We start from the raw sequence: 113,106 nt of genomic DNA on the forward strand, positions 1-113,106 counted from the left end.
GCCGGATCGCGGACGAGGTCGAGGCGTACCTGTGGGTGGACATGGCGCACTTCGCCGGTCTGGTCGCGGCGGGTCTGCACCCGAACCCCGTCGAGTACGCGGATGTCGTCACCTCCACGACGCACAAGACCCTCGGCGGGCCGCGCGGCGGCATCATCCTCGCGAAGAAGGACTTCGCGAAGAAGCTGAACTCGTCCGTCTTCCCGGGCTTCCAGGGCGGCCCCCTGGAGCACGTGATCGCGGCCAAGGCGGTCTCCTTCAAGGTGGCCGCGTCGGAGGAGTTCAAGGAGCGCCAGCGCCGTACGGTCGAGGGCGCGAAGATCCTCGCCGAGCGGCTGACCGCGCCCGATGCCCGCGAGGCGGGTGTCAATGTGCTCTCGGGCGGTACGGACGTGCACCTGATCCTGGTCGACCTGCGTGACTCGGAGCTGGACGGCCAGCAGGCCGAAGACCGCCTCCACGAGGTCGGCATCACGGTCAACCGCAACGCCGTCCCGAACGACCCGCGCCCGCCGATGGTGACGTCGGGTCTGCGCATCGGCACCCCGGCCCTGGCCACCCGCGGCTTCACGGCCGAGGACTTCGCCGAGGTCGCGGACGTCATCGCCGAGGCGCTGAAGCCGTCGTACGACGCGCAGGCGCTCAAGGCCCGGGTCAAGGCCCTGGCCGACAAGCACCCGCTGTACCCCGGTCTGTAACCGACAACCTCCCGCAGGGGCGTGCCGTGACCCTTCGTCACGCCCCTCCAAACTCCCGGAGTATGGCGTGGCAATCAGCGTCTTCGACCTCTTCTCCATAGGCATCGGCCCGTCCAGCTCGCACACCGTCGGCCCGATGCGCGCCGCCGGGATGTTCGTGGCCAGGCTGAAGCAGGACGGCGTGCTCGCCCAGACCGCCGCGGTACGGGCGGAGCTGTTCGGCTCGCTCGGTGCCACCGGCCACGGCCACGGCACCCCCAAGGCGGTGCTGCTCGGCCTGGAGGGCAACGAGCCGCACACGGTCGACGTCGCGCAGGCCGACCTGGATGTCGAGCGGATCCGCGGCACCGGACGCATCCGGCTCCTCGGCGCCGAGATCGGCCCGGCCCACGAGATCGACTTCGACCTCTCGACGCAGTTGGTCCTGCACCGCCGGCGCTCGCTGCCGTACCACGCCAACGGCATGATCCTCTTCGCCTACGACGCCGACGGTGTGCCACTGCTGGAGAAGACGTACTACTCGGTGGGCGGCGGCTTCGTCGTCGACGAGGACGCGGTCGGCGCGGACCGGATCAAGCCCGACGACACGGTGCTGACCCATCCGTTCAGCACGGGCGACGAACTGCTGCGCCTGACGAAGGAGACCGGCCTGTCGATCTCCGCGCTGATGCTGGAGAACGAGAAGGCTTGGCGCACCGAGGAGGAGATCCGCGCGGGTCTGCTGGAGATCTGGCGGGTCATGGAGGCCTGCGTCTCCCGAGGCCTGGGCCGCGAGGGCATCCTTCCCGGTGGCCTGAAGGTCCGCCGTCGGGCCGCGGCGGCGGCTCGCGCACTGCGCAGCGAGGGGGACCGGGCGGGCCGCGCGATGGAGTGGGTGACCCTCTACGCGATGGCCGTGAACGAGGAGAACGCGGCGGGCGGCCGGGTTGTCACCGCTCCGACGAACGGCGCGGCGGGCATCATCCCCGCCGTCCTGCACTACTTCCTCGACTTCGTGCCGGGCGCCGACGAGGAGGGCATCGTCCGCTTCCTGCTCGCCGCCGGGGCGATCGGCATGCTCTTCAAGGAGAACGCGTCCATCTCCGGCGCCGAGGTCGGCTGCCAGGGCGAGGTCGGCTCCGCCTGCTCCATGGCCGCCGGAGGGCTCGCCGAGGTCCTCGGCGGCAGCCCCGAACAGGTCGAGAACGCCGCCGAGATCGGCATGGAACACAACCTCGGCCTCACCTGCGACCCGGTCGGCGGCCTGGTCCAGATCCCGTGCATCGAGCGCAACGGCATGGCCGCGGTCAAGGCCGTCACCGCCGCCCGGATGGCCCTGCGGGGCGACGGCCGCCACCACGTCTCCCTCGACAAGGTCATCAAGACCATGAAGGAGACCGGCGCCGACATGAAGGTCAAGTACAAGGAGACGGCGCGCGGCGGGCTCGCCGTCAACGTCATCGAGTGCTGAGCAAGGAAGCGACACGGCATGGGACGAGTCACCGAGCGCCGGCGCGTGCTGCGGATCCGGGACGGTGCGGTGAGCACGCGCCCGGACACGCTGGTCGCGGAGGAACCACTGGAGATCCGGCTGGGCGGCAAGCCGCTGGCCATCACCATGCGCACGCCCGGGGACGACTTCGCGCTGGCCGCCGGGTTCCTGGTGAGCGAGGGCGTGGTGGCCCGGGCCGAGGAAGTGGCGAACATCGTGTACTGCGCGGGCGCGACGCAGGACGGCTCGAACACGTACAACGTCGTCGATGTGCAGCTCGCGCCGGGCGTGCCGATCCCCGACATCACACTTGAGCGGAACGTGTACACCACCTCGTCGTGCGGCCTGTGCGGGAAGGCGAGCCTGGACGCCGTACGCACCACCGCGCGGTGGCCGATCGCCGACACGCCCCCGGTCCGGGTCGCCCCGGAACTGCTGGCGGTCCTGCCCGACCGACTGCGCGCCGCACAGCGGGTGTTCGACCGCACGGGCGGGCTGCACGCCGCCGGACTGTTCTCACCCGAGGGCGAACTCCTGGACCTGCGGGAGGACGTCGGCCGGCACAACGCCGTCGACAAGCTGATCGGCCGCGCGCTGCAGTCCGGGCGACTCCCCCTGTCCCGCAGCATTCTGCTGGTGTCCGGGCGGGCCTCCTTCGAGCTCGCGCAGAAGGCGGTCATGGCGGGGATCCCGGTCCTGGCGGCGGTCTCGGCACCGTCCTCCCTCGCCGTGGACCTGGCGGCGGAGACCGGGCTCACGCTCGTCGGCTTCCTGCGCGGCGGCTCCATGAACGTGTACGCGGGCGAGCAGCGCCTCGACCTGCGCGCCGGGGCCGTGGCCGGAGGGTCCATGGCCGGAGGGTCGGCGAGGTGAGCCGGTACACGACCCGGCTCGAGGAGCTCCGGCACAGCGGCACCACCACCGGTACCCTCGTCGGCCCGCCCCGACCGCGGCCACCCGACGCCCATCCACGCCCCCGCCGCGTCGCGATGCTCAGCGTTCACACCTCACCGCTGCACCAGCCCGGTACCGGCGACGCCGGCGGGATGAACGTCTACGTCGTCGAGCTCGCCAAGCGCCTCGCCACCCTCGGCATCGAGGTCGAGATCTTCACCCGGGCCACCTCCGCCGCGCTCCCGCCCAGCGTCGAACTCGCGCCCGGCGTCCTGGTACGGCACGTGGCCGCCGGACCCTACGAGGGCCTCGCCAAGGAGGACCTCCCCGCCCAGCTGTGCGCCTTCGCGCACGGTGTGACGCAGGCCTGGGCCGACCACCGCCCCGGCCACTACGACCTGGTCCACTCCCACTACTGGCTCTCGGGCCACGTCGGCCGCCTCGCCGCCGAGCGCTGGGGCGTCCCACTGGTCCACGCCATGCACACCATGGCCAAGGTCAAGAACGCCTCCCTCGCCGAGGGCGACACCCCCGAGCCCGCGGCTCGCGTGGTCGTCGAGACCCAAGTCGTACGGGCCGCCCACCGGTTGATAGCGAACACCGAGCAGGAGGCGGAGGAACTCCTCCGCCACTACGACGCCGACACCGGCCGGGTCGCCGTCGTCCACCCCGGTGTCAACCTGGAGCGCTTCCGCCCCGGCGCCCGCGGTGTCCAGGCCGGCCGGGCCGCGGCCCGCTCCCGCCTCGGCCTGCCGCAGGACGCGCTGATCCCCCTGTTCGTGGGCCGCATACAGCCGTTGAAGGCGCCGGACGTCCTGCTGCGTGCGGTGGCTGTGCTGTTGGCGGAGCGGCCGCGGCTGCGTGAGCGGATCGTGGTGCCGGTCGTGGGCGGCCCCAGCGGCAGCGGCCTGGCCGAGCCGGAAGGGCTGCAGAAACTGGCGGCCCGCCTCGGCATCTCCGACGTCGTGCTGTTCCGGCCGCCGGTCGGCCAGGACCAGCTCGCCGACTGGTACCGGGCGGCGTCCGTCCTGGTCATGCCGTCCCACAGCGAGTCCTTCGGCCTGGTGGCCGTCGAGGCACAGGCCTGCGGCACGCCGGTGATCGCCGCCGAGGTCGGCGGCCTGCCGGTGGCCGTACGGGACGGGGTGAGCGGTGTCCTCGTACCCGGGCACGATCCGGCGGACTACGCGCGCGTGCTGGACGGCTTCGCCACCGACCCGGCCCGCTCCGCCCGGATGAGCGAGGCCGCCGTCCGGCATGCCCGCTCCTTCGGCTGGGCCAGGGCCGCGGCCGCGACGGCGGACGTGTACACGGCGGCCCTGCTGCGTCGAGCCCGCGGTTCCCGCGCAGTCGGAGAGGGCCGACTCCAGTAGCCCCCGGCCCGAACTCCTGTCCGGGCGGGCCGCCGCGCAGTACCGTTCGGGCAGTCCGCACGGCAGGGGGTGGCGATGCCCGGGTACGAAAGACGCCTCACGCGTGTGAGTGGGCCCTACGACCATGGATGACCAGCGAACTCCCGGTAGACCCGAGGACCGCCACGGTGTCCGGAAAGCGGGCCGGATGGCTGCGCAGGGCGGCCCGTCCGCCTACGCTCGCTCCGTGCTGCGCATCACCGACGCCCGAACCGGCAAGCCCGTCGACGCCGCCCCCGCCCGCCGTGGCCTGACCCGGATCGAGGCGCACACGGAGGGCTTCGACGTCACCGCCCTGCGGATACTGCTGGTCGCCGATCTCCTCGTCCGCGCCCTGGAACTCGGGGGCACGCCGGTCTGGGCGCTGCTCGACGAGGAGCGGCAGCAGGCGGAGCTCCGGGCCGGCGCGGCTGCGCTGGGGATCCGGCCCTTCGAGGACGGCCAGGACGCCGCGTCGGGGCTCGGCGAGTCGCAGGTCCTCCATGTCGTGCGCGAGGGCGGTGCGGAACCCGACGGGGTGCGGGTCGCCGTCGCGCCCGTGCACGCGGAGGCACCGCCCGAGGAGGCCGACCCCGCCGCCCTGCGGCTCGTGCTGCTCTCCCGGCCCAGAAGCGAGCCCGTACGACTCGACACGGCCGGCCTCGCCGACGCCCACGACACCCTCGTACGCTGGCGCGGCGCCGTCGCCTCCTGGGCGCAGCGGCCGTCGCGGCCCATCCCCGACGAGGTCCGGTCAGAGCTGCGCACCGCCTGGGAGGACGACCTCGACGTGCCCGGTGTCCTCGGAGTGCTGCGCTGGGTGGAGACCGCGCCGGACCTGCCGGACGGCGCCCGCTTCGAGACGTACGCCTACGCCGACCGCCTCCTCGGCCTCGACCTCACCCGCGACCTGGGAACCCTCGCATGACGGCCCGCATCGGGGGCGGCCCGCTGCGCCGGCTGGTCGTCCTCAGGCATGCCAAGTCCGCCTGGCCGGACGGCGTCGCCGACCACGACCGCCCGCTCGCCCCGCGCGGCCGCCGGGACGCCCCGGTCGCGGGCCGGATGCTCGCCGACGCCGACTGCCTGCCGGACCTCGCGCTGTGCTCGACCGCGGCACGCGCGCGTGAGACCTGGGAACTGGCGTCCGCCCAGTGGGGCACACCGCCGCCGGTGCGCCACGAGCCACGGCTGTACGCGGCGGACGTGCCGGACCTGCTGGCGGTCGTGCACGAGACCTCCCCCGAGGTCGCGACGCTGCTCCTGGTCGGGCACAACCCCGGCCTGGAGGAACTCGTCCTCGAACTCGCCGGTGAAGGCCTCGACGACACACTGGACGAGGTCCGTACGAAGTTCCCGACGTCCGCGATCGCCGTACTGGCCTGGTACGGCGCCACCTGGCGGGCCCTCGCACCCGGCACGGCGCTGCTGACCGGGGTGATGGTGGCACGGGGCAGGAAGAAGTGAGCGCCTCCCGCGCGGGCGGCCGCGGGCGCTGCGCATAGGCTGGCCCGATGCAGGACGAGTACCGCACAGTCGCCCACGCGGGCGTGCACGAGACCGAGGTCAACCGCTCACGCTTCATCTGTGCGCTCGCCCCGGCCGCCACCGAGCAGGAGGCGCAGGACTTCGTCGCCGCCGTCCGCAAGGAGCACGCGGACGCCACACACAACTGCTGGGCCTACGTCATCGGCGCCGACGCCGCGATCCAGAAGGCCAGCGACGACGGCGAACCGGGCGGCACCGCGGGCGTCCCCATGCTCCAGATGCTGCTGCGCCGCGACATGCGCTACGTCGTCGCCGTCGTCACCCGCTACTTCGGCGGCGTCAAGCTCGGCGCGGGCGGCCTCATCCGGGCGTACGGAGGCGCCGTGGGCGAGGCACTGGACGCGCTCGGCACGCTCACGAGGCGCCGCTTCCGGCTGGTCACGGTGACCGTCGACCACCAGCGCGCCGGCAAGGTGCAGAACGACCTGCGGTCGACCGGGCGCGAGGTGCGGGACGTGCGGTACGCAGAAGCGGTCACCATCGAGGTCGGCCTGCCGGACGCCGACGTGGAGGCGTTCCGGGCGTGGCTCGCGGACGTGACGGCGGGGACGGCCGGGTTCGAGCTCGGGGGAGAGGCGTACGGGGACGCGTGACGGCCGGATGCCCGGGTGAAATGTCGCTACGGGCCGACTGCGTGGGCGAAATGTCCGTAACGGGCGTATGGCGTGCCTGTCATGACGGGGCGATACGGGAGTAACCGCCCGTGCTGTCAGACCCGGCCGTTAGTCTCGGGGATCATGAGGCTGCTGCACACTTCCGACTGGCATCTCGGCCGGGCGTTCCACCGGGTGAACATGCTCGGCGCCCAGGCCGAGTTCATCGGCCACCTCGTCACGACCGTGCGTGAGCGCGGCGTGGACGCGGTGGTCGTGTCGGGAGACGTGTACGACCGGGCGGTGCCGCCGCTCGCCGCGGTCGAGCTGTTCGACGACGCCCTGCACCGGCTCGCCGGCCTCGGTGTGCCGACCGTCATGATCTCCGGGAACCACGACTCGGCGCGCCGGCTCGGCGTGGGCGCGGGGCTGATCGACCGTGCGGGCATCCATCTGCGCACCGAACCGTCGGTGTGCGGCACGCCGGTCGTGCTGCGGGACGACTTCGGCGACGTGGCCTTCTACGGCCTGCCCTATCTCGAACCCGCCCTGGTGAAGGACGAGTTCGGGGTCGACAAGCCCGGGCACGAGGCCGTGCTCGCCGCCGCCATGGACCGGGTGCGCGCCGACCTCGCCACGCGCGCGCGTGGCACGCGGTCGGTCGTCCTCGCGCACGCCTTCGTCACCGGGGGAGAGGCCAGCGACAGCGAGCGGGACATCACCGTCGGAGGGGTGGCCGCGGTGCCCGCCGGGGTCTTCGACGGCGTCGACTACGCGGCGCTCGGGCATCTGCACGGCTGCCAGACCATCACCGAGCGCGTCCGGTACTCGGGCTCGCCCCTGCCGTACTCCTTCTCGGAGGCCGACCACCGCAAGAGCATGTGGCTCGTCGACCTGGACGCCGAAGGTACAGTCAGCGCCGAGCGCGTCGACTGCCCGGCGCCGCGCGCGCTGGCCCGGATCCGCGGGACGCTGGAGGAGCTGCTCGCCGATCCCGGTCTCGCGCGGCACGAGGAGGCGTGGGTCGAGGCGACGCTCACGGACGCGGTGCGCCCCGCGGATCCCATGGCCCGGCTCACCGAGCGCTTCCCGCACACGCTCAGCCTCGTCTTCGACCCCGAGCGGGCGCCGGACGACCCCGACGTGTCGTATGCGAAGCGGCTCGCGGGGCGCAGCGACCAGGAGATCGCGCAGGACTTCGTGGCGCACGTGCGGGGGGCCGGGCCCGACGAGCACGAGCAGGGCGTGCTGCGGGACGCCTTCGACGCGGTGCGGGCCGACGAGGCCGTGCGGGAGGTGGCGCGGTGAGGCTCCATCGCCTCGACGTGACGGCCTTCGGGCCCTTCGGCGGCGCGCAGACCGTCGACTTCGACGAGCTGTCGGCCGCCGGGCTGTTCCTGCTGCACGGCCCCACCGGCGCCGGCAAGACGTCCGTCCTGGACGCCGTCTGCTACGCGCTGTACGGCTCCGTGCCGGGCGCCCGGCAGAGCGGCCAGGGCGGCATGAACCTGCGCAGCGACCACGCCGCATCCGGCACCCGGACAGAGGTCCGTCTCGAACTCACCGTCGCCGGACGCCGGTTGGAGGTCACCCGGCAACCGCCCTGGGAGCGCCCGAAGAAGCGCGGCTCCGGTACGACGCTCGACAAGGCGCAGAGCTGGCTGCGCGAGTACGACCCGCAGTCCGCGGCCTGGAAGGACCTCAGCCGCTCGCACCAGGAGATCGGCGAGGAGATCACCCAGCTGCTCGGCATGAGCCGCGAGCAGTTCTGCCAGGTCGTCCTGCTGCCCCAGGGCGACTTCGCCCGCTTCCTGCGCGCCGACGCCGAGGCCCGCGGCAAGCTCCTGGGCCGCCTCTTCGACACCCAGCGCTTCGCAGAGGTCGAGAAGCGCCTCGCCGAGCGCCGCCGGGCGGCCGAGGCCCAGGTCCGGGACGGCGACGCCGCCCTGCTGGCCGACGCGCACCGGATGCAGCAGGCTGCGGGCGACGCCATGTCGCTGCCCGACCTCGCACCGGGCGAGCCCGGCTTGGCCGAGGCCGTCCTCGGCGCCGCCGCAGTCGCCCGCAGCACCGCCCGCGAACAGCTGACCGTCGCCCACTGCCGCCTCCTGGCCGCCGAGTCCGCCCAGGCCGCCGCCGACCGCGCGCTGGCCGACGTACGCGAAGTGGCGCGGTTGCAACGGCGGTTCGCCGAGGCGCGGGAGCGGGCCGCGCTGCTGGAGTCGCGCGCGGACGCCTACCGCGAGGCCCAGGCCCGCATGGAGCGGGCCCGCAAGGCCGAGACGGTCGCACCGTCCCTGGAACTGCGAGAGGCCGCCGACGCCGAACACCGGCGGGCAGCAGCGGCAGAGGCACGCGCGCGTGCCCAATTGCGGGAAGCTTTCGCTGACAGGGATACGGGTATGGCAGCGCCCTATAGGGGCGCGGGGAACTGCGCGACCAGCCACGACGGCGCGACAGACGACCGACGGCATATCGCGGCACTCCCCGCGGAGCGCGTCGCGGCCGCCGCACGCAGAGCCGCCGAGGAACTGGGCGGACTGGAGTCCGCCCGCCGCGCCGAGCAGCGGCTGGCCGCCCTCGTCGGCGAGCGCGACGAACTGGTCCGTCAGGAGCGGGCCGACGAGGACCTGCTGCAGGACGCCGAGGACTGGCTCGCCGGGTGGGAGCAGAGCCGCGCCGCGCTCCAGAGCCGTATCGACACCGCCCAGGAAGCCGCGACCCGCGCCGAGCAACTCGCCGTACAACGCGAGCCCGCACAGCAGCGACTCGATGCCGCGCGCATGCGCGACCAGCTGGCCGGTGACACCGAATCGGCCGCCGAACAGGCCCGTCTCGCGCAGGAGCGGGTGCTCCGGGCCAAGGCGCACTGGCTCGACGTCAGGGAACAGCGCCTGAACGGCATCGCCGCCGAACTGGCCGCCCAGCTGAAGGACGGTGAACCCTGTGCGGTCTGCGGCGCCACCGAACACCCCGCCCCTGCCCGCAAGGACGCCGGGCACGTGGACCGGGAGGCGGAGGAGCGCGCGCTGGCCGCCTACCAGCAGGCGGAGGAACACCACACCGAGCTGGAACGGCGCCTGGGCGTCGTACGAGAAGCGCTGGCCGCCGCCACCGCCGAGGCTGGGGACTCCCCGACAGGGCAACTGGCCACCCGCCGCGACGAGTTGGAGCGCCTCTACACGCAGGCCCGCCGGGACGCGTCCCTCCTGCACCCGGCGCAGGAGGAGCTGCGCCGCGCCGAGGCGGAGTACGAGCGGCGGTCCGCCGACCGGCAGCAGGCGGCCGTCAGGTCCGCCTCCCGGGTCGGCCACCGCGAGCGGCTGGACCGCGAGAAGAGCGCCCTGGAAGCGGAGCTGGCCCAAGCCCGCGGCACCGCCGACAGCGTGGCCGCGCGGGCCGCGCAGCTGGAGCGGCAGGTCGCCCTGCTCACCGAGGCCGCCGACACCGCGCGCACCGCCGAGGACGCCGCCCAGCGGCTCAAGGACGCCGACGCCCGCCTGGCCGACGCCGCCTTCCGCGCCGGCTTCGACACCCCGCAGGCCGCTGCCGCCGCACTCCTCGACGACGCCGCCCACCGCGAGCTCCAACGGCGGCTCGACGCCTGGCAGTCCGAGGAGGCCGCCGTACGCGCCGTCCTCGCCGAGGCCGACACCGCGGCCGCAGCCCAGCAGCCGCCGGCCGACGTGCTGTCCGCGGAACGGACGGCGGCCATGGCGGCCCAGCGGGCCCGCGACGCCGCGTCCGCGCGCGACGCGGCCGCCCGCCGCTGCACCGAACTCGACCGGTTGTCCGCCCGAGCGGCCACCGCCGTACGCCAACTCGCCCCACTGCGCGAGGAGTACGACCGTGTGGCCCGCCTCGCCGCGCTCACCGCCGGCACCTCCGCGGACAACGAACGCAGGATGCGGCTGGAGTCGTACGTGCTGGCGGCCCGCCTCGAACAGGTCGCCGCCGCCGCGACCGTACGGCTGCAGCGCATGTCGTCCGGCCGCTACACCCTCGTCCACTCCGACGACCGGGCCGGGCGCGGCCGCAGCGGGCTCGGGCTGCACGTGGTCGACGCCTGGACCGGGCGGGAGCGGGACACGGCGACGCTGTCCGGCGGTGAGACGTTCTTCGCCTCGCTCGCCCTCGCCCTCGGCCTCGCGGACGTCGTCACCGACGAGGCCGGCGGCGTCCGCCTCGACACCCTCTTCATCGACGAGGGCTTCGGCAGCCTCGACGACCAGACCCTCGACGAGGTCCTCGACGTCCTCGACTCCCTGCGCGAACGCGACCGCAGTGTCGGGATCGTCAGCCATGTCGCGGATCTGCGGCGGCGGATCCATGCACAGTTGGAGGTCGTGAAGGGGAGGTCGGGGTCGGTGCTGCGGCAGCGGGGGCACTGAGCGAGGGGGCGTCGGGGGAGCGGCGCCCATTGGATGACACTCGTCCCGCAGGACAGCGTGACTGGGCTGACGTCAGGCTCCTGGGTACGCTCGGTGGCGAGCCTGTCGCACAGTGGTGCGCATCGAGGGGGACCGGATGCTGGATCAGACGCTGATCGCGCTGGCGTCAGCGGCGGGGGCGGCCGTTGCCTCCGCGGCCGGCACAGACGCCTGGCAGGGCCTGCGTCAACGCGTGGCCCGCATCTTCGGCCGGGGGGACACGGCAGAGGAGCGGGTCGCCCTGCAACGACTCGACGGGGTGGTCGTCGAGTTGGAAGGTGCCGGAGCCGAGGGGAGGGAACGGGTCCGGGCGCGGGCGGTGGCCGCGTGGGAGACTCGCTTTCACGATCTCCTGGAAGACGCCGATGACGAGGGCCGTGCCGAGTTGGTTCGGCAGCTCAACGAGTTGGTGACGTACCGGCACCAGTCGCCGGGCGGGGCGTCCGCCGGTGAGGGTGGGCTCGCCGTCGCGGGCGCAGTCGACATCCGCGCCGATCGGGGCTCGGCTGCCGCCGGTGTGATGGGTGATGTGACGATCGGAAACCCTCAGCGGCCGGGCCCGGGGGGCAGCTGACGGCCTCCGGAGTCATCCCGGCGATCCCTGACTTCACCCGTGCTTCGATCAACGCACACCACCACAGCGTTGCCGCCCACAGCATCAACCGCTTCGACTACTACGCCGCGCCACGAGCGCCGACAGCATGGCCGCATGCCGTCGGCGTGATTCCGCGACAGGCCGAGTGCTTCCAACACCGTGGCGCCGTGGAGGCACTGGAACGGGCGGTGGCCGACGGCGGCACCGCAGTTCTGTGCCAAGTGCTCTCGGGAACAGGCGGCGTCGGCAAGACCCAACTGGCCGCGCACTACGCACGCCGAGCTTGGCGAGAAGGGGCTGTGGATCTTCTGGCGTGGGTCAACGCGTCGAGCCGTGAGTCAATCCTCAGCTCCTACAGCCAACTCGCGGAAGACGTGGCGGCAGCGGACTCGAGCGACCCGGAACAGGCGGCCTGCCGTTTCCTGGCGTGGGCCGAGACGACCGATCGCCGATGGCTGATCGTGCTGGACGACCTGGCCGATCCCGCTGACCTCAGGGGCCTGTGGCCGCCCCCGAATCCCCGAGGCCGGGTACTGGTGACGACTCGCCGCCGCGACGCGGCTCTGGGCGGTCACAGTCGGGTCCGCATCGATGTCGGCCTGTTCACTCCGGCTGAGGCGGAGAGCTACCTGGTCACCCAACTGGCTGCCTTCGGCCGCCGGGACGATGGCGTGCAGATCGCCGGCCTCGCCGCCGACTTGGGCCACTTGCCGCTGGCCCTGGCCCAGGCAGCGGCCTATCTCATCGATCTCGGCATGGACTGCGCGGGATACCGCGCGCGGCTCGCTGACCGCAGCCGGACACTCTCCGAGCTGGTTCCGGATGACAGCGGCCTGCCCGACGACCATCGTGCGGCGCTGCAGGCCACGTGGTCGCTGTCAGTCGAACATGCGGATCGGCTTCGCCCTCGAGGCCTGGCGCGCCCGATGCTGCACCTGGCCGGCTTGCTCGACGCCAATGAGATCCCCGTAGAAGTGCTGACCAGCCCCCCGGCTCTGCGCTACCTGACCGACCGCCGACCTGTCGGTGCTCAGGGTCAACCTGTTCCAGTGAGCCTGGAAGAGGCAGCAGGCGCGTTGCGCTGTCTGGACAGGCTCAGCCTGGCCGACCACATACTTGACGGTCCGCATCAGACGGTGCGTGTCCATGGCCTCATCCAGCGGACCACACGGGAGACGTTGTCTTCTTCAGTACGGGACGTCGCTGCTGTGACCTGCGCAGACGCACTGGTTGCCGTGTGGCCCACCGCCGAGCGGAACCCAGCCCTCGAGCAGACCCTGCGTGCCAACGCCGAAGCCCTGATCTCCCACGCCGACTCGGCCCTGTGGCACTCGGGCTGCCATCCCGTGCTGCTTCGCATCGGCGAGAGTCTCGGAGTCACAGGTCTGGCGGTCGCGGCTCGTGCGTATTTCCAAGCCCTCCACACCGCGGCCTGCGCGTACCTGGGCCCGGATCACCCGGACGCATTGACCATCCGCCACTACCTCATCACATGGCAGGGAGAGACAGGCGATCTCGGAAGCGCGCTGACCGGCTTCGGCGCTCTGCTGGCGGATCGGCTGCGGGTGCTCGGTCCCGACCACCCGGAGACACTGGCCACGCGTGGTGACATGGCCGCTGTGCAGGGCCGGGCGGGTGACCCGGCCGGAGCTGCCGAGGCCTCGGCGGAGGTGCTCGAGGACTCGCTGCGGGTTCTCGGCAGCGGGCACCCCCAGACCCTCACTGCGCGGTTGAACGTGGCCCACTGGACGGGAGCGGCCGGCAACCCCAGCGGTGCCGTGACGGCCTGCGAAGCCCTGCTCGCCGACACCTCCCGGCTGGTCGGACCCGACGACCGCAGGACGCGTGCCGTCCGACTCCACTTGGGCATCTGGAGGGGTGAGGCAGGTGACCCGGCAGGTGCCGTTTCCGATTTCGAGCAGCTCTTGGTCGATCAGCTGCGGGTACTGGGCCCGAACCACCCCCAGACTCTCATTACCCGCAACGACCTGGCACGGTGGCGGGGCAAGGCCGGAGACCCGGAGGCCGCTGTGTCCGATTTCGAGCAGCTCCTGCTCGATCAGCTGAGAGTGCTGGGCCCGGACCACCCCGACACTCTCACCACCCGCCACGACCTCGCCTCCTGGCGAGGCGAAGGAGGCGATGCCGGGAGTGCCGTCAGCGGCTTGGAGAGACTGCTGGCGGATCGGCTGCGCGTGTTGGGTCCGGATCACCCGGACACGCTGACCACCCGTGCGAACCTCGCCTATTGGCGTGGCAAGGCCGGCGATGCAGCGGGTGCGGTCATCGCCACGTCGGAGTTACTGGCCGACCGGCTGCGTGTGCTTGGCCCGGATCACGTCGACACTCTGACCACTCGCCACAACCTCGCGCGGTGGCGGGCTGAAGCAGGAGATGCGGCAGGTGCCGCCGTCGCCGAGTCCGAGGTGCTCGCCGATCGGCTGCGCGTGCTGGGACCCGATCACCCCCACACCCTCTCTGCCCGGCACCACCTCGCACACTGGGTCGGGGAGGCAGGAGACCCCGGTGGTGCTGCGGTGGCTCTTGCACAGTTGCTCGCCGATCAACTGCGCGTGCTCGGCCCGAGGCACCCTGCCACTCTGGCCACGGAAGGCAGCCTCGCCTTTTGGAAGGAATCGGCACAGCGCGAGTGACCGGTAGGGGGCAACTTCAATTGGCTTGGGGGACACATTGCCTGGACGGGCTCTGTCCGATGCCGAACGGATGCTGTGGGAGGCGTTCCTCACGGGTGGGCTGGTCGATCTCCGCGGTTGTGCTGAAGGGGCTGCTCGAGCCGCTGACGGAGTCGTGCGGGCCGAGGTGATCGGGCGCCTTCTTCTGGGCGAACGCGAACCCGTGCCCGGGTACGTACCGGCTCTGCGCCTGCGGAACGCCGTCGTGGCAGGGGCCCTGGACCTGTCCGGCTGCGACGTGCCGTACGCCGTGATCATGACGGACTGCGGCTTCGCGCTTCCGCGCGCGGGTTGCGGAACACCCCGTGCTCCGCGTGGCATGACCGCCAAGCGGAAGAACGCGGACGGGACACGAGCAATGTGGTGGGTCGGGGAAGCGCAGCGGGTGCGCAGGTTGTGGTGGGCAGGCGCATTGGCGGTGACCGGCCTGACCCAAGTGGCCGTCGTGGTCTTCGTCGACGGCAAGGCCGTGGCCGAGCGGTGGACGCCTGCTCTGGGAATCGTGGTGTCGGTGGTGGGGCTGCTGTCCACCCTGGTACAGGGTCAGCCCGGTGCCGGGGACGGCTCCGGCCCCGACTGGCTGAAGGGCCGCGCGGACGCCCTGGCCGGGGCCATGGAGGACATGTGGGCGGCCGAGGCGCGGCTGCGCCGACTGCAGGACCCCGAGCCTCTGCCTGTCCGGTGGCGCGCGGTTGATGCCCCGCTTGCCGATCACGACGCGAACGTGCGGCAGGGCGCAGACATGGACCCTGCCTTGCGGGCGGGGCAGTTGAGTGACATCGCTGCAGCTTTCCTCGCCTCGCCCTCACGCCGGGTGGTCGTTCTCGGGCCGCCCGGATCCGGAAAGACGGTCCTGGCCATGAAGCTGGTCCTGGACTTGCTGGCAACCCGGGAACCGGGCCATGCCGTGCCGGTCGTGCTGCCCGCCGGCACCTGGGATGCCGCTCGGGAATCCTTGCGCGTCTGGGTGGCCGCCCGGCTTGCAGTCGACTTCCCCGCGCTGGCCGCCAGGCTGCCGGGCGGCGGAACCATGGCCGACGCCTTGGTCGCCGCGCGGCTGGTGCTGCCGGTCCTCGACGGTTTCGACGAACTGCCCGCGGCACAGCGCGTACCGGCGATGCGTCGTCTCAACGCTGAACTGGATGCCAATTCGGCGCTGTTGCTCACGAGCAGGACCGACGCGTATGCCGCTACCGTCGACGCCTGCGACGTCCTCACCGCTGCTGCAGTCGTCGAACTGTCCCCGCTGTCCTTGACGGACACCGCCGAGTATCTGACCCGGACGTCGCGCCCGGTGCGCAGGGCGGACGGCGGGATCGGCACGGCCTGGAGCGCGACGCTGGAGCGCCTGGGCACACCTGGCGGGCCGCCGGAGCAGGCCCTGCGGATGGTGCTGAGCAGACCTCTCATGGTTGCCATGGCGCGTGCCGTGTACAACGACGGCCCTCGCGACCCTGGGGAGCTGCTGGGCGGCCGGTTCACCACGGCAGTCCAGATCGAGGAGCATCTGCTCGAGGCCTTCGTACCCGCCGTGTTCAACGACATGGACGACCCGCTGCACAACTCCCCGGAGCCGCAGAGCTGGCTCGGATTCCTGGCCCGTCACCTGCGCCGACGGGGCACCGGTCAACTGGCCTGGTGGGAGTTGCAGAGCGCGATTCCCTGGATGGTGCAGTTGGTGGCGCCGGGCGCTCTTGCGGCATGCCTGTCCGCTGTCGTGACGGGAGCGGTCATGATGCTCGTGGCGCCTGAGAAGCTGCGCGACCTGTGGGTCAGCGGCGAGCTGATCGCACTGGCCGGCAACGGCGGAGGAGTCGTTGCCGGCTGCATGGTGGGGCTCGCCGTGTTCTCGAACCGCGCCGCCGCGACCCCGCTGCGCGGCTTGGTCATGAGGGCTGCACTCGTGGCCGCGGTGTTCGGAATCCTCATCGGTGTGACGGCTCAGCCGCTTTACGGAGCCTCCATCCACAATCTTGGAGACGCATGGCTCTTCCGCTTCCTGTCCGGCGTTCTCTTCGGCACGGCCGTGTCGGCTGTGTTCGCGATGGCAGGAGTCACGACGAATCCCGCCCCGCTCGGCCTGCCCTGGGCCGGTCCCACGGTCGCCCGCCACATCGGAACGGCTGCCGTCATCGTGCTGTTCGGCGCTGCGATCCTGGTCATGGCTCCCTTCTCCCCGGCCGGCACGGTATGGCGGGCGAGCGCGCTGGTCGTCGTCATGGGGGCGGCAGGGCTGGCCGTCTTCCGCGCTCAGCGAGGTGGACCACGCAGGGCCCCGTACCGTGGACCGGGCCGACGGCAGATCCTGCATTTCGGTCAGGGCCTCGTCCGTGGGACGGCCACTTGCCTGCTGATCGGTTTGGCACTCGGCCCCGCCATCGGCGCCGTGATGGGCACCATCATCGAATGGCGGGCCACCCGATCGGCGACCGTACACGCTGATGCCCACGACGCGGGAAGCGAGCCCGACGGCGTACGCCGCGCGACAACCCCCACATGGATCTTTGCCGTGTACCCCGACGACACCAAGACGGCCGAACCCGCCAAGCCGGTCGCGCTGATCCTGATGGAGAACACCAGAAACAAGTCGGAGGCATGGGTCTACGCACCACCTGGCCCGGGTGCAGGCTGTCACGAACGCTATCGGCGGTGCACTGCGCACGTCGCCCGGGTGCGGTTCAGAACCCAGAACGGGGTCTGGCACGTCCAAGTCGTCGGCCACGATGCGCGGGATCTCACTCTGCTGTCCTCCCTGCATCCGCCGGCCGCCTGGTGGTTCTGGCAGATCGGCCGTTGGGGCTTGGTGAAGAACTGCATCAAGGGTGGTATTGCCTCCGGCCTCGTACTGGGCCTCATCGGGGGTTGCGTCTGCGGCGTCTACCGCTGGCTCGATACGCCCGCCGACCCGACCCGTGCCGCGAGTCCGTCCGCAAGCTTGCGAGGGGACCGGCTCGCTGTGGTGACCCGGGGTGCCGCTGTGACCATCGCAGGGTCCGCCGCCAGCGCGGTTCTGCTTCTGACCACGCGGGACTGGTTCGGGATGCATGGCATGGCACTACAAATGGCCCTGGTCATGGGCCCGTTGGCGTTGATCCTGAGCGCATATGGTCGACTGACTGTCGCACGGCTCTGGCTCGGCGCCACCGGCCGACTGCCCTGGCGGCTCATGACGTTCCTCGAGGAGGCCCACACACGAGGTGTACTACGACAGGCCGGCGCGCGTTACGAGTTCCGGCACCTCCGGCTCCAGGAATGCCTTGAAGCGAGCAGTCCGTCCAATGAGCCGGAGACCACGGATGCCTCCGCTGGACGCTGATGGGGGGCGGGCGCATGCACTGCGGCAGCGGGCCGGCACGCCCCGCTCCAAAGACAGCGTGATGACGGAGTGACGTCACCGGCCCAGCGGCCGGCGGTGCAGAGGCGAGGAGTAGACGACACTCGTCGTGACCGAGCCCAGTGCGCCGATCTTGCCGGACACCTCCTCCAGGTGCCGCATCGAGCGGGCCGCGACCTTGATGACGAAGCAGTCGTCGCCGGTCACGTGATGGGCCTCCAGGATCTCGGGCGTGGCGGCGACCAGGTCGTGGAAGGGCTTGTAGTTGCCGTTGGGGTACCGCAGGCGCACGAAGGCCAGGATCGGCAGCCCCAGCCGCTCGGGGTCGACGACCGCCGCGTACCCCTGGATGACGCCCGCCTCCTCCAGCCGTCGCACCCGTTCCGTGACCGCGCTCGCGGACATGGAGACGGCACGGGCCAGCTCGGCGAAGCTGGCGCGGCCCTCGCGCTGAAGGACATCGAGGATGCGCCAGTCGGTGGCGTCCGGGGAAAACGCGGTCATGGGCGAGAAATAGCAGGCGAATCCCTGGCGGATCAAGAGGAGCGCCGGGGATCTCCCCTTCAGGAAGTGGATCAACGACCATAGATTTCTGGTCATGACGACTACCGCAGCCACCACCGCCAACCCCGTCCTCCGCGTCGCCCCCGCCGCCCCGGCCGAGGCCGCCGCCTACTTCCGGGCGAGCCTCGCCTTCCACGCGGACGTCTCCGACGTCGCCGCGGCGCTCGCATCCGGCGGCGACCCCGGGTTCGTCGTCGTGGACTCCCGTTCCACCGAGTCCTGGGACCAGGGCCACATCCCGGGCGCGATCCACCTCCCCACCGCCCTCATCCCCGAGCAGGCCGAGCAGCTCCTCGACAGGTCCGTGCCCGTCGTGACGTACTGCTGGGGGCCGGGCTGCAACGGCGCGACCCGTGCCGCACTCGCCCTCGCCGAACTCGGCTACCAGGTCAAGGAGATGCTCGGCGGCTTCGAGTACTGGGCACGCGAGGGCTTCGAGTTCGAGACCTGGCAGGGCCGTGAGAGCCGCCCCGCCGACCCGCTGACCGCGCCGGTGGACGCGGAGAACTGCGGTTGCTGAGGTCGGAGTCGGCCACGGTGAATGTGTGGGACCTGTGTCCGTGTAGGTTCTGCTGCCATGGTGCGATACGCGGAACCGGGCGCGGTGGACTGGGTGGAGTCGGGCGGCGGCCCGCTGATAGCGGTACCGGAGACGGTGCTGCCGTTCTGGGCGGGCGCCGACGGCGACGAGACGGCGTCCGACTACGACCGGGCCTGCGAGGTCGACGGATCCGTCGGACTCCTGCCCGTCGGGGACAGCGCGGCGCTGGTCTTCGGTGACGAGCCCGCGTCCACCTCGTACCTGCCCGACCACGGCGTCTTCGTACGGTGGTGCGCGGCCGACTCCGAGGAGGAACTCCTGGCCCGGGTTCCGGCGGCCCTGGCCTCGGCGGACTGGGGCCATGAGGTGCGCTGGAAGGTACCGGGAACGGTCGTCCTGTTCGACTCGGCCTGGCCGGGCCGGGAGACGGAACGGACCGAGCATCTGCGGGTCGCCCTGGAGCCCGGGCCGTACGCGGTACGCGCCGCCCATGTGCAGCCCGGCCCGGAGACCTGGCTGGGACTGGTCGAGCTCCGACGGCTGCCGCACTGAGCCCACGGGCTTGCGGCGGACAACCTACCGACCGCGCAGGCTCGCACGCCCGACCGGCTGGCCCTACCAGGCTCGCGCCTATGACCGACCGACCGTACAGGCTCAAACGCACGACCGGCTGGCCTTACAGGCCCACACCCATGACCGACCGACCGTACAGGCTCGCGCGCACAATCAACTGACCGTACAGGCTCACGCGCAACCAACCGTCCCCGCGCGCCAGCCGGACCAGCCACCGACCGCACGGGCGCGAGCGAGCCACCAACTGCCCCGAGCGCGGGCGTGGCACCAACTCCCAAGGGTGCGTACGCGGCACCAACTCCCACGGGCGCCTGCGCAATAACCGGATGCGCCGCACCCGGCCGTTCCCCATCATGATCTGTCATGCCCAAACTCCCGCACCCCGCCCCCGAAGACCTCCGCCGCGACCCCCTGCCCCTGCGCGGCCGGACCGCCCTGGTCACCGGAGCCAGCAGACGCGGCGGCATCGGCCATGCGGTGGCCCGGCGGCTCGCCGCGTACGGGGCGAGCGTCTATCTGCACCACCATGTGCCGCACGACGCCGCCATGCCCTGGGGAGCCGATCGGCCCCTGGAGGTCGTCGCCTCCGTGCGTGAGGCGCTCGGTGATCCCGACGCCGAGGTGCTCTCGGGCCCGGGCGACCTCTCGGACCCCGCCGCTCCCGCCGAACTGATCGCCACGGCGGCCTCGGCCCTCGGCGGACGGCTCGACATCCTGATCGCCAATCACGCGCTGAGCGGCTCCGACGGCACCCTCGACGAGATCGACGCCACGATGCTCGACGCGCACTGGGCGGTCGACACCCGCTCGGTCCTGCTGCTCGTCCAGGCCCACGCCCGGTTGCGGCCGGCCGGCCCCGGCGGGCGCGTGGTGATGATGACCTCCGGACAGGACATCGCGGGCGGCATGCCCGGCGAGATCGCCTACGCCCTCCAGAAGGGCGCCCTCGCCTCGATCACCCGCTCCCTGTCCACCACACTCGCCGAGCAGGGGATCACGGTGAACACCGTCAACCCCGGCCCCGTCGACACGGACTACCTGACCGGCGAGGTGTACGAGGCCGTGGCGGCCCGCTTCCCCGCCGGCCGATGGGGGATGCCCGACGACCCGGCCCGCCTCATCGCGTGGCTGGCGACGGACGAGGCGGGCTGGATCACCGGTGAGGTCATCAACTCAGAAGGCGGATTCCGGCGTTGAGGTGACCGTGTCCGACAACGGCTTCAGATGTTGACGCGACCGCCGCGTCAGAGCCGGGCCAGCTCGTCCACCAGGTCGTCCAGGCCGAGGGAACCCTGGGACAGGGCCGCCATGTGCCACGCCTTGAGGTCGAAGGCGTCGCCGTGCCGCTCGCGGGCCTTGTCGCGGCCCAGCAGCCAGGCCCGCTCGCCGAGCTTGTAGCCGATGGCCTGGCCCGGAATCGTCAGATACCGGGTCAGCTCGCTCTCCACGAAGTCCGCCGGACGGCTGCTGTGCGCGCCGAAGAACTCCTGGGCCAGCTCGGGAGTCCAGCGCTCGCCCGGGTGGAAGGGGGAGTCGGCCGGGATCTCCAGCTCCAGGTGCATGCCGATGTCGACGATCACACGGGCGGCCCGCATCATCTGCGCGTCGAGGTAGCCCAGCCGCTGCTCCGGATCCGTGAGGAAACCGAGCTCGTCCATGAGCCGCTCCGCGTACAGCGCCCAGCCCTCGGCGTTGGCGCTGACCCCGCCGATCGTGGCCTGGTAGCGGGAGAGGTTCCCGGCGACGTACGTCCACTGCGCGAGCTGGAGGTGATGGCCCGGCACGCCCTCGTGGTACCAGGTCGAGACCAGGTCGTAGACGGGGAAGCGGGTCTGGCCCATCGTCGGCAGCCAGGTGCGGCCCGGACGCGAGAAGTCCTCCGAGGGAGGCGTGTAGTAGGGCGCCGCGGCACCGCCGGGCGGCGCGATGCACGACTCCACCTTCCGTACCGGCTCGGCGAGTTCGAAGTGCGTACCGTCCAGCTTCTCGATCGCCTCGTCCATCAGGCCCTGGAGCCAGTCACGGACCTCGTCGACGCCCTCGATGTGCCGGCCGTGCTCGTCCAGGTGCGCCAGCGCCACCCACGGGGTCGCGGCGCCGGGCAGGATCTTCTCGGCCTCCTTCTTCATCTCGCCGAGCAGCCGGTGGTACTCGGACCAGCCGTACGCGTACGCCTCGTCCAGGTCGAGGTCCGTGCCGTTGAAGTACCGCGCCCAGCGGGCGTAGCGCTCGCGGCCCACCGTGTTCGGCGCGCCCTCGATCGCCGGTGCGTACACGTCGCGCACCCAGTCGCGCAGCTCCACCACGGCGGCCGTCGCCCCGCGGGCGGCCTCGTCCAGCTCCGTCCGCAGCGACTCGGGACCGGCCGACGCGAAGTCCTCGAACCAGCCGCGGCCTTCGCCCGTGTCCGCCCACTCGGTGAGCTGGTCGACGAAGGTGGCGGTCGGGCGCGGGGCCGCGTACAGCTTGCGCTCCAGCCCCAGGGCCAGAGACTCGCGGAAGCCCGCCAGCGTCGCCGGCACCGCGCGCAGCCGCTCCGCGATCGCCGCCCAGTCCTCGTCGGTCTGGTTGGGCGTGACGGTGAAGACCTCGCGGACCGAGTGCGCGGGCGTGCCCAGGTTGCCGATCCTGCGCAGGCCCTCGTCGGCCTCGTGCACGGCGAGCTCCGCCGTCAGCCGCTCGCGCAGCAGGCGCGCACACCGGCGCTCGATGTCACTGTCCGCTCCCGGCCGGCGCTCCGCCTCGTCGAGACGCGCCAGCGTGGCGCGCTGCAGTTCCGCGAGCGCCTCCTGGCCCGCCGGCGACAGGTCGGGGAGCTTGCTCGAGCTTTCCTTCACGCCGAGATACGTACCGGTGACCGGGTCGAGGGCGATGAGCTCGTCGACATACGCGTCGGCGACCTCACGGGGCAGCGGGCTCTTGGTCTCAGACATGCGGTCCATCCTCATACGAGGGGCCGCGGTACGTCACTCCGATTGAGCTGAGGGCGAAGGCGGGAGCAGGGGACCGCACTCCCACTGCTGGAAGATCAACCGAGTCTCCACCCGGGCGACTTCCCGGCGGGCGGTGAACTCGTCCAGGACCAGGCGCTGCAGATCCGCCATGTCCGCCACCGCGACATGGACGAGGTAGTCGTCAGGACCGGTGAGATGGAAGACGGTCAGCGCCTCCGGCAGGGCCCGGATCCGTTCCACGAACGGCCCCACCAGCTCCCTTCGGTGCGGCCTGACCTGCACGGACAGCAGCGCTTGCAGACCCCGCCCGAGCTTCGCCGGATCCAGCTGAAGCCGATTACCGAGAATCACGCCGGACCGGCGCAGCCGGGTCACCCGGTCCAGGCAGGTCGACGGCGCGACCCCGACCTGCGCGGCGAGATCGCGGTAGGTGGTCCGGGCGTCGTTCTGCAGAAGTCTCAGCAGCTGGAGATCCACCGGGTCCAGTACGACAGATTCGGCCATTGGCCGAACGTAGCACGGGGCGTCACCACTACGGCCCGGCCACTGTTCACCCTTCCGGTCATGGACACGCCCCTGGACACGCCCGCGTACGACGGCGTACGCCGCACAGCACCCAGAGCCCTCGCCACCGAGGCCGTGCACGCCGGCCGCGACGACCTGGCCCGACAGGGCCTGCATGCCCCGCCGATCGACCTGTCCACCACCTACCCCTCGTACGACAGCCGCGCCGAGGCCGCCCGCATCGACGCGTTCGCCACGACCGGCGCGGAGCCGGACGGCCCGCCCGTCTACGGCCGCCTCGGCAACCCGACCGTCGCCCGCTTCGAGACCGCCCTGGCCCGCCTGGAGGGCACCGAGGCCGCGGTCGCCTTCGCCAGCGGCATGGCCGCGCTGAGCGCGGTTCTCCTCGTACGGGCCTCGATGGGCCTGCGCCACGTCGTCGCCGTACGCCCCCTCTACGGCTGCAGCGACCACCTGCTGACCGCCGGCCTGCTGGGCTCGGAGGTGACCTGGACCGATCCGGCCGGCATCGCGGAGGCCCTGCGGCCCGACACGGGCCTGGTGATGGTCGAGTCCCCGGCGAATCCCACCCTCGCCGAGGTGGACCTGCGGGCGGTGGCCCACGCCTGCGGCTCGGTCCCGCTGCTCGCGGACAACACCTTCGCCACGCCGGTGCTCCAGCGCCCCGCCGAACAGGGCGCGCGACTGGTGCTGCACAGCGCGACCAAGTACCTCGGCGGGCACGGGGACGTGATGGCGGGCGTGGTGGCCTGCGACGAGGAGTTCGCCGGACGCCTGCGGCAGATACGGTTCGCCACGGGCGGCGTCCTGCACCCGCTGGCCGGGTACCTGCTGCTGCGCGGCCTGTCCACCCTGCCCGTGCGAGTCCGGGCCGCCTCCGCGACCGCCGCCGAACTCGCCCGCCGCCTCGCCGCCGACCCGCGGGTAGCCCGCGTCCACTACCCGCGCATCGGCGGCGCGATGATCGCCTTCGAGATCCACGGCGACCCGCACGAGGTCATCGCCGGCGTCCGCCTGATCACCCCCGCCGTGAGCCTCGGCAGCGTCGACACCCTCATCCAGCATCCGGCGTCCATCAGCCACCGCATCGTGGACGCGGACGACCGCCGCGACGCCGGGGTGAGCGACCGGTTGCTGCGGATGTCGGTGGGTCTGGAGGACGTGGAGGACGTGTGGGCGGATCTGGACGCTGCGCTGGAGCGCCCCGACAGGGGCGCGGGGCCGTATCAACATGCGGCTCCGCCGCGGGGCGCGACCAGCCACAACGAACCCGCAGTGGCCGGCCGTCACTAGCCCCTACGGTGCTTGGGCCTTCCCCCGCTCACCCGCACTCGACAGTCGCTCCGTAACCCCCACGGCGCCCTCTGGCTCAACCGGCGGAGCCAACCGCGCCGTGATGACGAGGGTCCCCTCCTCGACCTGATAGTCGAGGGGGAGCCCCAACCCACGCATCGCGGCGACCATCCCGGTGTTGGACGACTGCGTCACCGCGTACACGCTCTCGCAGCCCGCCTCCACCGCCATCCCCACCAACCTGCGGAGCAACTCGCCGCCGATGCCCCGCTGCTGCCACGCGTCCTCCACGAGCAGCGCGACCTCCGTCTCGTCACCGTCCCACAGCAGATGACCGAGCCCGACGATGCGCCCCGACGCGGTCTGCACGGCGAGCGTCCGCCCGAACCGAGGACTGAGCAGATGCCTGAGATAGCGGTCGGCATCACCGACCGGCCCGTGGTACCGCATCCTGAGCGTCCCGGCCGAGCACCGCTCGTGCATCTCCTTCGCGGCCGCCAGGTCACCGGTGTCCGCCCGCCGCACCATGATGTCGTTGCCCTCGGGCAGCGTCAGCACGTCCTGGCTGCGCGGCACGCGCGAGCCCAGCCGGGCGTCCAGCTCCACCAGTGCCCGTGCCCGCGCGAACTCGGTCGGCGTGAACGGCAGATACGGCCGCTCCACCGTGATCACTCCACCTTCCGGCGCCCGCAGCCGCATCACGGTGTCCTCCAGCGCCCCTTCCACAGGTACCGGCGCCGGCCCCCGGCCGCCCCCGGCCGGCACTGCGGGCAGCGAACGGATCGTGCACCGGCCGAGCAACTGCCGCAGCGCCAGCGGCAGTTCCGCCGCGTCCAGGGCGGTACGGGTGGCGAGGCCGAGCACCCGCGTCGGCGCGTCCACCAGATCATGGGCGTCGGCCCGCTCGATCCAGGTGCCGGCACCGCCGGCCACGGAGACCGCACGGGTGATCTCGGCAGCGGCGAGCCCGCCGGGTGAACGCAGCAGGAACTCGTCCACCGTGCCCTCGGCGAGCGGATGCGTCTGGAGACTCAGGATGTCCACCCGCAGCCCGGCGAGCGCCGTGCACAGCGTGGCCAGTGACCCCGGCTCGTCCTTCACCGTCGTCCGCATCCGCCACAGCGCACCCTCCTCGGACAGGGTCGCGGCCGCGTCCTGCGACTGGTCCGACGGCCCGGCCTGCTCCTCGGGGCGCGGCCGGGCACCGGTATCGCTCGTCGGCGGTGCGTGACCGTGGCGGCGTGCCCACCATGTGTGGAACCCCGCCGTGGCGGCCAGCACGGCCGCCGAGACCAGCAGCAGTTCTGGCCCGTCGGGCCCGTGGCCGATCAGGTTCGCCACGGCGTCGGCCACCGCCACCGCCGTGAAGAGCGCGGCGAGCTCGATGATGTCGCGCCGCCAGTGGTGTACAGGACGGCCGTGCTTCGCGCGCGTCACATCAGACATGTCTCGACTCATGCAGCCACTGTGAAGGAAGGGTGTTGCGTGATCACGAACGCTTTGTGACCGGGCGGTAAAGAGCACTTATGTCTGGTTTGCGTCGCTCGACGTCATGCGGCCACCCCCTCTGCCAGCGCGCTGCGAAGACGCCGGGCCTGGGTCACGAGCCGGGACGAGCCTCGGCGGTCCGCCGTCCGCGCCAGGTGCGGCAGTTCCTCGCGTGTCCCTGTTCGCTCGGCGCACTCCGCGGCGACGGTCAGGAGATCGGCCATGCCCCGTGCCGGTGCCGCCGCTGCCCCGCCGGTGGCGAGGTCGGCGAGCAGGACGGGCAGGGCATGCCGGAGTACGGCCCAGACGGTGCCGTTCGCCCCCGTGGCCGCCGCCGTCCGCACCGACTCCACGAGCCGCGACGCCTTCACGGCCCCGCGCCGGACCAGCTGCCCGAGATCCGCACCCAGCCGGGCCGCGTCGAGCTGCCCGCGCGCCGCCAGCACCAGCAGGGCGTCCACGGCGGCGAGCCGGTCCTCCGGATGCCGCGCGCCGAGCCCGTACGCCACGGCCAGGTGCACGGCCTCGCCGGGCTCGCCGCCGGATTCGGCGAGGAGCGGGAGTATCGCGGCGGCACCCCGGTTGTCGTCCACGGCGACCGTCGACAGGTCGTGCAGCAGCCTGAGCGCGACGAGTTCACGCCGCTCGGGGAGGAGAGCGAGCCAGTGCGGCCGTATGCCGTCGTCCCAGTGGTAGCAGTGCCGACGGTCACCGTAGACGCTCACCGGCCGGCCGAGGGGGCGGAACTCCCGCGGAAAGCCGTCCTGCAGCTCCAGGAGTTCACCGCACTCCAGCAGGATGCGCGCGCCGGCGATCCGCCGCCTAGCGACAGGCAGGGTCGGGACGTCCGCGGTGAGCCACCTCGCCAGCCGTGTCCCTTCCGCCGTGCCGAGCTCGGCCGCCCGGAGTGCGGCCGCCTCGGCCGCCCCACGGTCGTCGCGCCGCACCCGCAGCAGCGCCTGCGCGAAGTCGGCCGACGAGACCCGGGCACCCAGCCGCCCGTACGTGTCGAGGCGTGTCACGAGCTCGTCCGGCTCCAACAGGCCGGTGCTCCAGGTGGGAGTGGACAGCAGGAAGGGCAGCGGCTCCGTGCGGATCCGGTAGGCGACCTCCCAGACGCGGGCGTTGAAGGCACGGGTCAGGGCGCCGTGTACGCACTCGGACTCCGACGCCCCGTGCGGGACCGCGGCGTGCAGAGTGTCCGTGGGTATCTTGCCGAGCAGCGTCGCGAGGAGGAGTTCCAGGCGGTGCGGTTGGCCGCTGAAGTGGTCGTTCAAGCGGTACTGCGAGCACTCGGCCGTCACCCACCACAAGCGGGCGACCACAGGGCCGAGTGCCTTCACCAACGCGTCACTGTCCTGGTGGGCATGGCGCACCAACCCGTCCAGCGTGCGCTCGAACGTCGCCACGTCCGCGCCGGACGACAGCAACGCACCGACCTCCTCGGCGAGTTCGATCACGGACTCAGGAGCGGGTGCCAGGCGCACCGGCTCGGGTGGGGACGGCAGCACCTCCTCGTATGCCACCGGTACCGCGGACGCAGGAGCCGCTCCGAGGCTCTGGACCGCCCGCGCGCGCAGGACGGGGATCAACAGCTCGGCGGACGATACGAGTTCGTCCCGCGCTTGAGCGTCCTGAACCTTGCCGATATGGCGTTCCACCAGCTTCAGCGCCCGCTCCTGCACGTCCGAGTCCTCGTGCCCGAAGGCCTGGGCGGCGGCGGGCAGCACGGCCGCGACGGCGGACGCGTCGCGGGCGATCACCTTGCCCAGCAGGATCAGCTGGGCGCGCACGAGCTTCTTCTCGGTGCGGAAGAGGACGGCGCCCGACATGTCGACCAGTTGCTGTGTCGTCAGTTCACCGTCCAGGGCCAGCGAAGCCAGCACCGAGTGGGCGTGACCGGCCACCACGGACGGGGCGTCGCAGGCCAGCGCCAGCCAGTCGGCCGTGTGCTCCCGCTGCTCGTGCCGCGTCAGCGCCAGTGCCTTCAACAGCCCCAGAAAAACCCGGAGATCGGGGACGCGGCCACCCCGCAGGAGGCGGGCCACGCATGCGTCGATCATCGTCGTCCGGTCGAGCACGCCCTCGGCGGTGAGCAGGGAGAGGGCCTCGGCCCAACTGCCCGGTCCCTCACCCCTGATCCAGCCCGACATGGCGCCGATGTCGTCCGTCTCGAAGAGCGCGGCCACCAGACGTGTCAGCTGGGGCTCGAGGCGGAGACGGCCGAGCACGGTGTCCGACCGCTGCCAACCGCCGCCGATGTGCTCCAGCCAGCCCCGCAGGTACGCGTCCGCCGTCGGTGCCGGGCAGCCGGAGAGCCGTACCAGACCAGCCATCAGCTCATAGGGGACCCGCGCGCTGATCGGTCGCTGTGCCAGCCGATGAGCCACATCGCCGAGCCAGTCGGTCTCCCGGTCGCTCAGAACATCGATCAGCACCGCCGGTGACGCCCGCCACCAGCGCATCTCGGAGGCCGCGAGCCAGCTCGCCACACCTGCCGCACCGGTCTGGCACGCCGCCCCGGCCACGTGCAGGGCGGGGTAGGCACGGCGGGACTCGTCGCTCCACTGGTCCGCCCGCAGCTGCTTGCGCAGCTCCTTCAGATCGGGAAAGTGCGCCCGTCGTTCGGCGTCCGTCATCCCGTCGAGCAGACTCACCACGTCGGCCGTGCGTCCTGCCCGTACCGCGTCCAGCAGCGAACTCATGCCGCACCCCCGTCGACCCGAACCGTCTCCCGCTCCGCCACGGCGCCCCGCCGCACCATCCGCACCGCCAGCGCGTGCTTGCACGGACCGCGCCCGCCCCGGTACTTGGCCCACCACAGACAGCTGCAACTGAGCACACCCGCCTCGTCCCGCACCCGGTGCACATGGCCGTCCTCGGCCGTCACCGTCCCGACGCCGCCGTCCAGCACGACCGCGCCCGCCGCCACCAGCGCCCGGGCCGAGCGCAACCGCGGATTGTGGCGCTCCGCACGCTCGGCGTCGTACGGCAGCTCCCGGTGGAAGTAGGCCGCCTCCGCCGTGTCGTACCCGACCCGCCCCGATGTGCCCAGGCGGATCAGCGCCGCCCGGACGCGCTCGGGCGTCAGGCCCGAGGCGGCCGCCAGATCGGCGACGTCGATGCGGGGCTCCCACGCGAGGAGCACCGAGATCAGCTCCGCGTCCTCGGCGGCCTGGTCCGTGGCCAGCGCGTCGAGGACGCCGCCCTCGCCGGAGAAGCCGCGCGACGCGTCCGGCGACAGCGTCAGCGTCAGTCGCATGCCCGGCAGAACAGCCTCCCAGGCACTGGCCGTGGCGGCCGCACCGCCGGTGACCGCGGGGCCGTACACCCGCAGGGCCGTCGCATACCGCAGCACCCGCTGAAGCGCGACCAGCCGCTCCGGGCCGGGCAGGCACACCGCGCCGGGCACCGCACGCGTGGTCGGCCGCAGCGTCGCCCCCGAGGGCACCACCCACGTGGGGCCGCCCGAGGCACCGCGCGCCCCACCGCGCGGCAGCGCACGCAGGAACCGCACCGCCTCGGCGGCCGGCAGCTCGGCCCGCAGATCGAAGCCGGCCGCTGTCACCTGCGCCTCAGCGAAGCCCCGCAGCCAGCGGTCCGGCAGGGGCACCTTCTTCTCCACGACCGGGCCGTCCAGCGTGGTCACGGCCAGCTCCTCCGGGCCCACCCGCAGATGGAGCGGATCGTCCGCGCCGATCCTGGACAGCGCCTCGCGCAGGGGGTTGTTGACGTCGACGTTCGTCGTGCCGTGCCCCACCTCGCCCCCGTCGAGGCCGGACTCCAGCACGTCCAGACGGGCGTAGACCCCGCCGCAGCCGGAGAAGGACTCGAAGCGCAGCCGGTCGCCGTTGCCCGTCACCACCGGGTCGAGCGAGGCACGCAGCTGCCGCTGGTAGTACCGTGCGGCCGCCACGTCGGCCACCGCGAGCAGCCCGGCGGAGGACACCTGAGGGGACGTCAGGAAGCCCGCGAAGAACCTCGGATGGTCCTCGACACCTGCGAGCGTCGCACCCCGGGAGGTCTCGAGTCCCAGGCGCTGTCCGTCCGCCGCGGACTCCAGCACGGAGGGTCGGCAATAGGCCACGGCCTGCAAAGATCGCGTCATGGAAAAACCGTAGAGGCGACCACTGACAATCGGCCCTGACCTGCGAAAAGGCGCTCCAGCAAGGGGCGTTCGCCGAGTTCACCGGGCCGGAAACGACCGCGCCGCGCACCCGGGGATGACACGGGTGCGCGGCACGGTCTCAGGGTACGCCAGTCACTTTCAGGCTACGCGAATCACTGACCGACCCGGCCCGGCTGCAGAACCTGCGTGAACAGCACGGTGCCGTCCGACTCGCGCAGGCGCACCGTCAGCTCACCGCTGTCGCCGTCGATGTCGACCTCGCCGAAGAACTGGTAGCCGCCGGCCGGCGAGACGTTCGCGGTCGTCGGCGCCTTGATGAAGACCCGCTCCGGGCCGAAGGTGGTGTCCAGCGTGTTCGCCGGGAACGCGCCCGCGTTGAGCGGGCCGGAGACGAACTCCCAGAACGGCTCGAAGTCGGTGAAGGCCGCCCGCGACGGCTGGTAGTGCTGGGCCGAGGTGTAGTGCACGTCGGCGGTCAGCCACACCGTTCCGGTGATCCCGCGGTGCTTGATGAACCGCAGCAGCTCGGCGATCTGCAGCTCCCGCCCCAGTGGAGCTCCCGGGTCGCCCTGCGCGACGGCCTCGAAGTTCGGCTTGCCGTCGCCGGTGTCCGGCACCACCAGGCCGAGCGGCATGTCGGAGGCGATGACCTTCCACACCGCCCGGGAGCGGGCCAGTTCGCGCTTGAGCCAGTTCAGCTGCTCGGCGCCGAGGATGCCCTGTGCGTCGGTGGGCTGGTCGTCCGTCGAGTTGGCGTTGCGGTAGGTGCGCATGTCCAGCACGAACACGTCGAGAAGCGGGCCGTGGTTGACCACCCGGTACACCCGGCCATCGGGGCGGCGCAGCGTCGAGATCGGGAAGTACTCCGAGAACGCCTGCCGGGCGCGCGCGGCCAGGACGTCGACGTTCTTCTCCGTGTAGCGGGAGTCGCCGAGGATCTCGCCGGGGAACCAGTTGTTCGTCACCTCGTGGTCGTCCCACTGGACGATGGAGGGCACCTGGGCGTTGAACCGCTTGAGGTTCTCGTCGAGCAGGTTGTAGCGGAAGTTGCCGCGGAACTCGGTCAGCGTCTCGGCGACCTTGGACTTCTCCTCGGTGGTGGTGTTCCGCCAGGTGCTGCCGTCGGGCAGGGTGACCGAGGCCGCGATCGGACCGTCGGCGTAGACGTTGTCGCCGCTGCAGAGGAAGAAGTCCGGGTCCAGCGCGGCCATCGCGTTGTAGATCCGGTAGCCGCCGAAGTCCGGGTTGATGCCCCAGCCCTGCCCGGCCAGGTCGCCCGACCACACGAAGCGCACGCCGTCGCGCCGCCGCGCGGAGGCCGTACGGAACGTGCCGGTGACGGGCTCGCCGGTGCGGCGCGGGTCGTCCGGGTCGGCGAGCAGAACACGGTAGTGGATCTGCTCGCCGGACGGCAGGCCGCGCAGCCGGGTCGTGCCGGTGAAGTCCGTGCCCGCGCCGAGCAACGGGCCGTGCCATCTGCGCGCGCCCCGGAACGACTCGGTCGCGGACGTCTCCACGATCATCCGCGCCGGACGGTCGGACCGCACCCACACCAGCCCCGAGTCGGAGGTCACGTCTCCCGTCTGCACGCCCCAGCCCGCCCGCGGGCGCCCCGACAGGGCGAAGGCCGGTGCCGAGCCGAGGGCGGTGGGCAGAGTCAGGGCCGCCGACGCGGCGAGCGAGCCGCGCAGGACGCTGCGGCGGCCCGGGAACGGACGGTGTGACATGGAGGCCTCCAGAGGCGGGATCCGGCCAGTGTGCAGTGCCACAACTACTGGTGCGCCGCAGCGCACACGGAAACCACAAGTGAACAACTGACCGCATCCGCAGGGGAACCGGCGGGTAACGCGTGAGACGGGCAGACGCACGGTTCCGGTCACCTCCCGGTCAGCCCTGACGCGCGGCGACTGCCTGGGCCATCAGCCGTATGCCCGCCCGGATCCGCGTGGGCGACAGATGCGCGTATCCCAGGACCAGACGCACGCCCGGCTGCCCACTGTCCCCGGCACGCGCGTGTGTGTAGTCCGTCAGGGGCCGCACCGCCACCCCGGCCGCACCCACGCGCGTGAGGAGCCGCCCTTGCGGTCCGTACCGTTCCGGCAGCGCGGCGATGACGTGCAGACCCGCGGCGATCCCGGTCACCTCCGCGCCTGGAAAGTGCTCCTCCAGAGCGGCGACCAGGGCGTCCCGACGCTCCCGGTACGCACGCTGGCAGCGGCGCAGCTGCCGGTCGTAGTCACCGCGCTCCAGGAACCGGGCGAACAGCGCCTGATCCAGTGTGGGATGACCGAGATCCATGGTCCGCTTGCGCTCGACGACCTCCTCGGCCAGCGCCTCCGGTACGAGCAGCCAGCCGAGCCGCAGCCCCGGAGCGAGGGACTTGCTGACCGACCCCGTGTAGGCGACACGCTCCGGGTCGAGCCCCTGGAGCGCACCCACGGGAGCGCGGTCGTACCGGAAGTCGCCGTCGTAGTCGTCCTCCAGGACGAACCCGTCGACGGACCGTGCCCAGTCGAGCAGTTCGGTACGACGTCGGGCGGAGTAGGCGATGCCGGTGGGAAACTGGTGGGCGGGCGTCGTGACGACCGACCGTACGCCCGACTCCTGCAGCGGGCCGACGGCGAGCCCCTCCTCGTCCATGGGCAGCGGCACGGTGGAGACGCCGGCGGCGGCGTAGAGCGCGTCATGCTGAGGGCTTCCGGGGTTCTCGACCCCGACTTCACGCATCCCGCGCGCGTGCAGGACGAAACCGAGCACTGTCGTCGCCTGCGACACCCCGGAGACGATCACGATGCGCTCGGGGTCCGCGACCACGCCCCGGCGGCGGGCGAGCAGCTCCGCGAGCGCCGTACGCAGCCGGGGCAGCCCGCGCGGATCCGGATAGCCGAGCTCGTGGTGCGGCAGCTCGGCCAGCACCCCGCGTTGTGCCGCCGCCCACGCGGCACGCGGGAACAGCGACACATCCGGCGTCCCGGGTACGAAGTCGGCCCGGGCGTCGGCCGAGCGCGGAGCGAGGTCACGCGCGCGTGGCCGGGCGGCCCGTACGGCACCGCCCACCCAGGTCCCGGCACCCCGGCCGCTGTGCAGATAGCCCTCCGCGGTCAACTGCTCGTACGCCTCGGTGATCAACCCGCGCGAGACGCCGAGGTCGGCGGCGAGATCCCGGCTCGACGGCAGCCGCGTACCCGGCGCGAGCCGCCCCGATCGCACGGCCTCGCGCAGTGCCGCCTGCAGCGAACGCCCACGCGCGCGTGCAGGCGCCGACGCGGCCGACAGAAGCAATTCCCAGGCGGGAGTGCCGCCATGGCGCTCGGAGCTGCTCGGATCGCTGGTGAAAGGCGTCGCGGAGGGCTCCGCGCTCCCGGCGGGATTGGTCTCCGATGGCGTCATGAAAGTGGACCTTAATCCGGACCGCATCAGTTCCTAGCGTCGCTGCCATGAATGCCACCACCATGCGCGGTGCCCTCCTCGCCGGGCTCGCCTGCGTCCTCGTCGGAGGGTCCTTCACCGCCAACAGCCTCCTCGGCGACTACCCGTACGCCGGCGGCCAGTTCCTGCGCTACGGCCTCGCCTGTCTGCTGCTCGTCCCTCTGGCCGGGCGGGACGCCACCGTCCGGCTGCGCGCGCTCGCCGCCCGTCAGTGGGCCCGCCTCGCGGTCCTTGCGGCCGTCGGCATGGTCGGCTTCAACCTGGCCGTCATCGCCGCCGAGCGCACCGCCGAGCCGGCGGTTCCCGGGGTCTTCGTCGGTTGCGCGCCCGTAGTCGTGGCCGTCGTCGCCCCCCTGCTGGACGGGCGCCGGCCTCAACGCGCCGTGCTGTACGGGGCGTTGCTCGTGGCCGTCGGCGCGTTCACGGTCCAGGGCTGGGGCCGTACGGACGCCGTCGGCATCGCCTTCTCCGCGTGCGCACTGGTCGGCGAGGTCGGCTTCGCGGTCCTCGCCGTGCCCGTGTTGCGGCCCCTGGGCCCGCGACTGCTGTCCGCCACGGTGTGCGGGATCGCCGCCGCCGAGTCCGCGGCGGCCGGGTTGCTTCTGGACGGCGCCGCGTGGCTGCGACGGCCGGACGCCATGGAGACCGGGGCCCTCCTGTGGCAGGCGGTGGTCGTGACCGTCGTAGGCTTCGTGTGCTGGTACGTGGGCATGCAGCGGATCGGCGCCGAGCGCGCAACGCTCTTCTCCGGCCTCATCCCGGTCGCCGCCGCCGGCACCGCCCCGCTCGTCGGAACCGGCTCCTACGGCGCCGTCCAGGTCCTGGGCAGCGCCCTGGTCGGCGCCGGAGTGGTCCTGGGCTCCGGCGCCTTGACGCGTGCCCCGCGCGGATCAGCGGCTGCCGTCGAGGATGACGCGGGCGACCAGGGCCGGGTCGTCGTTCATCGGGCAGTGGCCGCAGCCGGGCAGCCTGACGAGGCGCGCCCGGGGAATGATCTGCTTGGCGCGCACCCCTTGGCGGCGCACGAGCAGCCGGTCCCGGCTGCCCCACGCCACGGTGACCGGGACCCCGGGAATGTCGTCGGCGAACCGGACGGTCCGTCCGGCCCTGAGAGTCTGGTCGAATCCCGTGGCCCCCGCCAGCGCGAGCGTCTCGGCGACCACGGCCTCGGGTGACCGTCGGCCCGGGCGGGCGTAGATCGTGCTCGTCAGGACTGTGCGGCCGGCCGCCGACCTGGACAACTGCTCCACCAGCGGCAGCGGAAGCCGCCGGGAGATGTGCCGCATCGCCAGCAGCACACCGAAGGCGTAGCGCCGCTCGGCCTCGGACCAGAAGCCGGCCGGGGAAAGGGCGGTGACGGACCGCACGAGCTGCTCGCGGCCCAGCTCCAGGGCGATGAGCCCGCCCAGCGAGTTGCCCACGACATGCGGCCGGTCGAGCTCCATGGCCGCGCAGAACGCACCGAACACGGCCGTCGTCGTGGCCAGGTCGTAGGTGAGGTCGTCCGGCAGTCCCGGAGACGCCCCGAAGCCGGGCAGATCCACGGAGATCACGTCGCGCTCGGTCGCGAGGATGTCCACCACCGGGTCCCAGACCTGCCGGTGGTGACCGATGCCGTGCAGCAGGAGCAGCGGTTCGCCGCTCCCCACACGCGCGTAGTCGACGGTCACGCTCTGCGGGCCGCGAGGAGAGGGGACCTTGAAGGAGACGGTGGCGGACATGGGGTGCTCCTCGGGTGGGACACGCTGACGGACGGCCGTAGACAGCTTGTCAGCAATCGCTACTGACGGGTAGACCCTGGCGGCCGCCGACCATGGACCCGACGCGACCCCCAATCCGCCCTGGGCCCCGCCGGGTTGACACGGCACCTGTCCGAGGACGCCGATTTCGCCTGGACACGGGTCGGACGCGTCGGCTGGGATGGTGGGGTGACCACCGAAACCGAGACCGACGTCTTCGAAGAGCATCGCCCCGTCCTCCTGGGAGTCGCCTATCGCATGCTCGGCCGCGTAGCCGACGCGGAGGACGTGGTGCAGGAGGCCTGGCTGCGCTGGTCCGGTGCCGACCGGTCCGAGGTGCGCGAACCGCGCGCCTACCTGGTGCGCATCACCACCCGCCTCGCCATCGACCGGCTCCGCCAGGTCAAGGCGCGGGGCGAGACCTACGTCGGACCCTGGCTGCCCGAGCCGTACGTCACCGACTTCGGCGACAGCGTCCCGGACACCGCGGAGCGGGCCGTCCTCGCCGACTCCGTCTCCCTCGCCGTCCTCGTCGTCCTGGAGTCGCTCTCGCCCCTGGAACGCGCGGTGTTCGTCCTCAGGGAGGCCTTCGGCTACCCGTACGCGGAGATCGCCGCGATGCTCGACCGCGGCGAGGCGGCGGTGCGCCAGCTCGCCGGACGGGCCCGCAAGCACGTCGACGAGCGGCGGCCCCGCTACGAGGTCGACCCCAACCAGCGCCGCGACCTCACCGAACGGTTCCTGGCCGCGGCCGCGGAGGGTGACCTCGAGGGGCTCATGTCGCTGCTGGCCCCGGACGTCCGCCTCGTCGGCGACAGCGGCGGCAAGGCGAAGGCGCCGGTGCGTGTGCTGGAGACGGCCGACAAGGTGGGCCGCTTCGTCATCGGTGCCGCCCGCAAGGGCGTCGGCGACGTGTCGTTCCGGTTCCTGGAGATCAACGGCGGCCCGGCGCTGCTGGTGCTCTCCGGCGACAAGCCCGACTCCGTCTTCCAGCTGGACGTCCTGGACGGCCGCATCCAGTCGGTCTACATCATCCGCAACCCCGACAAGCTGAGGTCGCTGGCAACGGCGTAGATCCCGCCGCCGCGTGACGGCCTTGACCGTGCGCGGCCGTCCCGTGAACGTTCCCGGCGATTGGTATTGACCAAGGGTGAAGGCCGCCCTATGGTCGCAGAGAAGTGCAACAACCTTTAATAAACAAGGGCGCTAAAACGCCGCCGGGCCACGGCGATTGCGGAGGACAGGGTGGGGACCACGCAGCTGGAAACGGTGCCGGAACCGAAGTACTGGCATCTCAGGACCGTGCTCAGTGAGGCACTGGACTCCGAGTTCACCGTCGGTGAGATCCTGCCCAACGAGCGCGACCTGGCGGCCCGCTTCGGCGTCGCCCGGGCCACGCTCCGCCAGGCACTGGAGCAGCTCGAACTGGAGGGCAGGCTGCAGCGCCGCCGCGGTGTCGGTACGACCGTCGCGCCGCCGCGCGTGGGCGTGGCCGTCGGCCGTGAGCAGCACGCCTGGCCGGGTACGGCCGACGACGTCTGGCAGCCCACGGACTGCACGCAGGCGGTTCCGCCCGCGTCCGTCGCCGACGCCCTGGAGAGCGGCCGGGACGAGCCCGTGCACATCGTGCGCCGCTCCCGCGTGACGCACGGTCAGCCCGTCGCCGCCGAGCTGCTCTACATCCCGCAGTCGTCGGTGCCCGACCTCTCCGCCATCGACGCCCCGTCCGGAGCGGCACGCGCGCGTGCCGTGCTGCGCGAGCTGCAGCGCCTGGAACTCGAGGGCCAGGAGAACGCCGTCGAGCTGGGCTCGGCCCGCGCGGACGACGCCAAGGAGCTGGACCGGCTCCCGGGGGCGCCCGTCCTCGTCGTGACCACCCGCTACCTCGCCGAGGGCTGCACGGCCGCCCTCTCCGTCGCCACGTACCGCGCCGACACCTGCCGGCTGACCTTCGGCGACTCCGGCGGCGTGGAGATCCACCAGGACCCGGAGCGCCGGGCGTCCTGACCGCCGTACCGACGCATGTCCTCGCGCCTCGGAGCACTGCATCGCTCCGGGGCGCGAAGCGTTCATCAGGACAGCCTTCGCTCCACCGTCGGTGAACCGGGGACCGGCTGCCGCGTGCGGGCGGCCGTCAGCGCCGTCCCGTCACCGTCCCCTCCACCGCGAACAGCTGCTCCTCCACGTGGTCGAGGGCCAGCCGCAGTGCGCCCGTCGCCACCGCGGCCTCGCCGAGCAGGGACAGGGCGACCTTCGGCGGGCGCAGGCAGTAGCGGGCCAGTTCGCGTCGCAGGGGCTCCAGTACGCCGTCCAGGCCCGACGCCCAGCCACCGATGACGACCAGCTCGGGGTCGAGGGCGAGGACGAGGGCGGCCACGTCGTGGACGAGGCGCTGGATGAAGCGGTCGACGGCCGCGCGGGCCCGGTCGTCGCCCTCGCGGGCCTGCGTGAAGACCTTGGCCACGGCGTGCTCGTCTAGCGGGCGCAGCGGCTCGTCCGTGGTGGACAGCAGGGTCTCGGGCGTCGCCTCGCGGCCCAGCAGATGCAGCGCGCCGATCTCGCCGGCCGCACCGCCGAACCCCCGGTGCAACTGCCCGCCGATCAGCGAACCGGCGCCCGGACTCAGCCCGGCCAGCACGAACACGACGTCGTCGGACTCGGTGGCCGAGCCCTTCCAGTGCTCGGCGACCGCCGCCGCGTTGGCGTCGTTCTCGACGAGGACCGGGCACTTGAAGGACCGGCTCAGCCGCTCGCCCAGCCTGAGCCCCGTCCACTCGGGCAGCGCGGCGCCCAGCCGCACCGTCCCGTCCGCCTCGACGATGCCCGGCGTCGCGACGCCCACGGCCCGCAGGGAGCCGCGTGCGACACCGGCCCGGCGCAGCAGCTCGGCGACCGCCGTACGCACCCGTTCGAGCCGTTCGTCCGCCGGAGCCGTCTCGTCCACGTCCTTGACGATGGAGCCGAGCACCCGTCCGTCCAGGTCGGCGAGGAGCGCGGCGACCCGATGCGCCCCGATGTCCACGCCCAGCAGATGACCGGCCTCGGCCCGGAACCGGAACCGCCGCGCGGGCCGCCCCTGACGCCGGACGACGCTCTCGTCGGCCGCCTTCTCGATGACGTAACCCGCCTCGATGAGCCCCTCGATGACGCCCTCGACGGTGGGCCGGGACAGTCCGGTCACCCGGGTGATCTCCGTCAGCGTCGCGGCGTCCGTGGCACGCAGCGCGTGCAGCACCACCGCGGAGTTGATCCTTCGCAGCAGCGAGGGATCCCCGCCGGTCAGCCGCGCCAACGTCCGTCCTCCCAGCTCGTGCGCATGTTGGGCGGATGGTACTCGCCGGGGCGGACACCGGCGAGTGGCGGGCCCGCACCGAGTGCGAGTGACGGGCGCGCACTAAGGCGCAGGGTGCGGCTCACCCCGGCGTCACGAACCCCGATTCGTACGCCGTGATCACCGCCTGCGTGCGGTCCCGCGCCCCCAGCTTCGCCAGGACGGCACTCACATGCGACTTCACCGTCTCCGTCCCGACCACCAGCCGGGAGGCGATCTCCGCGTTCGACAGGCCGCGTGCCATCAGCCGCAGCACCTCGGCCTCCCGCTCGGTCAGCCCGGCCCGTTCCAGGACAGCGCGCGCCGTCCGGTTCCCGCGGTCGCTGTCGCCGTACTGCGCGGCGAGCTGCCGCACCGACGCGGGGAACAGCAGCGACTCGCCCTCGGCGACCAGCCGCACCGCGTGCACGATCTCGGCCGGCCGCGCCCGCTTCAGCAGGAAGCCGTCTGCGCCGGCCCGCAGCGCCTCGTACACGTACTCGTCGTTCTCGAAGGTGGTCACGACGAGGATCTTCGGCGGCTCGTCGACCGTGCGCAGCACCGCGCGCGTGGCCTCGATCCCGTCCAGCAGCGGCATCCGTACGTCCATGGCCACCACGTCGGGCCGCAACTGCCGCACCAGCGGAATCACGGCAGCCCCGTCCGCCGCCTCCCCGACGACCTCGATGTCGGGCTGTGCCTCCAGCACGGCGCGCAGACCCGCGCGTACGAGGGGTTCGTCGTCGACGAGGAGCACGGTGACCGGCATCCGGCCAGCCTAGATCAACTCACCGGTAGTTCGACGTGCACCTGCCAGTCGCCTCGGTCCGGGCCGGTCCGCGCGTGTCCGCCCAGCAGGGCGGCGCGCTCGCGTATGCCGCGCAGCCCGCTGCCTCTGCCAGGCTCGGGTATCTCGGCGGTCAGCGGATTGCGGATCTCCAGGGTGAGCGTGCCGTCCTCGACGGCGATGCGGACCCGGGCCGGTACCGAGTCGCCGTGCCGCAGCACATTGGTCAGGGACTCCTGGAGGATGCGGTAGCCCTCCCGGGAGACCGGCCCCGGCACGGTGTCCAGCGGTCCCGTCATCTCGACGTCGACCTTCGCGCCCGACGCCCGCGCGGACTCCAGCAGCCGGTCGGCGTCCGTGAGCGTCGGGCGGCTGCTGACCGGCCGCTCGGACTCGCGCAGGACGCCGAGGACCCTTTCCAGGTCCTCCAGGGCGGCCCGGCCGGTCTCCTCGATGGCGGCCAGGGCCCGGTCGGTGAAGGCGGGATCGCCGGCCGCGCGGGCCGCGCCCGCCTGCACGACGGCCACGGTCAGGGCATGGCCGATGGAGTCGTGGAGCTCGCGGGCGATGCGCGTGCGTTCCAGCAGCTGCTCGGTGCGTTCCTCCAAGGCGGCCAGGCGCTCCGCGGGGGAGGGGCCGAGGAGGCGCAGGGCGAGTGCGGTCATGAGACGGCCCGAGGCCACCACGGTCACTGCCAGGGCGGCCAAGAGCAACGGCAGCAACAGCAGATGCCACCCGGAGTGGCCGTCGGGCACGAAGAGCCCGCCCTCCGCGAAGTCCCGGTCGGATCGCGCGGACACCAGGTCCACCATGGCGAAGAGCAGTTGCGCGACGAGTGTCGAGGTCGTGTAGCCGAGCAGCAGCCGGGCCTCCAGCCATACGACGAGCCGCCCCCGGTCACCCCAGGAGACGGACGGCGCGACGACGATCTCGGCGCTCCCTTCGTCGTGCCGGTGACCGGTCAGCAGCAGCCTCGCCTGGAGCCCCTCCACGGTGCGCATCGCGGGCACCAGCCCGGCGGGGACGAGGGCCGCGCCCGCCACCACCCAGATCCACCACTCCTCCCGGATGAACATCAGCATGGACGGCCACACGACGGCGATGAACAGGTGCAGCAGTCGTGTGTACGTCACCACCCGTCCGAACGGGCGCAGCAAGCGGACCATTTCGCCATCGTGCCAGCCACCACTGACAACGGGGCTCCCTCGCACGGGGGAGACGGTCTCCACCGCCGGGGGAGGACCCGACCCACCTCCGACAGCAACGCTGACTGCCATGACCAGCATCGAAGTCCAAGCCCTCACCAAGGAGTACGGCATCCGGCGAGCCGTGGACGACCTCACCTTCACCGTCGTCCCCGGCCGCGTCACCGGCTTCCTCGGCCCCAACGGCGCCGGAAAGTCCACCACCATGCGGCTCGTCCTCGGCCTCGACCGGCCGACCTCCGGAACCGCCACGATCGGCGGCCGCCCCTACCCGGGCCTGAGCGAACCGCTGCGCCGCGTGGGCGCGTTGCTCGACGCCCAGGCCGCGCACGGCTCGCGCACCGGCCGCGACCATCTGCGCGTCCTGGCGGCGAGCAACCGCATCCCGAGCGCGCGGGTGGACGAGGTGCTGGAGGCGACGGGGCTCGCGTCGGTGGCGCGGCGCCGGGTGAAGACGTACTCCCTGGGCATGCGCCAGCGGCTCGGTATCGCCGCCGCACTCCTCGGCGACCCCGATGTCGTCATGCTCGACGAGCCCTCCAACGGCCTCGACCCCGAAGGGATCATCTGGATCCGCGAGTTGCTGCGCCGGCTCGCGGGGGAGGGGCGTACGGTCCTGGTCTCCAGCCATCTCATGAACGAGACCGCGTCCTTCGCCGACCACCTCGTGGTCCTGGGACGGGGACGGCTGCTGGCCGACACCCCGATGCGGGAGTTCATCCACGCGCGCGTGGAACCCCGCGTCCGCATCCGCACAGCGGACGACACCGCGCTCAAGGCCGCCCTCGCCCGGCACGGTCACGATGCCGTCCGGCACGAGGCCGGTCACTGGACCGTGCACCACGCGCGCGTACACGACATCGGCCGCCTCGCCTCGGAGGCGGGCGTCCCCATCCTGGAACTCGCCGCCGAGGAAGGCACGTTGGAGCAGGCCTATCTCGATCTGACCGCGACCGAGGCCGAGTTCACCGCACAGCCCCAGGAGGCCTGAACCATGACCTTCGCGCCCGTACTCCACTCGGAATGGCTCAAGATCCGCACGCTCCGCTCACTGCCGGGAGCGCTGCTGGCGCTGTTCGCCGTGACCACGGCGTTCTCCGCCCTGGCCGGCGCCGACGACAGCTCCGACCCGGAGTTCGACCCGCTCTTCACGGCGCTGTCGGGTGTCCTGCCGGGGCAGATCGCGGCCATCTCGTTCGGGGCGATGGCCGTGTCGTCGGAGTACCACGGGGGTGCGCTCCGGCTGACGCTCGCCGCGGTCCCGCAGCGCGGGCGGTGGTTCGCCGCCAAGGTGACGGCCATCGCCGTCCCGGCCCTGCTCGCCGGGCTGGTCACGGCCGTAGCGGCGCTCTTCGTGGCACGCGCGGGACTTGGCTCCGCGGCCCACGGGCTCACGGTGGCCCAGCAGATGCGTGCGGTGGTGGGCTGCGGGATCTACCTCATGCTGATCGCCCTGTTCGCGGCGGGCCTCACCGCCGTGCTGCGCAGCGGTGTGGCCACGCTCTCCGTCCTGATCCCGTTCATCCTCGTGGTGTCGTTCGTCATCGGGGACGCCGCGGGCACCGTCGCGGACTTCCTGCCGGACAAGGCCGGTCAGATCGTCCTGCACCAGACGTACGACGGCACCCTCGGGCCGTGGTCGGGACTGGCGGTGACCGCTCTGTGGACGGCGGCGGCGTTGCTGGCGGGGGCGTGGAACGTGCGGCGACGGGACGCCTGATCCCAGGAGCCGACTGACGCCCCGCCAATTGTCAGTGCGGCCGGGTTTACTGGACCACATGGACATCGCACGGCACCTCGCCCTCATCGACGAGCTGTGCTTCCGCCCCTTTCCGGCGGAGCACGGCCTGTCGGACGTCGGTGACGGCGGACCCGGCCATCACGTCGTGGTGTTGGAGCGAAGCCAGGACGACTGTGAGACGCGGGCCGCGACCGTGGAGCAGTACGAGAAGTACCGGGACGCCCTCTACGAAATGCTCGCGCTCCGCTGGGGACACACGGATCCGTACAACCTGCAGAGCGTTCTGCTGCGCACCGCGCGAGAAGAGATACCCGAGCCCTGGGCTTCGCTCAGCGCACGGGCACGTGTCGCCCACCTCTGGGAAGCGCAGGGGACGGGCCGTTGGGTCGCGGTGGCCGTCGCCGACCAGGACGGGACCGACGACGTCCAGCTCCTTGCCGTAGTCACGGAGACCGACCCACCGTGACCTGTCAGGCCTCGGCCGCCACCCGCAACCGCCCGAACTCCTCCGCCATCGTCTGCGCCGTCCAATGCGCGTTCAGGCCACTGGGATTCGGCAGCACCCACACGCGCGTGTCCCCGATCACCCGCTCCTGCGGGCCCACCCGAGCCCTGCGGTCGTCGAAAGCCGCCCGGTAGGCGGTGACCCCCACGACGGCCAGCCAGCGCGGCCGCAGCCGCGCCACCTTCGTCGCCAGCAGCCGGCCGCCCTCGCGGTACTCCTCCGAGCTCAGTTCGTCGGCCCGTGCGGTCGCCCGCGCCACGACGTTCGTGATGCCGAGCCCGTACGACAGCAACTCCTGCTGCTCCGACGGCTTCATGTGCCTCGGCGTGAACCCCGACAGGTGCAGCACCGGCCAGAAGCGGTTGCCGGGGCGGGCGAAGTGGTGACCCGTCGCCGCCGTCATCAGGCCCGGGTTGATGCCGCAGAACAGGACATGGAGACCGTCCGCGATCACGTCCGGCACCAGACGGTCGCGAGCGGCCTCCAACTCCTCGGCGGTGAAGCGTGTCAGAGGATCGCCCCAGGCGTGTACCCGGCCGCCTCCGGACGCTGCTTCACGATCTCCTCGATCCGTCCCACGACGACGCCCACCTGATCGGCCGCGGCGCCCGTGAAGGACAGCTTGTCGGCCATCAGGGCGTCCAACTGAGCGCGGTCGAGCGGGATGCGCTCGTCGGCGGCCAGCTTGTCCAGCAGCTCGTTGCGCTCGGCACCCTGCTCACGCATCGCCAGCGCGGAGGCGACGGCGTTCTCCTTGATCGCCTCGTGCGCGACCTCACGGCCCACACCCGCGCGCACCGCGCCCATCAGCACCTTGGTGGTGGCGAGGAACGGCAGGTAACGGTCCAGCTCACGGGCCACGACCGCCGGGAAGGCACCGAACTCGTCGAGCACCGTCAGGAACGTCTCCAGCAGCCCGTCCAGCGCGAAGAACGCGTCCGGCAGCGCGACCCGGCGCACCACCGAGCAGGACACGTCGCCCTCGTTCCACTGGTCGCCCGCCAGCTCGCCCGTCATCGAGGCGTAGCCGCGCAGGATCACCATGAGGCCGTTGACGCGCTCGCAGGAGCGGGTGTTCATCTTGTGCGGCATCGCGGACGAGCCGACCTGACCCGGCTTGAAGCCCTCGGTCACCAGCTCGTGCCCGGCCATCAGCCGGATCGTCTTCGCCAGCGACGACGGCGCCGCCGCCAGCTGCACCAGCGCGGTCACCACCTCGTAGTCCAGCGAGCGCGGGTAGACCTGGCCGACCGAGGTGAACGCCTGCGAGAAGCCCAGGTGCCGGGCGATACGGCCCTCCAGCTCCGACAGCTTCGCCGCGTCCCCGCCGAGCAGGTCCAGCATGTCCTGCGCCGTACCCACCGGGCCCTTGATACCGCGCAGCGGGTAGCGGCCCAGCAGCTCCTCGACGCGGCCGTACGCGACGAGGAGCTCGTCGGCGGCGGTCGCGAAGCGCTTGCCCAGCGTCGTGGCCTGGGCGGCGACGTTGTGCGAGCGGCCGGCCATGACCAGTTCGCCGTACTCACCGGCCAGCCTGCCCAGGCGGGCGAGGACGGCCACCGTGCGGTCGCGCATCAGCTCCAGCGACAGCCGGATCTGCAGCTGCTCGACGTTCTCGGTGAGATCGCGGGACGTCATGCCCTTGTGCACGTGCTCGTGCCCGGCGAGGTCGTTGAACTCCTCGATCCGCGCCTTCACATCATGCCGCGTGACCTTCTCGCGCTCGGCGATCGAGGCCAGGTCGACGGTGTCGAGGACACGCTCGTAGTCGGCGATCGCCTCGTCCGGCACCTCGATGCCGAGGTCCTTCTGAGCCCGCAGCACGGCGAGCCAGAGCTGCCGCTCCAGCTTCACCTTCTGCTCGGGGGACCAGAGCGTGGCGAGCTCGGCGGAGGCGTAGCGTCCGGCGAGGACGTTCGGGATGCGGGGCTTGGCGGGCGCAGAAGTCACGTGTACGGAGTTTACCCGGCGGCCGGCGGGGCCCAGTGCCCGGCCGTCGGAGTGAGGCCGTCGGCCGAATGCGGGCGATCGAGTGAATTCCCTGGCGACAGACGCGTCCCGGGTCCCTGGGGCCTCCATTTCTCGTTCATAGTCACCAGGTCGTGGTGAGTGTGAACGTGCGACATCACGACTCCTGCGATGACCTGCGAATCCCGGCAATCGACAAGACCGCGTCAATGAAACGACGCCGGCTTCCCCATTCCGCCTGAGAGAAAGACGACGAGAATGCGACAGGCCCTGACCAAGGGATTGATTGTGGCCGCTGCCGCGACAAGCGCCCTGTCTCTATGCGGCACTTGGGCGTCCGCTGCCCCACGCATGCAGGGGGCCGTGGTGAACTCCGCCGCCGTAATGTCGGGCCGTACGGACCTTTGGGAGCCGGACGGGCTGGACGAGCAGCTGGATGACACATTCGGCAGGATGGATGAAAAATTCGGCGAGATGCGCGAGCGATTCCAAGAGCTGGATGACCGGCTCAACGGAATGAATCCCGGACCCACGTCCGAAAACGTCACCTCCACATTCGGCAGCTCCGGCTACGGCAGCGAGAAGCCGAGCCACCACGGTTACGGCAGTGAGCGGCCGAAGGACGACGGCTACGGCACCGAGAAGCCCAAGGACAACGGCTACGGTTCCGAGAAGCCGAGCCACGACGGTTACGGCTCGGAGAAGCCGAAGGACAACGGCTACGGCTCAGAGGAGTCGGAGGGCTACGGCTACGGCTCCGAGGAGCATGACGACTACGGCTACGGCAAAGAAGAGTCCGATGGCTACGGCTACGGCTCCGAGGAGTCGGACGGCTACGGCTACGGCGACGACTACAGCAACGGCTACGGTCACGAGCGCCCGCACAAGCCGCGGCCCCCGCACAAGCACCGTCCTCCCCACGAGCACCGGCCTCCGCACAAGCACACGCCTCCGCCGGCCAAGCCGCATCACCCCCACATGCCCGAGACCGGCGCCGACCCCGCGACCGTCATCGGTGGCATCGCCGGTAGTGCGGCGCTGCTGGTCGCCGGAACCTTCCTGTACCGGCGAAGCCGGGCCGCGGCCCGTCAGTAGCGCACATCCGTGACAGCGTGACGGCGCCCGGTGCCCCGCAGGCACCGGGCGCCGTCACGCTCAGCGGCGCTACGCCGCAGGGCCCTCGTACGGCAGAAGCTCCGGCCGCTTCGGGGGCAGCCCGTCTCCTGACGACCGTCCCGTCAGCCGCCGCCCGATCCACGGCAGCAGATGCTGCCGGGCGAACCGTACGTCCGTGACTCTGCGCGTGACCCACCCCGGCGGCAACGTGGCCGGCATCGGCGTGCGCCACTCGGTGTCCTCGGGGTCGTAGCCGAGCGCCTGCCACACGGCCTCCGCGACCCGTCGGTGCCCCTCGGCCGTCAGATGCAGCCGGTCCACGTCCCACAGGCGCGGGTCGGAGAGCGACGGAGCCCCGTACAGGTCGACGACGACCGCGCCGTGCCGCTCGGCCAGCGCGTCGACGCAGGCGAACAGTTCCTCCATACGCGGGCGGAACCGCTCCAGGACCGGTCCCTGCCGACCCGGGCTGCGCATCAGCACCAGCTGTTCGCACGCCGGGGCGAGCTTCTCGACGGCCTCCTCCAGGAGTCCGCGCACCCGCCCCATGTCGCACTTGGGCCGCAGTGTGTCGTTGAGCCCGCCGACGAGGGTGATCACGTCGGCGCCCATCGCGGCCGCCACGTCGACCTGTTCCTCGACGATCTGCCCGATCAACTTCCCGCGCACGGCGAGGTTGGCATACCGGAAGCCGGGCGTGCGGGCGGCCATCCGGCCGGCGAGAAGGTCGGCCCAGCCCCGGTAGGAGCCGTCCGGGAGCAGGTCCGACATGCCCTCGGTGAAGGAGTCGCCGACCGCGACCAGGCTGGTGTGAGTGGGGTTCGTCTGCATGGCGACAGAGATGGTATCCCGGGCTCCATACCCATCGGTCGGTAGGCCCGGGCCCCACGCACATCCGGCGGTCGGGCCCACTCCCGGTGAGCCCCGTTCACCGTCCGGATCCGTTGCTCAGGCCGCGGCCGGTGTGCCCATGCCTTGGCCCGCCTCCGGCGGTCAAGAACCGGCTGCCCGCGCGTCCCGGCTTCCGCCGGATCTGGCGTTCGGTCCGGCTGCCTGCGGCCTCCGGCCACCTCCAGCGTGCGACACTCACGCCCGGCTGCCGGTGCGCCCGGCAGCCCCCGCGTATCCGCGGCCCCGCCCCACCACGCGCCCGCAGGCGCTACGCGCACCCCCCGATCAGCGGCACGGGCCGCCGCAGGCATCCCCGGCCAAACCGCCGGAGGCACTTAGCATCGGCCCCATGCCCGCCACCCCCCTCCACACCTGGTGGTCGCAACGTCCCCCCACAGCCGGCGCCGCCGTCATGGCCACCGGCATCCTCTCGGTGACCCCGTTCAGGCCTGGCGCGGATAGCCCTGTCCACCGCCTATACCCAGCGTTCACGCCCTGGCGCTGATGCGCCCCGGCCGCCACCCATATCCGGCGGCCAGGCCCACAGCCCGCGCGCTCCGGCCCCCGCCCGGCCATCAGACCCGCCGCTCGTGCACGACCGTGCACCCCCGGCCACCACCTCTGCCGCTCAAGCCCGCTGTCCGAACAGCTCCCGCAGCACGTCCTCCATGGTCACCAGCCCGGCCAGGCGGCCGTCGCCGCCCAGTACGGCGGCCAGGTGGGTGCTGCTGCCCCGCATTGCCGTGAGGACGTCGTCCAGGGGTGTGGTCTCGCGGACGCGTGCGATGGGGCGCATGTCGCGGACCTGGAACGGCACGTCCCGGGGGGAGGCGTCCAGGGCGTCCTTGACGTGCAGGTAGCCGACGATGCGGCGGCCCGCGTCGACGACCGGGAAGCGGGAGAAGCCCGAATCGGCCGACAGGCCCTCCAGCTCCTCCGGCGTGACGCCCACGCGCGCGTAGACGACGTGTTCCAGGGGGAGGACCACGTCGCGCACCGGGCGGCGGCCCAGTTCCAGGGCGTCGTGCAGCCGCTCCCGCGCGCGCTCGTCGATGAGGCCGGCCTCGCCGGCGTCCCGGACGATCTGCGCCAGCTCGGCGTCCGAGAAGGTCGCCGTGACCTCGTCCTTCGTCTGGACGCGCAGCAGCTTCAGCAACCCGTTCGCGAAGGCGTTGATCGTGAAGATCACCGGCCGCACCGCCCGGGAGAGCGCGACGAGCGGCGGACCGAGCAGCAGCGCGCTGCGCACCGGCTCGGCCAGCGCGATGTTCTTCGGCACCATCTCGCCGAGCAGCATGTGCAGATACGTCGCCAGCACCAGCGCGATGACGAAGGAGATCGCGTGCCCGGCGCTCTCCGGCACGCCCACCGCGTGGAACACCGGCTCCAGCAGGTGCTCGATGGCGGGCTCCGCGACCACACCGAGCACCAGCGTGCACAGCGTGATGCCGAGCTGAGCCGCCGCCATCAGCGCTGACACGTGCTGCAGACCCCACAGCACACTCTTGGCGCGCCGGTCGCCCTGGTCGGCGTACGGCTCGATCTGCGAGCGGCGTACGGAGATCAGCGCGAACTCGGCGCCCACGAAGAAGGCGTTGACGACCAGCGTCAGGAAACCGATGAACAGCTGTACGGCGGTCATCGCCCGTCCTCCTCCTCGCCGGCCGCCGAGTCGTCGAACGGCGCGTGCATCAGCACCCGCGCGGCCCTGCGCCCCGCGGCGTCCACCACGTCGAGCCGCCAGCCGGCGACCTCGACACGGTCACCGACGGCGGGGATGCGGCCGAGCTCGGTCGCGACGAGACCGGCCAGCGTCTCGTACGGCCCCTCGGGCGCCCTCAGGCCGACGCCCGCAAGCTGGTCCACCCGCGTCGATCCGTCGGCCGAGAACAGCGCCCGGCCCTCGTCGTCGCTCCCCGCGGGGGCGAGGTCGGGGGTCTCGTGCGGGTCGTGCTCGTCCCGCACCTCGCCGACGACCTCCTCGACGATGTCCTCCAGCGTGGCCACGCCCGCCGTACCGCCGTACTCGTCGATGACCACGGCCATGGTGCGCTTGCCCGACAGCCGGTCCAGGAGCCGGTCGACGGTGAGCGTCTCGGGCACGAGGAGCGGCTCGCGCATCAGCTCGGCGACGGAGACCCGGGGCCGGCGCTCGGCGGGCACCGCCAGGACGTCCTTGACGTGCGCGGTGCCGACGACCGAGTCGAGGGTGCCGCGGTAGACGGGGAACCGGGAGAGCCCGGTGGCCCGCGTCGCGTTCGCCACGTCCTCGCAGGTCGCCTGGGCCTCCAGGGCGATGACCTGGACACGCGGTGTCATGACGTTCTCCGCGGTCAGATCGGCCAGGTTCAGGGTCCGCACGAAGAGCTCGGCGGTGTCCGCCGCCAGGGCGCCCTCCCGGGCGGAGTGCCGGGCCAGGGCGGCCAGTTCCTGGGGTCCGCGCGCGGCCGCCAGCTCCTCGGTGGGTTCTATGCCGAAGCGGCGCACCACGCGGTTCGCCGTGTTGTTGAGGTGGGTGATGAAGGGGCGGAAGACCGCGCTGAACCAGCGCTGCCCGTTCCCGACCGTCTTGGCAACGGCCAGCGGCGAGGAGATCGCCCAGTTCTTGGGCACGAGCTCGCCGACGACCATCAGCACGACGGTCGACAGCGCCGTACCGATCACCAGCGCGATCGAGCTCGCCGTGGAGCGGGAGATGCCGATCGACTCCAGCGGGCCCGCTAGCAGCGCGGCGATCGACGGCTCGGCGAGCATGCCGACGACCAGGTTGGTGACCGTGATGCCGAGCTGCGCGCCGGACAGCTGGAACGTCAGATTCCGTACGGCCTTGAGGGCGCCGGAAGCGCCCCGCTCGCCGCGCTCCACCGCGCGTTCCAGCTCGCCGCGCTCGACCGTGGTCAGCGAGAACTCGGCCGCGACGAAGGCACCACAGGCGAGCGACAGCAGGATCGCCACCAGAAGGAGGAGCACTTCGGTCATCGGGTCACCTCCGTCCCATGGTGGGACAGCGTGGGGAGGATCGCGCGATGTCGGGTACTGGGAGGCTCGCCCATGGGCGGACGCTCACACCTTTCATTGGAGGACCGAAGTGGTCCCCCAATAGTAAAGGATGGGCAAAGTGTCTTAGCCGGTGAGGTGCTTCACCCACCGACGCCAGTGTTCCTCGGGCGAGTACCCGGCCGCGCGCCAGGCATGATGCGCGGTCTCGTTGCGCGTCAGCACCATCGCGTCACCTCGGCGCCCGCCGAGCCGTACGAATCGCTCCTCAGCGGCGGCCAGCAGCGCCGAGCCGACGCCCCGGCGGCGACGCTCCGGGTGCACCGCCAGCCGGTACAGATGGCAGCGCCAGCCGTCGAAGCCCGCGATCACGGTGCCGACCAGCTCGCCGTCCAGCTCGGCCAGGATCAGCGCCTCGGGGTCGCGGTCGACCAGCCGCTCCACGCCGTCCCGGTCGTCGCTGATGCTCGTGCCCTCGGCGGCGGTCTTCCAGAAGGCCAGCACGGTGTCGAGGTCGTCGGGCGTCGCGGCCCGTATCCGCAGATCAGTCATGCCGTGATCACAGCACGGCGGGCGAAACCGGAGGTGCAATTCCACTATCCGGACGGCTACTTGGCGCGCAGCCGCGCCATCACCGGAGCGAACGCCTCCATACTCGGTTCGAGCACGGTCAGATAGGTGAACCCGTACCGCTCGCGCTGCGCCAGTACCTGGGCGGTCATCTCCGCCACGGTGCCGACCAGCCCGATGGGGAGCTCCAGGACCTGGTCCACCGTGAGGTACGGGACGCGTTCCATGAAGGGCTGGACGGCCGCCTCGCGGTCGTCGGTCTCGATCACGAACTGGATGAGCAGGTTCAGCTCCGCCGACTCCTTGCGGTCCGCCAGTTCCCGGTACAGCGCGACACGCTCTTCGAGCTCACTGGCGAGCATGACCTCCAGCTGACCGGTCGAGCTGCCCCGCACCGACCGTGCACCGGTGAAGGCCGCGATGTCGGCGTGCTCGGCGGTCAGGCGCAGCACGCGGTCGCCGTTGCCGCCGACGAGCAAGGGCACCCGGGGCCGCTGCACCGGCTGCGGCTGGTGTTTTTCGGAGCCGAGCAACCGGTACGACTCCTCGATCGTGCGCCGCAGATGGTCGACCCGCTCGCGAGGGGAGACCCACGGCAGACCTGCCGTGTCGTGCTCCGCCTTCACATAGCCGGTGCCGAGCCCGAGTTCCAGTCGCCCGCCCGCGAGGGCGTCGGTCGTCGCCACCTCCCGGGCGAGCAGGGCGGGGTTCCAGAAGCCCGCGTTAAGCACGAACGTGCCCAGCCGTGGCCGCTCGGTCGCCTCCGCCGCCGCGACCAGGGCCGGGAACGGCGCCGGCATGCCCAGATGATCGGGGACCAGGATCACGTCGTAGCCGAGCTCCTCGGCCCGGCGGCACTTGGCCCGCCACTCCTCGGCAGGAGCGGCTGTCATCAGGTTGACGCCGAAGCGGAACGGACGCGGGCTCGCCGGCTGCGACGGTTGCGACATGAACTCTCCTCGCCTGCAAGGGACTTGAGTACCTGCCGCGATTCCATCACTCGTGCGCGATGGCCGCCAGCACATTCATGCGCGATGCACGCAACGCGGGCAGCAGCGCCGCCACCACGCCCACGACCGCCGAGCCGATCACCACCGCGATGATCGTGCCCCAGGGGATCGCCAGCGCCGTCATGCCCTGCAACGCCAGCACCTGCTGGGTGCACACACCCCACACCAGCCCCAGCGCGAGCCCGAGGATCGCGCCGAACACGGCGATCACCACCGACTCCAGCCGGATCATGCGCCGAAGCTGCCGCCGGGCGAGCCCGATGGCCCTGAGCAGCCCGATCTCCCGGGTGCGCTCGACGACCGACAGGGCGAGGGTGTTGACCACGCCGAGCACCGCGATGATGATCGCGAGCCCGAGCAGGGCGTACACGAGGTAGAGCAGCACGGCGATCTGGTCGTGCACGAGCTCCTTGTAGTCGGCGATGTCCCGGACCTGGACCTGCGGATACGGATCCAGGGTCTTCTCCAGGTTGCCGCGCAGCTCGTCGTCGCTCGTGCCGGAGCCGCCGTTGACGTACACGGCCGCGTCCTGCCCGCCCGGCGCGTACCTCTCGAGCGTGGCCAGCGAGAAGTAGATCCCGCCCTGGGTGCCGAACCCCTCGGCGGACTCCTGGTCGGTGAGGGCGCCCACGGTCAGCTCGGCTCGATGCTCGCCCTGGAACTCGACGGGGAGCGTGTCGCCGACACGTACGCCGTGGTCCTCGGCGAAGTCCTTGTCCATGGCGAAGTGCCCGGCCGCCAGCGCGGCCGCGGTGTCCCCCTGCGCGTACGTGATGTTGGCGACCTCGTCGAGCTGAGGTTCGTAGCCCGCCGCCGTCGTCTTCACGCGGTCGCCGTCCGGGAGGCCGACGCGGATCGTCGCGAGCTGCTGGCGTACGACCAGCCCCACGCCCTCGGTGTCGCGGATCTTCTCGGTGACCTCGCGCGGGAACGGGACGAAGTTGCCGTTCTGCACCACGAAGTCGGCGCCCAGCGTCTTGTCGATCTGCTCGTCGAACGACTTGGTCATCGAGGCGCTCGCCACCGACATCCCGCCGACCAGCGCGAGACCCACCATCAGGGCGGCGGCCGTGGCTCCGGTGCGGCGTGGATTGCGCAGGGCGTTGCGCTGGCTCATCCGGCCGATCGAGCCGAACAGCGCGGGAAAGGCCCCGCCCAGGACCCGGATCACCGGGCGTACGAGCAACGGTCCCGCGATCACGGTCGCGATCAGTGTCAGGACGACGCCCAGACCGAGCAGGGACGCCGCCGACGACGTCTTCGACGACACGGCACAGCCCGCAAGCGCCGCCGCACCGGCCGCCCCGACCACCGAGCCCACCACCGCGCGCAGCCGCAGCGGCCGCCCGATGTCGGCGATCTCGGCGTCCGCGAGGGCCGCCATCGGCGAGACGCCCGCCGCCCGCCGGGCCGGGAGGTAGGCCGCCACGAAGGTGACGCCGAGGCCGACGACGTACGCGGTCACCGGCGTCCCCCAGCCGATGACCATCTCGGTCGCCCTGATGTTCATGCCCATCAGACCCATCAGCCGGATGAGTCCGACGGCCAGCCCGATCCCGGCCGCGAGGCCCAGCGTCGAGCCGACCAGCCCGAGCAGCAGCGCCTCGGTGAGCACCGAGCGCCGCACCTGGCGCCGGTCCGCGCCGAGCGCCCGCAGCAGGCCCAGCTCGCGGGTGCGCTGGGCGATCAGCATCGCGAAGGTGTTGACGATCAGGAACACGCCGACGAGTACGGCGACCCCGGCGAAGCCGAGCATGACGTACTTGATGATGTCGAGGAACCCGCCCAGCTGCTCGACGTCCGACTCGGCCTGCTCGTCGGCGGTGCGCAGCTCGTAGGTGCCGGCGTCGCCGCCGAGCGCGTCGGCCACGCGCCGCTTGAGCTCGGCGTCGCTGACGCCGTCGGCCGCGTCGACCGAGATGCTGGTGGCGGCCTCCGGGTCGCCGAGGAGCTTCGTCTGCGCGGCCGCCGGGTCGAAGAAGACCAGTGCGGCACCGGGGTTGGTGGTGGTGAAGGTGACGATGCCGACGACCTCGACCGGGAAGGAGCCCTCCTGCCCGATGACCGTGAGGTGGTCGCCGATCCGTACGTCCTTGCCGTCGGCGGTGTCCGCGTCGATCAGCACCTGCGCGTCACCCTTCGGGGCGTGCCCGGAGGTGAGCTCCACGGGGCTGCGCTCGGTCGGGTTCCAGGCGGTGCCGATCGTGGGGGCGCCGGTGGTCGGGCCCACCGACTCGCGCTCCTTGTCGGCGACGGTGATGCCGTCCACGTCCACTTCCGCGCGGGCCGCCGCGACGCCGTTCACCTGGGCCAGGCGGTCGGCGAGCGAGGCCGGCAGGGTCAGGGTCTGGCCCGAGGGGACCGTCTCGTCGAGGGTCTCCCTCGGGGTGACGGTGACATCGGCGGCGGTCGAGGCGAAGAGCCGGTCGAAGGTGCGGCTGACGGTGTCCGAGAAGATCAGGCTGCCCGCGACGAACGCCACGGAGAGGATCACCGCCAGGGCGGAGAGCAGCAGCCGCCCCTTGTGGGCGAGGAAACTGCGGAGCGTCGCCTTCAGCACGAGGTCAGCTCTCCTCGGGCGACGCGTCGGACGCGGACGACTCGGATGACTCGGGCGACACGGGCGACACGGGCGATGTCGTCGAGGGACCGTCGGCCGGTATCGCCCCCGGCGCCGGGCCGCCCTCGTCGAACTGGCTGCGGATCACGTCGAACCGCTTCATGCGTTCCAGTACGGCCTCTGCCGTAGGCCGCTCCATCTCGTCGACGATCCGCCCGTCGCCCAGGAAGAGCACGAGGTCGGAGTGGGCGGCGGCGCCCGGGTCGTGGGTGACCATGACGACCGTCTGCCCCAGCTGGTCGACGGCCTCCCGCAGGAAGCCCAGCACTTCGAGGCCGGCCCGTGAGTCGAGGTTGCCCGTCGGTTCGTCCGCGAAGATCAGCTCCGGCCGGGAGGCCAGCGCGCGGGCACAGGCGACGCGCTGCTGCTGACCGCCGGAGAGCTGGGAGGGCCGGTGCTTGAGGCGGTCCCGCAGGCCCAGGGTGTCGATGACCTGGTCCAGCCACTTCTCGTCGGGCTTCTTGCCCGCGATGTCCATGGGCAGGGTGATGTTCTCGGCCGCGTTCAGCGTCGGGATGAGGTTGAAGGACTGGAACATGAACCCGATGCGATCCCGCCGGAGCCGGGTCAGCTCCCGCTCCTTCAGCCCGGTGATCTCGGTGTCACCGAGCCACACCTGCCCCGCCGACACGTTGTCGAGGCCCGCCAGGCAGTGCATCAGGGTGGACTTCCCGGAGCCCGACGGCCCCATGACCGCCGTGAAGCGGCCGCGCGCGATGTCCACGTCCACCGAGTCCAGGGCGAGCACGGTCGTCTCGCCCGAGCCGTACGCCTTGGTCAGACCGCGGGCGCGGGCCGCGATCCCGTCGGCCGACGCGGGGCCCGGGGCGTACTGCGCAGCTGCTGTGGACAAGACCGCCTCCTCACGGAACGGACATCACGGACTCCCTCCCCGCCGAGCGTAATGTGATCCACCGCACACCCGGAATCCTCCCGAGGTCCCGGTCGGTCTCCGCCCCAGGTCGGGCCCCTGATATCGATGTAAGGGGCACCCTCCGTCCCTACGGCGCCCCCGGGGAGCCCTTGCGGGTGCTAGCGCCGCGGCGCTAGCTTCGAGGTATGGCGAAGACCCAGTTGAACGTGAGAGTGGACGAGGGCACCGCCCGCGCGGCCCGCGAACGCGCCCAGGCGCGAGGCATGAGCGTCAACCGCTACATCGAGGAGCTGGTCCGGCAGGACACCGGCGAGGCCGGGCATACGTTCGTGGAAGCCGCCGCCGATTTCATGAAGCAGTACGAGTCGGTGTTCGCCGAGGAGTTCGGCGCCGACCGTGAAGGCGCGCGCGAAGGTCGCCACTGATCCCTTGAGCAATCTGAACATCGACCTTGCCTGGCTGCTGATGCTCGCCGAGAAGAGGACGCCGGGGGACCCCCAGGTCACCGACTGGGGAGCCCTCGTCGCCGCCGTGGCACGCCATCAGGCCGAGATCTTCGACGTCCCCGTCTACGACAGCCCGCACACCCGAGCCGCCGCCCTCCTCCAACTGCTCGTCCATGTCCCCGCGTTGGAGCGCTCCAACGCCCTCTTCGCCTCCGCCGTGGCCTACGCCTACCTCGTCGCCAGCGGCCTCAAGGTCGTCACCTCGCCCGAGCAGGTGCGCGACCTGGCCCGCCTGGTGAAGAGCGGTGAGGCCTCGGTGCACGACATCGCGCGGGAACTGCAGCAGTGGAGCCTGTGAGGTCCGGTGGCTACTCGCCGATCTGCGGCCGCCAGGCCGTCCCCAGCACGCAGTACGAGGAGGGGAGCACCGGCCCCCGCTCCGGCATCATCACCCGCCGGCAGGGGCCGAGCTCGAACCCGGCCGTGCGCAGCGCGGCGACCGGCTCGCGGGAGAGATGACAGCCGCCGCTCACCAGCGGCCACACCGTCCGGTCCAGCGCGCGCTGCGTGAAGTTCATCGCGGGCCCGCCGCCCAGGCCGTGCTCGAAGAACCGCACGACCCCGCCGGGCCGCAGCACCCGCCGTACCTCACCGAGCGCCCGCGGCACGTCCCGCACACTGCACAGCACCAGCGAGAGCACGACCGCGTCGAAGGCCTCGCTCTTGACCGGCAGCGCCTCCGCCGCGCCCGGCACCACATCCACCGGCACCTCGGCCCGCAGCGCGGACTCCACCGCCAACTTCCGCAGCAGGCGCTCCGGTTCGATGGCCACGACCTCCGAGACCGCACTCGGATAGTGGGCGAAGTTCAGACCGTTACCGGCGCCGATCTCGATCACCCGGCCGGACAGCCCGGCCAGCAGCCGGTCGCGGACACCGCCCATACCCATCCGCGTCTCCGCGTTGACGCTGATCCGGGCATAGCAACGGGCGAACAGCGGGTGGTGCACGGCATCCCGCGACACCTTGCCGGAGCCGGCGGACCGTAGGGCCATGGGGACCTCCCGGGACAGACGGGCGTACCCCGATTCTCCCCCGCACGGGCCCGCCGCACCCTCCCGCTGTCGCCCTTGCTCTCGCTCGGCCGATCGCTCAGCCGATGAAGTCCCGCACCTGCTCGTAGACGCCGTGATCGTTGTTCATGTCGGTGTGCGAGATGCAGCCGACCTCGACGTTCGTCGCGCCGCTGAGGATCGCGGTGGTGTCGGGGGTCAGCGCGTCGTCGCAGTTCGACCAGTAGCTGGCGTACGACACGCTGCCCGGGGTCTCGTCGCCGGAGTTCAGGGCGGTCAGGAACGAACTGCCCGTGTTCATCTCCGCGCACGAGGTGTACAGCCACGCGCACCACGAGGCGGTGCTCGTGCCGTGGTTCGTGCCGGCGGTCGAGACGAAGTCGTCGACGTACGACGTCCCGCCGAGGTTCTTCAGGTAGTAGCGGGAGCTGAGCGCGCCCATGGAGTGGACGACCAGGTCGACCTTGGAGGCGCCGGTGCGGGAGAGCACGTTTCTGATCTCGGTCTGGAGCTGCCGGGCGGTGGTGGCGTTGGACTGGGCCCAGTCGTAGGACCAGGCGTCGAGCTCGGCGGAGGTGTAGCCGTCGGCCTTGAAGTAGCCGGCCCAGTCGTCCCAGCTGCTCGCCGAGCTGCTCAGGCCGTGCACGAAGACGACGGGGTCGTGGGCCGCGGCGTGCGCGGGTGTGGGGGAGAGGGACAGTGACAGAAGGAGCGATGAGGCCAGGGCCGTCAGGGCCGTGGCGATGCGACGCTTGTGGCGCTGCATGATGCCTCCTGAAACGTGTGGGGTTGTCAGGAGTGTCGAGCCCGGTCTACGCGCGCCGCATCGGCGAAATCGCCGGTCTTTACGGTTCAATTAACTCGCCAGTAACGTCACTTGTGTGGTGACTCCGGTGAACCCCCCGCCTCTTGGCCGCACTTCGCCACGGCAACCCACGGACACGTGGCGACAGGCGGCCGCCGCCCTTCCCGAAGGCGTCCGCGTACGGGTGCTGCGTGCCGTGTACGGCGATCCGCGCGCCGCCGCCGAACTGGTCCCGCGCCTGACCGACCGCCAGGCGGCCGGCATCGATCCGCTCCCCACGGAGCCGGCCGAACTGGCCCCGTCCCTGCTGCGCGAACGCCGGGCGGAGATACGGCAGTTGCCGGACGACACACGCCTGCTCCTGCTCCTCGCCGCCGCCGACCAGTACCCCGTCCCCACCGACGCCTTCCTGCGCGCCCTCATGGCCGCCCGCCTCGACACACGGTGCTTGGACGCCGCCGAGACGGCCGGGATCGCGCACGCGGGAGCGGGCGGGGTGGTGTTCCACGACGCGTGGACGCGGATCGCGGCCTACGAGACGGGATCCCCGGCCGACCGCCGCGACGTCCACCGACTGCTGGCCCGCGTGCTGCGCGACAAGGGCGAGACACCGTGGCGCTCATGGCACCGGGGTGCGGCGGCGCTCGGCCCCAGCGGGCGACTGGCGGCGGAACTCGGCGCCGCCGCGAGCCGGGCGGGGGACGCGGGCCGGCTCGCCTTGGCACGGGCGCTGGCGGAGCGGGCCGCCGCACTGTGCCCCGACCCGTCCGAGCGAGCGCGCCTGGTGGTCCGGGCCGCCGGGTACGCCTGGCGCTCCGGAGACGGGGACCGGGCGCGCAGGCTGGCGGCCGCCGTCGCGGACGACGCGCTGACCGGGGTAATCGCCCTGCGGTCGGGGAACGCGTCGGAGGCGTTCGACGCGTTGCTGACGGCGGTGGTACAGGCGGGGGCGGACCCGGGGGAGGACGGCGGAGCGGCGTCCTGCGCGCCGACGGCTCCGGACACCGGTGGCGCAGAGGTCGGAGGCTCGGCCGTCACCGAGTTGCGGTCGGTGGACGCTGTCGTGGGCGGGGGTTGTCGGCCGACGGTCGCCGAGGGGGGCGGCGGCCGAGGGGCGAGAGCCGCTGCCTGGGACGTGGGCGGCTCGTCGCCGAGGGAAGCCGCCGACAGCAGGGCCTCCCAGCCCGCGGGCCGCATCGGGTCCAGTACCGCACCTGCGCTCGGCGGTGGCGATGCGCTGCGCGCCGGAGTGCCTCCCGCCGAAGCAGTTCCCGTACCGCCGGCCGCCGACGCGGCCCGCGCTCCCGCCGCGTCCGGCACCGTCGCCACTTCCGCCCCCGCGGATTCAGCCGCCGTAGCCACCCCTGCCCCGGCCCGCGCCCTTGCGGCGTCAGCCGCCGTAGCCACCCCCACCCCCGCCGTCCACCTCCTCGCCCGTGCCACCGAAGCCGCCATCTACACGGGAGACGTACGCCGCCTGCGTGAGGCCGCCCGGGTCGCCGGTCGGCTCGGTGTCGTGCCGCCCGGCACCCTGACGGGTCTCGTGGCCGCGTTCGACGGACGGTACGCGGACGCCCGTGACCAGCTGAAGGCGGCGGCCGGGCGGTGTGGGCCGGGTGGTGATCCCACCGTCCTCATCCATGCCGGGATCGCCGCCCTGCTCCTCGGTGACCACACCCGCGCGGCCACGGCGACCGTCCGCGCGGCCGCCTCCGCCCGGGCGCGGGGCACGCCGGTGACCGTGGCGCAGGCGATGGAGTTCCGGGCGTACGCCGACTTCTGGACGGGACGTCCGAGAGCCGGTGAGGCCGCCGCGACCGACGCGCTGTGGCAGGCCCACGCCACCGGTCAGGACAACGGCGCCTGCCATCTCCAGGCCGCCCTCGCCATGTTCGCGGCACTCACCGCAGACATCGACGTCTGCCGTGAACGCGCCGCGACCGCACGGTCGTACGCCCTCGCTCACGGCCTGGGCCTGCCCGCCGCCCTCGCCCAGTGGGCGCTCGCCTTCCTCGACCTGAGCAGTGGCCGATACGCCGCCGCGGCCACCCGGCTGCGTGCCCTCGCCGCATTCGGCCCCGGACACGGCCACCGGGCCATCCGCCACCTGGCCACCCCGCACTACGTCGAGGCCGCCGTCCGCACCGGCGACACCCGGGTAGCCCGCGTCGCGCACGCCGACTACCACCACTGGGCGAGCACCGTGCGCAGCCCCGACGACCTGGCCCTCAGCGCCCGCTGCCGCGCCCTGCTCGCGCCCGGCGAGGAAGCGATCGACCACTACCGCACCGCCCTCGACCTGCACTCCCACGGCACCCGCGACTTCGAACGCGCGCGCACGGAGCTGCTGTTCGGCAGCGCCCTGCGCCGACTGCGCCGCCGCACCGAGGCACGCGACCGCCTGCACAGCGCCCTGGAGGCGTTCGACTCCTTCGGCGCCCCGCACTGCGCGGCCCAGGCCCGCACCGAACTCCGGGCTCTGGGCACCCCGGCCACCCCGGCGCGGAGCGGCGCCGACACCCCCGTCTCCCGCCTCACGGCCCAGCAGCTCCTGGTCGCCCGCATGGCCGCCGAGGGCGCCACCAACCGCGAGATCGCCGCCCGCCTGGCCCTCAGCCCGCGCACGATCGACCACCACCTGCGGGGCGTCTTCACCCGCCTGGGCATCCGCTCCCGCGTCGAACTGGTGCGGCTCGTCGCCCAGAGCGACGCGAGTGAGGCCGTTCAGGCCTAGGAGAAGGCACGGGCGAACCCGGCGAGGTTCTGCGGGCAGGCCCAGATCTCGCGCGTCATCCGGCGTTCGAACCAGTTGTCCGACTCCTCGTCGGGCCAGAGCTCGTCCTCGGCCACGGCCGCTTCACCGGCGGTCTCCCGCTCCGGGTGGGCCAGCATCTCCAGGACGTACCGAAAGTTGTCCAGCCCGTCATCGTCCTGGAGGTCGTCACAGGGATGCTCGTCATGGGTACAGGGCCTCTGCCCGAGAGCCTGCTCGACGGCGCCCATCGCCTTCAGCACATGGGCCTCGGCCTCTGCGTCCGGGTAGGCGTAGATCACGTACGGGCCTATGAGCACCAGCCCGAGGGTCCACAGCGCCGTGTCCGGACCGTCTGCCGCCACGCTCGCCCGGAGGTTCCTCGCGCACTCCAGCACTTTCGTCGGCGCATCGCCCAGGTAGTAGCCGTGCCGGATCTCGTCCCACTCGCCGATCAGGACGTCCCACTCGGCGACCGCATCTGCATTGACCATGATCAGAGCATGGCACGAGGGTCTGACACCCGGGGAGCGTCACCCGCAGCCACGCCTCACGGCGCCACCCGCCCCCGGAACCCCTCCGCGTCCCACGTCCCGAACAGCCGCGGCGCCAGCCAACCCGGGGCCGCCGAGCGGAAGTCGGCCGACGACAGCAACCCCGCACCCGCCGGCACCGCACCCAGCAGCGGCGCCCCCGCCACCTCCGGCAGATCCGCGACATTGCAACGCGACGCCAGATCCGGTGCCTCGGGCCAGCTGCCGATGACCACACCCAGCAAGTCCAGCCGCCGACCCCGCAGTTCGCGTGCCGTCAGTTCCGTCGTGTTCAGCGTGCCCAGACCCGCCGACGCCACCACCAGAACCGGCGCCGCCATCAGCTCGGCCGCGTCCGCCAGCGTGCCGCCCGCCTCGTCGAAGCGGACGAGCAGCCCGCCCGCCCCCTCGACCAGCACCAGGTCGTGCTCGGCAGCCAACTTGGCGGCGGCGTCGGCGATCTCATGCGGGTGGACCGGCGCACGGCCGGCCCGCCGTGCGGCGGTCGCCGGGGCCAACGGGTCGGGGTAGCGGGCGAGTTCGCCGGTCGTTATGGTGCCGGCGAGTCGCGCGACCTCGTCGGCGTCCCCGCGCTCGTCCGGCCGTACACCGGTCTGCGCGGCCTTGAGCACCGCCACCGACCGGCCCGTCGCCACAGCCGCCGCGGCGACTGCGGCGGTCGTGACCGTCTTGCCGACCTCCGTGCCCGTGCCCGTGATCACCAGTACCGGCATGTCAGCCCTCCCGTGCCGCCGCGCACACCGCGCGGGCGATCCGTGCCACGTCCGCGTCGCCCGTGACGTAGGGCGGCATCGTGTAGATCAGGTCGCGGAACGGCCGCACCCACACGCCCTCGCGCACGGCGGCAGCGGTCGCCGCCTTCATGTCCACTGCGTGGTCCAGCTGGACGACCCCGATGGCGCCGAGGACTCGGACATCCTTCACGCCCGGAATGTCCTTCGCGTGGCCCAGGCCTTCCCGCAGCCCCGCCTCGATCCGCTTGACCTCGGCCAACCAGTCCTGGCCGAGCAGCAGCTCGATCGAGGCGCAGGCGACCGCGGCGGCCAGCGGATTGCCCATGAAGGTCGGGCCGTGAGCCAGCACCGGCACCTCGCCCCGCGAGATGCCGTCGGCCACGCGGGACGTGCACAGCGTCGCGGCCATCGTCATGTAGCCGCCGGTCAGCGCCTTGCCCACGCACATGACGTCCGGTGTCACCGCTGCGTGATCCGCCGCGAACAGCGCGCCCGTGCGCCCGAACCCGGTCGCGATCTCGTCGAACACCAGCAGCACGTCGTGCGCGTCGCACGCCTCCCGCAGCACCCGCAGATACGCGGGGGAGTGGAACCGCATCCCGCCCGCGCCCTGCACGACCGGCTCGACGATCACGGCGGCCAGTTCATCGGCGTGCCGTGCGATCAGCGAGCGCAGATGGTCGGCGTACGACTCCTCGTACTCCGCCGGCGGCGGGTCCGCGAACACCTGGCGCTGGAGCACCCCGGTCCACAGCTCGTGCATCCCGCCCTCGGGGTCGCACACCGACATCGGCTGCCAGGTGTCGCCGTGGTAGCCGCCGCGCCAGGTCAGCAGCCGCTGCTTGCCGGGGCGGCCCAGCGAACGCCAGTACTGCAGGCACATCTTGACCGCGACCTCGACCGACACCGACCCGGAGTCGGCGAGGAAGACATGCTCCAGGCCGTCGGGCGACATGTCGACAAGGAGCTTCGCCAGGCGTACGGCGGGCTCGTGGGTGAGCCCGCCGAACATCACATGGCTCATCCGCGACAGCTGCTCGCGCGCGGCCTCGTTGAGCACCGGGTTGTTGTAGCCGTGGATGGCCGACCACCAGGACGACATGCCGTCGACCAGCTCGCCGGAGCCGTCGGCCAGTTTCAGCCGCACCCCGTTCGCCGACTCCACGACGAGCGGCTCGATACGGCCGGGCATGGGGCCGTACGGATGCCAGACGTGCCGCCGGTCGAGCTCCAGCAGCTCGGGCACGCTCAGGTCGGGCATTTGGTGCAGGTCAGGCATTGGGTGCGAGGTCCGTTCCGGCGCCCCGGCGGCGTACGGCGACCAGGTCGGTGCGCGGCTCGCCGACCGGCGCGGCAGCGGCCGTACCGCACACACCGCCACCCTCGTGCGACCCGCAGCCCGCGCTCTCGTGCGACCCGCACCCGGCGCTCTCATGGGACCCGCAGCCCGCGCTCTCGTGCGAGCCGCACCCGCCCCCGGCCGCCGCAGCCCGGTGCTCCGGCAGCGTCACCTGGTCGGCGCCCTCCACCTCGAACCCGGCGTCCGCGATCATCTCCAGGTCGGCCTTGCCGGCCTGGCCCTCGCTGGTGAGGTAGTCGCCGAGGAAGATCGAGTTGGCCAGGTGCAGGGCGAGGGGCTGCATCGTGCGCAGATGCACCTCGCGGCCGCCCGCGATGCGCACCTCGACGTCCGGGCACACGAACCGGACCATCGCCAGGATCCGCAGGCAGCGCTGCGGGGTGAGGTTCCACTCCTTGGCGAGCGGGGTGCCCTCGAACGGGATCAGGAAGTTGACCGGCACCGAGTCCGGGTCCAGCTCGCGCAGCGAGTAGACGACGTCGACCAGGTCCTCGTCGCTCTCGCCCATGCCCGCGATGAGGCCGGAGCAGGCGGACAGGCCGGCCGAGTGCGCCTTCTGCACGGTGTCGACCCGGTCGGCGTACGTGTGCGTGGTCGTGATGTCCCCGTACGTGGACTCCGAGGTGTTGAGGTTGTGGTTGTACGCGTCCGCGCCCGCCTCGCGCAGCCGCTCCGCCTGGCCGTCGGAGAGAAGGCCGAGGCAGGCGCAGACCTCGACGCCCTCGTTCTGGTCCTTGATCGTCTTGATGGTCTCGGAGACCCGGTCCACGTCACGGTCCGTCGGGCCGCGCCCGGACGCCACCAGACACACCCGCTTGGCGCCACCCGCCAATCCGGCGGCCGCGGCCTGGGAGGCCTCGTCCGGCTTGAGCCAGGTGTACTTCAGGATGCCGGCGGTGGAGCCGAGCCGCTGGGAACAGTAGGAACAGTCCTCCGGGCACAGGCCCGACTTGAGGTTGACGAGGTAGTTGAGTTTCACCCGTCGGCCGAACCAGTGACGGCGCACCTTTCCGGCCGCGGCCACCACATCGAGCAGGTCGTCGTCGGAAGTGGCGAGGACGGCCAGCGCCTCCTCGCGGGTCGGCAGCTCGCGCCGAAGCCCCTTGTCCACCAGCGTGTTCAGCAGGTCCATGGGAGCAGATCCTGTCCTACGGACCCACCTCGGGCCAAGGAGAGTTCGTACAACAGAGGCGTTTCGACGTGTGGGTATTGCCACATCCTGGGCTGCGGGTCTTGCGACTAGTGTCTGTTCACTGCCTACAAAAGCATCGGAGGACCCATGGCGTTCGGCTGGATCGACGAGCAGGCCGAGCGGCGCCGCCGCATCGGACTCGTGCGGACCCTGCGCCCCCGCCCCGCCGATTCACCGCTCCTCGACCTCGCCGGAAACGACTACCTGGGCCTGGCCCAGCACCCCGAGGTCGTCGAGGGCGCCGCCGCGGCCGCCCGCACCTGGGGCGGCGGCGCGACCGGCTCCCGCCTGGTCACCGGCACCACCGAGCTGCATGCCGAGCTGGAGCGCGAGCTGGCCGACTTCTGCGGCTTCGAGGCCGCGCTGGTCTTCTCCTCCGGGTATGCGGCGAACCTGGCCGCTGTCACCGCGCTGACCCCGCGCGGCTCCCTGATCGTCGCCGACGCCGGCAACCACGCCTCGCTCATCGACGGCTGCCGGCTGGCCCGCGCCACCACCGAGGTGGTGGAGCACGCCGACCCGGACGCGGTGCGCAAGGCGCTGCAGACGCATGACGGGCCCGCCGTCGTCGTCTCCGACACGGTGTTCTCCGTCGACGGCGACCAGGCCCCGCTCGCCGGGCTCGCCGACGCCTGCCGGGAGTACGGCGCCGGACTGGTCCTCGACGACGCCCACGGGCTCGGCGTGCTCGGCACCGGCGGGCGTGGTGCCCCTTACGGGGCGGGCCTCGCGGGCGCCGACGACGTCGTCGTCACCGTCACCCTGTCCAAGTCGCTCGGCAGCCAGGGCGGGGCCGTGCTCGGCCCGGCCCGGGTGATCGACCATCTGGTGAACACGGCACGGACGTTCATCTTCGACACGGGCCTCGCGCCCGCCGCGGTGGGGGCGGCCCTGGCCGCCCTCCGGCTGTTGCGTCGCGAGCCGGAGCGGGCGGGACGGGCGCGCGCGGTGGCGGGCGAGTTGTACACCCGCCTGACGGCCGCGGGCCTGACGGCGGTCCGTCCGGACGCCGCGGTCGTCTCGGTGCGCGCGCCCTCCCGGCAGGAGGCTGTCCAATGGGCGGCCGACTGCCGTACGGCAGGCCTGGCCGTGGGCTGCTTCCGTCCTCCCTCCGTTCCCGACGGCATCTCCCGGCTGAGGCTGACTGCCCGCGCGGACCTCTCCGAGGCGCAGATCGAGCGCGCTGTACAGGTGATCGGCGAAACACGACCATGAGTCGGCGTGACACGGCCGGGAACCGCCCTTGACGAAAATCGGTCAGGAACTGATCAGGACTGGAACGCGGCGGTGAAGCCCGCCCAGCTCTCGGGGGAGAAGAGCAGCGCGGGCCCGGCCGGATCCTTGGAGTCGCGCACGGCGAGCAGCCCGATCCAGGGACCGGAGTGCGCCCGTGCCGTCTCGACGCAGTTGTTGGCGCCGGTGCTGTAGCTGCTGCGCAGCCATCGGACACCGAGCAGATCGGTACTTGAGTTCACGTTCCGAGGCAGTGCGGTCATGGTGCCTCCTTCTTACGCGCCGCCACCCAGCGCGGCGATGTAATCCATCGATTCCTCGGGCGAAAGGGCGTGGATCCGAAGGGCGTTGAAGGCCTCCGTGTAGGCCTGGAGGTCTTCTTTCCGTTCGAGATAGAGGCTACTCGTCAAGTGGTCGAGAACAACCACATCCAGATCAGAAGTGCTCGAAAATGAGAAGATAACGAAAGGCCCGGTGATGCCGATATGCTCCCCGGCCGCGAACGGCAGTACCTGCAAGCGGACATGCGGCAACCGCGCCGCCTCCAACAGCCGCCCCAGCTGCCGCGTCATCACTTCGGGCCCGCCGATCTCCCGGCGCAGCACCGCCTCGTCGAGCACCGCGCTCAGCCGCAACGGCGGATCGGCGTGCAGCACGTCCTGCCTGGCCAGACGGACCGCGACCAGCGCGTCGAGCCGTTCGTCGGCGGCGTCGTCGAGTCCGCTCACCGCGGCCCGTGTCACCGCCCGGGCGTACTCCGGTGTCTGCAGCAGCCCGGGCACCACGGAGGTCTCCAGCGTGCGCATCGCGCTCGCCTGGGACTCCAGGCTGATGAAGTCCCGGTAGGTCGGCGGCAGCACGCCCCGGTACGCGTGCCACCAGTGGTGCCGACCACCACCGTCGTCCGACTCTGCCAACACCAGGAGCAACTCGCGCAGTTGGGAGTCCCGTACACCGTAGGCGTCGAGCAGTAACCGCACATCGGCCGGTTTCACCCCGCTGGCGCCGGTCTCGATCCGGCTCACCTTGGACTGGTGCCAGCCCACCAACCGGGCCGCCTCACCACTGGTGAGCCCGGCTCCGGTGCGCAACGCACGCAGTTCCGCGCCCAGTTTCCGGCGGCGTACCGCGGGTCCGTGCTGCATGGGCAACTCCTTACTCCAACCGAGCCGCCCAAATACGGTCTGCCGTCGCAGAGTTCACCGCTTCGAGCGACAGATATATGCATATCTTGGTGGATCGGCACCCTGACGGCCCTGGTAATGGCAGTCTGGCGACGAAGCACCAGTCCGGGACCGTACTCGAACCATCCGCTCCGTGTCGGACTGCGGTCCCGTTGGGAAAGGGACGACATCGCCATGGCAGATCACTTGGAAGCATCCGTCACTCTGCCGAGCGATCCCGCCTCGGTCTCCGCGGCCCGGGCGTATGTGGTCACCACCCTCGCCGAGTGGGGACTGCCACCGGAGACGGAGACGGCCGACACCATCCGGTTGATCGTCTCCGAACTCACCACCAACGCCGTACAGCACACCCTCGGTCAGTCACCCACCTTCACGGTCGACCTCGAGCTCGACCGTGACGAACACCTGCGCATCGGCGTCACCGACAGCCATCCGCGGTTCCCCAAGCGGCTGCCGGCCGCGGTCCAGCAGGACAACGGGCGTGGCATGGTCATCATCCGCTGGCTGACCGCGGAGTGCGGCGGCAAGCTGAGGGTGCGGCCGACGCGGGAGGGCGGCAAGACCGTCTCCATCGAGCTGCCGTGGATCGTACCGGCGGAGGCGACAGCGCTCCGCGCGGAGGGGCCGTGATGGGCGAGTGCCGCGATGGGTTGTCTGTCGTCTGCGGCTCCGTTGCGGCTGGTCGCGCAGTTCCCCGCGCCCCTTGGGGTCAGGACAGCTGAGCTCGGCTGAAAGTGCCGCGCAGTAGCGCGCGGAAGGCGTCCGCTGCGGGGGACGTCTCGGCCGTGCGGTAGGCGACCGAGACCGTACGGCGTAGCTCCCCGCCCTCCAGTGCGCGCACCCCCACCGGAGTGACCGATGTGCGCGCCACCATCTCCGGTACGAGCGCCACTCCGAGGCCCGCGCTGGCCAGCGCGCACACCAGGAGGTATCCGGGTGTCGGGACCAGCACCGACGGTGTGGCACCGGCCCGGGCCAGGAGCGCCTCGACGCCCCGTCGGGCCGGAGCGTCCGGCGCCATGCTGATCAGGGGCTGGCCGGCGAGCTCGGCCAGCGGCAGGCGTGCGGTTCCGCTGGTGAGGGCGTGGCCCGGGGCGGACACCAGGACCAGCTCCTCGACGAGGATCGGCTCGATGCCTACGGAGGACGGGAGCGGGATCGGGTCACCCGGCTGATAGGCGTGCGTCAGGGCCAGGTCGACCTCGCCGGCTGCCACGGCGGTGACGCCGGCCGAGGGTTCGTAGTCGGCGACGGTCAGCTCCACGTCCGGATGGGCCCGGCGGAAGGCGCTGAGGGCCGGCGGCAGCAGATGGATGCCGGCCGTCTGGAAGGTGCCAAGGCGGAGCGTGCCGCCCGACAGCCCGGTCAGCCGGGCCAGTTCGTGCCGGGCCCGCTCGAGCTCGTCCAGCACCCGCCGCGCCCGGGTCACCAGCAGCTCCCCCGCACCCGTCAGCCGCGCCCCGCGGTGGTGCCGTACCAGAAGGGCGGTGCCCGCCTCGCGTTCCAGCTTGGCCAGCTGCTGGGAGAGCGCCGGCGTGGTGTAGCCGAGCCGCTCGGCCGCTCGGGTGATCGAACCCGCCTCCGCGACCGCCACCAGCGCGGCGAGCCGGGTCGGGTCGTACATGCGAGTCTCCCAGGAGCCTAAACCAATGCTTTAGGAGTCTCCAGAATATTCGAAATACCTGTTGAAGGCTTCCGGACGGCACTCTGGCCGCATGGATGCTCAGCTCATCGCCTTCACCGGGGTCTCCGCCGGCCTGGTCGCCATGCCCGGGGCGGACTTCACCGTCGTCGTACGCAACGCCCTCGTCTCCCGCCGGGCGGGCATCGCCTGCGCGCTCGGGATCGGGGCCGGGCTGCTGGTTCATGTGACGCTGGCGGTGGTGGGAGTCGCCGCGGTGCTGGCCGCCGTACCGGCGCTGTTCCGGGCGCTCCAGGTGGTGGGCGGTGTCTATGTGCTGTACCTGGGCGTTCAGACGCTGCGGCAGCGGCACACCGAGGTGGCCGACACGGGCGCGGGCGAGGATTCCACCGCGCGGCCGCTGCGGCAGGGCTTCGTCACCAACGCCCTCAACCCGAAGGCGTCCCTCACCTTCCTCAGCGTGCTGCCGCAGTTCGTGCCCGCGGGCGCTCCGGCGCTGCCCCGCACGCTGCTGCTGGCCCTGATCGTGCTCGCGATCGCGCTGGTGTGGTTCCAGGTCGTCGCACTGCTGGTGGACCGGCTCGGCAGGTGGCTGCGCAGGCCACGCGCCGCCCGGGCGGTCACGCTCGGCACGGGGGCCGCGCTGACGGCCTTCGGCCTGGCGCTCCTCGCGGGGCCGCTGTCGGCCCTGTGAGGCCCCGGGGGCGGTGACGGCACATCAGACTGCCGTCACCGCCTCCGGGAAGGTCACTTGACCCGGCCGTACCAGACGCTCCTGGTCCAGATCTTCTGCAGCTTCACGACGTCCCCGCTCTTCGGGGAGTGCCAGATCTTTCCCTTCCCGGCGTAGATGCCGACGTGGTAGACGTTCGACCCCGAGTGGAAGAACACCAGGTCCCCGGCCTTGCGGTTACTGGCGGAGATGTGACGCGTCTTGTTGTACTGCTGAGCCGCCGTACGGGGCAGCTTCTTGCCCGCCTTCTTGTACGAGTACAGCGTGAGCCCTGAGCAGTCGAACCTGTACGGCCCGGTGGCGCCCCACTTGTACGGGGAGCCCTTCTTGGAGGCCGCCACTTGAAGTGCCTTGGACGCCGGCGTCGCGGCTTCGGCCTCGGCGGTGAGGCCGGGGGCGACGACGGTGCCGCCCACTGCGGCGAGGGTGAGAGCGGAGGCCGTACCGGCCCGGGCCATCAGCGACGGGACACGATTGAGCGCAGTCATGCGCAACCCTTCGTCAGCCGCCTGTGAAGGATGACCTGTCGGATTCGGGCTGGCGAAGTTGCCCGGCCGCGTTGCCGCGGCTTCACCCCAAGGGTTGCTCGGATCGAACGAACGTCCGCTCCGGCGACCCGTCTTGCTCGGGTCCTCCACTCCTGCCGATCCACTCCTGAAGACCGGTCATCCGGGCGGCGGCAGGACTCGGCGTCCGCCCGGACCGCCCCGCCGCTGTGGCGGGGGCTTGTCATCAGACAGGGATCTTGACGCACGAGTGAGCGAAATACCCAACGGAATCGGGGATTTGTGTTGTTACTCACCACTCACCCGTTCGGGTGGGTAGCCACGTTTTCGTAGGGGTGTCCAGATGCCCGAGGAGCCCCGGACCAGGGACGGAACGCTCGATTCCGCCTTGACGTCATGACTGTTGCGCAACCCTGACAGGCATACAAAAGGAGAAGTGACTACGCCGAAAGGGGGTACGTCATTTGGTCCGTTTCAGCCCCGCTCCGGACGCCTCGTCAATGGGCCGAGGCGTCCGGTGTCGCTCTGAACACGCCGTCAACTGTCGGAGCGCGGCGGCACCGTGACGCGAGCCGTGCGGCGCTCTCCGTCCAGCACGCGCAACGCACGCGCCAGCGTGGGCGCGTGCAGCTCCGTCTCACCGCGCTGGTGCATCAGCGCCAGCGCGTCCCGGAGCTCGGCCGCCCTGGCGACCAGCGCCTGGGCGGCGCGCAGTCCGCGGTAGGTGTCGCCGTGCTGCGCCGGGTTGATCCGGCCCAGTAGGTCGACCACGTCGAGGTAACGGTCGATCAGCTCGCCCTCCGCACGGGTCAGTGCGGGCAGGGGTGGCAACTCGGGTGGGAGCACCGGCCGATCACCGCCCAGTGGGCGGGGCGAGGGTGGTCTTGCGGCTGGGGATGATCCGGTCCACCAGGCCGTACTCCACGGCGGCCTGCGCGTCCAGGATCTTGTCCCGCTCGATGTCGGCGCCGACCTGCTCGCGGCTGCGCCCGGTGTGCCGGACGAGCAGCTCCTCGAGGCGGGCCCGAATGCGCGTCAGTTCGTCGGCCTGGATGGCGAGATCGCTCGCCTGTCCCTCGATCGGCTCGGGCAGCCCCGGCTGGTGGATCACCATGCGCGCCCCCGGCAGCGCGAACCGCTTCCCCGGAGCGCCCCCGGCCAGCAGCACCGCGGCGGCCGAACCGGCCTGGCCCAGGCAGATCGTCTCCACGTCGCAGGTGACGTACTGCATCGTGTCGTAGATCGCCGTCATGGCGCTGAACGAGCCGCCGGGCGAGTTGATGTACAGCGAGATGTCCCGGTCGGGTTCCTTGTGCTCCAGGTACATGAACTGCGCCATCACATCGTTGGCCGAGGTCTCGTCGACCTGGGTGCCGAGGAAGACGATCCGCTCCTCCAGCAGCTTCGAGTACGGATCCTGCGTCTTGTTGCCGAAACTCGTGCGCTCGGTGAACTCGGGCAGGACATAGCGGGCGGACGGTCGGGTCATGGCTCACGCCTCCCTTGGCGGGGTGCCTGTAAAAAATGTACAGGACGTACGTGACGTAATGTGGGGAGCATGGCCTACGAGATTCCGGTGACGCAAGCCAGGGCTGAGCTCGCCGACCTCATCAACCGCGTGGTGTACGGCGGTGAACGCGTCGTCGTGACGCGGCACGGAAAGCCCCTCGTCGCCCTTGTCTCCGCTGCTGACCTGGAGCGACTCGACGCCCTCGACGGTCCCGTCGAGGAGCAGGTGATCAGCGCGGTCTCCAGCGTCCGCGAGGTCGGTTCCGCCCCCCGCGAACGACACCGCTTCGGCATCGCGGCGGAACACCGGGGGACCGCCCCCTCGTAGACGCGCCGTCGCGGAAGCTTCTGCCCGGAAACGACGAGACCGTGCACCCCCGTCCGCTACAGCGGGGGTGCACGGTCGGTTCTGTGCGACCGGCGGGCCTGCTCAGCCGACGGGGGCGAGTTCCCTCTCGATCGCGGGCTCGGTGGCCTTCGTGCGGGACCTGAGCGCACTGCCGAGCAGTACGGCGCCCAGGCCCAGCGCCGCCCACCAGATGAGCGTCAGGGCGGGGCCGGTCGCCGCCGCGCCGTCGAAGAAGGACACCGAGCGCAGCAGGTTCGTGCCCGCACCCGGCGGCAGCCACTGGCCGATCACGCCGGCCGGCTCGGGCAGCATCTGCGGTGCCGAGGCGGCCCCGGAGAAGGGGTTGCCCAGCAGCATCACGACTGCCGCCCCGATCCCTACGCCGGCGGTGCCGATGAGGGCGGCGAGCCCCGCGACGGCCGTGCTCACGGCCAGCGTCGACAGGGCGAACACCCCGGCTTCCGCCCACCAGTTGCCGGTGAGGACCTCCAGCCAGCTGTGGGCGAGCGCGGCCGCGGTCACGCCGATCAGGGCCGCGGCGCCGACCAGGGCGCTCACGGCGCGCAGGCCACGCAGCCCGAGCAGGGTCACCGCCGCGCCGGCCGCGATACCGGCCAGGGCGAGCGGTAGGACGCTCGCGTTGAGGGCCGCGCCGCGCGGGTCCGTCTCGGGTGCTGGGGCCACGTCGACCGTCCTGATCTTGCTGCCTTGTGCGGCGGCCTGCTGGGCCACCGCCTGCTGCAGCAACTGGGCCACCACCGGGCTCGCCGCCGACGCGGTCAGCAGCTTCGGGCCCTGCGGTGTGACGACGACCGCGCCGTATACGGTCCGGTCCTCGACGGCGTCCCGGGCGGCGGCCTCGTCGGCGTAGCGGTGGATCTCGAACGCGCCCTCGCGCGCGGCCAGTTTCTTTTCCACCTGGGCGGTGGCGGCCGTCGGTCCGGCGACGCCGAGCGGCAGGTCGCGAGGGGCCGTGCGGGCGGCCGGCCAGGCGAAGGCCCACAGGGCGAGGGCGGCCAGGGCGGGGAGGAGGACGACGACCGCGATCAGGCGGCGGGTGGACATGGGAACTCCCGGTGAGATGCGAGCTCGGACTAAAAAGAAGGATCGTTCGTTTTAGTTGTGCCACCACCGTCCTGCGGATGCGTCTCCTTGTCAAGAAGGAATGTTCGTTTTACTTTGTGACCATGGCCCGCGTATCCCAGGAACACCTCGACGCCCGCCGCCGGCAGATCCTCGACGGTGCCGCGATCTGCTTCGCCCGCAACGGCTTCCATGCCACGTCCATGCAGGACGTGCTGAAGGAGGTCGACCTCTCGGCGGGGGCGGTGTACCGCTACTTCAAGGGCAAGGAGGAGCTGATCGGCGCGATCGTCGCCGAGGTGCTCGGATCGGTCCGCGCGGCCTTCGAGGAGGCGGCGCGGCAGAGCCCGCCCCCGCCGCCGGACGCACTCGTCGCCGCGGTCCTCGGCAGGACGCTTGCCGCACGCGAGTCCCTGGTCGTCGACGGGCGGCCCGCGTTTCCGCGGCTCATCGTCCAGGTGTGGGGGGAGACGCTGCGCAACGAAGAGCTGGCGGCGATTCTGCGGGAGGGTTACGGCTCGGTCCGCGCGGCCTGGTCGAAGATCGTCGAGGGCTACCAGGGCGCCGGGATGATGCGGACGGACGTGGAGCCGGACCATGTGGCCCGCACGATGATCTCCGCCGTGCTGGGCTTCCTCGCGCAGCAGTCCCTCTTCGGGCCCGCTCCGGTCGAGATCCTCCGGGACGGTCTGCGGGCCTTGATGAGCATGCGGGACCAGCCCGCCACGAGTTGATGGATCACAGCTCGGTTAACTTGCTTGAAACTCCGTCCATCTAGCCTGCCGATCAACGCCACCAGGGACTTTGCCCCGTGGCCGCGGCAACCGGACCCCGCACGGTCCGGAGCGAGGACTGTGAGGTGGGACGTGCAACTGACCCCGCACGAGCAAGAGAGGCTGCTCATCCACGTGGCGGCCGACGTGGCCGAGAAGCGCAGGGCCCGCGGGCTCAAGCTGAACCACCCCGAGGCGGTCGCCCTCATCACGTCGCACATCCTCGAGGGCGCCCGGGACGGCCGTACGGTCGCCGAGCTCATGTCCTCCGGACGCAAGCTGCTCACCCGGGACGACGTCATGGAGGGCGTCCCGGAGATGATCCACGACGTCCAGGTCGAGGCGACCTTCCCGGACGGCACCAAGCTCGTCACCGTCCACGACCCGATCGTCTGAGGGGGCCTCGGTGATCCCCGGAGAGATCCTGTTCGGCGACGGCCCGATCGCCTACAACGAGGGCCGCGAGGTCACCCGGCTGACCGTCCTCAACGCCGCCGACAGGCCCGTCCAGGTCGGCTCCCACTACCACTTCGCCGAGGCCAACCCCGGTCTGGACTTCGACCGTGCCGCAGCCCGCGGCAAGCGGCTCAACATCGCCGCCGGCACCGCCGTGCGCTTCGAGCCCGGGATCCCCGTCGACGTCGAACTCGTCCCCCTCACCGGCGCCCGCATCGTGCCCGGGCTGCGCGGGGAGACCGGAGGTGCCCTCGATGCCTGAGATCTCCCGCGCCGCGTACGCCGACCTGTTCGGGCCGACCACCGGTGACCGCATCCGGCTCGCCGACACCGATCTGCTGGTCGAGATCGAGGAGGATCGTTCCGGCGGGCCCGGGCTCGCCGGTGACGAGGCCGTGTTCGGCGGCGGCAAGGTCATCCGCGAGTCCATGGGCCAGTCACGTGCTACGCGCGCAGAAGGCACTCCGGACACGGTCGTCACCGGCGTCGTGATCATCGACCACTGGGGCATCGTCAAGGCCGACGTCGGCATCCGCGACGGCCGGATCACCGGCATCGGCAAGGCGGGCAACCCGGACACCATGGACGGGGTGCACCCGGATCTGGTCATCGGGCCGGAGACCGAGGTCATCGCGGGCAACGGACGGATCCTCACCGCCGGAGCCATCGACGCGCACGTCCACTTCATCTGCCCGCAGATCGCCGACGAAGCGCTGTCGTCGGGGATCACGACGCTGATCGGCGGCGGCACCGGGCCCGCCGAGGGCTCGAAGGCGACCACGGTCACGCCGGGCCCCTGGCATCTGGCCCGGATGCTGGAGGCGATGGAGCACTACCCCGTCAACTTCGGCCTGCTGGGCAAGGGCAACACCGTCTCCCACGAGGCGATGTTGTCCCAGATCCGGGGCGGCGCCCTGGGGTTGAAGCTGCACGAGGACTGGGGCTCCACCCCTGCCGTCATCGACGCCTCGCTGACCGTCGCCGACCAGACCGGCATCCAGATCGCCATCCACACGGACACGCTGAACGAGGCCGGGTTCGTCGGTGACACGCTCGCCGCGATCGCCGGGCGCGGCATCCACGCGTACCACACCGAGGGTGCGGGCGGCGGGCACGCGCCGGACATCATGACCGTCGTCTCCGAGCCGCATGTGCTGCCGAGTTCGACGAATCCGACGCGGCCGTTCACCGTCAACACCGCCGAGGAACACCTCGACATGCTGATGGTGTGCCACCACCTCAACGCGGCGGTGCCCGAGGACCTCGCCTTCGCCGAGTCGCGGATCCGGCCGTCGACCATCGGCGCGGAGGACATCCTGCACGACCTGGGCGCGATCTCGATCATCTCGTCGGACTCGCAGGCCATGGGCCGGGTGGGCGAGGTCATCATGCGGACCTGGCAGACCGCCCATGTGATGAAGGGGCGGCGGGGTGCGCTGCCGGGGGACGGGCGGGCCGACAACCTGCGCGTGCGGCGGTACGTGGCCAAGTACACGATCAACCCCGCGCTCGCGCAGGGGCTCGGCGGAGAGATCGGCTCTGTGGAGACCGGCAAGCTCGCCGACCTGGTGCTGTGGGAACCGGCGTTCTTCGGGGTCAAGCCGCATGTCGTCATCAAGGGCGGGCAGATCGCGTACGCGCAGATGGGCGACGCCAACGCGTCCATCCCGACGCCACAGCCGATCCTGCCCCGGCCGATGTTCGGTGCGATCGGGCGCGCGCCCGCCTCGAACTCCGTCAACTTCGTGGCGCCGCTCGCTCTCGAGGACGGGCTGCCGGAGCGGCTCCAGCTCGGGAAGCGGTTCGTGGCGATCGAGTCGACGCGCGGGGTCACCAAGGCGGACATGCGGGAGAACGACGCGAGGCCCGAGGTGCGGGTCGATCCCGACAGCTTCGCCGTGCACATCGACGGGGAGCTGGTAGAGGCCACGCCTGCCGCCGAACTGCCCATGGCTCAGCGGTACTTCCTGTTCTGAGGGGGGAGTCGTGATGTTCCTGGGTGAGTGGTCGTGATGTACGTGGGTGGGTCGTGATGTCCCGGGCAGCGCTGCTCGTGCTGGCCGACGGCCGCTTTCCCGCCGGGGGGCATGCGCACTCCGGCGGGGCGGAGGCGGCCGTCAAGGCCGGTCGGATCACCGGGGCCGCGAGTCTGGAGGACTTCTGCCGGGGGCGGTTGCACACGGCGGGGCTCGTCGCGGCCGCGCTCGCGGCGGCGGCCGCGCTCGGGGTCGACGTGGGTGCCCTGGATCGGGCAGCGGATGCCCGTACGCCGTCCCCCGCGTTGCGTACGGCTGCGCGCAAGCTCGGGCGTCAGCTGATGCGGGCGGCTCGGGCGACCTGGCCGTCCGGGGAGCTCGACGCCGTGGCGCGGGAGTTTCCCAAGGGGGCGCATCAGCCGGTGGTGCTCGGGCTGGTGGCCCGGGCGGCCGGGCTGGGGGCGGTCGATGCGGCCTACTGTGCGGCGTACGAGAGTGTGAGTGGGGCGGCGAGTGCGACGGTGCGGTTGCTGAGCCTTGATCCCTTCGACGCCACGGGTGTGCTGGCGCGGTTGGCGCCGGAGGTGGACCGGGTGGCGGATCGGGCGGTGGAGGCGGCTCGACGGGTGGTCGACGACGGGGTCGATGCGTTGCCGGCGGCTTCGGGGGCGTTGCTGGAGATCGGGGCGGAGTCGCATGCCGCCTGGCCTGTCCGGTTGTTCGCGTCGTAGGAGGTCGCCCCCGCCGCCCCTACCCGTCCCATCCTTGAAGGGGCTCCGCCCCTTCGACCCCGCCAGGGGGCTCCGCCCCCTGGACCCCCGTCGGCCCCGAAAGGGCCTCGTCCTCAAACGCCGGACGGGCTGAAAATGCCGACCGGCGTTGAGATGAAAGGAGCCGCCCCATGCACCTCGACCACTCCCACGACGGTCCCTCGGCCGTCAGTGCCGACGCGCGCCGTCCCGACGGATCGCGCCGGGCCCTGCGTATCGGGCTCGGAGGGCCCGTGGGGTCCGGTAAGACGGCCACCGTTGCCGCGCTCTGCCGGGCGCTGCGGGACGAACTGTCGCTTGCCGTCGTCACGAACGACATCTACACGCGGGAGGACGCCGAGTTCCTGCTGCGGGAGGCCGTGCTGCCGCCCGAGCGGATCACGGCCGTGGAGACGGGGGCGTGTCCGCACACCGCGATCCGGGACGACATCTCCGCGAACCTCGAAGCCGTCGAGGATCTGGAGGACGAGGTCGGGCCTGTCGATCTCATCCTCGTCGAGTCCGGCGGGGACAACCTCACCGCCACGTTCTCCAAGGGGCTCGTCGACGCGCAGATCTTCGTGATCGACGTGGCCGGGGGCGACGACATCCCGCGCAAGGGCGGTCCCGGGGTGACCACCGCCGATCTGCTGGTCGTCAACAAGACCGACCTCGCGCCGTACGTCGGCTCCGACCTGGAGCGGATGGCGGCGGACGCCAAGGCGCAGCGAGCCGAACTGCCGGTCGTCTTCCAGTCGCTGAGGAGCCAGAGCGGCGTGAGGGACGTCGCCGACTGGATGCGGGCGCAGCTTGCGGCGTGGACGGCATGACCGTGGCCGGTGGGGTGCGTGCCGTCGCGCGGATCGTCGCCCGGGACGACGGGCGGGGTGGTACGTCGCTGCCGGTGCTCGACGGTGACGGGCCGCTCGCGCTCCGGCGGACGCGGGGGAGCGGTGCCGAGGCGCGGGTCGTGCTCGTCGGTGCGATGAGCGGGCCGCTCGGTGGCGATCGCTTCAGCGTCGAGGCCGAAGTAGAGGCCGGCGCCCGGCTGCGGGTCGGGTCGGCCGCCGCCACCATCGCGCTGCCGGGGCAGAGCAAGGGCGAAGCCCGTTACGACGTACGGCTCTCCGTCACCGACGGGGGTGAACTGCACTGGCTGCCCGAGCAGTTGATCTCCGCGCGGGGGAGCGATCTGTACGTCACGACCCGCGTCGACGTCGGCGCGACAGGGCGGCTCGTGCTGCGCGAGGAACAGGTGCTCGGGCGGGTGGGGGAGGAGTCCGGGCGGCTCAGCAGCCGGATCCGGGTGAGAGTCGGAGGGCGGGTGGTCCTCGATCAGGAGCTGTGTTGCGGGCCCGGTGCTCCCGGGGGCTGGGACGGGCCCGCCGGGCTCGGCGGGTGTCGCGCCGTAGGACAACTCGTCGTCGTGCGGCCGGAGTTCGCGAACGCTCCGGTGGCGGCCCGGATGCTGGGGGAGAACGCGGCTGTCATGCCTCTTGCCGGGCCCGCCGCCCTGGTGAGTGCCGTGGCGGCGGACGGGCTGCGGCTGCGCAGGGTGCTGGACGAGGCGCTCGACTCCCTCGGCGGCTGAGGGCCGCCGCCGTCCCCGTCGGCCGCCCTGCGCTGCGTCAACTGATGGGCATGCGCGGGAACTTGCGCTCCTTCTCCTTGGCCGCGGCCTCCTCGGCCTTGGCGACGGCCGCGTACTGGTCGACGTACTCCTGCTCGGACAGCGACAGGATCGCGTACATGATCTCGTCGGTCACCGCGCGCAGGATCGCCTTCTCGTTCTCCATGCCTGCGTAGCGGGAGAAGTCGAGGGGCTCGCCGAAGCGGATCGTCACCGGGTGGATGTTCGGGATGATCTTGCCGGGCGGCTGCGCCTCGAACGTGCCGATCATCGCGCAGGGAATGACCGGGACTCCGGCCTTGAGGGCCATCACCGCGACCCCGACCTTGCCCTTGTAGAGGCGGCCGTCGTGCGAGCGGGTGCCCTCCGGGTAGATGCCGAGGAGTTCGTCCTTGCTCAGGACGCCGAGTCCCTCGCGGATCGCGGCCTGGCCCGCCTCCTTGCCGGTGCGGTCGACCGGGATCTGCCCGGCGCTGCGGAAGAAGGCCGCGGTCAGGCGCCCCTTGATGCCGGGGCCCGTGAAGTACTCCTTCTTCGCCAGGAAGGTGATGCGCCGCTTGAGCATCGCCGGCATCAGGAAGTGGTCCGAGAACGACAGGTGGTTGCCGGCGACGATCGCCGCGCCCGTGTCAGGTATGTGCTCGAGGCCTTCGATGCGAGGCCGGAAGAACAGTCTCAGGAGAGGTCCCAACAACACGTATTTCAGGAGGTAGTAGAACAAAGGGGCGCTCCTCACTCGGGCGATCAGCTCGGGCCGCCGTGTTCTGGCAGGTCAACCAGCGTGCCGTGGGGCTGCCAGTGTAGGCGCAGGGGTGACGGGCCGGAACCGGGACGGGACGGACGGATGCCGACCCGTCACGATGTGCCTGACTGGATGTCAGGGACTCGGTGGGCGGCTTCGTTTGCGGGTGGGGAGGACCGCCGGACCAGCCTGGTGTCAGGGGTCGGTGTGCGGCAACCCGAGGGCGTGGTTTGGCGTGATCACGATTGCCGGGTGGCAGGTGGCCCGCCCTTGCGGGGAGCCGTCGCCTCTGCTCGTCCATCACAGCCGCACGATGATCAGTGCCGTGTCGTCGGTCGCGCCCCCCGGCGGCAGCAGCTCCAGCAGGACGGCGTCGGCGAGGGTCTCGGGGTCGGCCCCGCGATGGCGGACCAGGGCGTCCGCGAGCCGGGTCAGACCGGTGTCGATGTCCTCACGGCGGCGTTCGATCAGGCCGTCCGTGTACAGCACGAGCGTGGCTCCCTCGGTGAACGTGGTGACGGCCTGCGGTCTCGGGACCGGGTCGGGTCGGGCGTCCAGCGGCGTGTCGGTGGCCCGGTCGAGGAACTCCACGCGGCCGTCGGCGTGCACCAGCACCGGCGGCGGATGGCCCGCGCTGCTGTAGGCGACGGTCCGGGCGTCGAAGTCGATGAACGTGGTGGCCGCGGTGGCCGATTCGGCGCCGTCGACCACATGGGCGTACTGCCCCAGCACGTCGAGCGCCTGCGCCGGGCCGTCCGCGACCCGCGAGGTGGCGGTGAGCGCGCTGCGCAGCTGGCCCATGACGCCGGCCGCCGCGAGGCCGTGGCCGACCACGTCGCCCACCGACACGGCGATGCGGTTGCCGCCCACCAGGTCGACCAGGTCGTACCAGTCGCCGCACACGTTCAGCGCGCCGACCGCGGGCCGGTAGCGCACCGCCGCCCGGTGGTTGCCCACCTGACGCCGGGCGGGCAGCATCGCCTCCTGCAGGGCCAGGGCCACCTCGCGCTCACGGGCGTGGGCCTGCCGCAGCCGGTCGTTGACCTCCTGCAGCTCGCGGGCGCGGGTGTACAGCTCGGCCTCCAGCACCCGGGCCCGGCTGTCACCGCCGGCGCCGCCGCGCAGATGGATGAGTTCGGTGACCTCCTCCACCCGGTGCAGGACGAACTGCACCTTCCCGTCCGGGCCGCGCACGGGCGCGTTGATCGGGCTCCAGTAGCGCTCCTCCCAGTGGCCGGGGCGCAGCGGGTCCTCGACGTCGTAGCGCTGCAGCGCCATCGCGTCGCGCTCCCCGCTCGCCACCACGCGCAGCATCGACGCCTGCACGTCGCGCATGCCGGCCGCCGCCGGGTCGTTGGGGTTCTCGGGGAAGACGTCGAAGATGTACCGGCCCACCAGCTGTTCGCGGGTACGCCCGGACAGTTCCTGGAAGTCCTCGTTGGCGTCGGCGTAGACCAGCTCCGGGGTGAGCAGTGCCACCATTCCGGGCAGGGCCTGGAACACCGCCTCGTAGTCGATCGCCGTCTCGTTCATGGCTCCCGCCTCACCACCGGGACCTGGCCGGTGTCCCACGCCGTATGGCGTATGTATCGATGTACCGCATCCGCGCAGATCCGGCAGGTCAGGGCGACGGATCCGTCAGGGACTGCTCGGCCCAGATGATCTTCCCCTCGGGGACGAAGCGTGTGCCCCACTGCTGGGTGAACTGGGAGACCAGCAGCAGCCCGCGCCCGCCCTCGTCGGTGGTGCGCGGATGGCGCAGGTGCGGGGCGGTGGCGCCGCCGTCGTAGACCTCGCAGAACAGTGCGCGTTCCCTGATCAGGCGCAGTCGGATGGGGCCGGCCGCGTACCGGATGGCGTTGGTGACCAGCTCGCTGACGACGAGTTCCGTCGTGAACACCAGCTCCTCCAGCCCCCACTCCGCCAGCTGCCGGGCGGCCGTCTTGCGGGCGTCGGCGACGGCGGCCGGGTCGACGGGCAGGTCCCAGTCGGCGACCTGCTCCTCGCCGAGGAGGCGGGTACGGGCCATGAGCAGGGCCACGTCGTCGTGCGGGCGGTCGGGGACCAGGGCGTCGACCACCGTCCGGCAGCGCAGGTCGAGCGAGCCCGCACGCTGCTCCAGGGCCCGCCGCAGCCGGCCGCGGTCGGCGTCCACGGCCCAGTCGTCCCCGCCGGCCAGCAGCCCGTCGGTGTGCAGGGCCAGCGTGCTGCCCGCCGCCAGGGCCAGCTCCACCGACTCGAAGGGGGGACCGCCCACGCCGAGCGGCGGGCCCTGCGGGAGGTCGACGAAGGTGACCGAGCCGTCGGGCATGACGACGGCGGGCGCCGGATGGCCCGCGGCCGCCATGGTGCACGAACCGTCGACCGGGTCGTAGACGACGTACACGCACCCGGACCCCACGCCCTGCGCGCTGTCGGACTCCTCCTCGCCCGGCTCGACGCCCTCCTCGCGGGCCGACCGGGCGACCAGGTCGTCGAGATGGGCCAGCACCTCCTCGGGCGGCAGATCCAGCGCGGCGAGAGTCCGTACGGCCGTCCGCAGCCGCCCCATCGCCGCCGCGGCGTCGATGCCGTGTCCGGGCACCTCGCCCACCACGAGGGCGACGCGGGCGCCCGACAGCGGGATGACGTCGTACCAGTCGCCGCCGAGGCCGGTCAGCTCGTCGGCCGGCCGGTAGCAGGCGGAGACCTCCACCGCGTCCTGCTCCGGCAGCCGGTGCGGCAGCAGGCTGCGCTGCAGGACCAGCGCCGCGTCGCGCTCGCGGGTGTAGCGCCGGGCGTTGTCGACACAGACGGCGGCGCGTGAGACGAGGTCCTCGGCCAGGTTCAGGTCGTCCTCCTCGAAGGCCTCCTGGCGGTGGGTGCGGAAGAAGGTCGTGACGCCCAGGGTGACGCCCCGAGCGCGGATCGGCACGATCATCACGCTGTGCAGGCCCAGTTCGAGGAAGATGGCGGCCCGGCCGCCGCGCGCGTGCTGGGCCCATGCCTCGCCGAGCGGGTCGAGTTTCTCCTCGCGCCAGGACTTGCCCGTCCTGAGGCAGCGGATCGGAGGCGACTGCGCCGGATAGGTGACCACCGCGCCGATGTCGACGACGGTCACCGGCACGCTTCCGTTGACCGACCCGTATCCCGCCCGGCGCAGCGGCACCGGATCGGTGTCGCTCAGCGGGCCCGCCGCGGGCTCGCCGCCCCGCAGCACCGACTCCAGCAGGTCCACGGTGACGAGGTCGGCGAGTCCCGGCACGGCCACGTCCGCCAGTTCCTGGGCGGTGAGCGTGATGTCGAGGGTGCGGCCGATGCGCTCGCCGGCGCGGTCGAGGAGGGCCAGTCGCTGTCGGGCGCGGTGGCGGTCGGAGATGTCCTCCACCGTGTAGTACACGCCGGTGGGGTGGCCGTGGCCGTCGTCGAGCCGGGTGAACGACATCATGTGCGCGGTCTCGCGCAGCGGGGCGGAGCGTGCGTGGCCGACGTGCTCGTAGCCGACGATCGGTTCGCCGGTCGCCAGGACCTGGCGCATCTGGGCCTCGATGGACTCGGAGTCCAGGCCGGGCTGGATGTCCGCGAGGCGCATACCGAGCCGGTGGGGCGGGGGGCCGCCGCCGAACTGGGCGAGGGCCGCGTTCGACCAGACGAAGCGCAGGTTCGTGTCGACGATGGCTATGCCGACGGGAGAGCGGGCGACCATCTGCTCCAGGGTGTGGCGGCTCATGTCCCAGCCGTGGGCGTCACCGAGCTCCGACAGGAGCACGAGCCAGTGCGAGGGCTCCTGGCTGTCGAGCGTGGGCGTGATGCGCACCATGAGCCTCACGGGAGCTCCGTTGCGGTGCCGGGCCGTGAGCAGCCCAGCCCAGCCGCCCTCCGCACGGCACCGTTCGATGACTTCCGGGACCCGCCCGGCGTCCTCCGCACTGAACAGCTCGGCGATGTGCCTGCCCACCGCCTCGGAGGCCGCGTAGGCCAGCAGCCGCTGCGCGTCCCTGGTCCACCCCGTCACCAGGCCGTGCGCGTCGAGCAGCAGAGGCGCGGCGTCCGCCACGTCGAACCCCTGCCTGGCTACGCCCTGCTCCTCGTGTGTGCCCACGGCCGACCTCTCTGTCGCTGAGAGCGGTCTACCACCTCTTGTCCCCATCTTCACCCTTCCGGGCAACGCCGCCTCTCTGCGGGGTCCGGGTGGGGGCGGGGCGGGCGTGTGCCTTCAGCCCGTCCGGCGTTTGAGGACGAGGCCCCTTCAGGGCCGAAGCGGGGTCTGGGGCGGCAGCCCCAGCGGGGTCCAGGGGCGGAGCCCCTGCCGGGGTCGAAGGGGCGGAGCCCCTGGGGATGGGAACGGGTAAGGGCGGCGGGGGCGAAACGAACTCACCGCCCCCGCCGCGTGCCGGACGCCGCCGCGGTCAGGCCAGAACCTTCTCCAGCGCCCCCAGCGCCCCCTGCAACTCCTCCACAGTGATCGTCAGCGGCGGAGCCAGCCGGATCGTCGAGCCGTGGGTGTCCTTGACCAGCACGCCCTCCCGCAGGAGCCGCTCGCCGATCTCGCGCCCCGTGCCGAACGCCGGGTCGATGTCGACGCCCGCCCACAGACCCCGCGCCCGGAAGCCGACGACGCCCTTGCCGACCAGGGCCGACAGACCGCCCCGCAGGACCACGCCCAGCTCGGCGGCCCGGCGCTGGAACTCGCCCGTCTCCAGGAGCTCGACCACCGCCGTGCCGACCGCGGCGGCCAGCGGATTGCCGCCGAAGGTCGAGCCGTGCTCGCCCGGCCGCAGCACCCCGAGCACGTCCCGCCGGGCCACCACCGCGGACACCGGCACGATGCCGCCGCCCAGCGCCTTGCCGAGGAGAACGACATCCGGGACGACGCCCTCGTGCTCGACGGCGAGCGTACGGCCCGTACGGCCGAGGCCCGACTGGATCTCGTCGGCGATGAACAGACAGCCCTTGCGGCGGGTCAGCTCCCGCACTCCGGCCAGGTAGCCGTCGTCGGGGATGACGACGCCCGCCTCGCCCTGGATCGGTTCCAGCAGCACCGCCGCCGTCGTCTCGTCGACCGCCGCCTCCAGCGCCGCCAGGTCGTTGTACGGCACGATCCGGAAGCCGGGCGTGAAGGGGCCGAAGCCCTGCCGTGCCGTCTCGTCCGTGGAGAACGACACGATCGTCGTCGTACGGCCGTGGAAGTTCTCCGCGGCGACCACGATCGTCGCCTGATCGGCCGGGACGCCCTTCACCTCGTACGCCCACTTGCGGGCCACCTTTATGCCGCTCTCCACCGCCTCGGCGCCCGTGTTCATCGGCAGCACCATGTCGAGGCCCGTCAGCTCCGCCAGCCGTTCGGCGAACTCGGCGAGGCGGTCGTTGTGGAACGCCCGGGAGGTCAGGGTCAGCCGGTCCAGCTGGCGGTGCGCCGCCTCGATCAGCGCCGGGTGGCGGTGGCCGAAGTTCAGCGCCGAGTAGCCGGCCAGCATGTCCAGGTAGCGGCGGCCCTCCACGTCCTCCACCCAGGTGCCCTCGGCGCGGGCGACGACCACGGGCAGCGGATGGTAGTTGTGCGCCAGGACCGGCTCCTCGGCGCGGATCAGGTCGGCGGACGAGCGGGTGGTGACGGGAGCGGTCATCAGCGGATCTCCTGGGTGCAGCACTTGATGCCGCCGCCGGCCTTGCGGAACTCCGACAGGTCGACGGGGACGGGGACATAGCCGCGGTCGGCGAGGGCGGAGGACAGGGCCTCGGCCTGGGGCGCGATGAAGACGTTGCGGCCGTCGGACACGGAGTTCAGGCCGAACGCCAGCGCGTCCTCGCGGGTCGCGAGCACCGCGTCCGGGTACAGCCGCGCGAGCACCTCACGGCTGCCCGGCGAGAACGCCTCGGGGTAGTACGCGATGTTGTCGTCGTCGAGCACGAACAGTGCCGTGTCCAGGTGGTAGAAGCGCGGATCCACCAGCGTCAGGCTGATCACCGGGTGGCCGAAGAACTCCTGCACCTCACGATGCGCCTCGCGGGTCGTACGGAACCCGGTGCCGGCCAGGACGTACCGGCCCGTCCAGACCAGGTCGCCCTCACCCTCGCACACGGACTCGGGGCGGTACACGTCGTAGCCCGCCGCCTTGAACCAGGTGTCGTAGTGCGTGGACTCGGGGCGCCGCTCGGGCGCGTGGAAGAGGGAGCCGAAGACACGGCCGTCGACGACGACCGCCGAGTTCGCCGCGAAAACCATGTCCGGCAGGCCGGGGGCGGGCTCCACCGCGTCGACGGTGTGGCCGTGGGTCCGGTATGCGCTGATCAGCGCCTGCCACTGCGCCTGGGCCAGGTCGACGTCGACGGGGGCGTCGGGACGCATCCAGGGGTTGATCGCGTACTGCACGGCGAAGTGTCTGGGTTCGCAGACGAGAAACCGCCGCCGGCGCGGCACACGCGTTTCGGTCACAGAGGGTTTCCTCCGCTTCCTGAGAGTGTCGACTGAGGGTTGACACCAAGGTAGAAAGCGCCGAATACGAGCGACAAGGAAGAAATATTGCGTGTCCGCGCAGGAACGCTGCGAAATTTTCCCGGCAGACGCAGCGTTGATGCGCGCCGCCAGGTTTACTCCGGCGCCGGCTGGCTCGCGCCCGCCTCCGGGCTCTCCGGGAGCAGATGGGACAGCACCATCACGCTGATCGTCTTGCGGATGAACGGCTCGACGCGAATCCGCTCCAGCACCTCCTCGAAGTGCTCCACGTCCCGCGCCCGCACATGCAGCAGCGCGTCCGCGCCCCCGGTCACCGTCATCGCCGCGGTGATCTCCGGATGGTTGCGGACCACCTCGGCGAGCCGTCGCGGCGGGGCGGCGCCCTCGCAGTACACCTCGACGTACGCCTCCGTACGCCAGCCCAGCGCCGACGGCTTGACCGTGGCCGTGAACCCGGTGATCACGCCCGTGTCCCGCAGCCGGTCCACGCGCCGCTTGACCGCCGTCGAGGACAGCCCCACGGCCGCGCCGATCTCGGCGAAGCTCGTCCTGGCGTTCGCCATCAGCGCGGTGATGATCTTCCGGTCGAGCTCGTCGAACGGCGGGGGCGTGCTGTGCATGGCGGCACTGTATCCAGCGGGAACTGCACACGTAGGCACGTGTGCAGGCGTACGAATTGCTCCTACACTCCGGGTTCATGCTGCGCGCCCTGGCTGTCGACGACGAACGCCCCTCGCTGGAGGAGCTCCTCTACCTCCTGAACGCCGATCCACGCATCGGCACCGCGGAGGGCGCCGGCGACGCGACCGAGGCGCTGCGCCGGATCAACCGCGCCCTGGAGTCGGGGCCCGGCGGGCCCGAGGCGATCGACGTCGTCTTCCTCGACATCAACATGCCCGGCCTCGACGGCCTCGACCTGGCCCGGCTGCTCACCGGCTTCGCCAACCCGCCGCTCGTCGTGTTCGTCACCGCCCACGAGGACTTCGCCGTCCAGGCCTTCGACCTCAAGGCCGTCGACTACGTCCTAAAGCCCGTCCGCAAGGAACGCCTGGCGGAGGCCGTCCGCCGAGCCGCCGAGCTCAGGGACACCGCCGCCCCGCGCATACCCGTGAGCGAACCCGACCCCGACCACATACCCGTCGAGCTCGGCGGCGTGACCCGCTTCGTCGCCGTCGACGACATCACCCACGTCGAGGCCCAGGGCGACTACGCCCGCCTGCACACCGACAAGGGCAGCCACCTCGTCCGCATCCCCCTGTCCACCCTGGAGGAGCGCTGGCGCTCGCGCGGCTTCGTCCGCATCCACCGCCGCCATCTCGTCGCCCTGCGCCACGTCGGCGAGCTCCGCCTGGACGCGGGCACCGTCAGCGTCATGGTCGGCGCCGAGGAACTCCAGGTCAGCCGCCGGCACGCGCGCGAGCTGCGCGACCTGCTCATGAGGAGGCCGTGACGATGCCCCAGAACCCCACCGAACGCCGCGTCGTCGTCACCGGCCCGCCCCGGCGGGTGCGCCGGGTCTCCGGCTACTACCGCCCCCGCACCGAGATCGACGAGCAGACCACCCTCGGCCACACCTACGTCCGCTCCCTGATGCGCACCCAACTGCGCACCGCCCTCGCCGTCTTCGCCGTCCTCGGCCTGCTCGTCGGCCCCCTGCCCCTGCTCTTCGCCGCGATGCCGGACGCCCGCCACCTCGAATGGGCCGTCCTCGGCTTCGGCCTCTACGCACCGCTGGTCCTGCTGGCCCGCTGGTTCGTGCGGCGCGCGGAGCGCAACGAACGGGACTTCGTACGGCTCGTCGAAGACCGTTGAGTCAGAAGAGCGAACAGGCCCGTGAACTCCAGCTACGCCGTCCCCGCCGTCGCCCTCGTCGTCCTGGCGACCGTCCTCGTCGGCGCCTTCGGCCTGCGCATCTCCCGCACCACCTCCGACTTCTACGTCGCTTCCCGCACCGTCGGCCCCCGCCTCAACGCGGCCGCGATCAGCGGCGAGTACCTGTCCGCCGCCTCCTTCCTCGGCATCGCCGGCCTGGTCCTCGTGCAGGGCCCCGACATGCTCTGGTACCCGGTCGGCTATACGGCCGGATACCTCGTCCTGCTGCTCTTCGTCGCCGCCCCGCTGCGCCGCTCCGGCGCCTACACCCTCCCCGACTTCGCCGAGGCCCGCCTCTCCTCGCAGGCGGTACGGCGACTCGCGGGCGCCTTCGTCGTCGGCACCGGCTGGCTGTATCTGCTGCCCCAACTCCAGGGCGCCGGGCTGACGTTGACCGTGCTGACGGGCGCGCCCGACTCGCTCGGCGGGCTGATCGTCGCGGTCGTCGTGGTCGCCATCGTCGCCGCAGGCGGCATGCGCAGCATCACCTTCGTGCAGGCCTTCCAGTACTGGCTCAAACTCACCGCCCTGCTGGTCCCCGCGCTCTTCCTGGTCCTCGCCTGGCAGGGCGACGGCGCCCCCCGCCACGCCTTCGACGAACCGGCGACCTTCCGCGAGCACAGCGTCGTCCGCGTCGACGACACCCTCGACGTGAAGCTCGACCGCCCGCTGACCGTCACCGTGAACGGCACGATCGACGGCCGCACCCACGAAGAGAAGCAACTCCGCCTCCCCGCCGGCACCCACCGCATCGAGAGCGGCACCCGCCTCACCTTCGCGCAGGGCGCCGAGGTCCCCGAACCCGACCACCGGGCGGGCGGCGGCCTGTCGCCCTCACAGGCCGAGAACCGCGGCGAACGCCCGCTGTACGCCACGTACGGACTGATCCTCGCCACCTTCCTCGGCACCATGGGCCTGCCGCACGTCGTCGTCCGCTTCTACACGAGCCCGCACGGTGTCGCCGCCCGCCGCACCACCGTCGCCGTGCTCGGCCTGATCGGCGCCTTCTACCTCCTGCCGCCGGTCTACGGCGCCCTCGGCCGCCTCTACGCCCCCGAACTCACCCTCACCGGCGACGCGGACGCCGCCGTCCTCCTGCTGCCCGACCGCATGATCGGCGGGCTGGGCGGCGACCTGCTCGGCGCGCTGGTCGCGGGCGGCGCCTTCGCCGCGTTCCTGTCCACGGCGTCGGGCCTGACCATGGCCGTCGCGGGCGTGCTCACCCAGGACGTCCTCCCGTCCCGGGGCGTACGGCACTTCCGGCTGGGCACCGTCCTCGCCATGGCCGTCCCGCTCGCCGCGAGCGTCCTGGTCGGCGGGCTGCCGGTCGCCGACGCGGTGGGCCTCGCCTTCGCCGTGTCGGCGTCGTCCTTCTGCCCGCTGCTCGTCCTCGGCATCTGGTGGCGGCGGCTGACCCCGCCCGGCGCGGCCGCCGGGATGCTGGTGGGCGGCGGCTCGGCGCTGCTCGCCGTCGCCGCGACCATGGCCGGATTCCCGGGCTCAGGGGCCCTGCACGCGCTGCTCGCCTGGCCCGCCCTGTGGTCGGTGCCGCTGGGCTTCCTCACGATGATGCTGGTGTCCCTGGCCACCCCGGGCCGGGTGCCGGCCGGGACGGCGGCGATCCTGGCGCGGTTCCATCTGCCGGAGGAGCTGCGGGCGGAGGTGAAGGGATGAGGGAGCTCAACGCCGGGCGGCGCGTGGTGGTGACCGTTGAGGGAGCTCATCACCGCACGGCGCGAGGTGGTTGCGGTGTGAGCGGGTTCATCACCGGACAGCGCGGGGCGGTGGCGGCATGAGCGGGTTCATCGCGGGCCTGTGCGTGGCGATCCTCCCGCTGCTCGCCGCCGGGTTCTGGCTCGGCCGGCGCACGGCCCGACCCGAGAACCGCGGCGGCCTCGGCACGCCGGTCGAGCACGCCACCTTCGAGACCCTGCACACCGCGTCCCTCGCCGCACCCCCGCTGCGCGCCGGCCTCACCGAGGAGACCGCCCGCAAGTCGGCCCGCAGACTGCGCTCACTCCTCGGCACCGACGCGCTGTGCCTGACCGATCAGAAGCAGGTCCTCGTCTGGGACGGCGTCGGCGGTCATCACCGCACCGAGATCATGGAACTGCTCGCCGGACCGCTGGAGTCGGGCCGCGGCGAGGCCTTCCCGCTCACCTGCGACACCCCCGACTGCCCGGTGCGCTGGGCGGTCGTCGCCCCGCTCACCGTCGACGACCGGGTCCACGGAGCCCTCGTCGCCTGCGCGCCCCGGGAGTCGGCGGTGCTCGTGCGCGCGGCGGGCGAGGTGGCACGCTGGGTGTCCGTGCAGCTGGAGCTGGCCGACCTCGACCAGTCCCGCACCCGTCTGATCGAGGCCGAGATCAAGGCGCTGCGGGCCCAGATCTCCCCGCACTTCATCTTCAACTCGCTCGCGGTCATCGCCAGCTTCGTCCGCACGGACCCCGAGCGCGCCCGTGAACTGCTCCTGGAGTTCGCCGACTTCACCCGCTACTCCTTCCGCAGGCACGGCGACTTCACCACCCTCGCCGACGAACTCCACGCCATCGACCACTACCTGGCGCTCGTCCGGGCACGCTTCGGCGACCGCCTCTCCGTCACCCTCCAGATCGCCCCGGAGGTGCTGCCGGTCGCCCTGCCCTTCCTGTGCCTGCAGCCGCTCGTAGAGAACGCCGTCAAGCACGGCCTGGAGGGCAAGGCCGACAAGTGCCACATCCAGATCACCGCCCAGGACACCGGCGCCGAGGCCCTCGTCGTCATCGAGGACGACGGCGCCGGAATGGACCCCGTCCTGCTGCGCCGCATCCTCGCCGGTGAGGTCAGCCCGTCGGGCGGTATCGGGCTGTCGAACGTCGACGACCGGCTCCGGCAGGTCTACGGCGACGACTACGGCCTCGTGATCGAGACCGCCGTAGGGGCAGGCATGAAGGTCACCGCCCGGCTGCCGAAGTACCAGCCGGGGGTGCATTCCGCAGGGCGGCTCACCCGGGGGTGAGGCTCAGGTACTGCGGCTGACGACCATCCCCAGCGTGATCAGCCCCAGCACCACCCACCCGAACCACAGCCAGCCATTGCTCCCGAGCGCCACCGTGTAGGCCGTCACCACGACGAGTCCGCCGACGGTGACCACCCCCATCGCCTTCGTAGAACCGTCCGTAGAACCGCTAGAACCGGGCATCGCAACACCCTCCTCATGGTTCGTCCCCCTCCATGGTGCCCCCGTTCTGCTTCCGTACGGTGCACACGACAAAATGAGTGCCGTTCTTCCAGGACCCCTCGCTCGTCCAGGAACCGGCCGTGTAGACGGAAGGGTCGAAGCCGTAGTCACGCGGCGGCACGTTCCGGGCGCACGCCGTGTCCGATTCGGTGCGCGCCTCGGTCGGCGTGACATCGGCGCCCAGACGGGTGAACCCGAGCACCTGCTCGTCGTGCGGATCGGCGCAGGACACCAGGCGGGCGTCCCTGGGGGAGCGGACGTCCAGACAGTCCCGTCGCTGCATGGTCGCCGTGTCGGCGAAGGCCGCCCCCATCTCGCGGTGCCCGCCCAGCGGCCCGAACACCGGCCCGTGCGCGCCCAGCACCAGACAGGCGGTGCGCCGCCCGGCCGCCTCGAACCCCGCCTCGGTCGGTACGACGGCGAGGCTGCGGACGTCCGCGAGCCTCCCGCGGAGCTCCTCGGTCCGCTCCTCGCACGCCGCCGGCCCCTCCGCACGCGCCTCGGCGGCGGACGCGGCGGCGACGAAGGCCATGACCTGCCCGTCGGGTGCCTTCTCCCCGCAACTCGGATCCAGACTCAGCCGAGGCGTGCCCTGGAACGCGGCGCCGGGCCAGTCGGCGAGCACGCAGTCACCGTCCCTCAGCGGCTTGCCGAGACCCACGGAGGCGCCGTACGGCTGCTCCGCCGCCTTGGTGTCCGGCTGCTGGGTCATGGCGTACCAGACGCCTGTCCCCGCGAGCGCCAGCCCGAGGAGGCCGGCGAGGACCGCGTGGAGGATGCGGGGGCGGGTGCGGGGCTGCCTGCCGGGTCCCGGGCCGCCGAAGGCCTGGGGCCCGCCGGGCTGCTCCGGGAGGGAGTATCCGGAAGGCGAGGCGAAGCCCTGTGCGGCGCCGCCGGGCCGACCGGCTGCTTCGGACAGCCGCTGCGCGGCGGGGGGCAGGGAGCCGAACCCCGCCGCGTCGGGCGCGGGTCGCGGGGGCGGCGCGCCGTCCCAGTGGGGCTGCGAGCCGAGGTCGGTCTGGGTCCGTGCGTACGCGTCGACCTCCGGCGTGACGATCCGCGACAGCGCCGCCTCCGCCTGAGCTGCGGACATCCGCCGTGCCGGGTCCTTCTCCAGCAACGCCCGCAGTACGGGGCCCAGCGCACCGGCCCGCGCGGCCGGGTGGGGCTCCTCATTGACCACCGCAGTGAGCTCCGCCAGATGCGACTCGCGGTCGAAGGGACCCCGGCCCTCGAGGCCGTAGTACAGCGTGCAACCCAGCGAGAACAGATCGGTGGCCGGCGTGGGCGCCCCGCCCGTGACCCGCTCCGGCGCCAGATAGCCCGACGTGCCCACGAGGACCGACGCCAGCGTGTACCGCGTCTCCCCGGCGTCCGGCTGCACCGAGATTCCGTAGTCGGTGAGCAGCACCCTGCCGTACGGCGCCCCGGTGCGGTCCGGCGCCAGCAGGATGTTCGCCGGCTTCACGTCCCGGTGCATGACGCCCCGCTGGTGCCCGGCGGTCAGCGCGTCGAGCACGGCGAGCCCGACGCGGGCGCACTCCGCGGGCGCCAGCGGGCCGCGCCGGTCGACCAGGTCACGGAGGTTGACGGCGCCCGCCACGTACTCCATGACGATCCACGGCAGGCCTTCGTGCTCCAGCACGTCGTGCACGGTCACCACATGCGGATGCCCGCGCAGCCCCGCCGCGTGACGGGCCTCGGCGCGGGCGCGGGCCACCCGGGCCTCACGCTCGTCGGCCTCGGCCGGGTCCCGGAACACGATCTCCTTCAGCGCGACCTCACAGGCGAGTCTCTGGTCGTGGGCGAGCCAGACATGGCCCATGCCGCCGCTGCCGAGCCGGTTCAGCAGCAGATAACGGCCGGCGATGATCCGGCCCACTCCCGACGTCGGTGATCCTGAAGGCATCCGGTGACTCCCGGGTTCTGCGGGGGCGATGCGTGGCTGCTAGGCGGTCGTGCTCGCGGTGGGCCCGTCGGCGGAGGGCACGCCGGTCGCCGGTTCCGTCGTGGCGGGCGCGCTCGTCCTGGGCGGCGGGGCGCTGCTGGTGGGCGGGGCGCTCGTGGTCTGCGGGGGTGCGCTGGTCGTGGGCGGGGGAGGTGAGCCGGCCGCGGGCGGGGGCGGCGAGCCGGTCGTGGGGTCCTTGGTCGACGGGGGTGGCGTGGAGCCGGCCGGCGGAGCGGAGGAGGGCGGCGCCGTCGAGGACGGGGGTTTGCTCGTGGGTCCGTGGGTGGCAGGCCCGGAGCTGCCGGGTGCGGAACTGCCGGGACCGGAGGGCGAGGGCGGCGGAGTCGAGGACGTGCCGGAAGCCGGGGGAGTGGACCCCACACCGGAGGACCCGCCGGCGGACCCCTTGGAGGACCCGCTGGAGGAGCCACCGGAAGACCCGTCGGCCGTCGTCCCCCCGGCCACACTCAACGTCACGTACTCCCCGAACCGCAGCTTGCTCCCGGCCGGCGGATCCGATGCCGTGACCCGGGCGTCGTCCGGCGGCAGCCCTCCACCCCCGAAGGCGACGGCCAGCCCCGTGTCGGCCAGCTTCCGGCTCGCCTGCCCGAACGTCGTCCCGGCGAGGTGGGGCACGGCGCGCCGCTCACGCGTGTCGAACGTGCTGTCGTCATCACCCGTGGTGCCGACGGGACGGTTGATTCCCCGATCGGGTTCCTCGACGTCGACGAGAGCGAGCCGCTCCACTGTCCGCGCCGCGGGACGTACGGCCACCACGGTCGACTTCTCGTAGCCTTTCCACTCCTCGTTACGGTCGTCGAACTCGACCTTTATCCGAGTCGTGTCACCCTCGAAGGGCCGCAGCGGATTTCCGCACGAGCACTTCACGGCGGGAAGGCCTTCCGCATCGACGAGAATTGCGATTCCCGCCTGAAGCAGTGCGTTGAAGGGGGCGGCCTTTCCCTTCTTGTAGTCGTGATTCTGCACGAGCGTGTCGTGGCGCAGGAGAACAGGTGTGAGGCGGTCGAGATAATCCGGAATCTCGGCCGTTGAGATCGCGAGCGCCGCTGCCCACGCCTGTGCCTTCCGCTCATTGGCGGGCTCGGTGAGAAACCCCTCGAGCCGTACGACATCACAGATCGTCGGCTGCTTCGAACCCCCGTACAGACCAGGAGTGTCGCCCTGCTGCAGACCTCCGTGCGCCGACTGCGCCCGGACCTGCTGGTCCCGTCCCAGCCCCTGGTCCTCGTCGAAGAAGGGCGCGAGCGACGGAACTCCCGCGGCGACGGCCTTCACCACGAACAACGGAACGTCCCGATCGCACCCGGTGAGCGCCAGAACGAGGACCAACAGGACGGCGATCCTCCGAATCGCCCAATTCCCGGACCTGTGTACGAAAACGCGAAGCGTCATTACCGCTCCCCCCGGCGGTTCCCCCGACGCGCTTCATGCTACTGAAAGGCGAAGCCTTTCGGTTTCCTCAGTTTCCACGTGCGTTCAATGAGGCCAAATAGGCGTTGTACGCCTCGAGTTCCTTGTCGCCGTCCCGGTCGGCGGCCCGGTCCTTGCGCCGGGCCTGCCGCTGCTCCGAGCGGTACCACTGGAACAGCAGCGCGATCAGCACCAGCACGGACGGAATCTCACTGAACGCCCAGGCGATGCCGCCGGCCGCGTTCTGGTCGGAGAGCGCTTCGATGCCGAGCGAGGCGGGCGGGTTCTTGAACGTCTCGACCATCGGCTCCGACGCCATCATCAACGCGATACCGAAGAACGCGTGGAACGGCATGCCCGCGAACAGCTCCAGCATCCGCATCAGATACCCCGGCCGGTGCGGACCGGGATCCACGCCGATGATCGGCCAGAAGAACACCACACCCACGGCGAGGAAGTGCACCATCATCGCGATGTGCCCGGTCTTGGAGCCCATCAGGAAGTCGAAGAGCGGCGTGAAATACAGGGCGTACAGGCTGGCGATGAACAGCGGAATGGTGAACGCCGGATGCGTGATGATCCGCATGTACCGGCTGTGCAGCAGGGCCAGCAACCACTCCCGCGGCCCCTTGCGCCCGCGCCCTGCCGGCGGCAGCGCCCGCAGCGCCAGCGTGACGGGTGCGCCGAGCAGGATGAAGATCGGCGACAGCATGCTGATCACCATGTGCTGCACCATGTGCACGCTGAACATGACCATGCCGTAGTCGTTCAGCCCGGTGCACATGACGAGCATCACGGACAGCACACCGACGACATACGAGACGGTCCGCCCCACGGGCCACGCGTCCCCACGCCGCCGCAGCCGCACGACCCCCCACGCGTACAGCGCGAGCCCGACCAGGCAGGCGACGAGAAAGAACGGGTCGGCCGACCACTGAAGCCCCCGCCCCAGCGTGAACGGCGGCAAATCCATGATCATGCCGTGCCCGCTGTGATCCATTCGCCGGCTCCTGATTCGTGGGGGTTGTGCAAATCTGTCCGCCCACAAGAGTAGGACTGCCCCCGGTCACGGATGCGACCGGGGGCAGCGCAGCCAACCCAGGGGCGCGGGGAACTGCGCGACAAGCCACACACAACCCGCACCCGGCGACGAGACAATCACCCCTACGGGGAGTCCCCTAAAGCACGCACTCCGCTTCGTCGTACCGCTCCGCAGGAACCGTCTTCAACGTCTCCACGGCCTCAGCCAGCGGCACCATCACGATGTCGGTCCCCTGAAGCGCGGTCATGTGACCGAACTCCCCCCGGTGCACCGCCTCCACCGCATGCCACCCGAACCGGGTAGCCAGCACCCGGTCATACGCCGTGGGCGTACCGCCCCGCTGCACATGCCCGAGGATCACCGGCCGCGCTTCCTTGCCGAGCCGTTCCTCCAGCTCGATGGACAGCTGACGGGCGATCCCGGCGAACCGCTCGTGCCCGTAGATGTCCTTGCCGCCCTCGTCGAAGTCCATGGAGCCGGGCCGCGGCTTGGCCCCCTCGGCCGCCACGACGATCGCGAAGCGCTTCCCCGCCTCGAACCGCTGACCGACCCGCTTCGCCAACTCCTCGATGTCGAAGGGCCGTTCCGGTACGACGATGGCGTGCGCGCCGGCCGCCATGCCGGAGTGCAGCGCGATCCAGCCGGTGTGGCGCCCCATGACCTCGACCACGAGGACCCGCTGGTGGGACTCGGCCGTGGTCTTGAGCCGGTCGAGGGCCTCGGTCGCCACGCCCACGGCCGTGTCGAAACCGAAGGTGACGTCCGTGACGGCGATGTCGTTGTCGATCGTCTTCGGCACACCCACGACGGGCAGGCCGCTGTCCGACATCAGCCGGGCCGCCTTGAGCGTGCCCTCGCCGCCGATCGGGATGATCGCGTCGAGGCCGAGCTCCTCGAGGTGGCCCTTGGCCCGCTCCACACCGTCCCGCAGATGGGAGGGCTGGACCCGGGAGGAGCCGAGAATCGTGCCGCCGCGAGCCAGGATGCCGCTCACCGCGTCGAGGTCGAGCTTGAGGTAGTCGCACTCCAGGAGGCCCTTCCAGCCGTCCCGGAAGCCGATGACCTCGTCGCCGTGGTCGACGACGGCGCGGTGCACGACGGACCGGATGACGGCGTTCAGGCCGGGGCAGTCGCCGCCGGACGTGAGGACACCAATGCGCATAGCCCGAAAAACCTTCTCAACGTGGGCCGGGACCGGACCACGTTGTCCGGCTCGAATCCCCGCCACCCTAGCGGCATCAGGGGGCGGGGCCGAAGCGTGCGTCCGCCTGCTGGACGACCCCGCTCACCTGTGCGGACGGGCCGTCAGACGGGCTGGTCGGAGCGGGCCGGCAGCCAGCTGCGCGAGCCGGCGGGCAGGCTGCTGAGCAGCTGTGTCACGCAGGCTGCTGGGCAGCCGCGATGCGCTCGTTGCGCAGCGCCTCGTACCAGCGGTCGTCGGTCGGCGGCAGCGCGTTCACGTCGAGCGCCAGCTTCAGCAGCAGGTCCGCGATCTGCGGGTTCCGCGCCAGCACCGGGCCGTGCATGTACGTACCGAAGACGGTGTCGTTGTACGCCCCCTCGGTGCCGTCGCCCGTGCCGTTGCCGTTGCCGAAGCGGACCTGGGCGAGGGGGCGGGCGGTGGGGCCGAGGTGGGTGACGCCCTGGTGGTTCTCGAAGCCGGTCAGCGGCGGCAGGCCGAGCCGCGGGTCGATGTCGGCGAGCACGTCACCGACGCACCGCGCCCCCTCACCGCGCACGGACACCACGTCGATCAGACCGAGGCCCGGCTCACGCTGACCGAGGTCGTTGATGAACTCGTGGCCGAGGATCTGATAGCCGGCGCACACCGAGAACACGATCGCGCCGTTCTCGACGGCCCGGTGCAGACCGCCGTCCCGGCGCAGCCGCTCGGCCGCCAGCCGCTGTGGACGGTCCTCACCGCCGCCGATCAGGTAGATGTCGCCGGAGGTCGGGATCGGCTGGTCGCTGCGCACGTCGAGGCGGGCCACGTCGAGGCCGCGCTGCCGGGCCCGGCGCTCGACGACGAGGACGTTGCCCTGGTCGCCGTAGGTGCTGAGCAGGTCCGGGTAGACCCAGACGACCCGCAGTTGGTTGTCGCTCACTTAAAGTCCCCTGAAATCTGGTGATCAGTTGCCGACGCGGCGGCGCAGGTCCTGGAACGCGGTGTAGTTGGCGATGACCTCGATCCGGCCCGGCGGGCTCATCTGCACGGCCTGGTCGAGGTTGTCGCACACCTGGAACTGCTGGTTCGCGACCTCCAGCCGCACCGCGAGGTCGAGCTTGCGGTCGCCGATCACGCAGATCGGGTGCCCGGTCAGCCGCGTGTAGTCGACGTCCCACAGCCAGGAGGTGTCGGTGCCGTCGGCGCTGCGCGCGTTCACGGAGAGGATCACCGGGGTCGGCGGCGGGTCGATCAGGGAGAACGTCTCGAGCCAGCCGGCCGGGTTCTTGGCGAGCAGCAGCCGCAGATCGCGCTCCTGGAACTGCACGACGTCGTACCGCCCGGCGACGGCCTGCACCTGGTACATCCGCTCCAGGGCCACCTGCGGCGGCACGCCGAACACGGCGGCGACGGCGGCCGAGGACGCGGCGTTGGCCTTGTTGGCGCGTCCCGGCAGCTGCAGATGAATCGGCCAGGCGGACCCGTGCGGATCCAGGACATGATCCCCGGACAGCGCCCAGCTCGGGGTGGGCCGCCGGAAGCCGCACTCACCGCAGAACCAGTCGTCGCCAGGCCGCTGCATCACGCCACCGCACGACGGGCAGGACCAGGCGTCGTCCTTCCACATCTGCCCGGCGGCGACCCAGATCACATTCGGGGACGAAGAAGCCGCCCACACGACCAGCGGGTCGTCGGCGTTGGCGACGATCACGGCCTTCGACCCCGCGAGCCCCTCACGCCAGTTCTCGGCGAGCATCCGGGTCTCGGCGGCACGGTCCAGCTGGTCACGGGAGAGGTTGAGCAGGGCGATGCACTTCGGCTCGGTGTCCCGGGCGACGCCGGCGAGGTACTTCTCGTCGACCTCGATCACGCCGTACCGGGCTTCGGACCCACCGGCCAGTGCCGAGGTGATACCGGCAGGCATGTTGGCGCCTAGCGCGTTGGACACGACCGGACCCGCGGCCCGCAGGGCCTCCGCGATCAGCCGGGTCGTCGTGGTCTTGCCGTTGGTCGCCGAGACCAGGACGACGTCCAGGTTCTGGGCGAGCTTGGCGAGAAGGTCGGGGTCGAGTTTGAGTGCCACCCGGCCACCGATCACCGAACCGCTCCCGCGCCCCGCGGCGCGCGATGCCGCCGCGACCGCCTTGCCCGCGGTCACGGCCAGCTTGGCCCGCGGCGTGAGCGGGTCCGAGTTGCCTGCCATCAGTTCTCGATCCTCCTTGCGTACGCGCCGCGCCTCTGCCTGACGGCAACGTGGTGGTGGTCAGCCTATCGAGATCCATTCGCGCTCCCGAATCGCCGTACCCTTGCGGCCATGCGGAACAGCCCCATTCCGGGCGCGCACGGGCGCGTCCGTCCCCTCACCCTGCTCGGCGACGCCGCGCTGCGCGAGCAGTGCCGGGAGGTGACCGACTTCGGCCCCGAGCTGGCGGCGCTGGTGGACGACCTGTTCGCGACGATGTACGCGGCGCAGGGCGTGGGCCTCGCGGCGAACCAGGTGGGGGAGGCGCTTCGGGTGTTCGTGTACGACTGCCCGGACGACGATGAAGTACGGCACCTGGGACATGTGGTGAACCCGCGGTTGGTGGAGACGGACGGGGTGGTGATCCGCGGGCCGGAGGGCTGCCTGTCCCTGCCGGGCCTGGAGGCGGGGACGGAACGCTACGACCACGCGGTGGTGGAGGGCTTCACGATGACGGGTGAGCCGATCACCGTGCACGGGACCGGCTTCTTCGCTCGCTGTCTCCAGCACGAGTGCGACCACTTGGAGGGCAGGGTGTACGCGGACCGCGTGAAGGGCTGGCGCCACAGACGCTTGATGCGACAGGTGGCCCGATCTTCTTGGCGCCGGGGCAGGTGACCCACTCAGGGGCGCGGGGAACTGCGCGACCAGCCCCCACGAGCCCGCAGATGGAACACGACTCTCAGAACCCCGGACCTCCCATTTTGTCCCCCGCAGCTGCAAGACGACCCCACAACAGGTCGGCCAAACTGCGCACCAACTCGGCCCGGGAACACGGCCGTTCCCCAAGCCACCAGTCCCCGGCGGCGTGCATCATCCCGACAATCCCGTGCCCCCACACCCGAGCCAACTGCTGACTCCCGGGCCCGAGATCCAACCGCTCCTCGATGACGGTGGCCAGCTCCTCACCCATCCTGCGGAGCAACGGCGCCGAGTGCTTCCCGACATCGAATCCCTGGTCCCCGGCCTGACCGCCCTCCGCCGGATGCATCAGAAACCGATACACCTGAGGCCGTGCCTCGATCGCCGCGAGGTACGTGTCCAGCGTGGCCTCAACGCGCTCGCGCCGATCGGCAGGGGCATCCAACGCCGCCCGCAGTGAATCCAGCAGCGCGTCCGTGTGCCTCTTGGCCAACGCCGCGTAAAGCCCACCCTTGTCGCCGAAGTGCCGATACAGAATCGGCTTGGTGATGCCCGCCTCCGCCGCGATCGCGTTCATCGACGCCTGTGGGCCGTCGCGCAGCACCACCCTGTCGGCGGCCTCCAGCAGCTCACGCCGACGGCGGTCGGCGGACCGCTGCTGATCGGTCCGCTGTGTGGTGTCCATGAGCTCTCCCCACCCGTGCTGAATCGATGACGCCTGCGCAAACTAACACTCAACCTGGCTCCATCATCGAACGGGCTACCGACGAGTCATCGTCGGTTGACTTTACCTACCGACGGGTAACAAACTAGGGTTACCGCTAGTAACAAGCATGCACGTAGCCATGCACGTACGCCGCTGGAGGGGACATGGCCGAGTTCACCATGGAGCTCAACGACGAACAGAAGGAAGTCCGGGACTGGCTCCACGGTTTCGCCGCCGATGTGATCCGCCCCGCGGCCGCCGAATGGGACGAGCGTGAGGAGACTCCCTGGCCGGTCATCCAGGAGGCCGCGAAGGTCGGTATCTACTCGCTCGACTTCTACGCCCAGCAGTACTTCGACCAGACCGGCCTCGGCATCCCCATGGCGATGGAGGAGCTGTTCTGGGGCGACGCGGGCATCGCCCTGTCGATCGTCGGCACCGGCCTCGCCGCCGTCGGCGTCCTGGCCAACGGCACCGAGGAGCAGATCGGCACCTGGGTGCCCCAGATGTACGGCGACGCCAACGACGTCAAGCTCGCCGCGTTCTGCTCCTCCGAGCCCGACGCCGGCTCCGACGTGGCCTCGATGCGGACGCGTGCCGTGTACGACGAGGCCAAGGACGAGTGGGTGATCAACGGCACGAAGACCTGGGCGACCAACGGCGGCATCGCCAACGTCCACGTGGTCGTCGCGGTCGTCGACCCGGAGCTGGGCTCCAAGGGCCACGCGTCCTTCATCGTCCCGCCGAACACGCCGGGCCTGGCTCAGGGCCAGAAGTTCAAGAAGCACGGCATCCGCGCCTCGCACACCGCCGAGGTCATCCTGGACAACGTGCGGGTCCCGGGCTCCTGCCTGCTGGGCGGCAAGGAGAAGCTGGACGAGAGGCTGGCGCGGGCCCGGGAGCGGGCCAAGGCGGGCGGCGAGCGGGTGAAGAACGCGGCGATGGCCACCTTCGAAGCTTCGCGGCCGGCGGTTGGTGCGATGGCCGTGGGTACGGCCCGCGCCGCGTACGAGGTCGCCCTCGACTACGCCATGACGCGTGAGCAGTTCGGGCGGCCGATCATCGACAACCAGGGTGTGGCCTTCCAGCTGGCCGAGATGCGGACGCAGATCGATGCCGCGCGGCTGCTGGTGTGGCGTGCGTCCTGGATGGCGATCAACGGGAAGCCGTTCACGGCGGCCGAGGGGTCGATGTCGAAGCTGTTCGCGAGCGAGACTGCGAAGAAGGTCACGGCTCAGGCGATACAGATCCTCGGGGGCAACGGCTACACGCGGGAGTACCCCGTGGAGCGGATGCACCGGGACAGCGCCATCTACACGATCTTCGAGGGGACGAGCGAGATCCAGCGGCTGGTGATCGCCCGTACGTTGTCGGGGATGCCGATTCGGTAGCGCCGTCGGGGTTGCTGCGCGATGCGGCCCGCGGCTGCGTCGTGGCTGGTCGCGCCCACGCGGCGGAGCCGCACATTGATACAGCCCCGCGCCCCTAGGGGGATGTCCGCACCCGGCACTGCACCGCCACCCCTACGGCGTGGTGCCGCTGCTGTGCGCAATGCATGCCACATCAATACGATCCGCGAGCTTCGCCAGCTCAATGGTCAACGCGGCCACCGTGTCCTCGTCGAGGCCGTCCTCCCCGGCCTCGACGAGGTGCAGCCACCGACCACCCACGGTGCGCAGCAGCTTGCTCACATCGGCGGCAGCCACCTGCAAGGTCCCGCGGTCATCGACGATCAGCGGCAGAGTAACTTCGCGGTTCACACCCGGGATCGTAGTCGCGCAGCGCTCACGCACCGTGCCAAACGGTGGTGATGTTGCAGAACTCCCGGATTCCGTGCCCGGACAGCTCACGCCCGTACCCGGACCGCTTCACGCCGCCGAACGGGAACGCCGGGTGGGAGGCCGTCATCCCGTTGACGTACACGCTGCCGGCCTCCAGATCCCGTACGAACCGGTCGACCTCGGCCTCGTCCCGGGTCCAGACGTTGGAACTCAGTCCGAACGGCGAGTCGTTGGCGATGAGCACCGCCTCGTCCAGATCCCCGGCCCGGTACAGCGTGGCGACCGGTCCGAACGCCTCCTCGCGGTGGATCCGCATCTCACGGGTGATGCCGGCGAGGACGGTCGGCGGGTAGTACCAGCCGGGCAGTTCGGGCCGGCGGAGCCGGTGGCCGCCGCACAGCACCTCCGCTCCACTGCGCCGGGCGTCGTCGACGAGTTCCTCCAGATCGTCCCGCCCCTTCTCGCTCGACAGCGGGCCCACCTCCGTCTCCTCCTGCATCGGGTCGCCGACCACCAGCGCCTTCATGCCCTCGACGAAGCGCTCGGCGAAGGCGTCGTAGACGTCCGTGTGCACGATGAACCGCTTGGCGGCGATGCACGACTGCCCGGTGTTCTGCACCCGCGCGGTCACCGCGACCTGAGCGGCCCGGTCGAGGTCGGCCGAAGGCATGACGACGTACGGGTCGCTGCCGCCCAGCTCCAGCACCGTCTTCTTGACCATTTCCCCGGCGGTGGAGGCGACCGCCCGGCCCGCGGGCTCGCTGCCGGTGAGGGTCGCCGCCTTGACGCGTTCGTCGCGCAGGACGTCGTCGACCTGTCCGGAGCCGATGAGGAGGGTCTGGAAGCAGCCCTCCGGGTAGCCGGCGCGGTGGAACAGGTCCTCGAGGTAGAGGGCGGTCTGGGGGACGTTCGAGGCGTGCTTGAGCAGGCCGACGTTGCCCGCCATCAGCGCGGGCGCCGCGAACCGGACCACCTGCCAGAGGGGGAAGTTCCACGGCATCACCGCGAGGATCGGCCCCAGCGGGCGATAGCGCACCCGCACCCGCGAGGCGCCGGAGTCCTTCACGTCGAACTCGGCCGGCTCCTCGTCGGCGAGCAGGTCCTCGGCGCGGTCGGCGTACCAGCGCATCGCCTTGGCGCACTTGGCGACCTCGGCGCGGGCCTGCTTGATGGGCTTGCCCATCTCGGTGGTCATCACGCGGGCGATGTCCTGCTGGTCCTCTTCCAGGAGCGTCGCGGCCTGGAGCAGCAGACGACCGCGGTCGACGAAGCTGGTCGCCCGGTATGTGCGGAACGTGGCCTCGGCGAGCTGGAGCCTGCGCTCGATCTCCTCTGCGCCCATGGCCTCGTACGTCTTGAGCGTCTCGCCGTTCGCCGGGTTCACCGTTGCGATGGGCATGACCGACCTCCTGGGAGCGGACTGTTGTTCCGACCTTCGCGCGCGGCGGGGCGGACCGCAACGCGGGTACGGCTGCTCAGCCCGAGTGCTCCGCCAGGCGGTCGAGAAACGCGGCCTGGGCCTTGACGATCACCTCCCGAGCCCGGTCCAGGCCCAGCCACTCCACCCGGTCCAGTTCCGGGAACTCCTGCGTCCGTCCCGAGTGCGGCGGCCACTCCATCGGGAACGTTCCGGGCACCGCCGTCGCCGGGTCGAGGTCGGCCTCGACCGCCCAGACCGTGACGATCTTGCCGCCGGCCTGCTTGACCTCGCCGAGCGGTACGGCCTCCCCGTCGGGCGGTGGCAGCCCCAGCTCCTCCTGGAACTCGCGGCGGGCCGCCTCCCAGGGCGGCTCGGACTCGGGCTCGTACTCGCCCTTCGGCACCGTCCACGCCCCGGCGTCGCGCTTGGCGAAGAACGGGCCGCCCATGTGGCCGAGCAACACCTCCAGGCCGTCATCGGTGTGGCGGAAGAGCAGTAGGCCGGCGCTGCGTTTCGCTCCTGAAGAGGTCGTCACGGCTTCACCTCCGGGTGGGCGGCCAGCAGGGTCTCGACCGTGTCGGCCTCCTCCGGCCGTTTGTCCTCGCGGTAGCGGACCACGCGCGCGAAGCGGAGGGTGACGCCGGCCGGATAGCGGGTGGAACGCTGCAGGCCGTCGTAGGCGATCTCGACGACGAGTTCGGGGCGTACGGTCACCACCCAGCCGTTGTCCTCGACGGCCAGCTCCTGGAGCCGCTCGGTCTGCCAGGCCAGCATCACGTCGGTCATGCCCTTGAAGGTCTTGCCCAGCATCGCGAAGCCGCCGTCCGCCGTGCGGGCGCCCAGGTGGAGGTTGGAGAGCTTGCCGGTACGGCGGCCGTGGCCCCATTCGGCGGCCAGCACCACCAGGTCGAGGGTGTGGACGGGCTTGACCTTCAGCCAGGAGGCGCCGCGCCGACCCGCGCTGTACGGGGCGTCGAGGGCCTTCACGACGACTCCCTCGTGGCCGCGTTTCAGGGTCTCGGCGAGGAAGTCCTCGGCCTGCGGGAGGTCCTCGGGGCCGGACACGAGCGTGCGGCGCACCCGCATCGGCTCGGGGACCAGCCGGGCGAGTTCCGCGTGCCGCTCGGTGAACGGCAGGTCGAGCAGGTCGTGGTCGTCGACGGACAGGGCGTCGAAGAAGACGGGGGAGACGGGGACCTCCTGGGCCGCCGTCGCCACGTCCACGCGGGAGCCGACGCGCCCGGCGGTCTCCTGGAAGGAGCGGGGACGGCCCTCGGAGTCGAAGGCGATGACCTCGCCGTCGAGGATGAAGCGCTCACCCCTCAACTCCAGGGCGGTCGAGGTCAGTTCGGGGAGGCGGTCGGTGATGTCGTCGAGGGTGCGGGTGTAGATCCGTACGGTGTCGCCGTCCCGGTGCACTTGTACGCGGATGCCGTCCAGCTTCTCCTCGACCGCGCAGGCGCCCAGCTTGTCGACCGCCTCGGTCACGGAGGAGGCGGTGTGCGCCAGCATCGGCAGGACCGGTTGGCCGACGGTGAGCCGGAAGCGGGCGAGGGCGGCGGGGCCGTCCGCGAGCAGGGCCTCGGCCACCGTCTGGAGCGACCCGGCGAGCATCACCGCCCGGCGCACGTCCGCCGGCGGCGCCCCGGTCGCCTGGGCCAGGCCCTCCACGGCCACGGCGTCCAGCGCGCCCTGCCGCACCTCGCCGGTGATCAGCGCGATCAGGAAGCGCTGCTCGTCCTGCGTGGCCGCGCCCATCAACTCGCCGATCAGGCGGGCCCGTTCGGCCTGGGAGCCGGTGCCGGAGACCTTGCCGAGCTCGGTGAGCCGGGCGTCCACCTCGCGCACGGTGAGGGACGGTTCGGCGGCCGGGGCGACCGGGCGGCTCAGCACCTTCCAGCCGATGCCGAGCCGCCCCTGTGGCAGCCGTCCCGCCAGATACGGGATGACGATGGGCACGTCGTCCGCCTCGGCGTCCCGGAAGAGCTCCGCCAGCAGAGCGATCTTCCGGGAGCGGGCCGAGGTCGCGGCGACGTCCTGGGACACCTGGGCCAGCCGGGTGAGCAGCATGCAGCCATGGTCCAACGGAGGCGGCTCCTCCACACCCCCACGGCCGTGGTCCTATGCCTGTACGGCCCTGTCGAGGTCGCTCATCAGCAGCTCCCCGTTGATGAAGGCCCCCGCCCGGTAGCCGCCCGCCGCCGCGTTGATGACCTGCTCGGAGAAGCCCATCACGTTGCCTACCGCCCAGACGCCCGGCACGGAGGTGAGCCCCGTCGGGTCGACCACCGGGTACGCGCCCATGGGGGTCTCCTGGAGCTCGGCGCCGAGCTTCTCCAGCAACCCGGTCTGCGGGACCGCGCGCGGCGCGACGAACAGCACCTCACGCGCGTGCACCGTGCCGTCCGCGAGACGTACGCCCGTGATCCGGTCGTCCTCGATCACCAGCCCCGCCACCTCACCCGGCACCACCTTCACCCCGGCCGCCGCGAGCCTGCGCAGGTCCTCGTCCGACAGATCGTCCTCGGCGACCTCGTGGAGGAAGAAGGTCACGTCCTTCGACCACTGCGACACCACGAGCGCCTGGTGCACGCTCATCGGAGTCGTCGCCAGCACGCCGAAGGCCCGGTCGCGGACCTCCCAGCCGTGGCAGTACGGGCAGTGCAGCACGTCCTTGCCGAAGCGCTCGGCGACGCCGGGGACGTCCGGCAGCTCGTCCTCGAGGCCGGTGGCGATGACCAGCCGCCGGGCGTGCACGTGCCGGCCGCCGGCCAGCGCGACCGCGAAGCCCTCGCCGCGCTCGACGTCCACGACCCGGTCCCGGACCAGCTCGACGCCGTATCGCGCGATCTCCTCGCGCCCGACGGCCAGGAACTCGGGGGGCGGCATACCGTCCCGGGACAGATAGCCCTGCATATGGGCGGCGGGCGCGTTGCGTGGTTCGCCGGCGTCGACGACGAGGGTGCGGCGCCGGGCGCGGCCCAGGACGAGGGCGGCGGACAGGCCGGCCGCGCCGCCTCCGACGACTACGACCTCGTACTGCTCGGTGTGCTTCTCGGTCATGGTGACCACCTCCACGACGACGGTCGCTCCGGAGGCGCGGGATTGACAAACGTCTTTGCCGATTCTGCAATACGGGTATGAGTACCGACGACGTTCTCGCCGAAGTGGGGCCGCGGCTCAGGAGGCTGCGCAAGGACCGGGAGGTGACGCTCGCGGCGCTGTCCGAGACGACCGGCATCTCCGTGAGCACCCTGTCCCGGCTGGAGTCCGGTCTGCGCAAGCCCAGCCTGGAGCTGCTCCTGCCGATCGCGCAGGCCCACCAGGTGCCGCTGGACGAGCTGGTCGGGACGCCGCCGGTGGGGGACCCGCGGGTGCGGGCCAAGCCCCTCGAACGGCACGGACGCACCTACTGGCCGCTCACCCGGCAGCCCGGCGGCCTCCAGGCCTTCAAGGTGCTGGTGCCGCAGCGCAGTGAGGAGCCCGAGCCGCGCACCCATGAGGGGTACGAGTGGTTGTACGTGCTGTCCGGGCGGCTGCGGGTCGTGCTGGGCGAGCACGACGTGGTGCTCACGGCGGGAGAGGCGGCGGAGTTCGACACGCGGGTGCCGCACTGGTTCGGGTCGACGGGCGAGGGGCCGGCGGAGTTCCTGAGTCTGTTCGGGCCGCAGGGGGAGCGGATGCACGTACGGGCGCGCCCCCGGAAAGCGTGACGGACGCTACTGTTCCCTGATGGGCAAGCGACCGCTTAGTATGCGAAGCGACCCCGGTCAGACGAAGCAGTCCCGTGGAGGCCCCGCATGCAGGCATGGCAAGTGCACCAGAACGGCGAGCCGAGCGAGGTGATGCGCCTCGAGGACGTCGGGACGCCCACGCCCGGTGACGGCCAGGTCCTGCTGAAGGTGCGTGCCGCGAACATCAACTTCCCGGACGCGCTGCTGTGCCGGGGGCAGTACCAGGTCAGGCCGCCGTTGCCGTTCACGCCGGGCGTGGAGATCTGCGGCGAGACCGAGGACGGGCGCCGTGTCCTCGCCAACCCCGCGCTGCCGTACGGCGGTTTCGCCGAGTACGCCGTCGCGGACGCCGCGGCCGTCCTGCCCGCGCCCGAGGCACTGGACGACGCCGAGGCCGCCGCCCTGCACATCGGCTACCAGACCGGCTGGTTCGGGTTGCACCGCCGGGCCGGTCTGGAGGCCGGGGAGACCCTGCTCGTCCACGCTGCCGCCGGAGGGGTCGGCAGCGCGGCCGTGCAGCTCGGGAAGGCCGCCGGCGCCACCGTCATCGGTGTCGTCGGCGGCGCCGAGAAGGCGGCCGTGGCCCGGGAGCTGGGCTGTGACGTCGTCATCGACCGGCGCGCCGAGGACGTCATCGCCGCGGTGAAGGAGGCCACCGGAGGCCGTGGCGCCGACGTCATCTACGACCCGGTCGGCGGCGAGGCCTACGCCCAGTCCGCCAAGGTCGTCGCCTTCGAGGGCCGGATCGTGGTCGTCGGCTTCGCGAGCGGCACTATCCCCAGCCCGGCGCTCAACCACGCCCTGGTGAAGAACTACTCGATCCTCGGCCTGCACTGGGGCCTGTACAACACCAAGAACCCGAAGCTGATCCAGCACTGCCACGAGCAGCTCACCGAGCTGGCCGCCCGGGGCGCGATCAAGCCGCTGGTGAGCGAGCGTGTCCCGCTGGGCGGGGCCGCGGCCGCCGTGCAGCGCGTCGCCGACGGCGTCACCACGGGCCGTGTCGCCGTGATTCCGGGACTCACCGAAGGAGGAGCGGCATGACCGACGCCGCCGAACTGCGCCGCCGCACGGCGGAGCTGCTGGCCGCCCACCCGCCGGCCACCACCGACCGCCTGGACTTCCTGCGCGCCCGCTTCGACGCGGGTCTGGCGTGGGTGCACTACCCGGAGGGCCTCGGCGGCCTCGGGGCGCCCCGCTCCCTCCAGGCCGTCGTGGACGCCGAGCTGGAGGCAGCCGGCGCCCCCGACAACGACTCGCGCCGCAACGGCATCGGGCTCGGCATGGCCGCCCCGACGATCCTCAAGTACGGCACCGAGGAGCAGAAGCAGCGCTATCTGCGGCCCCTGTGGACCGGTGAGGAGGTCTGGTGCCAGCTCTTCAGCGAGCCCGGCGCCGGCTCCGACCTCGCCGCGCTCGGCACGCGCGCCGTCCGTGAGGGCGACGACTGGGTCGTGAACGGGCAGAAGGTGTGGACATCCGGCGCGCACAACTCCCGCTGGGCCATCCTCATCGCCCGCACCGACCCGAACGTGCCCAAGCACGCGGGCATCACGTACTTCCTCTGCGACATGACCGACCCCGGCGTCGAGGTCCGGCCGCTGCGCCAGATCACCGGCGAGGCCGAGTTCAACGAGGTCTTCCTCACCGACGTCCGCATCCCCGACACCTGCCGCCTCGGTGAGATCGGCGACGGCTGGCGGGTCGCGCAGACCACGCTGAACAACGAGCGCGTCGCCATCGGCGGCATGCGGCTGCCCCGCGAGGGCGGCATGATCGGCCCGGTCTCCAAGACCTGGCGCGAACGCCCGGAGCTGCGCACGCACGACCTGCATCAGCGGTTGCTGAGGCTGTGGGTCGACGCCGAGGTCTCCCGCCTCACCGCCGAGCGCCTGCGCCAGCAGCTCGTCGCCGGACAGCCCGGCCCCGAGGGCGCCGGCATGAAGCTGGCCTTCGCCCGCCTCAACCAGGAGATCAGCGGCCTGGAGGTCGAACTGCGCGGCGAGGAGGGCCTGTTGTACGACGACTGGACCATGCGCCGCCCGGAGCTGGTGGACTTCACCGGCCGCGACGCCGGCTACCGCTACCTCCGCTCCAAGGGCAACAGCATCGAGGGCGGGACCACCGAGGTCCTGCTGAACATCGTCGCCGAGCGCGTCCTGGGCCTGCCCGCCGAGCCGCGCACCGACAAGGACGTCGCGTGGAAGGACCTGGCCCGATGACCGATCTGCTCTACTCCGAGGAGGAAGAGGCACTGCGGGCCGCCGTACGGGACCTGCTCTCCGACCACTGCGACGCGCCCGGTGTCATCGCGCGCACCGAGTCCGACGCCCCGCACGACCTCGCGGCCTGGAAGGCCCTGGCCGACGGCATGGGCCTCGCCGGCCTCCTCGTGCCCGAGGCCCAGGGCGGCCAGGGCGCCACGCACCGCGAGGCCGCCGTGGTGCTGGAGGAACTGGGCCGCGCGGTCGCTCCGGTGCCGTATCTGACGAGCGCCGTCGTCGCCACCGAGGCGCTGCTGGACTGCGAGGCGGACGACCTGCTCGCCGAGCTGGCGTCCGGCCGGACCATCGGCGCCCTCGCCGTCGGGCTGCACACCGCCCCGGGCGCCGCCTTCCCGTCCGTACGGCTCGAGAACGGCGCTCTGCACGGTGAACTGACCGGCATCGCGGACGCGGCGGTGGCGGACGTCCTGCTGGTTCCCGCGGAGGACGGCGGGCTGTACGCCGTGGACGCCGACGCGGTGACCATCACGCCGCAGGTGTCCTTCGACCTGACCCGGCCGTTGGCGACGGTGGCCTTCGACGGCGCGCCGGGGCGTCGGCTGGGCGACGCAGGGCCCGCCGTACGACGGGCCCTGCGTGCCGGGGCCGGGTTGCTGGCCTCCGAGCAACTCGGCGTGGCCGACTGGGCGTTGACCGAGACGGTGCGCTACCTGAAGGAGCGCAAGCAGTTCAACCGTCCCGTCGGCGGCTTCCAGGCGCTCAAGCACCGGCTCGCCCAGCTCTGGCTGGAGGTCGTCAACCTCCGTGCCGCCGCCCGCAACGCCGCGGACGCGCTGGCGACCGACGACGAGGACCTCGACGTGGCCGTGGCCGTCGCCCAGGCCTACGCGGCGACCGTCGCCGTGCACGCCGCCGAGGAGGCGCTGCAACTGCATGCCGGTATCGGCATGACCTGGGAGCACCCGATCCATCTGTACCTGAAGCGGGCCAAGGCCGACTCGATCGCCTACGGCACGGCGGGCGCCCACCGTGCCGCGGTGGCCGAACTCGTCGACCTCCAGGCTCCCTGACGTACACCTGCACGAACCACGCGGAAAGCCCGCCCGACCTGGGCGGGCTTTTTCGTGTGCCCTGCACCGACGAAGTGAACACAGGACGGCAGTCCGGCCAACTCGCCGCCCAGCTCTGCTGTTTCGGTCCTTCGGAATCGCATACTCGCAGCGGTTCCCTACGCCCGAACGCCCCTGTCAGGGAGGCAGAGCATGGCCGTCACCACCCGTCGCAGAGCCCTCACCACCCTCGGCGCCGCCCTCGCGGGCACCGTCGCCCTGCCCGGCACCCGCGCGCTGGCGGGCGAACGGCAGCACCGCCCGCGTCCGTTGTGGCGGGCGCACGCCCACAACGACTACGAGCATCCGCGTCCCCTCTTCGACGCCCTCGACCACCGCTTCGGCAGCGTCGAGGCGGACATCTTCCTCGTCGGCGGCCAACTGCTCGTCGCCCACGAGGCGTCCGAGCTCGACCCGACCCGCACCCTCGAGTCCCTCTACCTGGACCCACTCGCCGCCCGCGTCAAGGCCAACCACGGTTCCGTCTACCGCGGTTACCGCAGGCCGCTGCAGCTGCTCATCGACATCAAGACCGAGGGGTCGTCGACGTACCTCGAACTCGACCGCCACCTGCGGCGCTACAAGCACCTGTTCACGACCTACGCCCACGGCCGCGTCCTCCCGGGCCCCGTCACCGCCGTCATCTCCGGCGACCGCGCCGCCCGCGGGCCCATGGAGGCGCAGAGTGTGCGCCGCGCCTTCTACGACGGCCGGCTCGCGGACCTCGCCGGCTCGGCGCCCGCCTCGTTCATCTCGCTCATCAGCGACAACTGGACGCTGAACTTCACCTGGCTCGGCGACGGCCCGTTCCCCGACGCGGAGCGGCAGAAGCTGCACGGCATCGTCCAGGCGGCCCACGCGCGCGGTCAGCAGGTGCGCTTCTGGGCGACCCCGGACGTGGCCGGCCCCGCACGGGACGCGCTGTGGTCGGAGCTGCTCGCGGCCGGCGTGGACTACCTGAACACCGACGACCTGGCGGGCCTGGAGGCGTTCCTGGACGCCCACCGGCCGGCGTAGAACCACACGTTCGGCGGACAGGTCAGCCGCCCGGACCAACCCTCCGCTACGCCACACTTGCGGCCGAACGCCGTGAACCGGGCGAGGCGGCGTGGCGGAGGAGGTTGACGATGGCCATTTCCATCTCTGTGGTGCTGCTGCTGTTCATCCTGGCGGTGATCTTCGTACGCAACGGCGGGCTGAAGATCACCCATGCGCTGGTGTGCCTGCTGCTCGGCTTCTACCTGGCCAGCACCAGCATGGCGCCGACCATCAACAGCGGTCTGACGGCGACGGCCGACATCGTCAGCAGCCTGCGGCCGTGACCGTCAGGGCGTCGAGAAGACTCCGATGCCGTTGGGGACGGTGCGTTCCCTCCCGTCGGACGGGTGGTTCCGTACGGAGACCGCCGCTTCTCCCGGCGCGCGGGCGACCAGGGTCGAGGAACCGCCGCCGTCCAGGCTGAAGGCGTCCACCGAGCCCAACTCCCGCATGACCGACGCCACCTCCGCGATGGTCAGCCCCGAGCGGTACTCGCGCGCGCCGTCCAGGGCGAACAGCAGCAGGCGCCGGCCGCCGTCCGCGATGCCGACAGCGGTGCGCACAGCCGCGGTTCTGTCGTCCAGGCCGGGCAGCGGCTGTCCGTCGTCGAGCACCGGATAGCCGCCGAGCGCGAACTCGTACGGGATCCGGGACGCCGCCGCCACCAGCCGATGCCGCACCTTCACCCGCTCGCCCGTGAAGAACTTCCGCAGCTGCTGCGCGCCCGCCTCCCGGCCCACGAGCACGGTGGTGTCCGGGGCGATCGGCCCGCTCCCGGGGGCGTCGGCGGTCGACACCACGCGATCGCGGCGCACCGTCACCTCGTAGGTGTCGGTGCTGCACGGCGCAGCCCGGTCCGTGTCCGTGCCGCACGTGGCGCGCACCCGGGATGCGCTGCCCCACGCCGCGGTGAACGCCCCGATGGAGCCCACCGGCAGCGCGTACTGGTTGAGCCCGCGCAGCGGCAGCCGGCCCTCCGGCGTACGGACCGAGCCGGCAAGGCTCAGGTCGTCCATCCGGGCCCGGCGGTCGACGCCCACGCCGATCACGTCCTCGGTGCTCGTGCCGGGCGGCAGCGCCGGTCCGAAACGCTGACCGTTCGGCACCGCCGCCTTCAGCGTCCGGCCGCGCGCGATGGCCGGTCCCACGCTCGCGCCGGTGGCCTCGACGCCCGGGTGCTGGGTCTCGCTGATGTTGAAGAAGTCACCGTTCACGCCCGCGACGGCACCCTGCGCGGTGGCCAGCTGCGAGACCGTTGCCCGCTGCGCCACCGCTCCCGGGTACAACAGATCGAGACGGACGTGTGGATTGCGCAGGTCCACGCTGAGCACGTGGGCGTGCGCCGGGCCCTTCTGCGCCGCGATGTCGAACTCCTGGTACCGCACGCCCGGCGCGATCCCGATGTCCCCCTGCGCCGCGCCGGCCGGTGCCGCCCCCACCAGGGCCACACCGGCCAGCGCGCTGAGTGCCGTGAGCAGCGTGAGTGCCGCTCTGCCTGCATGAAACCGTTTCTGACGACGCGTCACAGTCTCCCCCCTGAGGTCTCGTCAAATGTCCCAGGACTCGGGGGAAGTGCACCAGACGGCGATGACCTGCGGGGTTGCTAGCTGCCGACGACCCGCGAACGGGTGAGGAAACGCACTCCCTCGGGCGCCTCCAGCGAGAAGCCGCTGCCCCGGCCCTCGACGACGTCGACGATCAGCCGGGTGTGGCTCCACACCTCGTACTGACTGCGCGACATCCAGAACGTCACCGGCTCCGCCACCCCCTCGACGTCCAGCTCCGCGAGCAGCACGTCCGAGTCACCCGTGCGGAACTCGCCCTCCGGGTAGCACATCGGGGCGCTGCCGTCGCAGCAGCCGCCCGACTGGTGGAACATCAGCGGGCCGTGCGTCGCGCGCAGGCGGCGCAGCAGGTCGGCGGCGGCAGGGGTGAGTTCGACGCGCGGGGTCTCCTCATACATGCGAGCAAGGACAGCACGGGCAACGTTGCGAGAGCGTTGCACCCGATCCGACCACCCGTTCTGACTAACCTGCATGGGTGACCATCGAGTTGACGCTGCTGACGTCCGTCTCCCACCGGGGCGAGGAGATCACCGCGCCCCGGCTGCGCGCCCTGCTCGCGCTGCTGGCCGGGGAGTTGCGGTCCGGGTGCGGGGCCGGGCGGCTGGTCGACGGGCTGTGGCCCGACGAGCAGCCCGAGAAGCCCACGAAGGCCCTGCAGATCCTGGTGGCGCGGACCCGTAAGCAGCTCGGTGCCGAGGTCATCGCCAGCACCCCGACCGGCTACCGGCTGGCCCTGCGCGAGGACCAGGTCGACGCCGGTGCCGTCCTGCTGTTCGCCGCCGCGAGCGCCGAGAAGGCACGAGCGGGGGATCACTCGGGCGCTCTCGCCGAGGCGGAGGAGGGGCTCGCGCTGTGGGACGGCGACCCGGCCGGGGAAGCGGCCCCGGTCGGCGACGCCGTCGGCGAGCTGCGCGCCGAGCGGGCCGTGACATACCGCGCGCTGGTCCGCTCCCGTGCGCTCGCGCTGGCCCGCCTCGGCCGCCGCGCAGAGGCCCTGGACCCGCTCACCGAACTGTCCGCAGAGCATCCCCGCGACGAGGAACTGCTCCTGGAACTGATGCGCTGCCAGACGGCCACCGCCGGTCCGGCCGCCGCCCTCGCCACGTACGACACCCATCGGCGCCGGCTGCGCGACGAGCTCGGCACCGACCCCGGGCCCGCCCTCCAGGAGCTGCACCAGGAGCTGCTGCGCGGCGAGGCACCCGTCGTCCGGCGCGGGGTGCCGCACGATCCCAACCCGCTGCTCGGCCGGGACGCCGACGTCGCCGCCGTGACACGGCTGCTGCACAGCGCCCGCGTGACCTCGGTCGTGGGCCCCGGCGGGCTCGGCAAGACACGGCTCGCGAGCGCGGTCGCGAGGGACGCCGAGCAGCGCGTCGTGCATCTGGTGCCGCTCGCCGGCGTCCGTCACGACGCCGACGTCACCGCCGAGGTCGCCTCCGCGCTGGGCGTCGGCGACAGTCCGCGCCTCGGTGCCGGGGGCGATGTGATCACCGGCATCGTGGGCGCGCTGGGCTCAGGGCCCGCGCTGCTCGTCCTGGACAACTGCGAGCAGGTCGTACAGGGAGTCGCC

The 113,106-nt window shown here is 71.8% G+C and carries 103 protein-coding genes, 2 pseudogenes and 1 riboswitch (1 of these 106 only partly in view); of the genes and pseudogenes, 50 read left to right on the forward strand and 55 right to left on the reverse strand.

Going from position 1 to position 113,106, the window contains the following annotated elements; translation table 11 throughout:
* From ACZ7L6_RS05190 to ACZ7L6_RS05245, 12 genes and pseudogenes are all read left to right on the forward strand, one after another.
* Positions 1–698 (forward strand): annotated as a pseudogene (locus tag ACZ7L6_RS05190) (serine hydroxymethyltransferase); the annotation flags it as partial.
* A gap of 67 nt (positions 699–765) precedes the next feature.
* Positions 766–2,148, forward strand: a complete 1,383-nt coding sequence (locus ACZ7L6_RS05195) for an L-serine ammonia-lyase (protein WP_471920614.1) — start codon at positions 766–768, stop codon at positions 2,146–2,148.
* An 18-nt stretch (positions 2,149–2,166) separates the two neighbouring features.
* On the forward strand, positions 2,167–3,042 hold the full coding sequence (gene fdhD / locus ACZ7L6_RS05200) for a formate dehydrogenase accessory sulfurtransferase FdhD (RefSeq protein WP_471920615.1): 876 nt from the start codon (positions 2,167–2,169) through the stop codon (positions 3,040–3,042).
* Positions 3,039–4,436, forward strand: a complete 1,398-nt coding sequence (mshA, locus tag ACZ7L6_RS05205; protein ID WP_471920616.1) for a D-inositol-3-phosphate glycosyltransferase — start codon at positions 3,039–3,041, stop codon at positions 4,434–4,436. Before fdhD ends, mshA begins: the two co-directional genes overlap by 4 nt.
* A gap of 187 nt (positions 4,437–4,623) precedes the next feature.
* Positions 4,624–5,382 (forward strand): hypothetical protein, encoded by a 759-nt coding sequence (locus tag ACZ7L6_RS05210; protein WP_471920617.1) that lies wholly within the window; start codon positions 4,624–4,626, stop codon positions 5,380–5,382.
* The gene (locus ACZ7L6_RS05215) at positions 5,379–5,921 is read left to right on the forward strand and encodes a SixA phosphatase family protein (protein ID WP_471920618.1); all 543 of its coding nucleotides are present in this window, start codon (positions 5,379–5,381) and stop codon (positions 5,919–5,921) included. Before ACZ7L6_RS05210 ends, ACZ7L6_RS05215 begins: the two co-directional genes overlap by 4 nt.
* A gap of 47 nt (positions 5,922–5,968) precedes the next feature.
* Positions 5,969–6,595 (forward strand): YigZ family protein, encoded by a 627-nt coding sequence (locus tag ACZ7L6_RS05220; RefSeq protein WP_471920619.1) that lies wholly within the window; start codon positions 5,969–5,971, stop codon positions 6,593–6,595.
* Between the two features lie 144 nt (positions 6,596–6,739).
* Positions 6,740–7,903, forward strand: coding sequence for an exonuclease SbcCD subunit D (locus tag ACZ7L6_RS05225; RefSeq protein ID WP_471920620.1), 1,164 nt, complete (start codon positions 6,740–6,742; stop codon positions 7,901–7,903).
* A complete protein-coding gene (locus ACZ7L6_RS05230) occupies positions 7,900–10,986 on the forward strand; it encodes an AAA family ATPase (RefSeq protein WP_471920621.1) in 3,087 nt (1,028 codons plus the stop codon). Before ACZ7L6_RS05225 ends, ACZ7L6_RS05230 begins: the two co-directional genes overlap by 4 nt.
* Before the next feature lie 136 nt (positions 10,987–11,122).
* On the forward strand, positions 11,123–11,599 hold the full coding sequence (locus ACZ7L6_RS05235; protein WP_471920622.1) for a hypothetical protein: 477 nt from the start codon (positions 11,123–11,125) through the stop codon (positions 11,597–11,599).
* A gap of 188 nt (positions 11,600–11,787) precedes the next feature.
* Entirely contained in the window at positions 11,788–14,274 is a 2,487-nt protein-coding gene (locus tag ACZ7L6_RS05240) for a tetratricopeptide repeat protein (protein ID WP_471920623.1), read from the forward strand.
* Positions 14,275–14,428: 154 nt separating this feature from the next.
* A complete protein-coding gene (locus ACZ7L6_RS05245) occupies positions 14,429–17,629 on the forward strand; it encodes an NACHT domain-containing protein (RefSeq protein ID WP_471920624.1) in 3,201 nt (1,066 codons plus the stop codon).
* 75 nt (positions 17,630–17,704) lie between these two features.
* Here ACZ7L6_RS05245 and ACZ7L6_RS05250 read toward each other — a convergent pair whose 3' ends face one another.
* On the reverse strand, positions 17,705–18,151 hold the full coding sequence (locus tag ACZ7L6_RS05250) for an Lrp/AsnC family transcriptional regulator (protein ID WP_471920625.1): 447 nt from the start codon (positions 18,149–18,151) through the stop codon (positions 17,705–17,707).
* Positions 18,152–18,245: 94 nt separating this feature from the next.
* Here ACZ7L6_RS05250 and ACZ7L6_RS05255 point away from each other — a divergent pair, with 94 nt between their 5' ends.
* The 3 genes from ACZ7L6_RS05255 to ACZ7L6_RS05265 all read left to right on the forward strand — a co-directional run bounded on the left by ACZ7L6_RS05255 (position 18,246) and on the right by ACZ7L6_RS05265 (position 20,522).
* Positions 18,246–18,731 (forward strand): rhodanese-like domain-containing protein, encoded by a 486-nt coding sequence (locus ACZ7L6_RS05255; protein WP_471920626.1) that lies wholly within the window; start codon positions 18,246–18,248, stop codon positions 18,729–18,731.
* Between the two features lie 57 nt (positions 18,732–18,788).
* Positions 18,789–19,304 carry an immunity 21 family protein gene (locus ACZ7L6_RS05260; protein WP_471920627.1) on the forward strand — a complete coding sequence of 172 codons (516 nt, stop codon included), beginning with the start codon at positions 18,789–18,791 and terminating at the stop codon, positions 19,302–19,304.
* 384 nt (positions 19,305–19,688) lie between these two features.
* Positions 19,689–20,522 (forward strand): SDR family oxidoreductase, encoded by an 834-nt coding sequence (locus tag ACZ7L6_RS05265; RefSeq protein ID WP_471920628.1) that lies wholly within the window; start codon positions 19,689–19,691, stop codon positions 20,520–20,522.
* 47 nt (positions 20,523–20,569) lie between these two features.
* Here the strand turns inward: ACZ7L6_RS05265 and ACZ7L6_RS05270 are convergent, their stop codons facing one another.
* Together ACZ7L6_RS05270 and ACZ7L6_RS05275 are read right to left on the reverse strand one after the other, a co-directional pair.
* Complete coding sequence (locus ACZ7L6_RS05270; protein WP_471920629.1) at positions 20,570–22,258, reverse strand: DUF885 domain-containing protein; 1,689 nt, start codon at positions 22,256–22,258, stop codon at positions 20,570–20,572.
* Between the two features lie 33 nt (positions 22,259–22,291).
* A complete protein-coding gene (locus ACZ7L6_RS05275) occupies positions 22,292–22,783 on the reverse strand; it encodes an Lrp/AsnC family transcriptional regulator (protein ID WP_471920630.1) in 492 nt (163 codons plus the stop codon).
* A 60-nt stretch (positions 22,784–22,843) separates the two neighbouring features.
* Here ACZ7L6_RS05275 and ACZ7L6_RS05280 point away from each other — a divergent pair, with 60 nt between their 5' ends.
* On the forward strand, positions 22,844–24,097 hold the full coding sequence (locus ACZ7L6_RS05280) for a trans-sulfuration enzyme family protein (protein WP_471920631.1): 1,254 nt from the start codon (positions 22,844–22,846) through the stop codon (positions 24,095–24,097).
* Between the two features lie 3 nt (positions 24,098–24,100).
* Here the strand turns inward: ACZ7L6_RS05280 and ACZ7L6_RS05285 are convergent, their stop codons facing one another.
* From ACZ7L6_RS05285 to pdxR, 5 genes are all read right to left on the reverse strand, one after another.
* Entirely contained in the window at positions 24,101–25,543 is a 1,443-nt protein-coding gene (locus ACZ7L6_RS05285; RefSeq protein WP_471920632.1) for a GNAT family N-acetyltransferase, read from the reverse strand.
* 104 nt (positions 25,544–25,647) lie between these two features.
* Complete coding sequence (locus ACZ7L6_RS05290) at positions 25,648–28,290, reverse strand: DUF7824 domain-containing protein (protein WP_471920633.1); 2,643 nt, start codon at positions 28,288–28,290, stop codon at positions 25,648–25,650.
* Positions 28,287–29,693: an SWIM zinc finger family protein gene (locus tag ACZ7L6_RS05295; RefSeq protein ID WP_471920634.1), complete on the reverse strand. Its 1,407-nt coding sequence runs from the start codon at positions 29,691–29,693 to the stop codon at positions 28,287–28,289. Before ACZ7L6_RS05295 ends, ACZ7L6_RS05290 begins: the two co-directional genes overlap by 4 nt.
* Positions 29,694–29,866: 173 nt before the next feature.
* On the reverse strand, positions 29,867–31,441 hold the full coding sequence (locus ACZ7L6_RS05300; RefSeq protein ID WP_471920635.1) for an alkaline phosphatase D family protein: 1,575 nt from the start codon (positions 31,439–31,441) through the stop codon (positions 29,867–29,869).
* Between the two features lie 160 nt (positions 31,442–31,601).
* Positions 31,602–33,104 (reverse strand): MocR-like pyridoxine biosynthesis transcription factor PdxR, encoded by a 1,503-nt coding sequence (gene pdxR, locus ACZ7L6_RS05305; protein ID WP_471920636.1) that lies wholly within the window; start codon positions 33,102–33,104, stop codon positions 31,602–31,604.
* A gap of 62 nt (positions 33,105–33,166) precedes the next feature.
* Between pdxR and ACZ7L6_RS05310 the strand changes: the two are divergent.
* Positions 33,167–33,940 (forward strand): annotated as a pseudogene (locus ACZ7L6_RS05310) (EamA family transporter); the annotation flags it as partial.
* Positions 33,941–34,033: 93 nt separating this feature from the next.
* Here ACZ7L6_RS05310 and ACZ7L6_RS05315 read toward each other — a convergent pair.
* Complete coding sequence (locus ACZ7L6_RS05315; protein ID WP_471920637.1) at positions 34,034–34,864, reverse strand: alpha/beta fold hydrolase; 831 nt, start codon at positions 34,862–34,864, stop codon at positions 34,034–34,036.
* A 207-nt stretch (positions 34,865–35,071) separates the two neighbouring features.
* On the opposite strand from ACZ7L6_RS05315, the gene ACZ7L6_RS05320 reads away from it, so the two are divergent.
* Positions 35,072–35,956 (forward strand): RNA polymerase sigma-70 factor, encoded by an 885-nt coding sequence (locus tag ACZ7L6_RS05320; protein WP_471920638.1) that lies wholly within the window; start codon positions 35,072–35,074, stop codon positions 35,954–35,956.
* Positions 35,957–36,127: 171 nt separating this feature from the next.
* Entirely contained in the window at positions 36,128–36,889 is a 762-nt protein-coding gene (locus tag ACZ7L6_RS05325; protein ID WP_471920639.1) for a GntR family transcriptional regulator, read from the forward strand.
* Between the two features lie 127 nt (positions 36,890–37,016).
* Here ACZ7L6_RS05325 and ACZ7L6_RS05330 read toward each other — a convergent pair whose 3' ends face one another.
* The 3 genes from ACZ7L6_RS05330 to ACZ7L6_RS05340 form a co-directional block, all read right to left on the reverse strand.
* The gene (locus tag ACZ7L6_RS05330; protein ID WP_471920640.1) at positions 37,017–38,174 is read right to left on the reverse strand and encodes an ROK family protein; all 1,158 of its coding nucleotides are present in this window, start codon (positions 38,172–38,174) and stop codon (positions 37,017–37,019) included.
* Between the two features lie 121 nt (positions 38,175–38,295).
* On the reverse strand, positions 38,296–38,961 hold the full coding sequence (locus tag ACZ7L6_RS05335; RefSeq protein WP_471920641.1) for a response regulator: 666 nt from the start codon (positions 38,959–38,961) through the stop codon (positions 38,296–38,298).
* 14 nt (positions 38,962–38,975) lie between these two features.
* On the reverse strand, positions 38,976–40,145 hold the full coding sequence (locus tag ACZ7L6_RS05340; protein ID WP_471920642.1) for a sensor histidine kinase: 1,170 nt from the start codon (positions 40,143–40,145) through the stop codon (positions 38,976–38,978).
* 109 nt (positions 40,146–40,254) lie between these two features.
* Between ACZ7L6_RS05340 and ACZ7L6_RS05345 the strand changes: the two genes are divergently transcribed.
* From ACZ7L6_RS05345 to ACZ7L6_RS05355, 3 genes are read left to right on the forward strand one after another with little or no spacing between them, the layout of a single operon-like run.
* Positions 40,255–41,175 carry an ABC transporter ATP-binding protein gene (locus tag ACZ7L6_RS05345; RefSeq protein WP_471920643.1) on the forward strand — a complete coding sequence of 307 codons (921 nt, stop codon included), beginning with the start codon at positions 40,255–40,257 and terminating at the stop codon, positions 41,173–41,175.
* Positions 41,176–41,178: 3 nt separating this feature from the next.
* Positions 41,179–41,904, forward strand: a complete 726-nt coding sequence (locus tag ACZ7L6_RS05350) for an ABC transporter permease (protein WP_471920644.1) — start codon at positions 41,179–41,181, stop codon at positions 41,902–41,904.
* A 58-nt stretch (positions 41,905–41,962) separates the two neighbouring features.
* Entirely contained in the window at positions 41,963–42,391 is a 429-nt protein-coding gene (locus ACZ7L6_RS05355) for a hypothetical protein (RefSeq protein WP_471920645.1), read from the forward strand.
* A gap of 4 nt (positions 42,392–42,395) precedes the next feature.
* Here the strand turns inward: ACZ7L6_RS05355 and mug are convergent, their stop codons facing one another.
* Together mug and purB are read right to left on the reverse strand one after the other, a co-directional pair.
* Entirely contained in the window at positions 42,396–42,941 is a 546-nt protein-coding gene (gene mug, locus ACZ7L6_RS05360) for a G/U mismatch-specific DNA glycosylase (RefSeq protein ID WP_471921762.1), read from the reverse strand.
* Entirely contained in the window at positions 42,938–44,380 is a 1,443-nt protein-coding gene (gene purB, locus ACZ7L6_RS05365) for an adenylosuccinate lyase (RefSeq protein ID WP_471920646.1), read from the reverse strand. The genes mug and purB overlap by 4 nt, the downstream gene beginning before the upstream one ends.
* A gap of 471 nt (positions 44,381–44,851) precedes the next feature.
* Between purB and ACZ7L6_RS05370 the strand changes: the two genes are divergently transcribed.
* Positions 44,852–45,493 (forward strand): hypothetical protein, encoded by a 642-nt coding sequence (locus tag ACZ7L6_RS05370; RefSeq protein WP_471920647.1) that lies wholly within the window; start codon positions 44,852–44,854, stop codon positions 45,491–45,493.
* A gap of 69 nt (positions 45,494–45,562) precedes the next feature.
* On the opposite strand, the gene ACZ7L6_RS05375 is transcribed toward ACZ7L6_RS05370, so the two are convergent.
* The 7 genes from ACZ7L6_RS05375 to ACZ7L6_RS05405 form a co-directional block, all read right to left on the reverse strand.
* Positions 45,563–46,345, reverse strand: coding sequence for an SGNH/GDSL hydrolase family protein (locus ACZ7L6_RS05375; RefSeq protein WP_471920648.1), 783 nt, complete (start codon positions 46,343–46,345; stop codon positions 45,563–45,565).
* Positions 46,346–47,033: 688 nt separating this feature from the next.
* Positions 47,034–48,047: a hemolysin family protein gene (locus ACZ7L6_RS05380; RefSeq protein ID WP_471920649.1), complete on the reverse strand. Its 1,014-nt coding sequence runs from the start codon at positions 48,045–48,047 to the stop codon at positions 47,034–47,036.
* The gene (locus ACZ7L6_RS05385; protein ID WP_471920650.1) at positions 48,044–49,384 is read right to left on the reverse strand and encodes a hemolysin family protein; all 1,341 of its coding nucleotides are present in this window, start codon (positions 49,382–49,384) and stop codon (positions 48,044–48,046) included. Before ACZ7L6_RS05385 ends, ACZ7L6_RS05380 begins: the two co-directional genes overlap by 4 nt.
* A 144-nt stretch (positions 49,385–49,528) precedes the next feature.
* Entirely contained in the window at positions 49,529–49,954 is a 426-nt protein-coding gene (locus ACZ7L6_RS05390; protein ID WP_471920651.1) for a GNAT family N-acetyltransferase, read from the reverse strand.
* 56 nt (positions 49,955–50,010) lie between these two features.
* Positions 50,011–50,922 (reverse strand): LLM class F420-dependent oxidoreductase, encoded by a 912-nt coding sequence (locus ACZ7L6_RS05395; protein WP_471920652.1) that lies wholly within the window; start codon positions 50,920–50,922, stop codon positions 50,011–50,013.
* 46 nt (positions 50,923–50,968) lie between these two features.
* A complete protein-coding gene (locus tag ACZ7L6_RS05400; protein ID WP_471920653.1) occupies positions 50,969–53,542 on the reverse strand; it encodes an ABC transporter permease in 2,574 nt (857 codons plus the stop codon).
* 4 nt (positions 53,543–53,546) lie between these two features.
* Positions 53,547–54,455 carry an ABC transporter ATP-binding protein gene (locus ACZ7L6_RS05405; protein ID WP_471920654.1) on the reverse strand — a complete coding sequence of 303 codons (909 nt, stop codon included), beginning with the start codon at positions 54,453–54,455 and terminating at the stop codon, positions 53,547–53,549.
* A gap of 206 nt (positions 54,456–54,661) precedes the next feature.
* On the opposite strand from ACZ7L6_RS05405, the gene ACZ7L6_RS05410 reads away from it, so the two are divergent.
* Both ACZ7L6_RS05410 and ACZ7L6_RS05415 read left to right on the forward strand, forming a co-directional pair.
* The gene (locus ACZ7L6_RS05410; RefSeq protein WP_471920655.1) at positions 54,662–54,901 is read left to right on the forward strand and encodes a toxin-antitoxin system HicB family antitoxin; all 240 of its coding nucleotides are present in this window, start codon (positions 54,662–54,664) and stop codon (positions 54,899–54,901) included.
* A 4-nt stretch (positions 54,902–54,905) separates the two neighbouring features.
* Positions 54,906–55,280 (forward strand): fic family toxin-antitoxin system, toxin component, encoded by a 375-nt coding sequence (locus ACZ7L6_RS05415; protein WP_471920656.1) that lies wholly within the window; start codon positions 54,906–54,908, stop codon positions 55,278–55,280.
* 10 nt (positions 55,281–55,290) lie between these two features.
* On the opposite strand, the gene ACZ7L6_RS05420 is transcribed toward ACZ7L6_RS05415, so the two are convergent.
* A complete protein-coding gene (locus ACZ7L6_RS05420; RefSeq protein WP_471920657.1) occupies positions 55,291–55,977 on the reverse strand; it encodes a class I SAM-dependent methyltransferase in 687 nt (228 codons plus the stop codon).
* Positions 55,978–56,074: 97 nt separating this feature from the next.
* The gene (locus tag ACZ7L6_RS05425; RefSeq protein WP_471920658.1) at positions 56,075–56,761 is read right to left on the reverse strand and encodes an esterase/lipase family protein; all 687 of its coding nucleotides are present in this window, start codon (positions 56,759–56,761) and stop codon (positions 56,075–56,077) included.
* Positions 56,762–56,876: 115 nt separating this feature from the next.
* Here ACZ7L6_RS05425 and ACZ7L6_RS05430 point away from each other — a divergent pair, with 115 nt between their 5' ends.
* A complete protein-coding gene (locus tag ACZ7L6_RS05430; RefSeq protein ID WP_471920659.1) occupies positions 56,877–59,534 on the forward strand; it encodes a helix-turn-helix transcriptional regulator in 2,658 nt (885 codons plus the stop codon).
* On the opposite strand, the gene ACZ7L6_RS05435 is transcribed toward ACZ7L6_RS05430, so the two are convergent.
* From ACZ7L6_RS05435 to bioB, 4 genes are read right to left on the reverse strand one after another with little or no spacing between them, the layout of a single operon-like run.
* Positions 59,531–60,046 (reverse strand): hypothetical protein, encoded by a 516-nt coding sequence (locus ACZ7L6_RS05435; protein ID WP_471920660.1) that lies wholly within the window; start codon positions 60,044–60,046, stop codon positions 59,531–59,533. The two genes, ACZ7L6_RS05430 and ACZ7L6_RS05435, sit on opposite strands and share 4 nt — an antisense overlap.
* Before the next feature lie 56 nt (positions 60,047–60,102).
* Complete coding sequence (gene bioD / locus ACZ7L6_RS05440) at positions 60,103–60,819, reverse strand: dethiobiotin synthase (protein ID WP_471920661.1); 717 nt, start codon at positions 60,817–60,819, stop codon at positions 60,103–60,105.
* Between the two features lies 1 nt (position 60,820).
* The gene (locus ACZ7L6_RS05445; protein WP_471920662.1) at positions 60,821–62,101 is read right to left on the reverse strand and encodes an adenosylmethionine--8-amino-7-oxononanoate transaminase; all 1,281 of its coding nucleotides are present in this window, start codon (positions 62,099–62,101) and stop codon (positions 60,821–60,823) included.
* 10 nt (positions 62,102–62,111) lie between these two features.
* Positions 62,112–63,332, reverse strand: a complete 1,221-nt coding sequence (gene bioB, locus ACZ7L6_RS05450) for a biotin synthase BioB (RefSeq protein ID WP_471920663.1) — start codon at positions 63,330–63,332, stop codon at positions 62,112–62,114.
* A gap of 147 nt (positions 63,333–63,479) precedes the next feature.
* Here bioB and ACZ7L6_RS05455 point away from each other — a divergent pair, with 147 nt between their 5' ends.
* Positions 63,480–64,607 (forward strand): 8-amino-7-oxononanoate synthase, encoded by a 1,128-nt coding sequence (locus tag ACZ7L6_RS05455; RefSeq protein WP_471920664.1) that lies wholly within the window; start codon positions 63,480–63,482, stop codon positions 64,605–64,607.
* 53 nt (positions 64,608–64,660) lie between these two features.
* Here ACZ7L6_RS05455 and ACZ7L6_RS05460 read toward each other — a convergent pair whose 3' ends face one another.
* Together ACZ7L6_RS05460 and ACZ7L6_RS05465 are read right to left on the reverse strand one after the other, a co-directional pair.
* Entirely contained in the window at positions 64,661–64,888 is a 228-nt protein-coding gene (locus ACZ7L6_RS05460; RefSeq protein ID WP_471920665.1) for a DUF397 domain-containing protein, read from the reverse strand.
* 12 nt (positions 64,889–64,900) lie between these two features.
* Positions 64,901–65,770: a helix-turn-helix domain-containing protein gene (locus ACZ7L6_RS05465; RefSeq protein WP_471920666.1), complete on the reverse strand. Its 870-nt coding sequence runs from the start codon at positions 65,768–65,770 to the stop codon at positions 64,901–64,903.
* Positions 65,771–65,983: 213 nt separating this feature from the next.
* On the opposite strand from ACZ7L6_RS05465, the gene ACZ7L6_RS05470 reads away from it, so the two are divergent.
* Positions 65,984–66,439 (forward strand): ATP-binding protein, encoded by a 456-nt coding sequence (locus ACZ7L6_RS05470; RefSeq protein WP_471920667.1) that lies wholly within the window; start codon positions 65,984–65,986, stop codon positions 66,437–66,439.
* A gap of 79 nt (positions 66,440–66,518) precedes the next feature.
* On the opposite strand, the gene ACZ7L6_RS05475 is transcribed toward ACZ7L6_RS05470, so the two are convergent.
* The gene (locus tag ACZ7L6_RS05475; protein ID WP_471920668.1) at positions 66,519–67,433 is read right to left on the reverse strand and encodes a LysR family transcriptional regulator; all 915 of its coding nucleotides are present in this window, start codon (positions 67,431–67,433) and stop codon (positions 66,519–66,521) included.
* Positions 67,434–67,524: 91 nt separating this feature from the next.
* On the opposite strand from ACZ7L6_RS05475, the gene ACZ7L6_RS05480 reads away from it, so the two are divergent.
* Positions 67,525–68,145: a LysE family translocator gene (locus tag ACZ7L6_RS05480; RefSeq protein WP_471920669.1), complete on the forward strand. Its 621-nt coding sequence runs from the start codon at positions 67,525–67,527 to the stop codon at positions 68,143–68,145.
* A 53-nt stretch (positions 68,146–68,198) separates the two neighbouring features.
* On the opposite strand, the gene ACZ7L6_RS05485 is transcribed toward ACZ7L6_RS05480, so the two are convergent.
* The 3 genes from ACZ7L6_RS05485 to ACZ7L6_RS05495 all read right to left on the reverse strand — a co-directional run bounded on the left by ACZ7L6_RS05485 (position 68,199) and on the right by ACZ7L6_RS05495 (position 70,179).
* Positions 68,199–68,672: a C40 family peptidase gene (locus ACZ7L6_RS05485; RefSeq protein ID WP_471920670.1), complete on the reverse strand. Its 474-nt coding sequence runs from the start codon at positions 68,670–68,672 to the stop codon at positions 68,199–68,201.
* A 3-nt stretch (positions 68,673–68,675) separates the two neighbouring features.
* Positions 68,676–68,808, reverse strand: a riboswitch (cyclic di-AMP (ydaO/yuaA leader).
* A gap of 419 nt (positions 68,809–69,227) precedes the next feature.
* Positions 69,228–69,536: a hypothetical protein gene (locus ACZ7L6_RS05490; protein ID WP_471920671.1), complete on the reverse strand. Its 309-nt coding sequence runs from the start codon at positions 69,534–69,536 to the stop codon at positions 69,228–69,230.
* Between the two features lie 7 nt (positions 69,537–69,543).
* Positions 69,544–70,179: an ATP-dependent Clp protease proteolytic subunit gene (locus tag ACZ7L6_RS05495; RefSeq protein WP_471920672.1), complete on the reverse strand. Its 636-nt coding sequence runs from the start codon at positions 70,177–70,179 to the stop codon at positions 69,544–69,546.
* Between the two features lie 69 nt (positions 70,180–70,248).
* On the opposite strand from ACZ7L6_RS05495, the gene ACZ7L6_RS05500 reads away from it, so the two are divergent.
* Positions 70,249–70,527, forward strand: coding sequence for a type II toxin-antitoxin system Phd/YefM family antitoxin (locus ACZ7L6_RS05500; protein ID WP_471920673.1), 279 nt, complete (start codon positions 70,249–70,251; stop codon positions 70,525–70,527).
* Positions 70,528–70,629: 102 nt separating this feature from the next.
* Here the strand turns inward: ACZ7L6_RS05500 and ACZ7L6_RS05505 are convergent, their stop codons facing one another.
* Positions 70,630–71,613 carry an ABC transporter permease gene (locus tag ACZ7L6_RS05505; RefSeq protein ID WP_471920674.1) on the reverse strand — a complete coding sequence of 328 codons (984 nt, stop codon included), beginning with the start codon at positions 71,611–71,613 and terminating at the stop codon, positions 70,630–70,632.
* 122 nt (positions 71,614–71,735) lie between these two features.
* Here ACZ7L6_RS05505 and ACZ7L6_RS05510 point away from each other — a divergent pair, with 122 nt between their 5' ends.
* The 7 genes from ACZ7L6_RS05510 to ACZ7L6_RS05540 all read left to right on the forward strand — a co-directional run bounded on the left by ACZ7L6_RS05510 (position 71,736) and on the right by ACZ7L6_RS05540 (position 77,176).
* A complete protein-coding gene (locus ACZ7L6_RS05510) occupies positions 71,736–72,365 on the forward strand; it encodes a TetR/AcrR family transcriptional regulator (protein WP_471920675.1) in 630 nt (209 codons plus the stop codon).
* Between the two features lie 132 nt (positions 72,366–72,497).
* Positions 72,498–72,800: an urease subunit gamma gene (locus ACZ7L6_RS05515; RefSeq protein ID WP_037890687.1), complete on the forward strand. Its 303-nt coding sequence runs from the start codon at positions 72,498–72,500 to the stop codon at positions 72,798–72,800.
* Positions 72,801–72,810: 10 nt separating this feature from the next.
* A complete protein-coding gene (locus ACZ7L6_RS05520; protein WP_471920676.1) occupies positions 72,811–73,122 on the forward strand; it encodes an urease subunit beta in 312 nt (103 codons plus the stop codon).
* Entirely contained in the window at positions 73,115–74,836 is a 1,722-nt protein-coding gene (locus ACZ7L6_RS05525; RefSeq protein ID WP_471920677.1) for an urease subunit alpha, read from the forward strand. The genes ACZ7L6_RS05520 and ACZ7L6_RS05525 overlap by 8 nt, the downstream gene beginning before the upstream one ends.
* Positions 74,837–74,892: 56 nt before the next feature.
* Positions 74,893–75,567 carry an urease accessory protein UreF gene (locus ACZ7L6_RS05530; protein ID WP_471920678.1) on the forward strand — a complete coding sequence of 225 codons (675 nt, stop codon included), beginning with the start codon at positions 74,893–74,895 and terminating at the stop codon, positions 75,565–75,567.
* A gap of 170 nt (positions 75,568–75,737) precedes the next feature.
* Positions 75,738–76,415: an urease accessory protein UreG gene (gene ureG, locus ACZ7L6_RS05535; protein WP_471920679.1), complete on the forward strand. Its 678-nt coding sequence runs from the start codon at positions 75,738–75,740 to the stop codon at positions 76,413–76,415.
* Complete coding sequence (locus ACZ7L6_RS05540; RefSeq protein WP_471921765.1) at positions 76,412–77,176, forward strand: urease accessory protein UreD; 765 nt, start codon at positions 76,412–76,414, stop codon at positions 77,174–77,176. The genes ureG and ACZ7L6_RS05540 overlap by 4 nt, the downstream gene beginning before the upstream one ends.
* 37 nt (positions 77,177–77,213) lie before the next feature.
* Here the strand turns inward: ACZ7L6_RS05540 and ACZ7L6_RS05545 are convergent, their stop codons facing one another.
* The 6 genes from ACZ7L6_RS05545 to ACZ7L6_RS05570 form a co-directional block, all read right to left on the reverse strand.
* Entirely contained in the window at positions 77,214–77,936 is a 723-nt protein-coding gene (locus tag ACZ7L6_RS05545) for a lysophospholipid acyltransferase family protein (protein ID WP_471920680.1), read from the reverse strand.
* Positions 77,937–78,257: 321 nt separating this feature from the next.
* Complete coding sequence (locus ACZ7L6_RS05550) at positions 78,258–79,490, reverse strand: PP2C family protein-serine/threonine phosphatase (protein ID WP_471920681.1); 1,233 nt, start codon at positions 79,488–79,490, stop codon at positions 78,258–78,260.
* 88 nt (positions 79,491–79,578) lie between these two features.
* Positions 79,579–82,038, reverse strand: coding sequence for a SpoIIE family protein phosphatase (locus tag ACZ7L6_RS05555; RefSeq protein ID WP_471920682.1), 2,460 nt, complete (start codon positions 82,036–82,038; stop codon positions 79,579–79,581).
* 307 nt (positions 82,039–82,345) lie between these two features.
* Positions 82,346–83,563 (reverse strand): ornithine--oxo-acid transaminase, encoded by a 1,218-nt coding sequence (gene rocD, locus ACZ7L6_RS05560; RefSeq protein WP_471920683.1) that lies wholly within the window; start codon positions 83,561–83,563, stop codon positions 82,346–82,348.
* The gene (gene ddaH, locus ACZ7L6_RS05565) at positions 83,563–84,372 is read right to left on the reverse strand and encodes a dimethylargininase (RefSeq protein ID WP_471920684.1); all 810 of its coding nucleotides are present in this window, start codon (positions 84,370–84,372) and stop codon (positions 83,563–83,565) included. Before ddaH ends, rocD begins: the two co-directional genes overlap by 1 nt.
* A gap of 155 nt (positions 84,373–84,527) precedes the next feature.
* A complete protein-coding gene (locus ACZ7L6_RS05570) occupies positions 84,528–85,013 on the reverse strand; it encodes an Lrp/AsnC family transcriptional regulator (protein WP_471920685.1) in 486 nt (161 codons plus the stop codon).
* A gap of 77 nt (positions 85,014–85,090) precedes the next feature.
* Here ACZ7L6_RS05570 and ACZ7L6_RS05575 point away from each other — a divergent pair, with 77 nt between their 5' ends.
* From ACZ7L6_RS05575 to ACZ7L6_RS05590, 4 genes are all read left to right on the forward strand, one after another.
* Positions 85,091–85,843 (forward strand): LytR/AlgR family response regulator transcription factor, encoded by a 753-nt coding sequence (locus tag ACZ7L6_RS05575; protein ID WP_471920686.1) that lies wholly within the window; start codon positions 85,091–85,093, stop codon positions 85,841–85,843.
* 2 nt (positions 85,844–85,845) lie between these two features.
* Positions 85,846–86,205 (forward strand): hypothetical protein, encoded by a 360-nt coding sequence (locus ACZ7L6_RS05580; protein ID WP_471920687.1) that lies wholly within the window; start codon positions 85,846–85,848, stop codon positions 86,203–86,205.
* Between the two features lie 21 nt (positions 86,206–86,226).
* The gene (locus ACZ7L6_RS05585; RefSeq protein WP_471920688.1) at positions 86,227–87,939 is read left to right on the forward strand and encodes a sodium/solute symporter; all 1,713 of its coding nucleotides are present in this window, start codon (positions 86,227–86,229) and stop codon (positions 87,937–87,939) included.
* Between the two features lie 118 nt (positions 87,940–88,057).
* Entirely contained in the window at positions 88,058–89,263 is a 1,206-nt protein-coding gene (locus ACZ7L6_RS05590) for a sensor histidine kinase (RefSeq protein WP_471920689.1), read from the forward strand.
* Positions 89,264–89,266: 3 nt separating this feature from the next.
* Here ACZ7L6_RS05590 and ACZ7L6_RS05595 read toward each other — a convergent pair whose 3' ends face one another.
* The 7 genes from ACZ7L6_RS05595 to ACZ7L6_RS05625 form a co-directional block, all read right to left on the reverse strand.
* Positions 89,267–89,446, reverse strand: coding sequence for a hypothetical protein (locus ACZ7L6_RS05595; RefSeq protein ID WP_398824239.1), 180 nt, complete (start codon positions 89,444–89,446; stop codon positions 89,267–89,269).
* Positions 89,447–89,459: 13 nt separating this feature from the next.
* A complete protein-coding gene (locus tag ACZ7L6_RS05600) occupies positions 89,460–91,394 on the reverse strand; it encodes a serine/threonine-protein kinase (RefSeq protein ID WP_471920690.1) in 1,935 nt (644 codons plus the stop codon).
* 39 nt (positions 91,395–91,433) lie between these two features.
* A complete protein-coding gene (locus ACZ7L6_RS05605) occupies positions 91,434–92,846 on the reverse strand; it encodes a DUF6777 domain-containing protein (protein ID WP_471920691.1) in 1,413 nt (470 codons plus the stop codon).
* A 67-nt stretch (positions 92,847–92,913) separates the two neighbouring features.
* Positions 92,914–93,864, reverse strand: coding sequence for a cytochrome c oxidase assembly protein (locus tag ACZ7L6_RS05610; protein ID WP_471920692.1), 951 nt, complete (start codon positions 93,862–93,864; stop codon positions 92,914–92,916).
* 178 nt (positions 93,865–94,042) lie between these two features.
* The gene (locus ACZ7L6_RS05615; protein ID WP_471920693.1) at positions 94,043–95,068 is read right to left on the reverse strand and encodes a 6-phosphofructokinase; all 1,026 of its coding nucleotides are present in this window, start codon (positions 95,066–95,068) and stop codon (positions 94,043–94,045) included.
* A 214-nt stretch (positions 95,069–95,282) separates the two neighbouring features.
* The gene (locus ACZ7L6_RS05620) at positions 95,283–96,011 is read right to left on the reverse strand and encodes a type 1 glutamine amidotransferase (protein ID WP_398824224.1); all 729 of its coding nucleotides are present in this window, start codon (positions 96,009–96,011) and stop codon (positions 95,283–95,285) included.
* A 24-nt stretch (positions 96,012–96,035) separates the two neighbouring features.
* A complete protein-coding gene (locus ACZ7L6_RS05625; protein ID WP_471920694.1) occupies positions 96,036–97,274 on the reverse strand; it encodes a DUF1727 domain-containing protein in 1,239 nt (412 codons plus the stop codon).
* 111 nt (positions 97,275–97,385) lie between these two features.
* Between ACZ7L6_RS05625 and def the strand changes: the two genes are divergently transcribed.
* Complete coding sequence (gene def, locus ACZ7L6_RS05630; RefSeq protein ID WP_471920695.1) at positions 97,386–97,931, forward strand: peptide deformylase; 546 nt, start codon at positions 97,386–97,388, stop codon at positions 97,929–97,931.
* A gap of 64 nt (positions 97,932–97,995) precedes the next feature.
* On the opposite strand, the gene ACZ7L6_RS05635 is transcribed toward def, so the two are convergent.
* Positions 97,996–98,640 (reverse strand): TetR/AcrR family transcriptional regulator, encoded by a 645-nt coding sequence (locus ACZ7L6_RS05635; protein ID WP_471920696.1) that lies wholly within the window; start codon positions 98,638–98,640, stop codon positions 97,996–97,998.
* A gap of 185 nt (positions 98,641–98,825) precedes the next feature.
* On the opposite strand from ACZ7L6_RS05635, the gene ACZ7L6_RS05640 reads away from it, so the two are divergent.
* Entirely contained in the window at positions 98,826–100,052 is a 1,227-nt protein-coding gene (locus ACZ7L6_RS05640) for an acyl-CoA dehydrogenase family protein (RefSeq protein ID WP_471920697.1), read from the forward strand.
* 132 nt (positions 100,053–100,184) lie between these two features.
* On the opposite strand, the gene ACZ7L6_RS05645 is transcribed toward ACZ7L6_RS05640, so the two are convergent.
* The 5 genes from ACZ7L6_RS05645 to ACZ7L6_RS05665 form a co-directional block, all read right to left on the reverse strand.
* Entirely contained in the window at positions 100,185–100,421 is a 237-nt protein-coding gene (locus ACZ7L6_RS05645) for a DUF6213 family protein (protein WP_030054037.1), read from the reverse strand.
* 25 nt (positions 100,422–100,446) lie between these two features.
* The gene (locus ACZ7L6_RS05650) at positions 100,447–101,841 is read right to left on the reverse strand and encodes an NADP-dependent succinic semialdehyde dehydrogenase (protein WP_471920698.1); all 1,395 of its coding nucleotides are present in this window, start codon (positions 101,839–101,841) and stop codon (positions 100,447–100,449) included.
* A 76-nt stretch (positions 101,842–101,917) separates the two neighbouring features.
* Entirely contained in the window at positions 101,918–102,397 is a 480-nt protein-coding gene (locus ACZ7L6_RS05655) for an NUDIX hydrolase (protein WP_471920699.1), read from the reverse strand.
* Positions 102,394–103,932, reverse strand: a complete 1,539-nt coding sequence (locus ACZ7L6_RS05660) for an ATP-dependent DNA ligase (RefSeq protein ID WP_471920700.1) — start codon at positions 103,930–103,932, stop codon at positions 102,394–102,396. The genes ACZ7L6_RS05655 and ACZ7L6_RS05660 overlap by 4 nt, the downstream gene beginning before the upstream one ends.
* Before the next feature lie 51 nt (positions 103,933–103,983).
* Positions 103,984–104,925, reverse strand: coding sequence for an NAD(P)/FAD-dependent oxidoreductase (locus ACZ7L6_RS05665; RefSeq protein WP_471920701.1), 942 nt, complete (start codon positions 104,923–104,925; stop codon positions 103,984–103,986).
* Positions 104,926–105,002: 77 nt separating this feature from the next.
* Between ACZ7L6_RS05665 and ACZ7L6_RS05670 the strand changes: the two genes are divergently transcribed.
* From ACZ7L6_RS05670 to ACZ7L6_RS05695, 6 genes are all read left to right on the forward strand, one after another.
* Positions 105,003–105,575 (forward strand): helix-turn-helix domain-containing protein, encoded by a 573-nt coding sequence (locus tag ACZ7L6_RS05670; protein WP_471920702.1) that lies wholly within the window; start codon positions 105,003–105,005, stop codon positions 105,573–105,575.
* 87 nt (positions 105,576–105,662) lie between these two features.
* The gene (locus ACZ7L6_RS05675; protein ID WP_471920703.1) at positions 105,663–106,640 is read left to right on the forward strand and encodes an NADPH:quinone oxidoreductase family protein; all 978 of its coding nucleotides are present in this window, start codon (positions 105,663–105,665) and stop codon (positions 106,638–106,640) included.
* Complete coding sequence (locus tag ACZ7L6_RS05680) at positions 106,637–107,818, forward strand: acyl-CoA dehydrogenase family protein (RefSeq protein WP_471920704.1); 1,182 nt, start codon at positions 106,637–106,639, stop codon at positions 107,816–107,818. Before ACZ7L6_RS05675 ends, ACZ7L6_RS05680 begins: the two co-directional genes overlap by 4 nt.
* Positions 107,815–108,891, forward strand: a complete 1,077-nt coding sequence (locus ACZ7L6_RS05685) for an acyl-CoA dehydrogenase family protein (protein ID WP_471920705.1) — start codon at positions 107,815–107,817, stop codon at positions 108,889–108,891. The genes ACZ7L6_RS05680 and ACZ7L6_RS05685 overlap by 4 nt, the downstream gene beginning before the upstream one ends.
* Before the next feature lie 192 nt (positions 108,892–109,083).
* Complete coding sequence (locus tag ACZ7L6_RS05690; protein WP_471920706.1) at positions 109,084–109,947, forward strand: phosphatidylinositol-specific phospholipase C/glycerophosphodiester phosphodiesterase family protein; 864 nt, start codon at positions 109,084–109,086, stop codon at positions 109,945–109,947.
* Positions 109,948–110,057: 110 nt separating this feature from the next.
* The gene (locus ACZ7L6_RS05695; protein WP_107912016.1) at positions 110,058–110,252 is read left to right on the forward strand and encodes a hypothetical protein; all 195 of its coding nucleotides are present in this window, start codon (positions 110,058–110,060) and stop codon (positions 110,250–110,252) included.
* Positions 110,253–110,255: 3 nt separating this feature from the next.
* Here the strand turns inward: ACZ7L6_RS05695 and ACZ7L6_RS05700 are convergent, their stop codons facing one another.
* The gene (locus ACZ7L6_RS05700) at positions 110,256–111,494 is read right to left on the reverse strand and encodes a phosphodiester glycosidase family protein (RefSeq protein WP_471920707.1); all 1,239 of its coding nucleotides are present in this window, start codon (positions 111,492–111,494) and stop codon (positions 110,256–110,258) included.
* Between the two features lie 77 nt (positions 111,495–111,571).
* Positions 111,572–111,931 (reverse strand): DUF779 domain-containing protein, encoded by a 360-nt coding sequence (locus ACZ7L6_RS05705; protein WP_471920708.1) that lies wholly within the window; start codon positions 111,929–111,931, stop codon positions 111,572–111,574.
* Positions 111,932–112,008: 77 nt separating this feature from the next.
* Here ACZ7L6_RS05705 and ACZ7L6_RS05710 point away from each other — a divergent pair, with 77 nt between their 5' ends.
* Positions 112,009–113,106: the 5' portion of an ATP-binding protein gene (locus ACZ7L6_RS05710; protein ID WP_471920709.1), read on the forward strand. It continues 2,049 nt past the right edge of the window; only the first 1,098 of its 3,147 coding nucleotides appear in the window; its start codon is at positions 112,009–112,011; its stop codon lies off the right edge, out of view.

The sequence above is a fragment of the Streptomyces sp. NPDC107522 genome (assembly GCF_055657525.1).

Coding starts and splice junctions, on each gene's coding strand:
- fdhD (WP_471920615.1), top strand. CDS start 2,167: ATGGGACGAGTCACCGAGCGCCGGCGCGTGCTGCGGATCCGGGACGGT.
- ACZ7L6_RS05210 (WP_471920617.1), top strand. CDS start 4,624: ATGGCTGCGCAGGGCGGCCCGTCCGCCTACGCTCGCTCCGTGCTGCGC.
- ACZ7L6_RS05215 (WP_471920618.1), top strand. CDS start 5,379: ATGACGGCCCGCATCGGGGGCGGCCCGCTGCGCCGGCTGGTCGTCCTC.
- ACZ7L6_RS05220 (WP_471920619.1), top strand. CDS start 5,969: ATGCAGGACGAGTACCGCACAGTCGCCCACGCGGGCGTGCACGAGACC.
- ACZ7L6_RS05225 (WP_471920620.1), top strand. CDS start 6,740: ATGAGGCTGCTGCACACTTCCGACTGGCATCTCGGCCGGGCGTTCCAC.
- ACZ7L6_RS05235 (WP_471920622.1), top strand. CDS start 11,123: ATGCTGGATCAGACGCTGATCGCGCTGGCGTCAGCGGCGGGGGCGGCC.
- ACZ7L6_RS05250 (WP_471920625.1), bottom strand. CDS start 18,151: ATGACCGCGTTTTCCCCGGACGCCACCGACTGGCGCATCCTCGATGTC.
- ACZ7L6_RS05255 (WP_471920626.1), top strand. CDS start 18,246: ATGACGACTACCGCAGCCACCACCGCCAACCCCGTCCTCCGCGTCGCC.
- ACZ7L6_RS05260 (WP_471920627.1), top strand. CDS start 18,789: ATGGTGCGATACGCGGAACCGGGCGCGGTGGACTGGGTGGAGTCGGGC.
- ACZ7L6_RS05265 (WP_471920628.1), top strand. CDS start 19,689: ATGCCCAAACTCCCGCACCCCGCCCCCGAAGACCTCCGCCGCGACCCC.
- ACZ7L6_RS05270 (WP_471920629.1), bottom strand. CDS start 22,258: ATGTCTGAGACCAAGAGCCCGCTGCCCCGTGAGGTCGCCGACGCGTAT.
- ACZ7L6_RS05275 (WP_471920630.1), bottom strand. CDS start 22,783: ATGGCCGAATCTGTCGTACTGGACCCGGTGGATCTCCAGCTGCTGAGA.
- ACZ7L6_RS05280 (WP_471920631.1), top strand. CDS start 22,844: ATGGACACGCCCCTGGACACGCCCGCGTACGACGGCGTACGCCGCACA.
- ACZ7L6_RS05285 (WP_471920632.1), bottom strand. CDS start 25,543: ATGTCTGATGTGACGCGCGCGAAGCACGGCCGTCCTGTACACCACTGG.
- ACZ7L6_RS05290 (WP_471920633.1), bottom strand. CDS start 28,290: ATGAGTTCGCTGCTGGACGCGGTACGGGCAGGACGCACGGCCGACGTG.
- ACZ7L6_RS05295 (WP_471920634.1), bottom strand. CDS start 29,693: ATGACGCGATCTTTGCAGGCCGTGGCCTATTGCCGACCCTCCGTGCTG.
- ACZ7L6_RS05300 (WP_471920635.1), bottom strand. CDS start 31,441: ATGTCACACCGTCCGTTCCCGGGCCGCCGCAGCGTCCTGCGCGGCTCG.
- pdxR (WP_471920636.1), bottom strand. CDS start 33,104: ATGACGCCATCGGAGACCAATCCCGCCGGGAGCGCGGAGCCCTCCGCG.
- ACZ7L6_RS05315 (WP_471920637.1), bottom strand. CDS start 34,864: ATGTCCGCCACCGTCTCCTTCAAGGTCCCCTCTCCTCGCGGCCCGCAG.
- ACZ7L6_RS05335 (WP_471920641.1), bottom strand. CDS start 38,961: ATGCCGGTCACCGTGCTCCTCGTCGACGACGAACCCCTCGTACGCGCG.
- ACZ7L6_RS05340 (WP_471920642.1), bottom strand. CDS start 40,145: ATGGTCCGCTTGCTGCGCCCGTTCGGACGGGTGGTGACGTACACACGA.
- ACZ7L6_RS05345 (WP_471920643.1), top strand. CDS start 40,255: ATGACCAGCATCGAAGTCCAAGCCCTCACCAAGGAGTACGGCATCCGG.
- ACZ7L6_RS05350 (WP_471920644.1), top strand. CDS start 41,179: ATGACCTTCGCGCCCGTACTCCACTCGGAATGGCTCAAGATCCGCACG.
- ACZ7L6_RS05355 (WP_471920645.1), top strand. CDS start 41,963: ATGGACATCGCACGGCACCTCGCCCTCATCGACGAGCTGTGCTTCCGC.
- ACZ7L6_RS05370 (WP_471920647.1), top strand. CDS start 44,852: ATGGATGAAAAATTCGGCGAGATGCGCGAGCGATTCCAAGAGCTGGAT.
- ACZ7L6_RS05375 (WP_471920648.1), bottom strand. CDS start 46,345: ATGCAGACGAACCCCACTCACACCAGCCTGGTCGCGGTCGGCGACTCC.
- ACZ7L6_RS05380 (WP_471920649.1), bottom strand. CDS start 48,047: ATGACCGCCGTACAGCTGTTCATCGGTTTCCTGACGCTGGTCGTCAAC.
- ACZ7L6_RS05385 (WP_471920650.1), bottom strand. CDS start 49,384: ATGACCGAAGTGCTCCTCCTTCTGGTGGCGATCCTGCTGTCGCTCGCC.
- ACZ7L6_RS05390 (WP_471920651.1), bottom strand. CDS start 49,954: ATGACTGATCTGCGGATACGGGCCGCGACGCCCGACGACCTCGACACC.
- ACZ7L6_RS05395 (WP_471920652.1), bottom strand. CDS start 50,922: ATGTCGCAACCGTCGCAGCCGGCGAGCCCGCGTCCGTTCCGCTTCGGC.
- ACZ7L6_RS05410 (WP_471920655.1), top strand. CDS start 54,662: ATGGCGAAGACCCAGTTGAACGTGAGAGTGGACGAGGGCACCGCCCGC.
- ACZ7L6_RS05420 (WP_471920657.1), bottom strand. CDS start 55,977: ATGGCCCTACGGTCCGCCGGCTCCGGCAAGGTGTCGCGGGATGCCGTG.
- ACZ7L6_RS05425 (WP_471920658.1), bottom strand. CDS start 56,761: ATGCAGCGCCACAAGCGTCGCATCGCCACGGCCCTGACGGCCCTGGCC.
- ACZ7L6_RS05435 (WP_471920660.1), bottom strand. CDS start 60,046: ATGGTCAATGCAGATGCGGTCGCCGAGTGGGACGTCCTGATCGGCGAG.
- bioD (WP_471920661.1), bottom strand. CDS start 60,819: ATGCCGGTACTGGTGATCACGGGCACGGGCACGGAGGTCGGCAAGACG.
- ACZ7L6_RS05445 (WP_471920662.1), bottom strand. CDS start 62,101: ATGCCCGACCTGAGCGTGCCCGAGCTGCTGGAGCTCGACCGGCGGCAC.
- bioB (WP_471920663.1), bottom strand. CDS start 63,332: ATGGACCTGCTGAACACGCTGGTGGACAAGGGGCTTCGGCGCGAGCTG.
- ACZ7L6_RS05455 (WP_471920664.1), top strand. CDS start 63,480: ATGGCGTTCGGCTGGATCGACGAGCAGGCCGAGCGGCGCCGCCGCATC.
- ACZ7L6_RS05460 (WP_471920665.1), bottom strand. CDS start 64,888: ATGACCGCACTGCCTCGGAACGTGAACTCAAGTACCGATCTGCTCGGT.
- ACZ7L6_RS05465 (WP_471920666.1), bottom strand. CDS start 65,770: ATGCAGCACGGACCCGCGGTACGCCGCCGGAAACTGGGCGCGGAACTG.
- ACZ7L6_RS05470 (WP_471920667.1), top strand. CDS start 65,984: ATGGCAGATCACTTGGAAGCATCCGTCACTCTGCCGAGCGATCCCGCC.
- ACZ7L6_RS05475 (WP_471920668.1), bottom strand. CDS start 67,433: ATGTACGACCCGACCCGGCTCGCCGCGCTGGTGGCGGTCGCGGAGGCG.
- ACZ7L6_RS05480 (WP_471920669.1), top strand. CDS start 67,525: ATGGATGCTCAGCTCATCGCCTTCACCGGGGTCTCCGCCGGCCTGGTC.
- ACZ7L6_RS05485 (WP_471920670.1), bottom strand. CDS start 68,672: ATGACTGCGCTCAATCGTGTCCCGTCGCTGATGGCCCGGGCCGGTACG.
- ACZ7L6_RS05495 (WP_471920672.1), bottom strand. CDS start 70,179: ATGACCCGACCGTCCGCCCGCTATGTCCTGCCCGAGTTCACCGAGCGC.
- ACZ7L6_RS05500 (WP_471920673.1), top strand. CDS start 70,249: ATGGCCTACGAGATTCCGGTGACGCAAGCCAGGGCTGAGCTCGCCGAC.
- ACZ7L6_RS05505 (WP_471920674.1), bottom strand. CDS start 71,613: ATGTCCACCCGCCGCCTGATCGCGGTCGTCGTCCTCCTCCCCGCCCTG.
- ACZ7L6_RS05510 (WP_471920675.1), top strand. CDS start 71,736: ATGGCCCGCGTATCCCAGGAACACCTCGACGCCCGCCGCCGGCAGATC.
- ACZ7L6_RS05525 (WP_471920677.1), top strand. CDS start 73,115: ATGCCTGAGATCTCCCGCGCCGCGTACGCCGACCTGTTCGGGCCGACC.
- ACZ7L6_RS05530 (WP_471920678.1), top strand. CDS start 74,893: ATGTCCCGGGCAGCGCTGCTCGTGCTGGCCGACGGCCGCTTTCCCGCC.
- ureG (WP_471920679.1), top strand. CDS start 75,738: ATGCACCTCGACCACTCCCACGACGGTCCCTCGGCCGTCAGTGCCGAC.
- ACZ7L6_RS05540 (WP_471921765.1), top strand. CDS start 76,412: ATGACCGTGGCCGGTGGGGTGCGTGCCGTCGCGCGGATCGTCGCCCGG.
- ACZ7L6_RS05550 (WP_471920681.1), bottom strand. CDS start 79,490: ATGAACGAGACGGCGATCGACTACGAGGCGGTGTTCCAGGCCCTGCCC.
- rocD (WP_471920683.1), bottom strand. CDS start 83,563: ATGACCGCTCCCGTCACCACCCGCTCGTCCGCCGACCTGATCCGCGCC.
- ACZ7L6_RS05570 (WP_471920685.1), bottom strand. CDS start 85,013: ATGCACAGCACGCCCCCGCCGTTCGACGAGCTCGACCGGAAGATCATC.
- ACZ7L6_RS05575 (WP_471920686.1), top strand. CDS start 85,091: ATGCTGCGCGCCCTGGCTGTCGACGACGAACGCCCCTCGCTGGAGGAG.
- ACZ7L6_RS05580 (WP_471920687.1), top strand. CDS start 85,846: ATGCCCCAGAACCCCACCGAACGCCGCGTCGTCGTCACCGGCCCGCCC.
- ACZ7L6_RS05590 (WP_471920689.1), top strand. CDS start 88,058: ATGAGCGGGTTCATCGCGGGCCTGTGCGTGGCGATCCTCCCGCTGCTC.
- ACZ7L6_RS05595 (WP_398824239.1), bottom strand. CDS start 89,446: ATGCCCGGTTCTAGCGGTTCTACGGACGGTTCTACGAAGGCGATGGGG.
- ACZ7L6_RS05600 (WP_471920690.1), bottom strand. CDS start 91,394: ATGCCTTCAGGATCACCGACGTCGGGAGTGGGCCGGATCATCGCCGGC.
- ACZ7L6_RS05605 (WP_471920691.1), bottom strand. CDS start 92,846: ATGACGCTTCGCGTTTTCGTACACAGGTCCGGGAATTGGGCGATTCGG.
- ACZ7L6_RS05610 (WP_471920692.1), bottom strand. CDS start 93,864: ATGGATCACAGCGGGCACGGCATGATCATGGATTTGCCGCCGTTCACG.
- ACZ7L6_RS05615 (WP_471920693.1), bottom strand. CDS start 95,068: ATGCGCATTGGTGTCCTCACGTCCGGCGGCGACTGCCCCGGCCTGAAC.
- ACZ7L6_RS05625 (WP_471920694.1), bottom strand. CDS start 97,274: ATGGCAGGCAACTCGGACCCGCTCACGCCGCGGGCCAAGCTGGCCGTG.
- def (WP_471920695.1), top strand. CDS start 97,386: ATGCGGAACAGCCCCATTCCGGGCGCGCACGGGCGCGTCCGTCCCCTC.
- ACZ7L6_RS05635 (WP_471920696.1), bottom strand. CDS start 98,640: ATGGACACCACACAGCGGACCGATCAGCAGCGGTCCGCCGACCGCCGT.
- ACZ7L6_RS05640 (WP_471920697.1), top strand. CDS start 98,826: ATGGCCGAGTTCACCATGGAGCTCAACGACGAACAGAAGGAAGTCCGG.
- ACZ7L6_RS05650 (WP_471920698.1), bottom strand. CDS start 101,841: ATGCCCATCGCAACGGTGAACCCGGCGAACGGCGAGACGCTCAAGACG.
- ACZ7L6_RS05660 (WP_471920700.1), bottom strand. CDS start 103,932: ATGCTGCTCACCCGGCTGGCCCAGGTGTCCCAGGACGTCGCCGCGACC.
- ACZ7L6_RS05665 (WP_471920701.1), bottom strand. CDS start 104,925: ATGACCGAGAAGCACACCGAGCAGTACGAGGTCGTAGTCGTCGGAGGC.
- ACZ7L6_RS05670 (WP_471920702.1), top strand. CDS start 105,003: ATGAGTACCGACGACGTTCTCGCCGAAGTGGGGCCGCGGCTCAGGAGG.
- ACZ7L6_RS05675 (WP_471920703.1), top strand. CDS start 105,663: ATGCAGGCATGGCAAGTGCACCAGAACGGCGAGCCGAGCGAGGTGATG.
- ACZ7L6_RS05680 (WP_471920704.1), top strand. CDS start 106,637: ATGACCGACGCCGCCGAACTGCGCCGCCGCACGGCGGAGCTGCTGGCC.
- ACZ7L6_RS05685 (WP_471920705.1), top strand. CDS start 107,815: ATGACCGATCTGCTCTACTCCGAGGAGGAAGAGGCACTGCGGGCCGCC.
- ACZ7L6_RS05690 (WP_471920706.1), top strand. CDS start 109,084: ATGGCCGTCACCACCCGTCGCAGAGCCCTCACCACCCTCGGCGCCGCC.
- ACZ7L6_RS05695 (WP_107912016.1), top strand. CDS start 110,058: ATGGCCATTTCCATCTCTGTGGTGCTGCTGCTGTTCATCCTGGCGGTG.
- ACZ7L6_RS05705 (WP_471920708.1), bottom strand. CDS start 111,931: ATGTATGAGGAGACCCCGCGCGTCGAACTCACCCCTGCCGCCGCCGAC.